The sequence below is a fragment of the Burkholderia sp. BE12 genome (genome assembly GCF_002959955.1).
In the GTDB taxonomy this organism is placed as follows: domain Bacteria; phylum Pseudomonadota; class Gammaproteobacteria; order Burkholderiales; family Burkholderiaceae; genus Burkholderia.
Genome location: NZ_PREY01000011.1, coordinates 111835 through 220213, shown reverse-complemented (window position 1 = coordinate 220213; position 108379 = coordinate 111835). Strand labels below are relative to the sequence as shown.

Below are 108379 nucleotides of genomic sequence, written 5' to 3'. Positions count from 1 at the left end.
CGTTCGAATTCCACGCACCCGCGTCGTTCAACGTCGAACTGCCGACGCTCGACCTGCTCGAGCCCGCATCCGACGACGTCGAAACGATCACCGAGGAACACCTCGCGCAAACCGCGCAGGTGATCGAACAGCGGCTGCAGGAATTCAAGGTGCCGGTGACGGTGGTCGGCGCATCGGCCGGCCCCGTGATCACGCGCTTCGAGATCGAACCCGCGCTCGGCGTGCGCGGCAGCCAGATCGTCGGGCTGATGAAGGACCTGTCGCGCGGCCTCGGCCTCACGTCGATCCGCGTCGTCGAGACGATCCCCGGCAAGACCTGCATGGGCCTCGAACTGCCGAACGCGAAGCGCCAGATGATCCGCCTGTCGGAGATCCTCGAATCGCGCCAGTACCAGCATTCGCCGTCGCAACTGACGATCGCGATGGGCAAGGACATCACCGGCCACCCGGTCGTCACCGATCTCGCGAAGGCGCCGCACATGCTCGTGGCCGGCACGACGGGTTCGGGCAAGTCGGTCGCGATCAACGCGATGATCCTGTCGCTGCTGTACAAGGCGACGCCGGAAGACGTGCGGCTCATCATGATCGACCCGAAGATGCTGGAGCTGTCGGTCTACGAAGGCATCCCGCACCTGCTCGCGCCGGTCGTCACCGACATGAAGCTCGCGGCGAACGCGCTGAACTGGTGCGTCGGCGAAATGGAGAAGCGCTACCGGCTGATGTCGGCCGTCGGCGTGCGCAACCTCGCGGGCTTCAACCAGAAGATCCGCGACGCGCAAGCGAAGGAAAAGAAGATCGGCAACCCGTTCTCGCTGACGCCCCAGGACCCGGAGCCGCTGTCGAAGCTGCCGCTGATCGTCGTCGTGATCGACGAGCTGGCCGACCTGATGATGGTGGCCGGCAAGAAGATCGAGGAGCTGATCGCCCGCCTCGCGCAGAAGGCGCGCGCGGCCGGCATCCACCTGATCCTCGCGACCCAGCGGCCGTCCGTCGACGTGATCACCGGCCTCATCAAGGCGAACATTCCGACGCGCGTCGCGTTCCAGGTGTCGTCGAAGATCGATTCGCGCACGATCCTCGACCAGATGGGCGCGGAGTCGCTGCTCGGGATGGGCGACATGCTGTTCCTGCCGCCGGGCACCGGTTATCCGCAGCGCGTGCACGGCGCGTTCGTCGCCGACGAGGAAGTGCACCGGATCGTCGAGTACCTGAAGCAGTTCGGCGAGCCGCAGTACGAGGAAGGGATTCTCGACGGCCCGGCCGCCGACGGCGCGACGCAGGACCTGTTCGGCGATGCGCCGGATGCGGAAGCCGATCCGCTGTACGACGAAGCCGTCGCGTTCGTCGTGCGCACGCGGCGCGCGTCGATCTCGTCGGTGCAGCGGCAGTTGCGCATCGGCTACAACCGCGCGGCACGCCTCGTCGAGCAGATGGAAGCGGCCGGCCTCGTGTCGGCGATGGGCATCAACGGCAGCCGCGAGGTGCTCGTGCCGGCCGCGGCCGACTGACGCTAGCGGCCCGCCGGCCGCGCGATTCATCGATACGGGCGCGCCGCGCAACCGGCCGCCCGCAACATAGGCGCTGCCTCGGCAGCGCCTTTTTCATTTACTGCACCGGCACCAGCTTGAAATCGACCGGCTTGCCGACCGCGACCTTCTGCGGATTCGCGCCGAGCTGCCCCGTTTCGACATCGCGACTGAACACGTAGAACGTGTCGCTGTCCTGGTTGCCGACGATCAGCCACTTGCCGGTCGGATCGATCAGGAACTCGCGCGGCGTCTTGCCGAGGCTCGACTGGCGGCCGACGTGCTTGAGCCGGCCGTCCGCCTTGTTCACCGCGTAGATCACGAGGTCGTTCGCGTCGCCGCGGTTGCTCACGTACAGGAAGCGCCCGTCCGGCGACAGGTGGATCGCGCCGCCGCCGACCTTGCCCTTGAAGCCCGGCGCCGTCATCGGCACCGTCTCGATCGGCGTCAGCTTGCCGTCGTGATAGCCGAACACCTCGACCGACGCGTTGAGTTCGCTCGTCACGTACGCGAACCGGCCGTCGGCGCCGAACACCATGTGACGCGGGCCCGAGCCGGCCTTCACCGGCGTGTAGCGCGTGTCGGTCGGGCTGATCAGCCCGCGACTGCCGTCCACCGTGTAGCGGTAACCGTAGATCTTGTCCGCGCCGAGATCCTGCACGAACAGGTAGCGGCCATCCGGCGAAAACACCGTCGAATGCACGTGCGCGCCGTCCTGGCGGCCCTTCACCGGCCCGGTACCTTCGTGGTGGACGGTCAGCACGGCCTGCCCGACCGCGCCGTCGTCGCGCAGCGGGAACACCGCGAAGCTGCCGCCCGGATCGGCCGCGACCGAGTAGTTGGCCGTCACGAGATACTTGCCGTCCGGCGACAGCGCGAGATAGCAAGGATCGTTCCCTTCCGACGATACGCGGTCGATGAAGCTCAGCGCGCCCGTCTTCGCGTCGAAGCGAAATGCGCTGACGCCGCCGCGCTGCGTCGCCGGCCCGTCGTCGCCGGGCAGTTCGTTGACGGCGTAGACGGTGCGACCGTCGCGGCTCGGCAACAGATACGACGGATTCACGGTCTTCGCCGACGACACCGGCGCGACGCTGCCGGTCTTGGTATCGAAGCGGTAAACGTAGATCCCGTCGCTGCCGCCGCCCGTATAGGTGCCGACGAGCAGGTTGTAGACGCCGTCGGCCGGGGCGGACGATTGCTGCGCGAATGCGTGGGTCGCGGACAGGGAAAGCACGATCGCGAAACCTTTCATCCAGTGAGCGAGCCTAAGCGGGAACCCTCGTGTCGAAGCGCGTGCGTCACGCTCGCGTAAACGGTTGGGCATTGAATCCTCCTTGCGTCGAGTCGCTTCAAGTGTTGAGATAGGACGAAACGCCGGCCGTCATGCGCTCCGCCGCCCGGCCGAGTATACGGGGCGCGGCGCCCGGGCGTGAAGTCCGGGCCGCCGACGTCCGCATTGTGAACTCGAATACCCAAGGAACGCCTGCCCATGCCTGCCCTGATCGAAGACTACGCCCTCGTCGGCGACGGCCACACGGCCGCGCTGATCGCAAAAGACGGCTCCGTCGACTGGCTGTGCTGGCCCCGCTTCGATTCGGGCGCCTGCTTCGCGGCGCTGCTCGGCACGCCCGAGCACGGCCGCTGGCTGCTTGCTCCGGCCGCCGACGCCGCGATCACGCACACGACCCGCCGCTATCGCGGCGACACGCTGATTCTCGAAACCGATTACGAAAGCGCCGACGGCGCCGTCACCGTGATCGACTTCATGCCGCCCGGCAACGGCTGGTCCGAACTGGTGCGGATCGTCGTCGGCCGCCACGGCACGATGAAGATGCGCATGGAGCTCGTGTTGCGCTTCGACTACGGTTTCTCGATTCCGTGGGTCACGCAACTGACCCGCGAGGACGGCATGAAGGCCATCGCCGGCCCCGATACCGTCGTGCTGCGCACGCCGGTGCCGCTCACCGGCAAGAACCTCCATACGCTCGCGGAATTCACGGTGAGCGCCGACGAGCGCGTGCCGTTCTCGCTCGGCTACGCGGCATCGCACATGCGGCTGCCGCCGGCGCGCGACCCGCTGTCGATGCTCGCGCGCACCGAGAACTACTGGCTCGAATGGTCGGGACGCTGCCAGGTGCAGGGCCGCTACGCGGCCGCCGTGCGCCGCTCGCTGATCACGCTGAAGGCGCTCGCGTACGAACCGACCGGCGGCATCGTCGCCGCGCCGACCACGTCGCTGCCGGAAAAGATCGGCGGCAGCCGCAACTGGGACTACCGCTATTGCTGGCTGCGCGACGCGACGATCACGCTGCTCGCGCTGATGCGCGGCGGCTACTACGACGAGGCGCGCGCGTGGCGCACGTGGCTCGGCCGCGTGATGGCCGGCTCGCCCGAGCAGATCCAGATCATGTACGGGATCGCCGGCGAGCGCCGGCTGCCGGAAATGGAGCTCGACTGGCTGCCCGGCTACCAGGATTCGAAGCCGGTGCGCGTCGGCAACGGCGCCGCGAACCAGCTCCAGCTCGACGTGTTCGGCGAGGTGATGGCCGCGCTGCACCTCGCGCGCGTGGGCGGCCTGCAGGCCGACGATACGGTCTGGTCCGTGCAGTGCGCGCTGCTCGACCACCTCGAGAAGATCTGGGAGGAGCCCGACGAAGGCATCTGGGAAACGCGCGGCGGCCGCCGTCATTTCACGTTCTCGAAGGTGATGGCGTGGGTCGCGTTCGACCGAGCGATCAAGTCGGCGGAAATGTTCCGGCTGCCCGGCTCGCTCGACCGCTGGCGCGCGCTGCGCGAGCGGATCCATGCGGACGTCTGCGCCAACGCGTGGCACGAAGGCAAGCAGGCGTTCGCGCAGAGCTACGGCAGCGACGAGCTCGACGCGAGCGTGCTGCTGCTGCCGCAGCTCGGCTTCCTGCCGCCCGAAGACCCGCGCATCGTCGGCACGGTCGACGCGATCGAACGGGAATTGCTGCACGACGGGCTCGTGATGCGCTACCGCACGACCGAATACGACGACGGCCTGCCGCCGGGCGAGGGCACGTTTCTCGCGTGCAGCTTCTGGCTGGTCGACAGCTACGCGCTGCTCGGCCGGATCGACGACGCGCATCGGCTCTTCAGCCGCCTGCTCGCGCTGTCGAACGACCTGGGGCTGCTCGCGGAGGAATACGACCCGGTGGCCGGGCGGCTCGTCGGCAATTTCCCGCAGGCGTTCTCGCACGTGGCGCTCGTGCATACCGCGATGAACCTGATGCACCACGAAGACGCGATGGCGCGCGCGGCCGGCCAGCCCGCGCCGGCCGTGGCGACCGGGCGCTGAGCGGCGCCGCGCGCCGTTGTTCATAGATCGTCAAATCGCAAAATTTTGATGAAAAAACCGGGAAATGTTGCATTGCACAACCGATCGTTGTCCGATATGATCGACGAGATTGTCCGGCTGCAATGCAACGTGGCCGGCCGCCGACCCACACGGCACGCCGCGACGCCCCACGCCGCCCTTGCGCACCGTCCCCCCACGCGGGAGTAGCCTGCATGCTTTACCAACTGCACGAATTCCAGCGGGCGATGCTCAGCCCGCTCACGGCCTGGGCCCAGGCCGCCTCGAAGTCGTTCGCGAATCCGTCCAGCCCGTTCTCGCTGATTCCCGGCGCACCGCGAATGGCGGCCGCCTATGAGTTGATGTATCGGCTCGGCAAGGATTACGAAAAGCCGGAATTCAACATCCATCAGATCGTCAAGGACGGCCACAACATTCCGATCGTCGAGCAGACGATCGTCGAGAAGCCGTTCTGCCGGCTGCTGCGCTTCAAGCGCTATTCGGACGATGCCGACGCCGTCACGCAACTGAAGGACGAGCCGGTCGTGCTGGTCTGCGCGCCGCTGTCGGGCCACCACTCGACGCTGCTGCGCGACACGGTGCGCACGCTGCTGCAGGATCACAAGGTCTACATCACCGACTGGATCGACGCGCGGATGGTGCCGATCGAGACGGGCCCGTTCCATCTGCACGACTACATCGCGTACATCCAGGAATTCATCCGTCACATCGGCGCGCGCAACCTGCACGTGATCTCGGTATGCCAGCCGACGGTGCCGGTGCTCGCGGCGATTTCGCTGATGGCGAGCCGCGGCGAGGACACGCCGCTCACGATGACGATGATGGGCGGCCCGATCGACGCGCGCCGCAGCCCGACTTCCGTGAACTCGCTCGCGACGCAGCACTCGACCGCGTGGTTCGAAAACAACGTGATCCACACGGTGCCCGCGAACTATCCGGGCGAGGGCCGCCAGGTGTATCCGGGCTTCCTGCAGCACACGGGCTTCGTCGCGATGAACCCGGAGCGGCACGCGCAATCGCACTGGGATTTCTACCAGAGCCTGCTGCGCGGCGACGAGGACGATGCCGAAGCGCACCGCCGCTTCTACGACGAGTACAACGCGGTGCTCGACATGGCCGCCGAGTATTACCTCGAGACGATCCGCGTCGTGTTCCAGGAATTCCGGCTCGCGGAAGGCACGTGGGACGTCGAAGGCGAGCGCGTGCGTCCGCAGGACATCAAGCACACCGCGCTGATGACGATCGAGGGCGAACTCGACGACATCTCGGGCAGCGGCCAGACGCACGTCGCGCACGAGCTGTGCACCGGCATCCCGCAAGACGATCGCCGCAGCCTGACCGCCGAGAAGTGCGGCCACTACGGGATCTTCTCGGGCCGCCGCTGGCGCACGATCATTTATCCGCAACTGCGCGACTTCATCCGCGAGCATGCGCCGGAACCGAAGAACGGCGCGACGAAGCTGCCCGTCGATGCCCAGGATGCGACCACGATCGGCGTCGTGCCGGCCGCCAAGCCCCAGCCGGAAACGACGGCGCGGGTCACCGCCGCGAAACGCGCACGCGCGAAGGCGCCGGCCGTGACGGTCGCGCCCGCCAGGACGCCCGCCGCGAAGGCCGCGCCCGCCGCGAAACGCACGGCTGGCACCCCGCGCGCAAAAACCGTGCGGGCCCGCAAGGCCGCCTGACGCCTGACGCGCCGCGCTCCGACGCAAAAACGCCGCCGTGGCCTGCGCCCGGCGGCGTTTTTTTATCCGGCCGCGGCCGCGAGCGGGCGGCTCGTCGGCTCGTCCGTTGGTCGCGTCAGCGCCGCAGCAGATACGCGAGCAGCACCTCGGTGTTCATCCGGACCATCTCGGCGCGCTCGTCGGTGTCGGTGAAGTCCTGGCCGAGCGTCGCGGCGAGCGTGAAGCGGTTCGACACGATGTAGTAGCCGAGCCCCGACAGCGTCACGTAGAAGCGCAGCGGATCGACGTCGCCGCGGAACAGCCCGGCCTTCTGGCCGCGCATCAGCACGTTGCCGAGCTTCGCGACGATCGGCGACATCATCTCGCGGATCCGCGTCGACTTGTGCAGATAGCGCGCTTCGTGCAGGTTCTCGTTGTTGATGAGCCTGAGCAGCTCCGGATGGTCGCGGTAGTAGTCCCAAACGAAATGCGCGAGCCGCGTGACGGCTTCGACCGGCGCGACGCCGTCGAGATCCAGCACGCGCTCGGCCTCGGTCAGCGCGGAGAACGCGTGTTCGAGCACCGCCGTGAAGAGCTGCTCCTTGCTGCCGAAGTAGTAATAGAGCATGCGCTCGTTCGTTTCGGCCCGGCGCGCGATCTGATCGACGCGCGCGCCGAACAGCCCTCCATTCGCGAACTCTTCGGCTGCCGCCATCAGGATGCGGCGGCGCGTACCTTCAGGATCTCTTTTGATTTTCGGCTGATTCATGGTGGCGTTTTGCTATGTGAGCCGCTTGATCCGGACCGGCACCCCCACCGCCTCGGCGCCGGCCGCCCTGGAACGGGCGCGCCGCGGACGGCCGCCCTCCTGCTGAGCCCCTGCAAAAAAGCGGTTCGATTATGCGCATAGACGGCGTCCAGCGCAATGCGGGAAATCGGCGATAATCGAGCTTTGGCAAACCTTTCCGGCCGCACCCGACGCGGCCGAGAGCCATTCGGCGCTGCCGCGCCCGCCGTTACCGTGACCGACTCCAAAACACTCGCGGATCGCATCGAAGATCTGCTTCCCCAGACGCAATGCACGAAGTGCGGCTATGACGGCTGCCGTCCGTACGCCGAGGCGATCGCCGCCGGCGACGCGAACTACAACCAGTGCCCGCCCGGCGGCGCCGAAGGCATCGCGCGTCTCGCGAGCCTGCTCGGCAAGCCGGTGATTCCGCTGAACCCCGTCAACGGCAGCGAGCATCCGCGCGCGGTCGCGTTCATCGACGAAAACCTGTGCATCGGCTGCACGCTGTGCATGCAGGCGTGCCCGGTCGATGCGATCGTCGGCGCGCCGAAGCAGATGCACACGATCGTCGCGTCGCTGTGCACGGGCTGCGACCTGTGCGTGCCGCCGTGCCCGGTCGACTGCATCGCGATGCTGCCGGTGACCGGCGATCGCACGGGCTGGGATGCGTGGTCGCAGGAACAGGCGGACGCCGCGCGCGAACGCCACGACCTGCGGCTCGCGCGCCAGCGCCGCGAGCGCGAGGCCGCCGAAGCGCGCGCCGCTGCCCGCCGCGCGGCCAGCGCCGCAAAGCCGGCCGCGGAACCCGCCGCCGCGCGGCCGGATGCGCCGGCCGCCGCGCCGGCCGCCGACGACGCCGAAGCGAAGAAACGCGCGATCATCGCCGCCGCGCTCGAACGCGCGCGCAAGAAGAAGGAAGAACTGTCCGGGCAAGGCGCCGGGCCGAAGAACACCGAAGGCGTGAGCGCGGCCGTCCAGGCGCAGATCGACGCGGCCGAGGCCCGTCGCAAGCGGCTCGCCGAGCAGCAAGCGCAGCGCGACGCAGAGGCGGCATCGGGCAGCCGCGGCAACGACGACGACAACGACGCAGGTAACGACGATCCGGACAGCCCGTCCGCGCCGCCCGACCAGAACGCTCCATGAACGCCAGCAAACGACGCGCGATCTACGAAACGCTGCAGAGCCTCAATCCGCATCCGACCACCGAGCTCGAATACTCGACGCCGTTCGAACTGCTGATCGCCGTGATGCTGTCCGCGCAGGCGACCGACGTGTCGGTCAACAAGGCGATGCGGAAAATGTTTCCGGTCGCGAACACGCCGCGACAAATCGTCGCACTTGGCGAGGAAGGCGTCACCGAGTACATCAAGACGATCGGCCTCTATCGCACCAAGGCAAAGAACGTGGTCGCGACGTGCCGGATCCTGCTCGAGCGCTACGACGGCGAGGTGCCGGCCGATCGCGAAGCGCTCGAAGGCCTGCCGGGCGTCGGCCGCAAGACCGCGAACGTCGTGCTGAACACCGCGTTCGGCCAGCCGACGATCGCGGTCGACACGCATATCTTCCGCGTCGCGAATCGCACCGGGCTCGCGCCGGGCAAGGACGTGCGGGCCGTCGAGGCCGCCCTCGAAAAGTTCACGCCGAAGGAATTCCTGCAGGATGCGCATCACTGGCTGATCCTGCACGGGCGCTACGTGTGCAAGGCGCGGCGGCCCGAATGCTGGCACTGCGCGATCGAACCGCTGTGCGAATTCCGGCCGAAGACGCCGCCGCCCAACGAATAAGCGCACGCCGCGCAGGCGGGGCTCCGTACACGCCATCGCGACGCCCGCGCCCTTTCCCGGCTAGGCGTTGGACGTCGCCGTCGCGTCGTCGGCGGCCGCGCCGCCCGCGCGCACGAGCGCCAGCACGGCCGCCAGAATCGCGACGCCGCCCGCCCACTGCAGCGGCGACAACGCCTCCCCGAACAGCAGTGCCGCGAGCGCGACCGTCACGACCGGTTCGAGCGTCGACAGCATCGACGTGCGCGCGGCCCCGAGCCGCTCGAGCCCCGAGAAGAACGCGAGCATGGCCGCGACCGTCGATACGAGCGCGATCGCGAGCATCGACGCCCAGCCGCCGGCCGTCGCAGGCCAGCGCGGCGGCGCGCCGAACGCCGCCGTGCGCACGACGGCGATCGCGACGAGCGTCGCGGTGGCCGACAGGCAGATGATCGCGGTGGTCGCGAGCGGATCGACGCCGCGCGTCGCCTTGGTGCCGCCGACGATGTACAGCGAGTAGATCACCGCGGCCGCTAGCGCGAGCGCGATCCCGAGCGGCTCGCCGTGCCCGCCGCCGACCATCAGCGCCGAACCCGCGACGCACAACACCAGCGCGACGGCCTTCGCCCGCGTCAGGCGCTCGCCGAGCCACCACGCGGCCAGCAGCGTGACGAACGCCGGATACAGGTACAGCAGCAGCGCGACGAGGCTCGCCTGCGCGTGCTGCAGCGCGCTGAAATAGCAGAACGACTGCCCGACGTAGCCGAACGCGCCCATCGCCACCAGCGGCGCGAGCGTTCGCCCCCGTGGCCATGCGACGCGGCGGTGCCGCGCGATCGCGGCGAGCACCGCGCCGCCGATCGCGAAGCGCACGATCAGCAATCCGAGCACGTCGACGCCGGCCGCATACGCGTAGCGGCCGAAAATCGCCATCGCGCCGAACGCGGCGGCGGACAACGCGACATAGAGCGCGCCCTGCAGGGCGGCAGACGAGGAGCGGGCGGTGGCGGCCATGACGGAACGGATGAGAACGGCGCGGTGAAGGGAATCGTCGGAGTTTAGCGGCGCGACGGCGGCAAGCCTAGGGTCCGTTCACGCTTACCCGTTTCTCCGATCCGGTACGGAGCGGCCGCAACTGGCTGCGGATTCAACCGGCCATCGCCGCGCACCCGCACCGCCACGCAGTTCGCCCCTACCGCGTGCCGCCTCACCGCCAGGCCGTCTTCAGCGCCGCACGCCGCTCCGGCGTACAATGCGCGATGCGGCATGACGCCGCCCGAATCACGACGTTTCCCCACCATGTTCAATCCAAGCCGCGACGAAGTGCGTCGCTTTTTCACCGAGACCTGGCGCAAGCAGCGCGCGGGCGAAATCCTGACGCCGCTGGAAGCGATCGCAGCCGACTGGATCGTCGAGCATCCCGAATACCACGACGAACTGGCCGACGCCGACGGCGCGGCCGCGCGCGACTACACGCCCGAGGAAGGCCGCACGAACCCGTTCCTGCACCTGTCGATGCACCTCGCGATCAGCGAGCAGTTGTCGATCGACCAGCCGCCCGGCATCCGCGCCGCGCACGACAAGCTGGCCGCGAAGCTCGACTCGACCCACGACGCGCAGCACGCGATCATGGAATGCCTCGGCGAGACGATCTGGGAAGCGCAGCGCACGAACACGCCGCCCGATACCGACGCGTACCTGCAGCGCATCCTGCGCCGCGCGTCGCGCGACTGAGCGTGCGGGCCGGCACATCGACCCGCGCCGGCCCGCGGACAAAAAAATACCCCGCCGAGGCGGGGCATCCTTGCTGCGCGAGCCCGCAAGGGCCGTCGCGCTTACTTCTTGAACACGAGGTCGGTTTCCTTCAGCGACTCGATGTAGGACGCGATGTCCTTCATGTCGCTGACCGACAGGTTCTGTACCTGCGCCTGCATGATCGCGTTGTTGCGACCGAGCAGCGGGTTCGTCAGCCCCATCTGGTACTGGCGCATCGCCCACACGAGGTAGTCGGCGTGCTGGCCGGCGAGGCGCGGGTACTCCGCGTTGATCGGCTTGTTCAGCTGCGCGCCGTGGCAGGCCGCGCAGTTGTGCGATTCGACCAGTTCCTTGCCCTTCGAGATGTCCGCGGCGTGCGCGGTACCGATCGCGAGGCCGGCCGCCAGTGCCACCGCCGCCGTCTTGAATGCGTTGTTCATGAATGCTCCTGTCCCGCCGGAGAGATCGGCGGCGCGCGCTTTACTTGTAGGGGTTGTCCTTCGTGTCGGCCTTCTGGGCGGCGTAGTACGCCGACAGATCCGCGATGTCCTGATCGGTCAGCGAACCGGCGACCGCGTTCATCGACGGGAAGTGACGATCCTTCTTGCGGTAGGCCTTCAGCGCGTTCTCGAGGTATTGCTGGTTCTGGCCGCCGAGGACAGGCACCCGGTAGACCTCCGGGTACGCCGCGCGGTAGTCCTGGATGCCGTGACAACCGATGCACATGGCGGCCTTGCTCGCCCCGTCCTTCGGGTTGCCGACCACACCGGCCGCCTGCGCGCTGCCCGCGAGCGCCACGAGCGCTGCGACAACGACGTGTTTGCCGACGAATTTGTTCATAGCTCTTGTAACCTAGCTTGAGGGGAAACTGGCGCCTAAGCGGCAACGGCCCGCGCCGTTTTGCTTATCGGATCGCCACGCAGGCCAAAAAAAACGGCCAGATTGTACCGCGCCGGCGGGGAATGCGTCCACCAGGCGCCCCGGTCCGCCTCGCCACAGCCCCGCTACGATACGCGGGCGCGGCCCAACCGCACAGCCCTTCTGACTTATACTGGGTTTTTTTCCCGAGAAAGATGAGCGCCGCCATGCGTTTCGAAGGGTCCTCGCACTACGTCGCCACCGACGATCTGAAGCTCGCGGTCAATGCCGCGCTGACGCTGCAACGCCCGCTGCTGATCAAGGGCGAGCCCGGCACCGGCAAGACCATGCTCGCCGAGGAAGTGGCCGCCGCGCTCGACATGCCGCTGCTGCAGTGGCACATCAAGTCGACCACGAAAGCGCAGCAGGGCCTGTACGAATACGACGCCGTGTCGCGGCTGCGCGACTCGCAGCTCGGCGACGAGCGCGTGAAGGACATCGCGAACTACATCGTCAAGGGCGTGCTGTGGCAGGCGTTCGACGCCGAGCACCCGAGCGTGCTGCTGATCGACGAGATCGACAAGGCCGACATCGAATTCCCGAACGACCTGCTGCGCGAGCTCGACCGGATGGAGTTCCACGTGTACGAGACGCGCGAGACGGTCCGCGCGAAGCACCGCCCGCTCGTCATCATCACGTCGAACAATGAAAAGGAGCTGCCCGACGCGTTCCTGCGCCGCTGCTTCTTCCACTACATCCAGTTCCCGGACCCGGCGACGATGCAGAAGATCGTCGCGGTGCACTTCCCCGACATCCGCGAGGAGTTGCTGCGCGCGGCGCTCGAGAGTTTCTTCGAGTTGCGCGGCGTGTCGGGCCTGAAGAAGAAGCCGTCCACATCCGAACTGCTCGACTGGCTGAAGCTGCTGCTCGCCGAGAACATCCCGGCCGACGCGCTGCGCGGCGCGGACGCGAAGCAGATCGTGCCGCCGCTCGCGGGCGCGCTGCTGAAGAACGAGCAGGATCTGAGCCTGCTCGAACGGCTCGTCTACATGAACCGGCACAACCGGTAATCCTCCCTCACCCGCGAAGGCCCGGCCATGCTGCTCAATTTCTTCTACGCGCTGCGCGCAGCCAAGCTGCCCGTCTCGGTGAAGGAATACCTGACGCTGCTCGAATCGCTGAAGGCCGGGCTGATCTCGCCGTCGATCGATGCGTTCTACTTCCTCGCGCGGATGACGCTCGTCAAGGACGAGCAGTACTTCGACAAGTTCGACCAGGCGTTCGGCGCGTATTTCCACGGCGTGTCCACGCTGCCGTCCGAGGCGTTCGACATCCCGCTCGACTGGCTCGAGAAGCGCCTCGAGCGCGAGCTGTCGCCGGAGGAGAAGGCGCAGATCGACGCGATGGGCGGGCTCGACAAGCTGATGGAGCGCTTGAAGGCGCTGCTCGACGAGCAGAAGGAACGCCACGAAGGCGGCAACAAATGGATCGGCACGGGCGGCACGTCGCCGTTCGGGCACGGCGGCTACAACCCGGAAGGCGTGCGCATCGGCGGCCCGTCGAACGGCAACCGCACCGCGGTGAAGGTGTGGGAAGCGCGCGCGTACCGCGACTACGACGATTCGGTCGAGATCGGCACGCGCAACATCAAGGTCGCGCTGCGCCGGCTGCGCCGTTTCGCGCGCGAAGGCGCGGCCGAGGAGCTCGACCTGCCCGGCACGATCCGCAGCACGGCCGCGAACGCCGGCTGGCTCGATCTGCGGATGGTGCCCGAGCGCCACAACAACGTGAAGGTGCTGATGCTGCTCGACGTCGGCGGCTCGATGGACGACCACATCAAGCGCACCGAAGAGCTGTTCTCGGCCACGAAGGCCGAATTCAAGCACCTCGAATTCTTCTACTTCCACAACTGCGTGTACGACCACCTGTGGAAGAACAACCGCCGTCGCCACTCGGAACGCACCGCGACGTGGGACGTGCTGCACAAGTTCACGCCCGACTACAAGCTGATCTTCGTCGGCGACGCGACGATGAGCCCGTACGAAGTGCTGCAGCCCGGCGGCTCGGTCGAATACAACAATCCGGAAGCCGGCGCCGTGTGGCTGCGCCGCCTCGCCGACCAGTTCCCCCATCATGCATGGCTGAACCCCGAGCCCGAGCGGCTATGGGAGTACCGCCAGTCGGTCGCGGTCATCCGCGACCTGCTCGGCCAGCGCATGTATCCGCTCACGCTCGCCGGCCTCGAAACCGCGATGCGCGCACTCAGCAAGTAACGACCCCACCCGCAGATACACCGGCCGCGTCCGAGCGGCCGCCCCGGAGATAGCATGAACCCTTCGCCCACCGCGAGCGCCGGCCGCGCCCGCGGCCGCCGCTTTTTCGCCGATACGTCCGTCTCCGCGCTCGTCGCCGGCTTCGTCGCGATGATGACCGGCTACACGAGCTCGCTCGTGCTGATGTTCCAGGCCGGCCGCGCCGCCCACCTCACCGATGCGCAGATCTCGTCCTGGATCTGGGCGCTGTCGATCGGCATGGCGCTGACGACCATCGGCCTGTCGCTGCGCTTTCGCGCACCCGTCGTCGTCGCATGGTCGACGCCCGGCGCCGCGCTCTTGATCGCGTCGCTGCCGGGCGTGCCCTACCCCGAGGCGATCGGCGCGTTCGTCGTATGCGCGCTGCTGCTGACGGCCGTCGGCGTCAGCGGGCTGTTCGACACGCTGATGAAGCGCATTCCGGCCGGCATCGCGGCCGCGCTGCTCGCGGGCATCCTGTTCGAGATCGGCATCGAGATCTTCCGCGCCGCGCAATTCCAGACCGCGCTCGTGCTCGCGATGTTCTTCACCTATCTGATCGTGAAGCGGCTCGCGCCGCGCTATGCGATCGTCACGACGCTGATCGTCGGCACGGCGGCGGCCGGCGGCCTCGGCCTGCTCGACTTCAGCCATTTCCGCATCGCGCTCGCGCAGCCCGTCTTCACGATGCCCGCGTTCTCGATCGCGTCGATCGTCAGCATCGGCATTCCGCTGTTCGTCGTCGCGATGGCGTCGCAGAACGTGCCGGGCATCGCGGTGTTGCGCGCGGACGGCTATCCGACGCCGTCGTCGCCGCTGATCGCGACGACCGGCCTCGCGTCACTGCTGCTCGCGCCGTTCGGCTCGCACGGCGTGAATCTCGCGGCGATCACGGCCGCGATCTGCACCGGCCCCGAAGCGCACGAGGATCATGCGAAGCGCTACACGGCCGCCGTGTGGTGCGGCACGTTCTACCTGGTCGCCGGCATCTTCGGCGCCACGATCGCCGCGCTGTTCGCGGCGCTGCCGAAGGCGCTCGTGGTGTCGGTCGCGGCGCTCGCGCTGTTCGGCTCGATCATGAGCGGGCTCGCGAACGCGATGCAGGACGTGAAGCAGCGCGAAGCGGCGCTCGTCACGTTCATGGTCACCGCGTCGGGCCTCACGCTGCTGTCGATCGGCTCGGCGTTCTGGGGGCTCGTCGCGGGCGTCGTCACGCAGGTGATCCTGAACGCGCGGCGCCCCGCGTGACGCGGCTCGCCGCCCGCCGCGGCGCGCGCCCGACACGCCAAAACGTGCCCGACACGAATCGGGCCTAAAATGATGGATCGGAAGCGGCGCCCGGCGCCGCTTCGCTTCGCCGCCGCGCTCGCGCGCGGCCCGTGAGAACCCGGCGCCCCGCGCTCTTCTTCCGAATCGCCATGACTACCGCACTCGACCAGCTGAAGCAGTACACGACCGTCGTCGCCGACACGGGCGACTTCCAGCAGCTTGCGCAATACAAGCCGCAGGACGCGACCACGAACCCGTCGCTGATCCTGAAGGCCGTCCAGAAGGATGCGTACAAGCCGATCCTCGAGAAAACCGTCCGCGATCATCGCAACGAAAGCACCGATTTCATCATCGACCGCCTGCTGATCGCATTCGGCACCGAAATCCTGAAACTGATCCCCGGCCGCGTGTCGACCGAGGTCGACGCACGCCTGTCGTTCGACACGCAGCGCTCGATCGACAAGGGCCGCGAGCTCATCAAGCTGTACGAAGCCGCCGGCGTCGGCCGCGAGCGCATCCTGATCAAGCTCGCGTCGACGTGGGAAGGCATCCGCGCGGCCGAGGTGCTGCAGAAGGAAGGGATCAAGTGCAACATGACCCTGCTTTTCTCGCTCGTGCAGGCCGCCGCGTGCGCGGAAGCCGGCGCGCAACTGATTTCGCCGTTCGTCGGCCGCATCTACGACTGGTACAAGAAGCAGGCCGGCGCGGAATGGAATGAAGCGCGGGATGGCGGCGCGAACGATCCGGGCGTGCAATCGGTGCGCCGCATCTATACGTACTACAAGACGTTCGGCTACAAGACCGAAGTGATGGGCGCGAGCTTCCGCACGACGAGCCAGATCACCGAGCTTGCCGGCTGCGACCTGCTGACGATCAGTCCCGATTTGCTGCAGAAGCTGCAGGAGAGCAACGAGACGGTCGCACGCAAGCTGTCGCCGGAAACGCTGCAGGACAAGCCGGCCGAGCGCGTCGCGATCGACGAGGCGTCGTTCCGCTTCCAGCTGAACGACGAAGCGATGGCGACCGAAAAGCTCGCCGAAGGCATCCGCGTATTCGCCGCCGACGCAATGAAGCTCGAGAAGCTGATCGACGCGCTGCGCTGAGCCGCGTCGCGCGTCAGTTGCTGTCAGCACGACTGGCGGTAGCCGTCGGCACGCGCGCTGCAAACGGCCGCGAACGTGATGTTCGCGGCCGTTTTTATTTTTCATTCCATCGTCAAGCGCGCGCACTACAATCCACGTCACGGGTGCGGCGGCCGCCTCCCGATGTGCCCCTTTCCCAGTCAGTCTTGCACGACGCCAAGCCAGCGCCGACGCGCCGGCACGGCTCATCCCAGGAGACAACGATGCAAGTTCAACCGTACCTGACGTTCTACGGTCGTGCCGACGAAGCCCTTCAGTTCTACGAAAAGGCACTCGGCGCGAAAACGATGTTCAAGATGCACTTCAAGGACGCACCGCCGAATCCCGATTACCCGATGTCGCCGGAAATGAGCGACAAGGTGATGCACGCGAGCTTCACGATCGGCGACTCGATGATCATGTGCTCGGACGGCGATTGCAGCCAGCCTGCCGGCGCCGCGCACGCCGGCTATTCGCTGTCGCTGAACCCGGCGACGGTCGACGAAGGCCAGAAGCTGTTCAATGCGCTCGCCGACGGCGGCGAAGTGACGATGCCGTTCGGCAAGACGTTCTGGGCGCTCGGCTTCGGGATGGCGAAGGACCGTTTCGGCGTGCACTGGATGGTCAACGTCGAGGATCTGTCGCAGCGCGAGGATCTCGCGAAACGCGCGCAGGGCTGACGCAAATGAAACGCCCGCCACCTTGCGGTGGCGGGCGTTTTCGTTGCTGCCCGGCGCGTGCGCGGCACGCCGCCGCGCACGGCCCGTCTCAACCCTCGACGACGTCGAGATAATCCTCCGGCCGCGTGCGATCCTCCGCATGCGCCATGCCCATCACGCGCACCAGCACGCTCACCGCCACCGACACCACCAGGTTCACGACCAGCGACCACACGGCCGCATAGCCGGGGATCGCGAGGCCGAACAGGTGGATCGTGAAGATCGAAGTGGCCAGCTTCAGCGAGATCGCCATCCACGTACCGCAGACGATGCCGGCCGCCCAGCCGGCCAGCAAGCCGCGATGGTCGAGCACGCGCGTGTACAGGCCGAGCACGATCGCCGGCAGCGTCTGGATGATCCAGATCCCGCCGAGCAGTTGCAACTGGATCGCGTAGGTCAGCGGCAACCCGAGGATGAACGCCACCGCGCCGACCTTCACGATCAGCGACACGAGCTTCGCGACGTGCGTCTCCTGGTCGTGCGACATGTTGCGGTTCACGAATTCGCGGTGGATATTGCGCGTGTACAGGTTCGCGGCCGCGATCGACATGATCGCCGCCGGCACCAGCGCGCCGATGCCGATCGCCGCGAACGCGACGCCGACGAACCACGACGGGAAGTACTCGAGGAACAGCGCGGGCACCGCGAAGTTCGGGCCGAACGCCTTGAAGTACGGCGCGTACTGCGGCATGTCCTTCACGCCGGAGGCGAGCGCCATGTAGCCGAGCAGCGCCAGCAGGCCGAGCACGAACGAGTACGCGGGCAGCATCGCCATGTTGCGGCGGATCGAGTTGCCCGACGACGACGACAGGATCGCCGTGACCGAGTGCGGATACAGGAACAGCGCGAGCGCCGAGCCGATCGCGAGCGTCGCATACGCGCTGTAGCCGTTCAGGCTCGCCGCGTCGGGTGCCTTCAGCAGCAGCTTCGCGGGCGGCACCGCGGCGAAGATGTGCCCGAAGCCGCCGAGCTTCGCGGGGATCACGATGACCGCGGCGGCGATCGTGATGTAGATCAGCACGTCCTTCACGATCGCGATCATCGCGGGGGCGCGCAGCCCCGACGTGTACGTGTAGGCGGCGAGGATCGCGAACGCGATGATCAGCGGGAGGTCGCCGACGAAGCCGGTCGTGTCGAAACCGAGCGCGCCGATCACCACCTCGATGCCGACGAGCTGCAGCGCGATGTACGGCATCGTCGCGAGGATGCCCGTCACCGCGATCGCGAGTGCGAGCATCCGGCTGCCGTAGCGCGCGTTGACGAAATCGGCGGCCGTGACGTAGCCGTGCCGCTTCGCGATGCTCCACAGCTTCGGGAACACGACGAACGCGAACGGATAGATCAGGATCGTGTACGGCAGCGCGAAGAAGCCCATCGCGCCGGCGCCGAACACGAGCGCGGGCACCGCGACGAACGTGTAGGCCGTGTAGAGATCGCCGCCGAGCAGGAACCACGTGACGACCGTGCCGAAGCGGCGTCCGCCGAGGCCCCATTCGTCGAGATGGGCAAGATCGCCGCGCCGCCAGTTCGCGGCCAGGAAACCGATGATCGTGACGCCGATGAACAGCAGGACGAAGACGAAGGTCGCGCCGAGATTCATTGCGCACCTCCTTGCGTGCCGCTCGCCTTCCACGCGTTCTTGGTCTTGAAATACACGAACGCGGTAATCACCGCGCTGATGAAGACCCAAAGCAACTGGTACCAGTAGAAAAACGGAAAACCGAACCATTGCGGTTCGATCTTGCTGTACGACGGCACCCAGACCATCGCGATCAGCGGCAGTACCAGCAGCCAGAGCCAGCGCTTGGCGGTCCGGTTGGCGTCGGCATCGTGAGCCATGACGTCTCCTCTTCTATCCCGGTTATCGATCTTGTTGAGCGGGTACGGCAGCGAGAGGAGCAGCAAAACGGGTAGGCTGCGGCGCCCCTGGCTTCGCGCCAGTATAGGAGCCGCGAGCACGCGGTCAAGCAGGGGCGAACCCGAGGTGATCCGCCCCTTGTCGCGGGTTGCACCGGCCTGTCGCCGATGCATCCGGCGTCAGATCGCGAACGCCGCGTCGCGCGCGCCGGTCGTTGCTTTCAAAGCTTTCACCCACTTGCGCGCGGGCAGCTTCAGCGTGTCCTCGATCAGCTTCGCGCGGGCGTCGAGCTGCGCGAACGGCACGTCGAGCGCGGGGCCCGAAAACGCGATCGCGATCCGGTTGCCGTCGTGCACTTCGGGCAGCGCGATCACGCGGTGATCGAACGCCGCGTTCAGGTGCTTCATGTTGCGCACGAAGCTCGGATGATCGCCGAACAGGTTGATCGTCGCGATGCCGGCATCGGCGAGGCAGCCGCGCACCGCGCGGTAGAACGCGACACTGTCGAGCACGGGGCCGCGCGCGGTCGCGTCGTACAGGTCGATCTGAATCGCGCCGGTCGTGCCGCGGTTGGCCGGATCGTTGACGAAATCCCACGCGTCGGCTTCGTGCACGGCGAGGCGCGCGTCGTCCGGCGGCAGCGCGAACATCGTGCGCGCGGCGACGATCACGGCCGGGTTCAGCTCGACGGCCTCGACCTTCGCGTGCGGCAGGAATCGATGCGAGAACTTGGTCAGCGCGCCGGTGCCGAGGCCGAGCTGGACGATCCGCTCGGGCGTTTCGAGGAACAGCAGCCACGCCATCATCTGCTGCGCGTATTCGAGCTCGATATGCAGCGGCTTCGAGATCCGCATCGCGCCCTGCACCCATTCGGTGCCGAAATGCAGGAAACGCACGCCGCCCTCTTCGGAGAACGTGACGGGCGCGAAGCGCGGCTTGCGCGGCGCTTCGAGCACCGGCACGTCGTCGTGTTCGTCGATGTCCGGGCGGCGCTTCACGCGCGGCGGCTGGAGCTTTTCGGAGCCGTTGTAGGCGGACGCCTTGCGTTGCTTGAACGCGCGCGCCTCGGCGGACGCGCGCTTGATCAGTCGGGTCATGATGATTGAATCTCGCTGGGGTGACGCTGGATGAGCGGACGAGAGGATAGCATTGGTGGGAGGACGAACGGTCGGAGCCCGCCCGGCCGTTGTGCGCCCGCGATCCATTCGCACGCCGTGAGCGGCGTGCACGATAATGCAAGGCAACCACACGGAAGGAAGCTCGCTGACGGAGCTGGCCGCTTTTGCGAAGCGATGCGCTATCGTCAGCGCCACGCCGGCTCACGGGACCATCCTCGCCACAACCGGCAGACGATGAGGGGACACCATGAGGTCGAACGACAGGAATATCTGGTTTCCGGCGAAACGCTACGGATGGGGATGGGGTTTGCCAGTGGCATGGCAGGGCTGGGTCGTACTGCTGCTGTTCGCGATCGGAATTGTCGCGAGCGCGTCGCTGCTGCCGCCGCAACGCTCGCCGGTTGCGTTCGGCGCGTGCATCGTGGTGCTGGTCGCACTACTGACCGCGGTGTGCTGGATCAAGGGCGAGAAACCGCGGTGGCGATGGGGCAAGGACGATTGAGCGCCGCGGACGGCCGACATCGGCATCAAGCACGAATCGCCCGAGCCAAAATCCGGCTCGATCGTGCTAATTTTTGGCTCGATCGTGCTAACATCGCAACCTATGACCAAGCTCGGCGACGCCCTTTTCTCCAACGCACAGCAACCCATTCTGGCCTGCCTGTTTGGGCGGCCCGAACAGTGGTTTCACGTCAAGGAGTTGATTCGGCTGACGAATCTGGGCAGCGCCAGCGTCCAGCGCGAATTGAATCGCCTCGAAAAAGGCGGGCTCATCGAAACCCGACGCATCGCCAATCTCAAACAGGTACGGGCCTTCGCAGGCAGCCCCATTTTCAGCGAGCTGCGGCTCATCGTGCTCAAAACTTTCGGGGTCGTCGAGGTACTCCGCGAAGCGCTGTCATCGCTGGCTTCAGAGATAAAACTCGCCTTTGTGTACGGCTCGGTTGCCCAAGGCAGCGACCACGCAGGCAGTGATGTCGACATTATGTTGGTCAGTGAGACCCTCAGCTATGGACAAATCATGGCCGCACTCGAGCCGGCTGAACGGCAGCTCGGCCGGGCGATCCAGATTACCCAGTACATTCCCGGCGAGTTTCTCGAACGGAAGCGCAACAATCATCCATTTCTTGCGGAAGTGCTGCGCCAGCCGAAGCTTATGGTTATAGGAATCGAGGATGACATCGAACAGATTGGATAACCTCGTACGCATTGGAAAACTAAAACCTTTCCCGGCGAACCGCAGCGAATTCGAGCATCTGCTTGGCCTCGCTCGAACCTTGCTCGACACCGTCACAAGCAGTAGCGCAATGGCAACGGAAAGCCAGTTCATTCTCGCCTACGACGCTGCTCACGCCGCATCACGCGCCGCGTTGCGGGCTCATGGATATCGGAGTGACGACAGATACCTGGTTTTTCAGTGCCTCGAACACACGATCGGATGGCCAACCGAAAAGTGGCGCGTGCTCGATACCTGCCATCGGCGGCGTAACGCGGCCGGATACGAGGGCAACATAGATCTCCCAGCGAGTTTGACGGCCGAGTTGGTCGGGCTTACGACCGAGCTCGTTGAAACCGTATCTCGACTCAAACATCTGCTACCGCCCACCTGATACTGCTTCACCGAATACTCGAAATCCGGCGAGTCTCGGAAGCGCAGTCCGCGCCATATCACCTGCTTCTGTTCAAACGAAAGCATCGAATTTGCTGGACTTGACGAGCGGCAATGGTCCACGTCGACCTGCGGTTTCCCCGTGCCGTTTCTGCGGGAATCGATCATTCCGTTCGGTGCGTCGGAATATGTCGCGCTGTTCGAGACCGACGACCATCGGACGGTGACGAGCCTTGCGGTGCGCGATCAGCAGGAAAGCGATTGCTATGGAAGCCGGCTGGAAAGAATCTCGCGCCAACACGCCAGCTTCTGCTCGAACGACAGCATCGCATTCGCCGGGCTCGACGAAGGCAGCACGAGCGTTTCGTACCCGGCCTGGCCGATCACGTCGGCGAATCGCCCTGCCGTCTTGCCGTTGAAGCACACGCGCTTCAGCAACGGCGCATGCTCGCGCAGCGAATCGAAGTCGTTCGGCTTTGCGTTCCGGATCGCCGAATCGAGACTGCCCTGCCGGTGGCACGCATCGAGGACGTCCCAGATGCCGATGCCGTGCGACAGCACGCGCTCGAGCCGCGCGTCGTACGGCAGTTCATGCAGCGTCGGCTCGCCGAGCACCGCGCCGAGCAGTCGCCAGAACTGGTTGCGCGGATGCGCGTAGTACTGCGCGGCGTCGAGCGACGCCTCGCCCGGAAAGCTGCCGAGAATCATCGTGTGCGTATTCGGCGCGACGACCGGCGGAAAGCCTTGCAACATCACGCGCTTCCGTGCGGCCCGACCGATCGCGGCCCATCGCCGTACGCATCGAGATGGCGCCACAGCGCCGGCAGCATGCACTCGGTGACCATCAGCGGCTTGCCGTGACGCTGGAACACGGAGCGCCGCGCGGCAAACGCATGCGGCGCACGCGCGCCCTGCAATGCATGGCTCGCGAGCGCATACAGCGGATGACCGGCGATCACGCGCCGGCTCACGAGCGCCGAGCGCTCGACCTGCGGATCGCTGTACAGCAGCTCCGCGAGCGGCCGCGTACGCAGCCGCCGCATCGCCTGCCACACGCCCTTGCTGGCCGCGAGCGGCGCAATGCTGTGCGCGGCGACGTACGGCGTGCCGTCGACCGACAGGATCACCTCGCGCACCCACATCGGCGCGCGCGGCGAACTGGCGAGTGCATCCGGCTCGTCGAACCACGCACGGTCGACGGCCTCGCGCGTCACGCGCACGTTCACGCGGCCGAGCCGCGCGAGATGCGCGGTCAGCGATCCGCCGCGCGTCAGCCAGTCGCGCTGGTCGAGCGTGCAGCCAGGCCGCGGCGTCTCGCGCCAGCCGGCCCGAGCGCCGTCGAATCGCATGCGCACGTTCACGCGGCGCGCGACAGCAGCAGCGCGTTGGTCCGCTTCACGAAGCTCGCCGGATCGTCGAGCATGCCGCCTTCGGCCAAGAGCGCCTGATCGAACAGCAGATGGCACCAGTCGCCGAAATCGGCGCTGTCGGCATTCAGCTGCTTCACGAGCGCATGCTCCGGATTGATCTCGAGGATCGGCTGCATCGCAGGCGCGTTCTGGCCGGCGGCCTTCAGCATCCGCTGCAGGTAGCCGCTCATGTCGTTGTCGTCCGCGACGAGGCACGACGGCGAATCGGTCAGACGGAACGTGACGCGCACTTCCTTCACCTTGTCGCCGAGCGCTTCCTTCATCTTCTCGACGACCGGCTTGATCGCCTCGCCGGCCTGCTCCTGCGCCTTCTTCTCCTCGTCGTTCAGCTCGCCGAGATCGAGATCGCCGCGGGCCACGCTCGCGAGCGGCTTGCCGTCGAATTCGTGCAGGAACGACAGCATCCATTCGTCGACGCGGTCGGTCAGCAGCAGCACCTCGACGCCCTTCTTGCGGAACACTTCCAGATGCGGGCTGTTCTTCGCGGCCTGCCACGTATCGGCGGTCACGTAGTAGATCTTGCTCTGCTCGGGCTTCATGCGCGACACGTAGTCGGCGAGCGACACGTCCTGCGCGTCGGTGTCGCCGTGCGTCGACGCGAAGCGCAGCAGCTTCGCGATGCGTTCGCGGTTCGCGTGGTCCTCGCCGAGGCCTTCCTTCAGCACCTGGCCGAACGCGCCCCAGAACGTCTTGTACTTCTCCTTGCCGGCATCCTCTTCCGCGTTCGCGAGTTCCTCGAGCATGGACAGCGCGCGCTTGGTCACGCCTTCGCGGATCGCCTTCACGTCACGGCTTTCCTGCAGGATCTCGCGCGACACGTTCAGCGGCAGGTCGGCCGAATCGACCACGCCCTTCACGAAGCGCAGGTATTGCGGCAGCAACTGCTCGGCGTCGTCCATGATGAACACGCGCTTCACGTACAGCTTCAGGCCGCCGCGATAGTCGCGGTTCCACAGGTCGAACGGCGCGTGCGCCGGCACGAACAGCAGCTGCGTGTATTCGCTGCGGCCCTCGACGCGGTTGTGGGTCCACGTGAGCGGATCCTGATGATCGTGCGCGATGTGCTGGTAGAACTGCGTGTACTGCTCGTCGGTGACGTCGCTCTTCGAACGCGTCCACAGCGCGCTCGCCTGGTTGACGGTCTCGTCCTCGTCCTTCAGGACCATCTCGCCCTTTTCCTGATCCCACTCTTCCTTCTGCATCAGGATCGGCAGCGCGATGTGGTCGGAGTACTTCTGGACGATCGACTTCAGGCGGTGCGACGACAGCAGGTCGTCCTCGCCTTCGCGCAGGTGCAGCGTGATCGTCGTGCCGCGCTGCGCGCGCTCGATCGCGTCGATCGTGAAATCGCCCTCGCCGGCGCTTTCCCAACGCACGGCTTCGCTCGCCGGCAGGCCCGCGCGGCGCGTTTCGACGGTGATCCTGTCCGCGACGATGAAGCCCGAGTAGAAGCCCACGCCGAACTGGCCGATCAGCGCCGCGTCCTTCTGCTGGTCGCCGGACAGCTTCGTGAAGAATTCCTTGGTGCCCGAACGCGCGATCGTGCCGAGGTTCGCGATCGCCTCGTCGCGGCTCATGCCGATGCCGTTGTCGTCGATCGTGATCGTGCGCGCGGCCTTGTCGTAGCCGATGCGGATGCGCAGGTTCGGATCGTTCTCGTACAGCGCGTTGTCCGCGAGCCCTTCGAAACGCAGCTTGTCGGCTGCGTCGGACGCATTCGACACCAGTTCGCGCAGGAAGATTTCCTTGTTGCTGTAGAGCGAATGGATCATCAGGTGGAGGAGTTGCTTGACCTCTGCCTGAAAGCTCATCGTTTCATGTGCCATGGATATTGTTTCCTCTTACTTGAACTGAAAAGGGGTAACGCCGGCGCCCGGCGCGCGATGCCGGCGGCCCCACGAAGGACGACCGCCTGGCGCCGGCGGTTTGCGCGCCTATCTGGGGACGGCACGCGGCATTTCAAGAGCCCGCCGCGCCGCGTCAGGACGCGCGCCGCGCCGCCGAGTCGATATAGCGCGCCAGCAGCCCCGGCAGCGCCGGATCGCCGCAGTTCGCGACGTTGAAGCGCATCCACGTGGACGGCGACTGCTGCGGCGAGAACAGGCTGCCCGGCGTCAGCAGGAAGCCGGCTTCGTGCGCGACCGCCGCGAGCGCGTCCGAATCGACGCCCGTGTCGGCCCACAGGAACATCCCCGCCGCCGGCATCGTGAAGAGCCCGAGCCCCGTGCGCTCGAGCATCCGAGCGGTCTTGTCGCGCACGCCGTCGAGCCGCGCGCGCAGCCGCTCGACGTGGCGCCGGTAATGCCCTTCGGTCAGGATCTTGTACAGCACGCGTTCGTTGAGCTCGGGCGTCGTCATCCCGACCAGCATCTTCTGGTCGGTGACCGCCTTCGCGATCTCCGGCGCGCAGGCCACGTACCCGACCCGCAAGTTCGCCGCGAGCGTCTTCGAATAGCTGCCGAGATAGATCACGCGCTTCAACTGGTCGAGGCTCGCGAGGCGCGTGGCCGGATAGCTGGGCGGACACAGATCGCCGTACACGTCGTCCTCGACCACGAGGAAATCGTAGGCCTCCGCGAGCTTCAGGATCCGGAACGCCTGCGCGGCCGACAGCGACGTGCCGGTCGGGTTCTGCAGCACCGAGTTGATCACGAGCATCTTCGGCCGCCACATCTGCACCAGGGTTTCGAGCGCGTCGAGATCGGGGCCGTCGGGCGTATACGGCATCCCGACGAGTTGTGCGCCCTGCGCCGCGAAACGGCCGAACATCTGGAACCACGCGGGATCGCCGACGATCACCGCATCGCCCGGCCGCATGTAGATCCGCGAAATCAGGTCGATGGCCTGCGTGATGCCGGAAACCAGCACGATCTGTTCGGGCTTCGCGCCGATCTCGACTTCGGCGAGGCGCGTCTGCAGTTGCTGGCGCAGCGGCAGGAAGCCCTGCGCGGTGCCGAAGCCGAGCATCTGCGCGCCCGACTGGCGCCCGAGCGCGCGCAGCGCCCCGGTGATCAGCTCGCCGTCGAGCCAGCGGCCCGGCAGGTAGCCAAGGCCCGGCCCCTTCTCCGGGCTGACGGTGTGCAGCATGTTGCGCAGCAGCCAGACGACGTCGATCGTGTTGTGCACGGGCGCGGCCTCGGCCACGCGCGCGACGCTGTCGGCCGGCTGCGGCCCGGCGCCCGTGCGCTCGCGCACGTAGAAGCCGGAGCCGCGCCGCGAGTCGAGGTAGCCCTGCGCAACGAGGCGCTCGTAGGCCTCGACGACGGTGAAGCGCGACACGCTCTTGTCGAGCGCGAGCTTGCGGATCGACGGCATGCGCATGCCGGGACGGAACACGCGTTCGTCGATGCGCCGCCGCGCCCACTGGACCAGCTGGTCGACGAGCGTGAGCGTGGCCGTGTCGTGCGGCGCGGGAATCTGGGCGAGTGGGACGGTGGACATGGGCGGCAGCTCCAACTGTACCGAAGGCTATCGCGCCGATTGTACCGTTACTGTGCCGGTAGCGACGATTACAGTTGACCGGAATGGCGATCGTGCGGCCGCCGTTCGCGCCCCGCCGCACCAGGCGCTGGGGCGCCGGCCCGTATTACGGCTCGTACCGCGGCCGGTCCGGCCGCCGCCCGGCTCGTCGCCCGCCTACCATGACACTTTCGTTTCCCGACCCACGTTCATGCCTGCTCGCTCCCTGACACTCGACCATCTCGTGATTGCCGCGCGCACCCTCGACGAAGGCGTGCGCCATGTCGCCGACGCACTTGGCATCGAACCGGCCGGCGGCGGCCGCCACCCGCTGATGCGGACCCACAATGCGCTGTTCGGCGCGTGGGGCGGGCTCTACCTCGAAGTGATCGCGATCGATCCCGATGCGGCCGCGCCGGACGACGGGGCGAAGCCGCCGCGCGCGCGGCTGTTCGGCCTCGACGATCCGGCGATCCACGCGCGGCTCGCGCAGGGCCCGTTTCTCGCGCACTGGGTCGCGCGCGTCGACCGCCCGCGCCAGCTTGCGCTGTGGCAGCGCCAGTATCCGGCTCGTATCGCGCCCGTCGTCGCGATGCAACGCGGCGACCTGAGCTGGGGCCTCACGGTGCCCGACGACGGCAGCTTCCCCGCCTGGCAAGACGCAGGCGACGGCCTCGTGCCGTCGCTGATCCAGTGGGACAGCCCACGCCATCCGGCCGAATCGCTGCCCGGCGACGGCATCGCGCTGAAAGCGCTCAAGGGCACCCACCCGCGCGCGGATACGATCCGCGAGCAGCTCGACTGGCTCGGCGCCGCTCACCTGCTCGACGTCGAACCGACCGACGGTCCGCCGGCGCTCGTCGCCGAATTCGACACGCCGCAGGGCCCGCGCACGCTGCGCTGAACGCCCGCCCGATCACGACCACCCTGCAAGACGGAGACACCCACGACATGAATTCGCGCGAAACCCGGGGCATGCTGCTCGGCCTCATCGGCGTGATGATTTTCAGCCTGACGCTGCCGATGACGCGGATCGTCGTATCCGAACTCAACCCGCTGCTCAACGGGCTCGGCCGCGCGCTCGCCGCCGCCGTGCCGGCAGCCCTGCTGCTGTGGTGGCGCCGCGAGGCGCTGCCGACGCGCGCGCAACTGAAAAGCCTCGCGATCACGTCGGCCGGCGTGATCATCGCGTATCCGGTGTTCTCGGCCTGGGCGATGAAATCGGTGCCGGCGTCGCACGGCGCGGTGGTCAACGGGTTGCAGCCGTTGTTCGTCGCGCTGTATGCGGCATGGCTGTCGCACGAACGGCCGTCGAAGGCGTTCTGGGTCAGCGCGGTGGCCGGCAGCGCGCTCGTGATCGCGTTCGCGCTGCGCGACGGCGGCGGCACCGTGCAGGCCGGCGACGCGCTGATGCTCGTCGCGGTCGGCATCGGCGCGCTCGGCTATGCGGAAGGCGCGCGCCTCGCGCGCCAGATCGGCGGCTGGCAGGTGATCTGCTGGGCGCTCGTCGTGTCGGCGCCGTTCCTCGTGCTGCCGGTCGGCTGGCTCGCGTGGATGCAGCACGCCGCGCATCCGGGCCCGCTCGCGCTGCGCACGTGGCTCGCGTTCGGCTACGTGACCCTCTTTTCGCAATTCATCGGCTTTTTCGCGTGGTATGCGGGACTCGCGATGGGCGGCACCGCGCGCGTCGGCCAGGTGCAACTGCTGCAGATTTTCTTCACGATCGCCTTTTCCGCGCTGCTGTTCGGCGAAACGGTCACGTCGTCGACGTGGCTGTTCGCGGCCGCCGTGATCGCGACCGTGGTACTCGGGCGCCGCTCGGCGGTCGCCACGACCGCGCAACCGGCTCGCGCCGGCTGAACAGGTGCGCCATAATGACCGTTTTGCCTGATCGGTTTTGCCCACCCAGCCGCGAAGGCTCGATCGCACTCGCGTTCGCCCACCCGGCAGCGTCGAAGCGATCCGCCCGAACGACCTTTCTTGACTGACCACGATATCCGAACGAGGAGACTATGAATCCGAGCGACCTGCACCCGCCGCACTGGCAGCTTTCCGAACGCGCCCGCAAGCTGACGAGCTCTGCGATCCGCGAGATCCTGAAGGTCACGGAGCGCCCCGAGGTCATCTCGTTCGCCGGCGGCCTGCCCGCCCCCGCGACGTTCCCGGCGGAACGCATGCGCGCCGCCGCCGACCGCGTGCTGCGCGATGCGCCGGCCGCCGCGCTCCAGTACAGCGCGACCGAAGGCTACCTGCCGCTGCGCGAGTGGATCGCCGAACGCTACGGCGTGCGCGTGTCGCAGGTGCTGATCACGACCGGCTCGCAGCAGGCACTCGACCTGCTCGGCAAGGCGCTGATCGACCCGAACAGCCCGATCCTCGTCGAAACGCCGACCTACCTCGGCGCGCTGCAATCGTTCTCGCTGTACGAGCCGCGCTACGTGCAGGTGCCCACCGACGAGCAGGGCCTGCTGCCGGAAGGTCTCACGCCCGAACTCACGCAAGGCGCGCGCCTGCTGTACGCGCAGCCGAACTTCCAGAACCCGACCGGCCGCCGCCTGCCCGTCGAGCGCCGCCGCGCGCTCGCCGCGTTCGCGCAGTCGAGCCCGTTCCCGGTGCTGGAAGACGATCCGTACGGCGCGCTGAACTACCAGGGCGAGCCGCTGCCGACGATGCTGTCGATGGCGCCCGACCACGTCGTGCACCTCGGCACGTTCTCGAAGGTGCTCGCGCCGGGCCTGCGGATCGGCTACATCATCGCGCCCGAGGAACTCCACTTCAAGCTCGTGCAGGCCAAGCAGGCCACCGACCTGCACACGCCGACGATCACGCAGCGCATCGCGCACGAAGTGATCAAGGACGGCTTCCTCGACGAGCACATCCCGACGATCCGCGAGCTGTACAGCGCGCAGTGCGACGCGATGCTCGGCGCGCTCACGCGCCACATGCCGGAAGGCGTCACCTGGAACCGCCCGGAAGGCGGGATGTTCATCTGGGTAAACCTGCCCGCGCAGATCGACAGCATGAAGCTGCTCGCCGCGGCCGTCGACAACCACGTCGCCTTCGTGCCGGGCGCGCCGTTCTTCGCGGAGAACGCGCAGCAGAACACGCTGCGCCTGTCGTTCGTGACGGTGCCGCCCGAGAAGATCGAGGAAGGCGTCGCGCGTCTCGGCAAGCTGCTGCGCGAGCGCCTCTGATCCCCTTTTTCCCTGTCACGACTCTCTACGAGGAATCGAACGCATGGCTAACGTCTACGACAAACTGAAGTCGCTCGGCATCGAGCTCCCGAACGCCGGCGCACCGGCTGCCGCCTACGTGATGAGCGCGCAAAGCGGCAACACGGTCTACCTGTCGGGCCACATCGCGAAGAAGGACGGCAAGGTCTGGGTCGGCAAGCTCGGTGCGGATCTGCAAACGGAAGACGGCAAGGCGGCCGCCCGCTCGATCGCGATCGACCTGCTCGCGACGCTGCACGCGCACACCGGCGACCTGAACAAGGTCACGCGCATCGTCAAGCTGATGAGCCTCGTCAACTCGACGCTCGACTTCACCGAACAGCACGTCGTGACGAACGGCGCATCGGAGCTGATCGCCGAAGTGTTCGGCGACGCGGGCAAGCATGCGCGCTCGGCGTTCGGCGTCGCGCAGATCCCGCTCGGCGCGTGCGTCGAGATCGAACTGATCGCCGAAGTCGCGTAACGGGGCACATCGCGATGCCTGGCCGTCTCGTTCGTTTCAAGCAGGTCGACGTGTTCACGTCGGTGCCGTTCAAGGGCAATCCGCTTGCCGTGGTGTTCGACGCCGATGCGCTCGGCGACGACGCCATGCTCGAGATCGCCCGCTGGACGAACCTGTCGGAAACGACGTTCCTCTGCACGCCGACCGATCCGCAAGCCGACTATCGCGTGCGGATCTTCACGACGGGCGGCGAACTGCCGTTCGCCGGCCACCCGACGCTCGGCACCGCGCATGCGTTCCTGGAAAGCGGCGCGCGGCCGCGCACGCCGGGCCGGCTGATCCAGCAGTGCGGGGTCGGCCGGGTCGCGCTGCGCGAGCAGGCCGGCGGCTGGGCGTTCGCCGCGCCGCCGGCGCGCGTCACGCCGCTCGACCGTTCGGACTACGCGGTACTGGCCGCCGCGCTGCGCAGCGACGCGCTCGACCTGGACGCCGAGCCGTGCGCGGTGGACAACGGCGCGCCGTGGCTCGTCGTGCGGCTGAAGTCGGCCGACGCGTGCATCGGCCTGTCGCCCGATCCGGCCGCGCTCGCGGCGCTTACCCACCGCTACGGCGTGCACGGCGTGGCCGCCTACGCGCCGCACGCCGAAGGCGGCCCCGCGACGTTCGAGATTCGCTGCCTGATGACGGGCGACAAGTTCGGCACCCCCGGCGAGGATCCCGTCACCGGCAGCGCGAACGCCGCGCTCGCCGGGTTGCTGACGCGCCAGGATCGCCGCCCCGGCCCGTCGTACACGGCCCGCCAGGGCACGGCGATCGGCCGCGACGGCCGCATTTTCGTCAGCTACGACGAAGACGGCACGACCTGGATCGGCGGCCACGTCGTCACGGTCGTCGACGGCACGTTCCGGTCGCCCGCCTGACATTTCGCGATGTGCGATGGCGCCGGCTCGTCCGGCGCCCTACGCTTTGCCCAACTATCGCAAAAACGTTCCAGCCAGTAATATCGGGCCTAATCCGTTGTTTCGGAGGTCTGTCCATGGTTGCGCGTCCCGCGAACGAACAGACGTCGGGACAATCCGAACCATAGCCGGCCATCCAGACGGATGGCGCACGCGAGCAGGACGCCGCCCTCTTCGATGAGCTCCGCCCGGTCCAACCACACGCCGCCGAACCGGCCGCTGCGCGCGCCGCGCAAATCGCGCCGGCGTGCGCTGTTTGCCATCCCGCTGCTCGGGATGCTGGCGCTCGCGCTGCTGTGGGCCGTGATCATCGCGCGTCTGTCCGTTGAAAAGGACAGCGCCTACAAGGAAGCGGCGGCCTCCGCGGCGATCCTGTCGTCCGCGCTCGAGCAGCATACGGTCAAGGCGATCCACCAGGTCGACCAGATCACCCGCTTCGTCAAGTTCGAATTCGAGAAATCGCCGGCGCGCTTCAATCTCGCGAGCGCCGTCGAGAAAGGCGTCGTGCCGAGCGACACGCTGATCCAGGTGTCGCTCGTCAACGCGAAGGGCATCCTGTTCGCGAACACCGCCGAGCTCCATCCGCAGCCGATCAACCTCTCCGACCGCGAGCACTTCAAGGTTCACCTCGCGCACAACGACGACCGCCTCTTCATCAGCAAGCCCGTGCTCGGCCGCGTGTCGAGCCACTGGACGCTGCAGATGACGCGGCGCCTGAACAACCCGGACGGCAGCTTCGCGGGCATCGTCGTGGTGTCGGAAGACCCGAGCTACTTCACGAACGATTTCTACAACAACGCGGCCATCGGCAAGGAAGGCGTGATCTCGGTCGTATCCGACACGGGCGCGGTGCTCGCACGGCGCACGGGTTCGGTGAGCAACGCTCCGGGCGCGTTTTCGGCCTCGGGCGTCTACCCGATCGCGGAGCGCGTGACGGGCACGATCATCGATCCGATCGACGGCGTGACGCGCATCGTGTCGTACCGCCACCTCGACGGCTACCCGCTCGCGGTGATGGTCGGGCTGTCGCAGACGGAGGAGTTCGCGGACTACTACCACACGCGCAACGTCTACCTGCTGATGACGAGCTTCATCACGCTCGCGATGCTCGCGTTCTTCGGCGTCGCGACGGGGCTGATCGGCAAGCTGCTCGGCCGCGAGCGCGAAATGACGCAGCTCGCCGAATACGACCTGCTCACCGGCCTCGCGAACCGCTATGCGACGCTGCGCGGGCTGCGCAACGACGTGTCGATGCCCGCGAGCCTGTCGCGGCTCGGCCTGCTGTTCATCGATCTCGACAACTTCAAGACCGTCAACGACACGCTCGGCCACAACGCCGGCGACATCGTGCTGCAGATGACCGCGTCGCGCCTGGCCGATGCGGTCGACGACGAAGGCTCGCTCGCGCGCATCGGCGGCGACGAGTTCGTGGTCGTGATGAAGGGCGACGACGTCGAGCGGCGCGCGGTGCGGCTCGCGGAAGCGATCATCCGGATGTTCAGCGAGCCGTTCGACGTACGCGGCAGTTCGTTCGTGCTGCATGCGAGCATCGGCATCGCGCTGCACACCGTCGCGAACGAAAGCGAGATCGACCTGCTGAAAAAGGCCGACCTCGCGATGTACAGCGCGAAGGACGCCGGCAAGAACTGCTACCAGTTCTATGCGCCGCATCTGTCGCACCGCGCCGACCACCTGATGCGCTGGGAACAGCAATTGCGCGTCGCGCTCGCCGAGGGGCAGCTGTTCCTCGCGTACCAGCCGAAGATCGACCTCACGCACCGCACCATCACCGGCTTCGAGGCGCTCGCGCGCTGGGATCATCCCGAACACGGCGTCATCTCCGCGAACGAATTCATTTCGATCGCCGAATCGACCGGCCTGATCGTGCCGATCGGCGACTTCGTGATCCGCACCGCGTGCGAGCAGATCGCGCACTGGCGCGACGAAGGCCACGACACGCTGACGCTCGCGGTCAACATCTCGCCCGTGCAGTTCTGGCGCGGCGACCTGATCGAGACGATTTCTCAGGCGCTGCAGGACACCGGCATCGACGCGAACCGGCTCGAGCTCGAGATCACCGAAACCGCGATGATGGAATATCCGGAACTCGTATCCGAGAAGATCGTCGCGCTGAAAAAGCTCGGCATCCGGATCGCGCTCGACGATTTCGGCACCGGCTATTCGTCGCTGTCCTACCTGCACCGCTTCTCCGTCGACACGCTGAAGGTCGACCGCTCGTTCGTGCAGGCGATTCCGACCGATCGCAGCGTGTGCGTGATGGTGTCGTCGATCGTGCATCTCGCGCGCTCGCTCGGGTTGACCGTCGTCGTCGAAGGCACGGAGACCGAGGAGCAGATCACGTGGCTGTCCGCACTCGGCGAAATCGAGGCGCAGGGCTTCCTGTTCTCGCGCCCGGTGCCGGCCGATGCGATTCCCGCGCTGATCGCACGCTTCGGCGTGCGCGGCGATCATCCGAACGTCGTCGCGCATCGCGCGACCGGCAGCACGGGCGCCTGAGCGCCGCGCCGCTGCCGCCGTGGCGCGCGTTGCGCGCTGCCGCAATTGTTCCGTTTTCCGATCCTATCGCTTAGTTCATTAACTAGCGTTTTCGCGCATGGCAGTGTCATGACGCGCGGCGGACAATCGGGAGGGCCTACGTGTCGGCGGGCCGCCGGCATGACCATACGCGAGAGATCCGGCCCCGCGCCAACCACACGATCATGACCACCGTCGAAGTCGAAGCGACCGCTCGTGTCGAAGAGGCACCGGCATCCCTATGGGCCTTGTTCAAGGTCGTCGCCGGTATTTCGGCCGTCTCGTGGGGCGGGCTTTCGATGATGGCGCAACTCGAACGCCATTACGTGGAGCGGCTGCAGCGCATCGAGCCGCACGTCTTCGGCGATCTCGTCGCGCTCGCGTGGCTCGTACCGGGCCCCGTCGGCTGCAATGTCGCCGTGCAGGTCGGCCAGGTGCTGCATGGCCGGGCGGGCGCATGGGTCGCCGGCATGGCGAGCGTGCTGCCGTTCTCGATCCTGATGACGCTGTTCGCGATCTTCTATCAGACGCCGCTCGTGCGCTCGCTTGCGGCGCCGATGCTGATCAATCACTTCGGGATGGTGCTCGCCGCGTTGATCGGCGTCACGTGGGTCAAGCAGTTGCGCTCGCTCGCGCGCACGCGGCTCGAACAGTCGATCGCCGCGCTATCGACGATTCTGCTCGCTTTCGCGCATAGTCCGGCCGCTTTCGTCGGGATTCTGTTCGCCGCATTTGCAGCGGGCTGGCTGACGGGGCCGTCGCAACGCGACGCGGTCGATTTCACGCTGTCGAAACGCGACCGCGGCCTGCTCGTGCTGCTCGGCGTGCTCGTCCTGCTGTTCGCGGTGCCGCTGCCCGGCGATTACCAGGACGAGTTACTGTGGCCGCGCCTCGCGGGCGCCGGCATGACGCTGTTCGGCGGCGGCTTCTCCGCGCTGCCGGTGCTCAAGACGCTGTTCGTCTCGCCGGCAACCGGCATCTCCGATCACGACTTCACGCTGGCGTTCGCGCTGTCGCCGGTCGCGCCGGGGCCGTTGCTGAATGTGGTGCCGTTTCTCGGCTACCTGACCGACGGCTGGGTCGGCGCGCTGCTCGCCACCGCCGCGCTGTTCATCCCGTCGGGATGCCTCGTCGTGTTCGCGCAGAACCACCTGTTCCGGCTCAAGCGCCATTCGCGCTTCGAGCACGGGATGCGCCTGCTGCGCGCGGCGACGACGGGCTTTCTCGTGGTCGCCGTCGTGAAGATCCTGCATCGCGAGCCGGCCGACCCGATTTACTGGCTGACGGGCGCCTTCGCGACGCTGTGCTTCACGCGCTTCAAGGTGCCCGTCTATGCCGTGTACGGCGCGGTCGCCGTTGCATGCAGCGTGTGGCTGTGGGCCGCCGCGCGTTGACGGGCGGCGGCCTTCCCTGCGAGGCCTGGCGTACCCGGCTCCGTCAACCGGCCTGCACCGCGAGCCGGCGCGCCATCCAGCGGGCGCGCAGCGCGTCGTATGCGAGGTTGAAGCAGAACGTGTAAGGCAGGAAGAACAGCACGATGCCGAGGTCGAGCAGCAGCGCCTCGACGAGGCTCACGTTCAGCCACCACGCGGCAACCGGCACCACCATCGCGACGAGCCCGAGCTCGAACGTCACCGCATGCGCGACCCGCATGCCGAGCGTGCGCGTCAACCCGGCCCGCCGCTCGAAGCGGTCGAACAGCGTGTTGAAGGTCATGTTCCACGCCATCGCGATCAGCGACACCATCACCGTCAGCACACCGACGTGCGACACCGGCATGTCGAGCAGCCACGCGCCGATCGGCGCGCACAACGCGATCGCCACCAGTTCGAACGTCAGCGCGTGCAGCAGGCGTTCCGTCACCGTTTTATTCGTCTGTTTCATGATGCTCTCCAATGCATGACTTGATCCATGTCGGTCATTCTGATCGGTGAGACCGCGTGAATCCAGTTTGGTATCATCGGTTTTACCGATATGACGCCGCCAGGAGCATTGCATGCATCACGCCCCGGAAGCCCTGCTCGCATTCGCCGAAGCGGCGCTGCTCGGCTCGTTTACGGCCGCCGCACGCAAGCTCGGCAAGCGTCAGTCGACCGTGTCGGAGGCGATCGCGAACCTCGAAATCGATCTCGGCGTGCAGTTGTTCGATCGCTCGACGCGCACGCCGACGCTCACCGATGCCGGGCGCGCACTGCTGCCGCAGGTGCAGCGCGCGCTCGAAGCCAGCGCGGCGATCGACCGCACGGCCGCCCGGCTCGCGCACGGCGAGGAAGCGCGGCTCACGCTCGTCGTGTCCGATACGTACCAGTCGAAGCGCTACGAAGAGACGTTGATGGCGCTCGAACGGCGCTTTCCGGCACTCGAGCTCGAATGCCAGATCGCCGAGCACGACGATGTGCTCGACCTGATCCAGCAAGGCCGTGCGCAACTCGGGCTGATGGCCGCGCGCGCGACCTACCCGGCCGATATCGGCGCGGCGACGGTGGCGGAGGAATCGGAGATCGGACTGTTCGTCGGCCGCACGCACGCGCTCGCCGAATACGGTGACGCCGAGGTGCCGCACGCGGCGCTGCGCGACGTGCGCGAACTGCGCCTCAATACGTACGTGAAGACCGAAGGCCGCGGCACCGACGACCGGATCGTCGTCGGCACGCAGCACTGGCTGGCGCCGAGCTACCTGATGCTGCTGGAGATGGCCGTACTGGGGTTCGGCTGGGCGGAACTGCCGCGCTGGATGGTCGAGCACTTCGCACGCGACCGCCTGTGCGAGCTGCGCTCGCGCGGCTGGCCGCGCCGCGTACGGGTGGATGCGGTCTGGTCGCGCAACCGGCCGCTCGGGCCGGCCGGTTCATGGCTGCTCGACGCGATGCTGGCCGCGTAGCGGCGCGTGCCGCCGCGCTTCGGCCTGTGGCCGAGAGCTGGCGCCGGCCCGTCAGAAACCGCGCGACAGCACGGCCGCGCCGATCGTGACGACGCCGAGCACGAGGTTCACGACGACGAGCATGCGCACCGCGTTCACCGCGCGCGCGCCGTCCGGCCAGTTCTGCGCTTGCACCGCACGGCGAATGCGCGGGAACAGCGCGAAGCGGATGTGCCCGAAGATCAGCATCATCACGACGCCGAGCCCGGCCATCGCATGCAGCGACCAGGTCGCGTGCGCCCCGCCGAAGCTCATCAGCAGGAACCCGCCGGACAGCAGGATCACGATCACGGCCCCGGACACCCAGTTGAAGAAGCGACCGAACACGCCTTCGATCAGCGGCAACCGGAGCTGCGGCGACAGGTCGGACAGCGCCGGGCGCAGGCAGAAGTTCGCGAAGACCATCCCGCCCACCCACACGGCGACGGCCAGCAGGTGAAGAAACAGCGCGACGGCAACGGCATGGGACATGGGGACGATCCTGTGATGAGTGGGGTGCAGCGAACGGCCGCGTCGCACGCGGCATCAAGCGACGTTCGACCCGCCAGCCGCGTCGCGGTTCAGGCCCTCGGCGCGATTTCACATTATTTTGCAAGTTCCGCGTGTCAACGCCACGCTTGCTTACCCGAATCCCGCGCCGGAAAGAAAAAGCCGCACGCCCGCCGAAGCGGACGTGCGGCCTTCGATCGCGGCTGAACCGTGCGACCGCGCAGCGTCAGCCGAGCAGCGGCCGCAGCTCGTTGACGACCTTGAGCTTCGTCTCCGGCGCGCGGCCCTTGCGTGCGCGCTTGCCGATGTGCGGCGCGAGCCCGGCATACGACAGCGTGTCGTCCTGCGCCTTGCCGCCGCGGCCGGTGCCGATCAGCACGACGCCCGCCGGATCGATCGCCAGCGCCTGCACGAGCGTTTCCTTGTCGTCGAGCGCCATCAGGATCACGCCGCGTCCGCCGCCGGACAGCGTCTTCATCTCGTCCATCCCGAACACGAGCAAGCGCCCGCCGCTCGACAGACACGCGACCTGCGTCGCATTCGGCAGCACCGGCATCGGCGCGAGCGGCACCGCGCCCGCATCGATGGTCATGAACGACTTGCCGGCCTTCACGCGGCTCACCATGTCGCCGACCTTCGCGAGGAAGCCGAAGCCGTTGCTCGACGCGAGCAGCAGTTGCTGGTCGGCCGGCGCCGCGTAGTAGTGCATCAGGTGCGAGCCCGATTCGAGCTCGATCAGCGACGTGACCGGCACGCCGTCGCCGCGCCCGCCCGGCAGCACCGACACGTCGACCGAATACACGCGGCCGCTGCTGCCCCACGCGATCAGGCGATCCGGCGTGCGGCACTGGAATGCCGCGTACAGGTGGTCGCCCGCCTTGAACGTGAAGCCGGCCGGGTCGAGCCCGTGGCCCTTCAGCGCACGCACCCAGCCCTTCTGCGATACGACCACCGTCACCGGCTCGTCGACCACCTTCGCCTCGAACGTCGCGCGCTTTTCCTGCTGGATCAGCGTGCGGCGATCGTCGCCGTACTGCTTCGCATCGGCCTCGATCTCCTTGATCATCAGCCGCTTCATCGCGCTTTCGTTCGCGAGCAGCTCCTCGAGCTTCGCCTTCTCGTCGCGCAGCGTCTCGAGTTCCTTCTCGATCTTGATCTTCTCGAGCCGCGCCAATTGACGCAGGCGGATTTCGAGGATGTCCTCGGCCTGCCGCTCGCTGAGGCCGAACGCGCTCATCAGTGCGGCCTTCGGCTCGTCCGACTCGCGGATGATGCGGATCACCTCGTCGATGTTCAGGAAGACGATCATCCGCCCTTCGAGGATGTGGATGCGGTCGTCGACCTTGCCGAGACGGTGGCGCGTGCGTCGCGTCATCGTCAGCTGGCGGAACTTCACCCATTCGTCGAGAATCGTCAGCAGGCCCTTCTGGCCCGGCCGGCCGTCGGCGCCGATCATCACGAGGTTCAGCGTCGCGTTCGATTCGAGGCTCGTGTACGCGAGCAGCGTGTTCACGAATTCCGTCTGGTCGATCGTGCGCGACTTCGGCTCGAACACGAGCCGCACCGCCGCTTCCTTGCCCGACTCGTCGCGCACCGCGTCGAGCAGGTCGAGCATCGCCTTCTTCGTGTTGAGCTGCTCGGGCGTCAGCGTCTTCTTGCCGAGCTTGAGCTTCGGGTTGGTCAGTTCCTCGATTTCCTCGAGCACCTTCTGGCCCGACGTGCTCGGCGGCAGCTCGGTCACGACGAGCTGCCACTGGCCGCGCGCGAGATCCTCGATCTTCCACTTCGCACGCACCTTCAGGCTGCCGCGGCCCGTTTCGTACGCCGCCGAGATTTCGGTGTCGCTCGAGATGATCTGGCCGCCGCCGGGGAAATCCGGTCCGGGAATCAGGTTCATCAGCTCCGCGTGCGTGAGCTTCGGATTGCGGATCAGCGCGACCGCCGCGGCCGCGACCTCGCGCAGGTTGTGCGACGGGATTTCGGTGGCCAGGCCGACCGCGATGCCCGACGCGCCGTTCAGCAGCACGAACGGCATGCGGCTCGGCAGCGTCTTCGGCTCCTCGAACGAGCCGTCGTAGTTCGGCATGAAGTCGACCGTGCCCTGGTCGATCTCGTCGAGCAGCAGCTTCGCGATCGGCGTGAGGCGCGCTTCCGTGTAACGCATCGCCGCCGCGCCGTCGCCGTCGCGCGAGCCGAAGTTGCCCTGCCCGTCGATCAGCGGATAGCGCAGCGAGAAATTCTGTGCGAGACGCACGAGCGCGTCGTACGCCGACTGGTCGCCGTGCGGATGGTATTTACCGAGCACGTCGCCGACCACGCGCGCCGACTTCACCGGCTTCGCGTCGGGCCCGAGGCCCATTTCGTTCATCGCGAACAGGATCCGGCGCTGCACCGGCTTCTGGCCGTCGCACACGTCGGGCAGCGCGCGGCTTTTCACGACGCTGACCGCGTAGCTGAGATACGCCTGTTCCGCGTAGTTGCCGAGCGTCAACGCGTCGCTCTCGGGCGCGTCGGGGCTGGCAAAGAGATCGGAAGTATTGTCGTCCATCTGAATTCCGTATTCGTAAGTGGCGTGAGGCCGGGCCGGGCGTCATGCCCGGCCGCGCGGAAGCGGCGGTGCAGTGTTCGATGTCAAGCGGTGCTGATGCGCCAGCGGATTCGCGTTCGTGGCAAGAAGCAAACCGCAGCGATGCCAGACGCATCGCGAGGATTTGCGACGCCGCCACGGGCGCGAAGGCGCAGCGCATCAGTGCCGATTGGCGTCGAACACTGCACTAAATGTCCGCTTCGACGTCGTTGCCCTTTTCCTCGAGCCAGCCGCGCCGCGCGGCTGCCTCGCCCTTGCCCATCAGCATCGTCATCCGCGCGACGGTCGCGTCGTAGTCGAGCTCGCCAAGCTTCACCGGCATCAGGCGGCGCGTGTCGGGATTCATCGTCGTGTCCCACAGCTGCTCGGCGCTCATTTCGCCGAGGCCCTTGAAGCGGCTGATGCTCCACTGCGTGTCGCGCACGCCGTCCTTGCGCAGCTTGTCGAGCGTCGCCTCGAGTTCGCCGTCGTCGAGCGCATAGAGCTTCTGCGCGGGCTTCTTGCCGCGCGCGGGCGCGTCGACGCGGAACAGCGGCGGGCGCGCCACATAGACATGGCCGCGCTCGATCAATTGCGGGAAATGCTTGAAGAACAGCGTGAGCAGCAGCACCTGGATGTGCGAGCCGTCGACGTCCGCGTCCGACAGGATGCAGATCTTGCCGTAGCGCAGATTCGACAGGTCGACGGTGTCGTCCGGGCTGTGCGGATCGACGCCGATCGCGACCGAGATGTCGTGCACCTCGTTGTTCGCGAACAGGCGGTCGCGCTCGGTTTCCCACGTGTTCAGCACCTTGCCGCGCAGCGGCAGGATCGCCTGGTATTCCTTGTCGCGGCCCATCTTCGCGGAGCCGCCCGCCGAGTCGCCCTCGACGAGGAACAGTTCGTTGCGCGCGATATCTTCCGTCTCGCAGTCGGTCAGCTTGCCGGGCAGCACCGCGACGCCCGAGCTCTTGCGCTTCTCGACCTTCTGGCCCGCGCGCGTACGCGCCTGCGCCTGCTTGATCACGAGTTCCGCGAGCTTCTTGCCGTGCTCGACGTGCTGGTTCAGCCACAGTTCGAGCGCCGGACGCGAGAACGACGACACGAGCTTCACCGCATCGCGGCTGTTCAGCCGTTCCTTGATCTGCCCCTGGAACTGCGGATCGAGCACCTTCGCGGACAGCACGAACGACACGCGCGCGAACACGTCTTCCGCGAGCAGCTTCACGCCCTTCGGCTGCAGGTTGTGCAGTTCGACGAAGCTCTTCACCGCCTGATAGAGACCGTCGCGCAGGCCCGACTCGTGCGTGCCGCCGGCCGGCGTGGGGATCAGGTTCACGTACGACTCGCGCACGAGCGAGCCTTCCTCGCTCCATGCGACGACCCACGACGCGCCTTCGCCCTCGGCGAAGGTTTCGTCGATCGAACGCGAATCGGCGAAACGCTCGCCTTCGAACAGCGGGATCAGCAGCTCGCTGCCGTTCATTTCGTCGAGCAGGTAGCCGCGCAGGCCGTCTTCGTACTTCCACGTCTGGCGCTCGCCCGTTTTCTCGTTGACGAACACGACCTCGACGCCCGGCAGCAGCACGGCCTTCGAGCGCAGCAGGCGCTGCAGCTCGCCGAGCGGCAGGTTCGGCGAATCGAAGTACTTCGGATTCGGCCACACCTGCACGCGCGTGCCGGATTTCTTCTCGCCTCGGCCTGCGCCTTGCGTCGCGAGCGGCTTCACGACGTCGCCGTCGGCGAAGCCGAGCTCGGCGATCTTGCCGTCGCGCCAGACCGTCACGTCGAGACGCGTCGCAAGTGCGTTCGTCACCGACACGCCGACCCCGTGCAGGCCGCCCGAGAACGTATAGGCGCCGCCCGCGGCCTTGTCGAACTTGCCGCCCGCATGCAGGCGCGTGAACACGATCTCGACGACCGGCACGCCTTCTTCGGGGTGCATGCCGAACGGGATGCCGCGGCCGTCGTCGTCGACCGACACCGACTGGTCGGCGTGCAGCGTGACCGTGATCTGCTTGCCGTAACCGCCGAGCGCCTCGTCGGACGCGTTGTCGATGACTTCCTGGATGATGTGCAGCGGATTTTCGGTACGGGTGTACATGCCGGGCCGCTGCTTGACCGGCTCGAGACCCTTGAGCACCTTGATCGATGCTTCGCTATAGGCCGCGCTGGGTTTCTTCGTTGACATAGGCGCTGAATTTCGTCATTCATCGGGACGTTGTCCACACCTCGTGTGGATAACGTCGTGGACAAAACGTTGAGTTCTGTAAAAAAGCGAATCGAAACAACGGTGTGCTTGGACTGCTCCGAAAGCGGGCGCGCGGCGTGCGCGGCGCGCCCCTGAACGCGCGGTATTTTACTGGTTCCGCGTGACGCGCCAATCGCGGGATCGGCGCGCGCCGCACGCGTCACGCCGGCTTGCGCTTCGCCTCGAGCGTTTCCCACCGTTCGAGCGCGGCGAGCAGTTCGTCGTCGATCGCCGCGAACCGCTCGGTCAGGCGCGTGCCTTCCTGCGGATCCTTCGCGAAAATCGAGCCGTCGTCGAGCTGCGCATTGATCGTCTTCTGCTCCGCTTCGAGCGCGGCGATCTTCTCCGGCAGCGAATCGAGTTCGCGCTGCTCGTTGAACGACAGCTTCACCGTGCGCTGCGCGTTGCGGCCCGCCGCGCTCTTCGCCGGCTCGTCCTTCGCGGGCGCCGCTTCCTTGACCGTGCGCTTCGCCGCCTCCTGCTGCGCGAGCTGCTCAGAGCGTTCGCTCTGGATCTGCCAGTCGGTGAAGCCGCCGACGTATTCGCGCCACTTGCCGTCGCCCTCGGCCGCGATCACCGACGTCACGACGTTGTCGAGGAACGCGCGATCGTGGCTGACGAGCAGCACCGTGCCGTCGTAGTCGGCCAGCAGCTCTTCGAGCAGTTCGAGCGTCGGGATATCGAGATCGTTGGTCGGTTCGTCGAGCACCAGCACGTTGGCCGGCCGCGCGAACAGGCGCGCGAGCAGCAGCCGGTTGCGCTCGCCGCCCGACAGCGACTTCACCGGCGAACGCGCGCGTTCCGGTGCGAACAGGAAATCGCCGAGATAGCTCATCACGTGCTTGCGCACGCCGCCGATCTCGACCCATTCGCTGCCGGGGCTGATCGTATCCGCGAGGCTCTTCTCCTGGTCGAGCTGCGCGCGCATCTGGTCGAAATACGCGACCTGCAGGTTCGTGCCGGTGCGCACCGTGCCTTCGTCTGGCTTCAGGTCGCCGAGGATCAGCTTCAGCAGCGTGGTCTTGCCGGCGCCGTTCGGGCCGACGAAGCCGATCTTGTCGCCGCGCATGACCGTCGTCGAGAAACGGTCGACCACCGTGCGGCCGCCGTAACGCTTCGTCACGTCGGTCAGCTCCGCGACGATCTTGCCGGACTTCTCGCCCTGCGCGACGTCGAGCTTCACGTTGCCCTGCGCATTGCGGCGCTCGGCATGCTCGTTGCGCATTTGCACGAGCCGCGCGATGCGGCCGACGCTGCGCGTACGGCGCGCTTCGACGCCCTTGCGGATCCACACCTCTTCCTGCGCGAGCAGCTTGTCGAATTTCTCGTTCTCCACGCGCTCGACTTCGAGCTGCTGCGCCTTGCGCGTCTGGTACGCGGAGAAATTGCCCGGATACGACAGCAGCCGGCCGCGATCGAGCTCGACGATGCGCGTCGCGACGCGATCGAGGAACGCGCGATCGTGGGTGATGAACAGCAGCCCCGCGCGCTGCGCGACGAGCAGCTCCTCGAGCCAGCGGATGCCGTCGAAGTCGAGGTGGTTGGTCGGTTCGTCGAGCAGCAGCACGTCGGGTTGCAGCACCAGCGCGCGCGCCAGCGCGACGCGCTTCTGCATCCCGCCCGACAGTGCGTCGACGCTGGCGTCGCCGTCTTGCAGGCCGATCTGCGCGAGCGTCATCGATACGCGCGTGCGCCAGTTCCACGCGTCGTGGGTGTCCAGCGACGACTGCAGTGCGTTCATCCGCGCGAGCAGCGCATCGTGCTCGGCGCCTTCCGGTATCTCCGCGAGACGGTGTGCGATCGAATCGTATTCTTCGAGCAGTTCGCGCGTGTGCGCCAGCCCCGACGCGACCGCGTCGAATACCGTCGCGCCCGGCTCGAATTCGGGCTCCTGCGGCACGTAGACGGTCACCAGCTCCTGCTGGCGCGTGATCAGCCCGTCGTCGGCCTTCGCGAGGCCGGCCACGATCTTCAGCAGCGACGACTTGCCCGCGCCGTTGCGGCCGATCAGGCCGACGCGCTCGCCGGCTTCCAGCGAGAAATCCGCGTGATCGAGCAACGCGACGTGACCGAACGCGAGCTGCGCGCCGGTAATGGAATAGAGCGACATGGGGAGACGGCGAAGAGAGGAATCGGAAGCGCCCATTGTACCGGTCGCGGAGGCCGGTATCGGCTCGGCCGGATGGACGAACGCCGCAGGTCGCGCTTGAAGCGCATCGGCGCGGTGCCGTGAGCGGGTTGCGGCCGGTTTCCGGTACGGATGCCGGCCGCGGTTTGCGTACCCGCGAAAACGGCCGAATGCCGGCCGGATGCCAGAGCCGGCCGATCGGCAGATCCCGCGCGCGGCGCATCCGCCTGCGCGGGATGCACGGTTATTTCACGTTGACCGTGATCGTCGAGCTCATTTCGGGGCCGTACGAACGGTGCGCACCGTCACCGAGCTGCAGCGTCAGCGTGTGCTGGCCGGGCGGCAGCTTCACGTCGGTTTCGGTCTGGGCCTTGCCGAAATGCAGCGAACGGTCGGTCGCCGGGATCACATCGCCCTTCGGCACCGGCTTGCCGTCGATCAGCAGATGATGGTGACCGGTATCCGGGGTCATGTCGCCGGCCGGCTTGAGCGCCATGCCGTCGAGACCGAACTTCACGTGCACGGGGCTCGACACCGTCGCGCCGTCCTGCGGCTCGACGAAGAACACACGCGCTTCGGCGCGCGCGAGTGTCGACACGGCCAGCGCCGCGACACAGACTGCACCCGCGATCCACTTTCTGTTGAGCATCGTTACCTCCTTCAGATTGACAGGCTCACGAAGCATACACTGCATGCGCGGCCGACGCGTCGGCGTCGAAGCGTTACGGTCGGATAGATGCCCAAGGCGAGCGTCTTCTGCTTGCCAAGGAAGCGGTAAGACGAGCGCCGGTACTTCGCGGCGCTCGGTTGGACGAGCAAGAACATCCCGCCACCGTCCGTGAGTTTGTACCGTGCCGCGCTGGCCTTCGCGTTCCGTACCTGTACGTCAGTGAGAGGCATTGTTGGTATCTGCCGATACCAACACTTTCTCCGGCTGTCACTGAGCAACCTTGGGTAACGATGTGAGGAGAGCGTCGCCAGACGGGCCTGAACGGGGCGATGTCTTGTGAATCTTGGGGATGGTTTGGAGCTTGACTGGTCCCCCCGACAGGAATCGAACCTGTATCTAGCGCTTAGGAGGCGCTTGTTCTATCCATTGAACTACGGGGAGGGCCATGTCCGCAGTCGCGTAAAAAACGCGAACCGGACGGCGGCATGGACAGCGCGCAGAGTATAGCAAACGCGCGGCGCGTCGGCGGGGCGGAATGCACACCGACGTGCGTGTCAATTAATCAACCGCGATCGGAACGGAAAATCAGAAATCGACGACGACGAAATCGTCCTTACCCACGTCGCACAGCGGGCAGCGCCAGTCGGCGGGAATGTCGGCGAAACGGGTGCCGGCCGCGATGCCTTCGTCGGGCAGTCCTTCAGCTTCGTTGTAGACCCACCCGCAAATCAGGCAGACCCAGCTCTGGTATTCGGTTACTTCGCTCATGTTGCGCTCGGGATAATGAAATTCGGCGATACCGTCCGCAGCCTCGCCGGCGGACGAAAGGCGCAATGGTACCGGAATTTCGCCGAACACCTGCGCAACGTCGTTTTAAACGTACGCATCGCGAACAACGCGACAGCACGGAAGAAGCGCGACGAGGCCGGCGAGCAGACCGCGGCTGACATCAATCCGGGCAGAAGGACGCGAAACGGGCTGCCGAAATCGCGGCGGCGACCGGTCAATGTCATCCACGCCATTTGCCCACCTTCCCTTGCTGCGACTCCGGATGCGGGGGCCTCACTCGTGCTAGCGTTAGCCGCAGTGCCGCATGTTTCAACCTAGCGGCCGACGAATGGAGATACTGCAACCGCCCACATTCCAAGAAGAACCAGACACTCGATGGCGAACATTACTTGGTCGTATGTATTGCGAAGCGCTGATCGCATCGCATAAACGACGTAAATCAATGTAAAGAGCGGGGTGACGACCCACGTGGCAGCGGTCAACAAAACGAAGCCCGTTGTGCCGGCTGTAAAAATTCCGCTATGAAATCCGCCGACCTCGACATAGCAGTATGCAAAGCCGATCCACGGAATCCACAATCCGATGAAGGTAGCGATAGCGAGCGTGATCGCACCTGATGAAGGCCCAGATTCAGCGCTCTCGATGTCTTGTGATTCGTTCATAGTGTCGTTCCTCTCAGGAACGGACTCTACACCGCCACCGCACCAAACGCGGAGAACAGATCAACAAATCTCAGGAACGCTCACCATCTACTTGTCCAACCTAGAAATATGAATTCTGTCAGGGGGATCAGCCAAGCTCCAAACTTCCCCCAAGATTCAAGCCCCCGCTCAAGCCACGACCACCGTAAACTCGACCCCCGACTCAAAATCCAGCGTCGTGGTCGAAAACCGCGGATCCTCGTCGAGGTAATGCTTGTACGGTCGGACGGCGTCTTCGGCCGTGTACATGTTGTCAGCCAGCACGACCGATCCCGGCCGCAGCAGGCGCTCGATCTGCTTGAACAGCTTCAGATAGGCGTCAGCCCATACGTCGATAAACACCATGTCGACGGTCCCGTCCAGTTCGGCAACCGTCTCGAACACATCGCCCTCCCGCAAGTCGACATAGGCGTCCAGCCCTGCTGTTTCGACGTGAGCCCGCAAACGCGCGCATTTGAGCGCATCACGTTCGGTCGCGATGACCACGCCACGGCCCAACATACGCAGCGCGTCGGCGAAATACAGAGTCGACACGCCACAGGAACTGCCAAGTTCAAGAATTCTGCCCGACCGTTGCGACAACACGGTGTTGCGCAAGAATCGTCCCGTTTCCGCCGACACGGCCAACGATAGCGCACCGCTTTCCGACGATTCGAAATCGTCGCTGAAGAGGCCGAACGTTTCGAGAAAGCGCCCTCGCAGCCGGGGTGCGAGCGCTTCGTATTCGTCGACGAGCGTCGGAAACGCCGCATTCGGCCCCTGGAACTGCGCGCGGGCCCGGGCGATGATTTCGCTCCGGCTTTCTTCATGAAGCCGTTGCAGAAGAACGTCGATGGTTGAAGCCAAGTGCATTCCTTGACGAGATTGATCACATGAACGGCGTATCCAGCGGCTGCCATCCGCCCGACTGCCGCGATACCGCTCCATCATCTGCGAGCACGGCCGACGCTACGCCCTTCTGGCGAGCGTGATCGCGCGTTCGGGACACGCCGTCACGCAAAGCCCGCATGATCGGCAGGCTTGCGCATTCGGCGTGTAGGCGACTTTCATTCCATGCACGCGCAGTTTCAAGCGATGCATCAGACCGAGGTCGACGTAATCGGCCTGATCGATGCGCCGCACCTCGAACACGTTTTCCGGGCAAACGGTGACGCAATCCCCCTTGCCTTCGCAACGTTTCAGATCGACGACCGGCGCAATCACACCCGCCTTCTGTTTGCAGTCGTCCGATGATTTTTCGCGCATGTTCACTCCTCCGTGCGCCGGGTGCCGCGCGATCGCCATGCGGCCCGGAACTGCTCGCGCTCTTCGGGCGTCATGGCTTCCCACTTGCGCCAGTGGCGCCGGCCGTGCCAGCCGCGGTGTCCGCGAAATCCACCGAACAGGATGCGGCTCAACACGAGGAGGCCCAGCGCATGGGCGAAGTCGATCGTCCGGGCGCCGACGAATAGCGCCGGAACCACCCAGTTCCACAGCATCATGACGACCCATCCGAGCACGCCTATGGCGACCACCACGAGCAGCGCCTTGCCCGCACATCTGATTCGAAAATTCATCCGTCGACTCCTCTAGCTATCCAGTTCGTCATAAATGGGTTGCAGCCGAGCACGCAGATGCAAGACCGCGTAGCGTTTGCGCGCAAGCAGCGTATTGAGCGTGACGCCGCTTTGCGCGGCCATCTCCTTGAAGGACAGCCCCTCCAGTTCGTGTGCGATAAAAACCTCGCGCTGATTCGCCGGCAACTCGTCGAGCGCATCCTGCAACGCCTTGAGCAACAGCGTGCGAGCGTAGAGCGCTTCAGGGCCGGCATCGTGCGCCGGTAACGCGAGATCCAGCCGATATTCGCTGTCCGCTTCGTCGTCGGCATCGACCAGATCGGTCAGCGGCTGCTCCTTCCTTTTGCGAAAACGATCGATGATGCGGTTGCGCGCGGCACGGAACAGCCACGCACTCGCCTGTTCGATCGGCGCGGGAAGTCGATAAGCCTGGACGAATTCGTGGAGCACATCCTGCAGAACGTCCTCGGCATCGTCCGGGTCGCGTATCCGGCGCCGAATGAAGTTCCCTAGCCTCGTTCGTTCACGCATCACCGTCGCAGTGATGTCGCGGTCTGGGTCGGTCATCGTTTGCGAAGTGGGTGGCGGTTCCATGCGTCTGAAGACGTTTCAGGCCCGCGAATATTGTGGCGAGTATGAAAAATTTCCGGCCGTACGCGTCGGCTTCACTGCGTCGCAGCCGTTTCAAGGAACAGGCCCGATATGTCATCGGACCGTCTTCGCACGAATCGTTTGACTCTGCGCACCGACCCAAGTACACTTCGCGCCGCGGGGTGGAGCAGTCTGGCAGCTCGTCGGGCTCATAACCCGAAGGTCGTAGGTTCAAATCCTACCCCCGCAACCAAATGCCGAAGCCCGCTTTGCGAAAGCAAGCGGGCTTTTTGCTGTTGGACGGTCCGGGAATGTTGATTGCGCGCGCAGATAGCACACGAATGATGTGTGCAATCGAGCATTCGCCACGATATGCAACACGCGAGCGCACCTCGTCCGTTCGCCGCAGAGATGCGCCGAACGTTGCGTAGAATTCCGAACCTTCTTCGGTTCAGCACACGGACTTCACCCATGCTTCGGACGATCGCGGCGCTCGCCGCGCTTTCAGCGATGATCGGCACGGCCAACGCCGCCGACACCGGCACGGCCTCCGCCAAACAGCGCTACGTCAGCCCGGGCATCGCCAACGTAACTGCCTCGGCAGCCCCGCGTGCGGATAATACTTCCCCCGACGCCCGCTGCCGGGAACTGGCCGCCGGCATCGACGCGGTCACGCACTCGCCCGATCGCGGCCAGAAGGTCGTGCGCGGGATGGGCCCGGACGGCAAGCCGCGCAACGAACTGCGGGCCTACGACAAACGGGCCGACCTGGAAGCCGAGCACCAGCGGCTCGGCTGCTGATAACGCCTCCCACCGATACCCGGCCCGCTCACGCCCGGCATCGGCCTTTACGCATTCGCCCCGCCGTCGATCGTCAAGCCGGTCCCGTTGATCGATCGTCCTTCCGGCCCGACGACGAACGCCACGAGCGCGGCCACGTCGTCGGCCTTGCCGTATTCCTGAATCGCCATTCGCGAACGTTGCGCATCGGCATGTTCGCCGTCGGCCGGGTTCATATCGGTATCGGTCGACCCCGGATGCACGATGTTGACCGTGATGCCGCGCGAGCCGAGATCACGCGCGAGCCCTTGCGTCCAGCCGATCAACGCAGCCTTGCTCGCCGCATAGAGGCTCATCCCGGCATCGGGCACGCGCGTCGCGAGGCAACTGCCGGTCGACACGATGCGCCCGCCCTCCCCGAGATGACGCGCCGCCGCCTGCGATGCGACGATCACCGCACGCACGTTCACGTTCAGCGTCGCGTCGATATCGTCGAGCGTGAGGTCGTCCAGCGCGCCGGCCCGGAAAATCCCTGCGTTGTTGACGAGAACGTCGAGGCCGCCGAACGCCTCCGCGGCACGATCGACCGCGTCGCGCACGGCAACCGGATCGGCGCTGTCGGCCTGGATCGCAATGGCGCGACGGCCCAGCGCTTCGATGCCGGCGACGACGGCCTGCGCCCGCTCGGCCGATTTTTCATACGTGATCGCCACGTCGGCGCCATCGGCCGCCAGCCGCTTTGCGATCGCCGCGCCGATGCCGCGGCTACCGCCCGTGATGAGTGCACGCTTGCCCTGAAGTCGGTTCATGTCGGTTCCTTTCCTCATTTATGTAACAACCAACACAGAATGTGACAAGTTGCGTCGCACAGTCAATTGATTTATTGTGTCGATCGATACAGATATCAACGAAGGGACGGACGCAATGGCTGAACGAGGCCGACCGAGAAGCTTCGACAAGGAAGCGGCGCTGGATCGCGCGATGGAGGTGTTCTGGCGTCTCGGCTACGAAGGGGCGTCGATGACGGATCTGACGGCCGCGATGGGCATCGCGTCGCCGAGCCTGTATGCGGCCTTCGGCAGCAAGGAAGCGTTGTTCCGGCAAGCCCTCGATCATTACCGCACAACCGAGGGACGGGAAATCTGGGGGGGTGTCGAACGGGCGGCCAGCGCGTACGACGCCGTGCGGAACTACCTGATGGAGACCGCACGCGTGTTCACGCGGCGCTCGAAGCCGGCCGGCTGCCTGATCGTGTTGTCGGCGCTGCATCCGGCCGAACGTTCCGACATGGTCCGGCAAACGTTGATCGCGATGCGCGAGGGCACGGTCGATGCGCTGCGGGAGCGGCTCGCGCAAGGCGTCGCGACCGGCGAAATATCGGCGCACGCGAACCTCGATGCGATCGCGCGCTACTACGTGACGGTTCAGCAGGGCATGTCGATCCAGGCGCGCGACGGCGCGAGCCGCCGCGATCTGGAGGCCGTCGCGCAGGCCGCGCTGGCCGCATGGCCGGCGCTCGTCGGCACGCGCAGCGCGGCCGGTGTGTAGCGGCAGGACGCCGCCGGGAGATTACTGCTTCGCGGCTTGCTGCACGTCCTTCGACGCATGCCACACGCGATAGCGTACGTCGAAGCCATCCGGTACATACACGACGAGCGGCAGGCGGCTGTTGTAGCGCAGCAGCTGACCGTCGCCGCGCACCTGCACGAACCGTTGCTGCGGCGCCTGGCCCGGGCACGCCATCAGCGTCGACGCCGGCCCCTTCACGTCGGTGAGCCGGTAATACGTGTAGCCCCAGCCCTTCACGTCCTCGGCGGTCAGCTCGCCGCCGAACCACTGCTGATTGCAGTCGGTCTGCAGCGTCTTGCCGATCATCAGCTCGACGCGCGCATCGCCCTCGTTCTCGAGCGCGGGCAGCGCGATCACGGCGCGCTGCTGACCGGCTTCGGCCTGCGGAAACATCTTGATCGACTCGGCGGGCACGGCGGGCGCGGATGCCGGCGCGGCCACGCATGCGGCGGCCGTCGTCACGCAGAAGGCGGCCAGCGCGGCCCGGATCGCAAATTTCATCGATGTGCTCCTGAAAAACAAATGAGCCCCGGATGCTAACACTTTCGTCGCAAGACCTTACGAGGCTGTAATTTGGCGACACAATTGCAAACAGCCGGCAATCCGCGGGCGCGGTACTTATAGCGTAACCAACGGAGAACATCATGCTGAAGCTCATTGCTGCCGCCGGCGTCGCCACCCTGCTGGCCGGCTGCGTCGTCGCCCCGGACGCCGGATACGGCTACGGGCAGCCCTACTATTCCGATCCCGGCTATGCGTATGCCCCGTCTCCCGTGTACGGGACGGTCAACATCTGGGGCGGTGGCGGCGGACGCGACTGGGATCGCGGCCGGCGCGACTACCATCGCTGGGACGGCGATCGCGGCAACCGCGGCAACGGCTGGGGGCGCGGCGGCGGACGCCGCGGCGACTGGAACGAAGGCGGCGGTGGCGGCCGCGGCGACGGCGGCGGTCATCGCCACTGACACCCAATTGCAACCGTTTGTATCCACGCACGGGCCGCCGATAGCCGGCGGCGCATCACACCGGCGAACGGACGGCCACGCCCAAGACAAAGGCCCTCGCATCGAGCGAGGGCCTTTCGTCGTCCGGCCCGGCGAAGCGATCGATCGTCGGCGGGTGCGCGGCCGTCCGGCCCGAACCCGCTCGCGCGCCGCCGCTTACCAGCCGGCCGGTTGCGCGTAGCCGCCCTGCTGCACCGGCGCCCCACACACGTACGCACGCTGGTAGCGGTCGTAGCAATAGTTCGGGCCGTCGTCCTGGTACTGCGCCTGCTGATAGGTCGGGTAGGCAGGCTGCTGGTACGCGGGCGCCTGATAGTAGGTCGGCGGCTGATAGGCCGGCGCCTGGTACGCGGGTGCCTGATAGGCGACGGGCGGATTCATCGCCGACGTCACGATCGCGCCCAGCACCGCGCCGCCGATCAATGCGCCGATGACGGCGCCGCCGTCGCGGCCATGCGCGGACGCCGGGCCCGCGACCGCGAGCGAACCGGCAAGGACACATACTGCGGCAATCTTTTTCATGATGGACTCCCACGCGAAGTGGTACTGGATGCGATGCATTGTGGCGGCACGCGACCGTAATAGATGCAGCAAGTGGTAACGCGCGATTACCGGTATCGCACCCATCGAAACGCGTCGTCGCCGTGCTACGATTTTCGGCATACAGGAGACGCCGTCATGCAGCCCGAAACCGCCCGCCGTTTCGATACCGAATTCGCACCGCGCATCGCGCAGGCGATCGCCGCGTTCTTCGCCGAGCACGTGCAAGCCGATGTCGTCCCCTATGGCGGGCACGGGCACCCGACGCGCGTGCGGATCCGCAGCGCGCCGCACGAGCACGTGAGCGGCTTCGTGCATCCGCTGAATCTCGAACTGACGTGGGACACCGACGAGATCGAGCGGCTGATGGAACCGGACGGCCCGCAGCGCTTCGAGCACTATCTGGCCGCGCTGCCGAGAAAGCTGGGCGCGTGGCAGGCCGCGCGCGACATCGATCTCGCGTCGCGCACGCAGGCCGACCCGCTCGTGCGGCTCGGCGGTCTGGATTTCGAAGGCTGAATGCGCGCGCCGGCCGGCCACCGCGCGGCGCGGCGTCGCGCGATGCGGGCCGGTGATACACTCGACCGGCCCCGTTCCGGTGCAGCCGCGCCGGCCGGGCCGTTCATCGCCGCCGCCTCCCTTGCACGTGGTTGCGCACGCAACCGGCAAGCGGGCGCGCGGACAACCACGCTCTCGCTCCCGTCATGAACGCCGATACCGGCCTGCCGCTTCCGCAACGCTACTGGGCGATCGTCTGCGTCGCCCTGGGCATCACGCTCGCCGTGCTCGACGGCGCCATCGCGAACGTCGCATTGCCGACCATCGCGCGCGACCTGCACGCGTCCGACGCCGCGTCGATCTGGATCGTCAACGCGTACCAGCTCGCGGTCACGATCACGCTACTGCCGCTCGCGTCGCTTGGCGAACGCATCGGCTATCGCCGCATCTACATCGCCGGGCTCGCGCTGTTCACCGCCGCGTCGCTCGGCTGCGCGCTCGCCGGCTCGCTGCCGATGCTGGCCGTGATGCGCGTGATCCAGGGGTTCGGCGCGGCCGGCATCATGAGCGTCAACGCGGCGCTCGTGCGGATGATCTACCCGTCGTCGATGCTCGGGCGCGGGCTGTCGATCAATGCGATGGTGGTCGCGCTGTCGTCGGCGATCGGGCCGACGGTCGCATCGGCGATCCTGTCGTTCGCATCGTGGCCGTGGCTCTTCGCGGTCAACGTACCGATCGGCATCGCGGCCGTGCTCGGCAGCCTGCGCGCGCTGCCGGCCAACCCGCTGCACGATGCGCCGTACGACTTCGCGAGCGCGCTGATGAACGCGTGCGTGTTCGGCCTGCTGATCACGGCCGTCGACGGGCTCGGTCACGGCGAGGGTCATGCGTACGTCGCGGCCGAACTGGCCATCGCATTCGTGGTCGGCTACTTCTTCGTGAAGCGTCAGTTGTCGCAGCCGGCGCCGCTCCTGCCGGTCGACCTGATGCGCATCCCGATGTTCGCGCTGTCGGTCTATACGTCGACGGCGTCGTTCACGTCGCAGATGCTCGCGTTCGTCGCGCTGCCGTTCTGGCTGCAGAATTCGCTCGGTTTCTCGCAGGTCGAGACAGGCCTCTACATGACGCCGTGGCCGCTCGTGATCGTGTTCGCCGCGCCGCTCGCGGGCGTGCTGTCGGACCGCTATTCGGCCGGCGTTCTCGGCGGGATCGGGCTTGCACTGTTTGCGGCCGGGCTGCTGTCGCTCGCGACGATCGGCGCGCACCCGGGCACGGTCGACATCGTCTGGCGGATGGCGCTGTGCGGCGCAGGTTTCGGGCTGTTCCAGTCGCCGAACAACCGCGCGATGCTGTCGTCGGCGCCGCGCGAGCGCAGCGGCGGCGCCGGCGGCATGCTGAGCACCGCACGCCTGACGGGCCAGACGCTCGGCGCTGCACTCGTCGCGCTGATTTTCGGGCTCGTGCCCGACCGCGGGCCGACGATCGCACTCTATGTCGCCACGGGGTTCGCGGCAGTGGCCGCGGTCGTCAGCCTGCTGCGCATCGCGTCGCCGCGACCGGACACGGCGGCCTGACATCCCTCGCGCGCCGCACGCGCGGCGGGCGTCAGGCGGCGTCGAGCGTATCCATCACGAAGCGCACGCGCGCCTTCACGCTCACGCGCGGCAACTCGATCAGCCGATAGCCATACGACGTATAGCATTCGACCATCGCGTCATGGGTCCGCACCGCTTCCGCGAAATCCTGCCGGCGCTCGCTGTCCTGCGCATAGATGTCGGGCCACGGCGGCGCGATGAACACGCGCCGGTGATAGCGGAAACGCCGCGCCGCGGCTTCCGCGTGCGCGGGTACGGCCAACCCGGCCAGCATCAGATAGCCGATCACGTCGGGCACGCCGCGGTCGAAGAACACGGGCCCGCGCGCCTGCCGCGCGAGATGGTGGGACCGCATCTCCCAGCTCAGCATCAGCTCGGCGAACGCCGCGGGGTCGCGCCACGGCAGCGCAGGACCGTCGACCGCCATCTGGTCGCGGATCACGCCGCGCCCGGCTTCCTGCGAGCGCGCGAACCCGGCGCGCTCGAGCGCATCGAGCAACGTGCTCTTGCCCGAACCCGGGCCGCCCGTCACGACGAAAAAGCGGCCGCTCGTGTCGTCGGCCACTTCTTCGTCGCGACCGGCGGCGGCCGGCGCGGCGGCGCCCGGCGCGAACTCACGCATGCGCGACCCGCCGGCCCGCGCGCTGCGTGACCGACGCCGCCGCCGCGACACTGCGCAAGTCGGCGACGAACGTATCGCGCCAGACCGACAGGTCGTTCTCGCGCAGCCGCGCGAGGTTCTCCTTGTGACGCGCCTGCCGCTCCGCGAGCGGCATCGACAGCGCGCGTTCGAGCGCCTCGGCCATCTGCGACAGGTCGTACGGATTGACGAGGAGCGCGCCGGTGAGCTCGGCCGCCGCGCCCGCGAACTCCGACAGCACGAGCACGCCCGGATCGGCCGGATCCTGCGACGCGACGTATTCCTTCGCGACGAGATTCATCCCGTCGCGCAGCGGCGTCACGTAGCCGACCTGCGACATCCGGAAGAACGCCATCAGCAGGTTGCGCTCGTACTTGCGGTTCAGGTACTGGATCGGCGTCCAGTCGAGCTGCGAGAAGCGGCCGTTGATGCGGCCGGCCTCGCCTTCGAGCGTTTCGCGGATGTGCTGATAGGTCTGCACGTCGGAACGCGTCGGCGGCGCGATCTGCAGGAGCGACACGCGCCCCTGCCAGCCCGGCGCATTCGCGAGCATCCGCTCGAACGACTGGAAGCGCTCGACGAGCCCCTTCGAATAGTCGAGACGGTCGACGCTCATCACCAGCTTGCGGTCGCCCAGTGCCTCGCGCAGCATCTTCACCGGCTTGCGCGTGCCGTACTGGACGGCCGCCTGCGCGATCGCGTCGGGATGCACGCCGATCGGATAGGCGGCGACCTTCACGACGCGGCCATGCGCGTGCAGCATCCCGTCGTCGCTCGCCGCGCCGATGCCGCGCCGCTCGATGTAGTCGGTGAAGGCCTGCTTGTCGGCCTCGGTCTGGAACCCCGCGACGTCGTATGCGCACATGAACTTCACGAGTTCCTCGTGCGGCGGCACGAGGCGCAGCATGTCGGGCGACGGAAACGGGATGTGCAGGAAGAAGCCGATCGGGTTCTTCACGCCGAGCTCGCGCAGGCAGTGCGCGAACGGCAGCAGATGGTAGTCGTGCACCCAGATCAGGTCGTCGGGACGCAGCAGCGCGGCGAGTTGCTTCGCGAGCATCGCGTTCACGCGCAGGTAACCGGCGTACTCCTGCCGATCGAAGCGCGCGAGATCGCCGCGGTAATGGAACACCGGCCACAGCGTCGCGTTCGAGAAGCCGCGGTAGTACTGGTCGTAGTCGCGCCGGGTCAGCCCGACCGTCGCGTAGGTCACGTTGCCGTCCCGCTGGATCGCGGGCTCGGCATCCGGCGCACCGACGATCTCGCCGTTCCAGCCGAACCAGACGCCGCCCGTTTCCTTCAGCGCGTCCATCACGCCGACGGCCAGGCCGCCCGCGCTCGGGCGCGTATCCTCGCCGGCGGCGACACGATTCGATACCACGATCAATCTGCTCATGCGACTTCCCCTCCTCGATTCGATTGGCCGGCGCGCGACGCGCGCCGAAGCAGGCGCGGCGGCCCGAAGGCGGCCGCGCGGCGATTCAGTTCCGAGAATTGCAATGAAATACGGCGGTGGAATGCGGCGACGACCGTATCAGGCGTCCTGCTCCTGCCCGAGGTCGCGTTGATAGTCGAGCCCTTCCGGGCGAGCACCACCCTGGTTGTGATCGCCGTCCAACGGCGTCTCGTCCGGCGCGCCCGCGGGCGGTGCCGATGGCGCGTCGGTCTGCGGACGCGGGCGGTCTTCCGGATGGCCGGCCGCCGCGTCAGACGGCCGGTGTGACAACCGTTTTGAACGGCGCATGGCTGGGTGTCTCATATGCGGCGCGGCTCGAGGCCGTCGTAGAAACATTCCATAACAAAACAGTCTAGGTCGCTTCCTCGCGGACGAAGGTAACAATTACCTTCAATTTGTAACGTTTCGACCCCTCGTCGATCATCTATCCGACAATAACGCCGCCCGCGTGCACGCGGCCTGCCGCGCGGCGATTTGTCAAAGCTTTGCAGTTTTCCCATGACAATTGCGAAACAATGACGCGGCATCAGGGCGTGCACGCGTTGCCGCTCACCCAGACAGGACTGCACTCAGGGATGAACATTCGTTTCGAATCGCCGCGCCGGGCCACGCCGGCGCGCGTCGTGCTGGCCGTGATCGCCACGGCCGCATTGCTGTCCGGCTGCAATTCGTTGTACAGCGAAGGCGCGACAGCCGGCGCCGGTATCGCGGGCGCCGCGATCGCCTCCAAGGTCACCAACAACGCCGCCGTCGCGACGGGCATCGGCCTCGGCGCCGTCGCCGGCGCGCGGGCTGGCGTCCAGTACTCGCAACGCGTCGCGCACCGCTACACGCAGGAGCAGATCGCGAAGGCGGCCGGCCCGCTCGACGTCGGCGGCGTCGCGCCGTGGTCGACGCACCATTCGTTCCCGATCGAGGACGACGAGCAGGGCCGCGTGACGGTCAGCCGAATGATCAGCGTCGGTCCGCTCGACTGCAAGGAAATCGTGTTCGCGGTCGACACGCCGGCGAAGGCCGACAAGGCCGCGCAATCGGCGTTCTACGTCGCCACCCTCTGCCGCGACGGGCCCACATGGAAATGGGCGTCGGCCGAACCGGCGACCGAACGCTGGGGCGCGCTGCAATGAGCGTCGCGATCCGTATCGCGGCGATCGGCGCGCTGTGCGCGGCGACGCTCGCGCTGTCGGGCTGCGGGTCGGTCGGCGCGGCGAGCGGCGCGCTGGCCGGCGCGGCGACGGGCCTCGTCACCGCGAACCCGGCGGTCGGCGTCGGCGTCGGGATTGCCGTGCAGGCCGCGACCGACGAAGCCGTCAACCGCACGATGAAGCAGCTCCATCAGAACCAGCAGGACGCGATCGCGAAGACGGCCGGCACTCTCGCCGTCGGCGAAGTGAAGCCGTGGAAGGTGAAGAACACGCTGCCGCTGGAAAACGGCGAAGGCGAGGTGCGCGTCACGCGCGCGTACTCGTCGGCGCTCGCGCTGTGCAAGGAATTCGCGTTCTCGGTGAAGGACGGCGACAAGGCCGACTGGTACTTCGCGAATGCGTGCCAGCAAGGCACGCACTGGAAGTGGGCGTCGGCGGAACCAGCCGTCGATCGGTGGGGGAATTTGCAGTAACGGGGCGATGCGCGGCGCGTGATGTTCGGCGCACGCGAATACCGGGCCGCACGGCCCGGCCCGGCGCGATCAGGACTCGACGTCCTCGAGGCTGAAAATCTCGGTCTGGTCGTTGTACGAGAAGATCTCGCCGTACCGCCCCCAGTCGATCACCGCGTCGAGCGTTTCCTCGGCCGCGCCGTCCGACAGGAAATCCTCCAGCTCCTGCTCGAAGCGCACGCGCGGCGCACGGTGGCCCGGACGCTCGTTCAGCACCTTCTTGATCCGCGCGGCGAGCGGCACGTGCTTCAGCAGGTGATCGGCGAACATCAGCTTGCGCTCCTGCGTGCCGAATTCCGCGAACACGCGCCCCGGCGGCGTCAGGAACACGTCGCCTTCGCGCACGTCCGCGAAGCCGAGGTACTGCAGCACTTCCGCGATCGGGAACAGGTCGTCGACCTCGAGGTGCAGCGTGCGCGCGATTTCCGGCATGTCCGCGCGGCCATGGTACGGCGCCATCGCGAGCGTCTCGATCAGGCCGGCCATCAGGTTGGTCGACACCTGCGGCAGCCAGCTTCCGAGCTCGAGCCCCTTCTTCGTCGCCTCGCCGGTCTGACGCGCGGTCATCTTCGCGTAGATGTCGTCGACCAGCTTGCGGAACGCCGGATCGAGACGATTGCGCGGGTGCTTGAACGGCACCTTGATCTCGGCGATCACGCGGCCCGGGTTCGACGACAGCACGAGGATCCGGTCGCACATGAACACCGCTTCCTCGATGTTGTGCGTGACGATCAGCACCGACTTGATCGGCATGCGGCCCTGCGTCCACAGATCGAGCAGGTCGGTACGCAGCGTTTCGGCGGTCAGCACGTCGAGCGCGGAGAACGGCTCGTCCATCAGCAGGATGGTCGGATCGACGACGAGCGCGCGCGCAAAGCCGACGCGCTGACGCATCCCGCCCGACAGCTCGCGCGGATACGCGTTCTCGAAGCCGTCGAGACCGATCAGGTCGATCGCGGCCAGCGCACGCTCGCGCCGCTCGCGCGCGCCGACGCCGAGCGCCTCCAGCCCGGCTTCCACGTTCTGCAGCACGGTGAGCCACGGAAATAGCGCGAAGGTCTGAAACACCATCGCGACGCCCTCGGCCGGGCCGCGCAGCGGCTGGCCGAGGTACGTCACTTCGCCGCCGGTCGGCTCGATCAGCCCGGCGATGATGCGCAGCAGCGTCGACTTGCCCGAGCCCGACCGGCCGAGCAGCCCGACGATCTCGCCTTCGCGCAGCGACAGGTTCGCGTCGTCGAGCACGAGCAGCTCGCCCTGGGTCTTGTTGAAGCCGCGGCAGACGTGATCGACGCGCAGGATCTCTTCACCGAGCCGGGGCGGCTGCAGCGGCTGGGACGTCTGGACGGGGGCGTTTACAGCATTCGGATTGTGCATCGCGTTTCGCTCTCAATCGGTCTCAGTCGAGCCGCAGCTTCGCTTCGGCAAAGGCATACAGCGGGCGCCACAGCAGGCGGTTGAACAGGGTGACGAACAGGGACATCACGGCGATGCCCAGGATGATCTTCGGAAAATCGCCGTCGGCGGTGGTCTGCGCGATGTAGGCGCCGAGGCCGTGCGCCTCGATCCTGGTGTTGCCCCACTGCACGGCTTCCGACACGATGCTCGCGTTCCACGCGCCGCCCGATGCGGTGATCGCACCCGTCACGTAGTACGGGAAGATGCCGGGCAGGATCGCCTGACGCCACCACTGCCAGCCGCGGATGCGGAAGTTGGTCGCCGCTTCGCGATAGTCGTTCGGGTAGGACGTTGCGCCGGCGATCACGTTGAACAGGATATACCACTGCGTGCCGAGCACGATCAGCGGCGACAGCCAGATGTCCGCGTTCAGGTGGAAGCGCGCGATCACGATCACGAATACCGGGAACAGCAGGTTCGCCGGGAACGCGGCGAGAAACTGCGCGAGCGGCTGCAGCTTTTCGGCCAGCTTCGGGCGCAACCCGACCCACACGCCGATCGGCACCCAGATCACGGAGGCGATCGAGATCAGCACGACCACGCGCAGCAGCGTGATGAGCCCGAGCACGAGCACGTGGCCGACCTCGGGCATCGTCACGCCGGTCGCGACGAAGCTGACGACGCGCCATACGATATAGGCCGTGCCGATCAGCAAGAGCCCCGCCCACGCGATGTCGACCGTGCGCGACGCCTTCTTCTCGACTTTCGGCAGCGCGAAGCGCATCGCACCCGACAGCGGCAGGCGCAGCGGGATCCGCGCGGCCTTCGCGAAGAGCCAGCCGGCCGGCACGAGCAGCTGATGGATCAGCCGCGTGCGGCGCACGAGGTCGAGCAGCCACGATTGCGGCGCATCGCCCGACGCGGTGTTCTCCATCCGGAACTTGTCGGCCCACGCGATGAGCGGGCGGAACAGCAACTGGTCATACGCGAGGATCACGACCGTCATCGTCAGAATCACCCAGCCGATCGCGCCGAAGTTCTTGTCCGAGATCGCCTGCGCGAGATACGCGCCGATGCCCGGCAGCGTGATCGTCTGGTTGCCGACGGTGATCGCCTCCGACGCGACGACGAAGAACCAGCCGCCCGACATCGACATCATCATGTTCCAGATCAGGCCCGGCATCGAGAACGGCACCTCGAGCTTCCAGAAGCGCTGCCAGGACGTCAGGTGGAAGCCGCGCGACACTTCGTCCAGGTCGCGCGGCACCGTGCGCAGCGACTGGTAGAAGCTGAACGTCATGTTCCACGCCTGGCTCGTGAAGATCGCGAAGATCGCGGCCAGCTCGGCGCCGAGCACGCGGCTCGGGAACAGCGCGAGGAAGAACGTGACCGTAAACGAGATGAAGCCGAGCACCGGCACCGACTGCAGGATGTCGAGGATCGGGATCAGCACCATGCCCGCGCGGCGGCTCTTGGCCGCGAGCGTGCCGTAGACGAGCGTGAACGTGAGCGACGCGACCATCGCGGCGAGCATCCGCAGCGTGGTGCGCAGCGCGTATTCGGGCAGGTTCGACGGATCGAGCGAGATCTTCTGCGTCTGCAGCACGCCGATCGGCGCCATCGTTTCGTGAAAGCCGACCACCGCCATCGCGATCAGGCAGATGATCAGCGGAAATGCGATGAAATCCCACCGGTTCGGCAGCACGCGCCACGCGGATGCGTTGGCGATCCGGTTCGGATTGAAGAATCCGACGTTCATCAGGCGCCCTCCCCGGTAAGGCCGAACGAAGCCGGCAGTCGATGTTGATTCATGGCAAAGCGCACGGGCGCGGTAATTCGATTGGCTGGCGATTTCGCGCACGCGCGGCGCGGGCGCATGCGCTGCCGCGGCCGGCCCAGCCGGGCCGCGACGGCACGACACTACACCAACCTGTATTTCAGGTACAACCGTCCCCGGACGGCGCGGGCAGCGCATGGATCGTGCCCGGCGCGTGGGCGGATGGCGGGCGCGCGGTACGGAACAGCCCGGCCGCAGTCCCGCGGCCGGCACGCAGGCCCGAATTATGCCGTGATCCGGCCCGGCCGGGAACCCGCCATCCGCACGCGGGCACAAACCGTGTCCGGCATCAGCAGCCGGACACGGCGAAGCAGGTATGATCGGGGCTAGCCCCCGGATCCGTTTCGGCCGTGCCGCGGCAATGCGCACGCGGCATCTGCGTCGACAGGCCCCGGGGATCGACCGACGAGCGGGAGGAAGGGAATGGCAGGAAACTTGGTGATCGTCTGCCGCGATCAGGATGCCGACGCGTTCTATGAACTCATGCAGGAGTACGGGTCGTTCCAGACGCGGCTGTCGTCCACGGCGTGGTACCTGAACATGAACGTCGTGCCGGAATCGCTGCAGGAGGAAATCCTGGAGCGTCTTGGCCGGTATACGACCGTCTATATCTTCGAGGCCACCACGGTGACCTACAACACGATCGACAGCAACGCGGCCGAGACGCTCGGCACGCTGTTCGGCGAGTGACGCCGCGCGGCGCCCGCCCGGCCGGGCAGGCGCCGCAGCCGCTCAAGCGGCCTGTGCGTGAGGCTCGTCCTTCGGCACGGCCTCGAACGGGAACGTCATCGATACACGCAAGCCGCCTTCGGGGCGATTGCCGATGTCGCACGCGCCCCCCAGCCTGAGCACGAGCCGCTCGACGATCGCGAGCCCGAGCCCGCTGTGGCCGTTCCCGCCGCGCGCGGGATCGAGCCGCACGAACGGCCGCGTGGCGGCCGCGAGGTCGCGCGGCGCGATGCCGCCGCCGCTGTCGCTGACCGACAGCACGTAGCCGGTCGGCGTGCGCGCCGTCTCGATGAGCACGGGCGGTGCGCCATACGCATGCGCGTTGTCCAGCAGGTTCGACAGGATCCGGTCGAGCGTCGCCGTCGGCAGCCGGAAGCCGGGATCGGCCTCCAGCCGCGTCTGGACCGTCGGCGCGTTCGGCGCGACCGCACGATAGCTGCGCGCGATCCGCTCGCACGCGTGGTCGACCGGCACCGGCTCGCTGCGATCGGCCCCGCCATGTGCAAACACCAGGAACTGGTCGACGATGTGCGACATCGAGTCGACGTCGCGCACGACGCCGTCGCGCAGCCGTGCGTCGTCCATCATTTCCGCCCGCAGGCGCATCCGGGCGAGCGGCGTGCGCAAGTCGTGCGCGACGCCTGCCAGCATCACCGCGCGATCGCTCTCGGCCTGCGACACCTGCTCCACCATCTGGTTGAAGCCGTGCGTGAGCTGGCGCAGCTCGCGCGGCCCGCGTTCGCGCAGCGGCGGCACCGGCTGCCCGCGGCCGAAACGCGCGACCGCGCGCGCGAGCGAACGCAGCGGCTGCTGCAACTGCCAGGCCGCGAACAGCGCGGCGATCACGCCGGCCGAGAAGATCGTGCCGAGCCACAGCAGCATCCGGTCGAGCGAGCGCGGCGGCCGCAGCGGCTGCACGGGCACCACGATCCAGTTGCGATCGGCCGGCTCCTTCACCCACAGCACCGGCGGATGGCCGGGCGTGCCGATCTCGACCTGCGTGCCGGGCGGCATGCGCTCGCTCACGTCGTCGCGGAACCGCTTCAGCGGCGGCGGCAGCCCGGAATCGCCGCCCTTCGGCACATCGGCACTGTCCGGCGACACGAGCCGCACGCGCGACGGCAGCGGCTGGTCGGGCGTGCGCGCCACGTGCTGGCGCACCGCGTCGACGAGGAACGCGGCCTCCTCGACCGCATAACGCGTCTGCATCTGGTTGCGCTCGAGCCGCATCGCGAAGAACCACGCGAAGTGCGACAGGAGCAGGACGCCGACGACGAGCAGCGCCAGCCGCCCGAACAGCGAATCAATGGGTTTGCGCATGGGCCTCGCCGTCGGGCACGAACACGTAGCCGCGCCCGCGGACCGTCTGGATGAAGCGCGGCGTCGACGGATCCGTTTCGAGGATGCGGCGCAGGCGCCACACCTGGACGTCGATGCCGCGGTCGGTGCCGTCGTACTCGGGCCCGTGCAGCAGCTCGAGCAGTCGCTCGCGCGTGAGCGTGCGCAGCGCGTGGTTGACGAAGATCTTCAGCAGCGCGAATTCGCTGCTCGACAGCGTGGCCGGCTTGCCGTCGACCGACAGCGTGCGCGCCTGGAAGTCGAGCAGGAAGCGGCCGAACGCGAACGGCTCGCGCTGCTCGGGCGCGGCCGCCGACGGCGTCGCGCGGCGGCGCCGCAGCACGGCCTGCACGCGCGCGAGCAGCTCGCGCGGGTTGAACGGCTTGCCGAGGTAGTCGTCCGCGCCGAGCTCGAGCCCGACGATGCGGTCGACGTCGTCGGCCCGCGCGGTCAGCATGATCACGGGGATGTCGTCGCCGGCCGCGCGCAACTGGCGCAGCGCGGTCAGGCCGTCCACGCCCGGCATCATCAGGTCCAGCACGATCAGGTCGGGCCGTTCGCGCTCGAGGCGTTTCTCGAGCGTCGCCGCGTCGTGCAGCACGGACACTTCCATCCCCTGGCGCACGAGGTAGTCGCGCAGCAGGTCTCGGAGTTCTTGGTCGTCGTCGACGATGAGGATCTGGGTAGTCATGGCTTGAAGTTTACCGCGCGAGGGTGGAGTCGAAGAACGAAACAATGGGACGAAAGGGTTACTGCGGGTTACCGCGCAAGGGAACTGTAATGCACGGTAACCGGGCCGCCGCCCCGCGTAACACCCGCCGGGGCCCGTATCGCTAACCTGCGTCTTACCGGATGCGGTAACCGGCTTTCCCGGCACCGCATCGCCGGACCCTTTGGATACAAGGAGTTTCTGAAATGTATAAGAAGACTTCCCGCGTGGCCATCGCGGCCGCCACCGTGCTCGCTCTCGCATTCGGCACCGCGCATGCCGCGCAGCCCAACGACATGCCGCCGCCGGGCGGCCCCGGCATGCAGCGGATGCACGACGGGCACGAAGGCGGCCCGTTCGGCGCGATCATGAAACTGCACGACCAGTTGAAGCTCAACGCGTCGCAGGAACAGCAATGGCAGGCGGCCGTCAACACGATGAAGCAGAACCGTGACGCGATGCGCAAGAGCCACGAGCAGATGCGCGAGCAGTTCAAGGCGCAGCAGAATCAGCCGATCCTCGACCTGAGCGCGATGCATTCGACCCGCCAGCAGGCGGAGGCGCAGAACGCGCAACTGCGCGAGCAGACGTCCGCCGCGTGGCTCACGTTCTACAACGGGCTGAACGACCAGCAGAAGACGATGGTCAGCACGGCGCTCAAGCAGCAGTTCGCGAAGATGGAGCAGCGCCACGAGAAGATGAAGGAGCGCTGGGAGCAACATCGCGCGGCCGCCAAGGGCGCGTCGGCGCCGGCGCAGTAAGCCGGCGGGCCGCTCCCGCGGCGGCGCCGAAGGGGGACGCAAGCACCGCCTGCGTCCCCCTTTTTGTTTCAGGCGACGTCGAACAGCAGCACCTCCGCCGTGCGGCCGCGCGCGAACGCCACCGCGTCCACGCCGCCGATCCGCGCGCCGTCGCCGGCAGCCAGCGCGCGGCCGTTGACGTCGACGTCGCCGCGCGCCACGTGCACGTAGATGCTGCGCCCGGCCGGCACGTCGAACGCGATCGTCTCGTCGCCGTCGATCAGCCCCGCGAAGATGCGGGCGTCCGCCCGCATCGACAGCGCGCCGTCGCCGCCGTCGGGCGCCGCGACGAGCCTCAGCCGGCCGCGCTTCTCGTCGTCGGCGAAACGCCGTTGCTCGTAGCCGGGCCGCCCGCCCGGCTCGGCCGGCTGCAGCCAGATCTGCAACAGGTGCAGCGGCCGATCGCGCGACGCGTTGGTTACGCTGTGCACGAGCCCCGTGCCGGCGCTCATCCGCTGGATGCCGCCGGCCCGGACGATCGCGCCGCTGCCGAGGCTGTCGCGGTGCGCGAGCGCGCCATCCAGCACGTAAGTCACGATCTCCACGTCGCGGCGCGGCAGCATCCCGAACCCGCGCGTCGGCGCGATCAGGTCCTCGCTCAGCACGTACAGCCCGCCGACGGGCGGACGCACCGGCGCGTGCGCATGCGCGGCGCGGCAGGCAGACGAAAAACTGTGACTCGATTCAAGCCAGCCGTGGTGCGTGTGGCAGCGGTCTTCGGCGCGCAGGATCTGAAACATGGGGTGGACGCTCAGGACGCGGATGGTCTGTTCGGGTTTACCTCCACTGTAGAGGGCGCTCGCACGCGCCACAATCCGCCGCCCGCGCACCGCATCGTTGCATCCGCGCGATCAATTGCCAAAATATTCATTGCGACTACAACGATTACCGCAACAGCCGAATCGAGGAATCGGTCGACCGTGCCGGATTGCCGTTTTCCGGATATCGCGTTCGGGTAAAATACCGCCCTTTTGGCGTTCGCCCTTCCGGCGGCCGCCAACGCCAGAGCGCCGATCGGCGATTTTTGGCCGTCTAGAATACGCCGCGGCGCCCGGTCCGACCGGCCGCGAGCGCCCCCGGAAAGTCTGCAACAGAAGGATGGAAATGAAGAAGGCCGCCCTGTGCGCCGCCCTCGCCCTCGTGGCGGGCAGCGCCTTCGCGAAGGAGTGGAAGACCGTGCGGATCGGTGTCGACGCCAGCTACCCGCCGTTCGAGTCGACCGCGCCGAGCGGCGAGATCGTCGGTTTCGACGTGGATCTCACCAAGGAAATCTGCAAGCGGATCAACGTGAAATGCGTGTGGGTCGCGCAGGATCTCGACGGGATCATTCCGGCGCTGAAGGCGAAGAAATACGACGTCATCGTGTCGTCGCTGACCGTCACGGACAAGCGCCGCGAGCAGATCGACTTCTCCGACAAGGTGTACGACGCGCCCGCGCGGATGATCGCGAAGACCGGCTCGCCGCTGCTGCCGACGGTCGCGTCGCTGAAAGGCAAGCGCGTTGGCGTCGAGCAGGGCTCGACGCAGGAAACCTACGCGAAGGCGTACTGGGAACCGCAGGGCGTGACGATCGTTCCTTACCAGAACCAGGACCAGGTCTATACCGATCTCGGCTCGGGCCGCCTCGACGCGACGCTGCAGGACGAGCTGCAGGCCGACTACGGCTTCCTGCGCACGCCGCGCGGCAAGGGCTTCGCGTTCGCCGGGCCGGAAGTGAAGGATCCGAAGACGATCGGCGACGGCACCGCGATCGGCCTGCGCAAGGAAGATACGGACCTGAAGCTCAAGATCAACCGCGCGCTGGCCGACATGCACAAGGACGGCACGTACGACCGGCTGTCGCACAAGTACTTCTCGTTCAGCGTCTATTCGGCGCCGGCCCGCTGAACGCCGACAAGAAGAAGCAGCGGATGCGGGGGCGGCCCCGCGTCCGGGCAGTACAGGCAGTCAACCACGCGCCGCCCGCTCCCTTGCCCGCCGCTCGCGCGACGGGCGGGCCCGGCACCGTTGCCGGGGCGGACGGTCATGATACGCACGGGGCGTTCCGCGCAGCTTGGCGGACGCGTCTTTCGCGGCGCACTGCGTGCGCCCTCAGGGACCACACCAGGGACCCCATATGTTTCTACAAGGCTACGGCCCGCTGATCCTCGCCGGCACCTGGCAAACCGTCAAACTGGCGGTGCTTTCGCTTGCGCTGTCGTTCCTGCTGGGGCTGCTCGGCGCCGGCGCGAAACTGTCACGCAATCGCGTGACGAACGGCGTCGGCACCGTCTATACGACGCTGATCCGCGGCGTACCCGACCTCGTGCTGATGCTGCTGCTGTTCTACAGCCTGCAGATCTGGCTGAACATGGCGACCGACGCGCTCGGCTGGGACCAGATCGACATCGACCCGTTCCTCGCCGGCGTGCTCGTGCTCGGCTTCATCTACGGCGCGTACTTCACCGAGACGTTCCGTGGCGCGTTCCTGTCGGTGCCGCGCGGCCAGCTCGAGGCCGGCAGCGCCTACGGGATGACGAACTGGCAGGTGTTCACGCGCATCATGTTCCCGCAGATGATGCGCTTCGCGCTGCCGGGTATCGGCAACAACTGGCAGGTGCTCGTGAAGTCGACCGCGCTCGTGTCGATCATCGGCCTGGCCGACGTCGTGAAGGCGTCGCAGGACGCCGGCAAGGGCACGCTGCGGTTCTTCTTCTTCACGCTGATCGCGGGAGCGGTCTACCTCGCCATCACGACGATCTCGAACTTCGTGCTGATGTGGCTCGAAAAGCGTTACTCGACCGGTGTCCGCAAGGCTGACCTATGATCGAACTCATCCAAGAATACTGGCGCAACTATCTCTACACCGACGGCTATCGCATCACCGGTGTCGCGATCACGCTGTGGCTGCTGGTCGTGTCGATCGGCCTCGGCTTCTGCCTGTCGGTGCCGCTCGCCGTGGCGCGCGTGTCGAAGAGGAAGTGGCTGTCGAGCGCCGTGTGGCTGTACACGTACGTGTTTCGCGGCACGCCGCTCTACGTGCAACTGCTGCTCTGCTACACGGGCCTCTACAGCCTGCAGGCCGTGCGCGGCACGCCGATGCTCGATGCGTTCTTCCGCGACGGGATGCACTGCACGCTGCTCGCGTTCACGCTGAACACCTGCGCGTACACCACCGAGATCTTCGCGGGTGCGATCAAGGCGACGTCGTACGGCGAGATCGAAGCCGCGCGCGCATACGGGATGACGCCGTTCACGATGTATCGCCGCGTGATCCTGCCCTCGGCGCTGCGCCGCGCGTTGCCGCTGTACAGCAACGAAGTGATCCTGATGCTTCACGCGACGACGGTGGCCTTCACCGCGACCGTGCCGGACATCCTGAAGATCGCCCGCGACGTGAACTCGGCGACCTACATGTCGTTCCACGCGTTCGGCATCGCCGCCCTGCTCTACCTCGCGATCTCGTTCACGCTCGTGTGGCTGTTCCGCCAGGCCGAGCGCCGCTGGCTCGCCTATCTGCGCCCGCAAGGCAAGTAAGTTTCCGCAGGAATACTGATGAATTCCCAGACTCAAAAGCTTTTCGTCGACGATCTCCACAAGCGGTACGGCGACAACGAGGTGCTCAAGGGCGTGTCGCTGAAGGCGAACTCGGGCGACGTGATCAGCGTGATCGGCTCGTCCGGTTCCGGCAAGAGCACGATGCTGCGCTGTATCAACTTCCTCGAGCAGCCGAACGCGGGCCGCATCTTCGTCGACGGCGAGGAAGTGCGCACCGCGCTCGACAAGACGGGCGCGCTGCGCGCGGCCGATTCGAAGCAGCTTCAGCGCGTACGCACCAAGCTGTCGATGGTGTTCCAGCACTTCAACCTCTGGTCGCACATGAACGTGATCGAGAACGTGATGGAAGCGCCGGTGAACGTGCTCGGCATCCCGAAGAAGGAAGCCGAGGACCGTGCGCGCGAATACCTCGAGAAGGTCGGCCTCGCGCCGCGCGTCGAGAAGCAGTATCCGTCGCATCTGTCCGGCGGCCAGCAGCAGCGCGTGGCGATCGCGCGTGCGCTCGCGATGCATCCGGACGTGATGCTGTTCGACGAACCGACCTCCGCGCTCGACCCGGAACTCGTCGGCGAAGTGCTGAAGGTGATGCAGAAGCTGGCCGAGGAAGGCCGCACGATGATCGTCGTCACGCACGAGATGGGCTTCGCGCGCAACGTGTCGAATCACGTGATGTTCCTGCACCAGGGCCGCGTCGAGGAAGAAGGCGTGCCGGCCGAGGTGTTCGCGAACCCGAAGAGCGAACGCCTGCGCGGCTTCCTGTCGGGTAGCCTCAAGTAACGCGCGTCACCCGCCATACCCGCCACGCTCGAACGGGCGCCCCGCGGTTCGCCGCGCGGCGCCCGTCTTGCGTTTACGCGGCGCTCACCGGCGCGCCGTCGGCGAACGCGCGCAGTTCGTCGCCCGCCAGCCGGTAACGCACCCATTCGCTCTGCGGCGCCGCGCCGACGCTCTCGTAGAAGCGGATCGCCGGCTCGTTCCAGTCGAGCACGCTCCATTCGAAACGTCCGCAGCCCGACTCGACCGCGATGCGCGCGAGCGCCTTCAGCAGCCGCAGCCCCGCGCCCGCGCCGCGAAAACGCGGCGACACGTACAGATCCTCGAGATACAGCCCCTGCCGCGCGAGCCACGTCGAATACGAGAAGAAATACACGGCGAAGCCGGCCGGCTCGCCGTCGATCTCGCACATCAGCGCACGCGCCGGCGAGCCTTCGCCGAACAGGCTGCGCTCGAGCGATTCGGGCGTCGCGACGACTTCGTGCTCGGCCTTCTCGTAGACGGCCAGTTCGGTGATGAAGCGCAGGATCAGCGGCACGTCGGCGACGGTGGCGCAACGGATATCGATTTGCACGGTGGGGAGCCCTCCTTCGGCCCGGACGGAAAAATGGAATACGGCGCCCCCGCGCGCACTTGGCGCGGGTCGGATCGACATGCTACGTTCACGGCGCAACTGCAGAAAGTGCAGTTTTTTCATCCAGACCTGAACATGATGCATCCCGACCTGCGCCGCCTCGACCTGAACCTGCTGCTCGTATTCGACGCGTTGTACCGCCAGCGGTCGGTCGCGGCGGCCGCGCATGAACTCGCGCTGAGCCCGTCGGCGTTGAGCCACGCGCTCGCCCGCCTGCGAGACGCGATCGGCGATGCGCTGTTCGTGCGCCTCGGCAACGAGATGCAGCCGACCGTACGCGCCGACGACATCGCCACGTGGGCCGGTGACTCGCTCGACGCGATGTCGAAGGGGCTCGCCCGCGCGCGCCGCTTCGATCCCGCACAAAGCGACCGTACGTTCGTGTTCGCGGCGACCGACTACACGGCGTTCGCGGTGCTGCCGGCGTTCCTGGCGCGCATTCAACACGTGGCGCCGCACCTGCGGATCCGCGTCGTCCATTCGGACCGCAAGATTTCCGTCGATGCGCTCGCGGCCGGCCGCATCGACTTCGCCCTCGGCTACCACGAAGAATCGGCGGCCGACGCGCCCGGCATCGAGGATTTCGACTGGTTCTCCGACGACTATGTCGTGATCGCGAGCGCCACGCATCCGGACATCCGCCGGCGGCTGACGCTCGACCAGTATCTGGCGGCCCGCCACGTGGTCGTCACGCCGTGGAATGAGTCGCGCGGCGTCGTCGACCACGTGCTCGACCGGCTCGGCCTTGCGCGGCATGTGGCCGTGCAGTTGCCGACCGTGCTGGCCGCGCCGTTCGTGATCGCCGAATCGGCTCTCGTGATGACCGTGCCGAACCGCGCCGCGCAGGCGCTGCGGCACGCGGCGCCGATCCGCATCTTCCCCGCGCCGTTCGAGATCCCGCGCTACACGGTGAAGGTCTACTCGCATGCGAAGCACGCGCGCACCGATGCGCATCGCTGGATTCGCGCCCAGTTGCTCGACGCACGACCGAGCCCGGACTAAGCGCGGCGCGTTGCAGGACGGGCGTTTCAGGCGTCGATCGGCGATGGCGGCAATCGCCCGAATCATTACGAAATACTTACCAATTTTGCAACTTTCGCGCCTACGCCGGCGCCCCGGCAACGTCAATAGTGGCAATCCTTGACCCATGCCCATGGAATCCATGTCTCCCTTGCGGGACAAGGGTTTTCCGGTAATCGAGAACCCTTGGGCACCGTGTTGCATGGCAAATTGGCGACAGCGGTTAGTCAAACAACGATTTCCGTCGCCACAAAATTGTATTTTTGCTAAATTAGTAACCAAAGTAGCAAAACGAAGTTCGTGAAATGTAGTTTAGCTTCACGACACTACAAGGAGACCCGCAGGCCGACCCGGCTGCGCGGGACCGCTCAACGGTATTTCCGTCTGCTTGCCCGCGTGCCGCGCTTACCGGCCCTGCACGAGGTCTCCCTGGTTATCCCGCTTTTGCCCGGTGCGTGCCGCGCCGGGCATCTCGTGCAGTTCTGGGTTGACTTTTTGACAGGGTATGGAGGAGACGATGAAGAAAGCTTTGGTCGCGGCCGCGCTGATGGCTGCTGGGGTGGTGACGGCGCACGCGCAGAGCAGCGTCACGCTGTATGGCCGCCTGGATGCAGGCATCGAGTACATGAACGGCCTCCAAAACGGCCACCAAGTGCGCGCGGAAAGCGGCGACTGGGGCACGAGCCTGTGGGGCTTGAAGGGTAGCGAGGACATCGGCGGCGGCAACAAGATCCTGTTCCACCTCGAAGGCGCGTTCAACACGATGACGGGCGGCTTCAGCGGCTCGATCTGGGATCGTTTCGCGACCGTCGGTATCTCCAACGACCGCTACGGTACGCTGCTGTTGGGTCGCGAACTCGCGATCGCCAACGGCGTGTGGGACTTCGACCCGTTCGGCCAGTCGTCCTGGTCGACGGCCTCGCTGGTGCGCGGCCGTAACTGGAACAAGACCAGCAACAACGTGTCGTACCAGTCGCCGTCGCTCTATGGTCTCGACTTCTACGGCCAGTTCTCCTTCTCGAACTCGACCAGCTTCAACGGCAACACGACGGCCGGCCAACCGGGCCGTGCAATGGGCGGTCAGGTCACCTACACGAACTCGCTGTTCCAGTTGCGCGGCATCTACGACGAAACGCGCGACAGCAACGGCCGCTTCTCGGACGTGTTCAACTACTCGCGCGAATACTTCGCGGGCGTGAACGTGTTCCTCGGCCAGTTCAAGGTTCAGGCGGCCTACCAGGCATCGCGCGCCGACGGCAGCGGTGGCCCGGCAGTGAACGCCGGCGTGACGGGTACGCAGCAGGTGTGGGGCGGCGTGACGTGGCAAGCCACGCCGGCAGCGGCGCTGATCGCAGCCGTGTATCACGTGAACGCGAACCACGGCGGCGGCAACGCGAACATCTACACGGTCGGCGGTTCGTACAACATCTCGAAGCGCACGCTGTTCGACCTGCAGGTCGCGACGGTGCGCAACAGCTCGTCGGCCAACTTCGGCCTGAACGCGAACGGCGCCGGTACGGCCGTGTCGACGGGCAACCCGCATCAGGGCGGCAGCCAGACCGGCGTCTACGCCGGCATCCAGCACCTGTTCTGATCGGGCGCCGTCAAACAACGATTCGACAACACTTTCCACGCTGCTGCGAGAGGCGCGTATCGGTGCGGTACCCAAACGGGTATCCGCACCGTTTTTTCTTGGCGGGCCGGGTTCGTGCGACCCGTGGCCCGATCGGCGGACGCGGCCGAAGCGGCCGCGATTGATCGAATGGCGCGGACGCGGCGCTCAGACGGCCGCTTCGTTCTCTTCGCCGGTGCGAATGCGGATCACGCGCTCGACGTCGGACACGAAGATCTTGCCGTCGCCGATCTTGCCGGTGCGCGCCGCACCGATCACCGCGTCGATCACCTGATCGACCTGCGCTTCCGCGACGACCACCTCGATCTTCATCTTCGGCAGGAAGTCGACGACGTATTCGGCGCCGCGATACAGCTCGGTATGGCCCTTCTGGCGGCCGAAGCCCTTCACTTCCGTCACGGTCAGGCCCGTGAGACCCACTTCGGCGAGCGCTTCGCGGACTTCGTCCAGCTTGAACGGCTTGATGATGGCAGTGATGCGTTTCATGGTGGTTGTCCCCCAATGCTCGTTTGGATGAAAAATCGCGATCCCGATTGTAAGCCGGCGAGCCGCATCCGGCCCAGCACCGCTCAATCGAGCCGTTCGGTAAAGCACGACGTGATCGGGTAGCGCCAGTCGCGCCCGAATGCGCGATGCGTGACGCGGATGCCGATCGGCGCCTGGCGGCGCTTGTATTCGTTGATCTTGATGAGCCGCGTCACGCGCTCGACGTCGGCCCGCGCGTAGCCGGCCTCGACGATCTCGGCGAGCGGCCGGTCTTCTTCCATGTACATCCGCATGATCGCGTCGAGCACGTCGTACGGCGGCAGGCTGTCCTGGTCGGTCTGGTTCTCGCGCAGCTCGGCCGACGGCGCGCGCGTCAGGATCCGTTCGGGAATCACGTCTCGCGGCCCGTAGTCGGCCGTTTCGTTGCGATAGCGGCACAGCCGGTACACGAGCGTCTTCGCGATGTCCTTGATCACCGCGAAACCGCCAGCCATGTCGCCGTACAGCGTGCAGTAGCCGACCGCCATCTCGCTCTTGTTGCCGGTCGTCAGCACGATCGAACCGAACTTGTTCGACAGCGCCATCAGCAGCGTGCCGCGGATGCGCGCCTGGATGTTCTCCTCCGTCGCGTCTTCCGCGCGGCCCGCGAATTCGCCCGCGAGCGCGGCGCGGAATGCATCGAACATCGGCGCGATCGCGATCTCGTCGTAGCGTACGCCGACGCGCCGCGCCATCTCCGCCGCATCGGTGGTCGAGATGTCGGCCGTGAAGCGCGACGGCATCATCACCGCGCGCACGCGCTCAGGCCCGAGCGCATCGCACGCGACGGCCAGCACCAGCGCCGAATCGACGCCGCCCGACAGCCCGATCAGCACGCCGGGAAAGCCGTTCTTGCCGATGTAGTCGCGCACGCCGGTCACGAGCGCGCGGTACACCTGCGCGTGAGTCGACAGCTCGGGCGCGATCGCGCCGGGCAGCGGCCGCGGGCCGTCGAATTCGACGATCGCGTGCCCTTCGTCGAACTGCGGCATCTTCGCGGCGAGCGCGCCCTGCGCGTCGAGCACGAAGGAACCGCCGTCGAACACGAGTTCGTCCTGGCCGCCGACGAGGTTCACGTACACCATCGGCAGCCCGGTCTCGCGAATCCGCGCGCGCAGGATGTCGATGCGCACCGCTTCCTTGTTCATGTGATACGGCGAGCCGTTCGGGATCAGCAGTACCTGCGCGCCGGCCGCCTTCGCGATCTGCGCGGCCGACGCATGCCACGCGTCCTCGCAGATGATCACGCCGTATTTCACGCCGTTCAGCTCGAACACGAGCGGCTCGGTGTCGGTCGCGAAATAGCGCTTCTCGTCGAACACCTCGGCGTTCGGCAGATCCTGCTTGCGGTAGGTGCCGACGATCTCGCCGCCGACGATCAGCGACGCCGCGTTGAAGGTGTCGGTGGGCGGCACGCCGCGCTCGATCGGGCGGTTTGCATTACCATCGACGGCTGACGCGCTGTCCGCACCGCTGCCCGCACCCCTGCCCGGCCCCCTGCCCGGACCGCGCAACGGATGGCCGACCAGCACCGCGAGCCCGTCGAACGCCTTCAGCGCGTCGGCGAGCGCATCGAGTGCGGCGGCCGCCGCCGCGTAGAACGCGGGCCGCAGCAACAGGTCTTCGGGCGGATAGCCGGACAGCGCGAGTTCGGGTGCGACCATCAGTTGCGCACCATCGTTGTGCGCGGCACGCGCGGCGGCGACGATACGCGCGACGTTGCCGGCGAAATCGCCGACGGTGACGTTGATCTGGGCGAGAGCGAGTCGGGTCTTCATGGCGGGATCGGCGCAACCCGGCGGCGCGCCTTGAACGGCTGACGAAATCGATCCGGGCGCGGGCCACGGCGGCCCGCACCCGGCAACATCCAACGGTACGGATTCACGCTTGAAACACGAACGCATCGATTATCGCACGGGCATCCTGTCGTCCCCCGCCGAGGTGCCGGCCGACGAATGGAACGCGCTGCTCGCGCGCGACGCGCAGCCCACGCCGTTCCTGCGCCACGAATTCCTCGACGCACTGCACGTCGCGCGCTGCGCGGTGGACGACACCGGCTGGTCGCCGCACTTCGTCACGCTGACCGACGCGCGCACCGGCCGCCTCGCGGCCGCCGCCCCCGTCTACGCGAAACAGCATTCGTACGGCGAATACGTGTTCGACTGGGCGTGGGCCGACGCGTACCAGCGCAACGACCTGCCCTATTACCCGAAGCTGCTGTGCGCGGTGCCGTTCACGCCGGTGCAGGGCACGCGCCTCCTCGCGGCCGACGACGACGCACGCCGCCGGCTCGCGGCCACGCTGCTCGCGTTCGCCGAGCAGAGCGACGTGTCGTCACTGCACGTGCTGTTCCCGACCGGCGACGAAGCGCGGCTCCTCGAATCGATGGGGATGATGCTGCGCGAAGGCGTGCAGTTCCACTGGATCAACGACGGCTACCGCCACTTCGACGATTTCCTCGGCACGCTCGAACAGAAGAAGCGCAAGAACATCCGCGCGGAGCGGCGCAAGGTGCACGATGCGGGCGTGACCTTCCGGCGGCTCACCGGCGATCGGATCACCGACGCCGACTGGCGCTTCTTCTCGCGCTGCTATCGGCAGACTTACCGCGAGCACTATTCGAGCCCGTACCTGAACCTCGACTTCTTCCGCACGATCGGCGCGACGATGCCCGAGAACCTGCTGCTCGTGATCGCGGAAGCCGACGGCCGGCCGATCGCGAGCGCGCTCGCCGTTTACCGGCGCGGCGAGCACGGCGGCGGCACGCTGTACGGCCGCTACTGGGGGGCGATCGAGCACGTGCCCTGCCTGCATTTCGAAACGGCCTACTACCAGTTGCTCGAATTCTGCATCGAAGCCGGGCTCGACACGTTCGAGGGCGGCGCGCAGGGCGAGCACAAGCTCGCGCGCGGTTTTCTGCCGACGGTCACGCACTCCGCGCACTGGCTCGCGCATCCGGCTTTTTCCGATGCGGTCGCGCGCTTTCTCGAACGCGAGACCGAGCATATCCACGCGTACGTCGACGAACTGCGCGAGCACGATCCTTTTCGGCGCGACGCCGGCTAGCGGCATCCCGCGCACCGGCATGCGGCGAAGCCATGCATGGGCTCGCCGCATGCCGCACGGCCGCCGCCGGTTCAGTGCGCGGCGAGCGTCACCGTCTGCGACAGCGCCTGCGGGTCGCGCGACGACGCGGCCGCCGACAGCCCGTAGCTGCCCGCGCCGATCCGCCATGCGTGCGCGCTCGCATCCCACACCGCGAAGCGCTGCGCCGGCACCGCGACGCTGACCGTGCGCGCCTCGCCCGGCTGCAGCGCGACCTTGGTCCAGCCGACGAGCCGCTTCGGCGGCTCGCCGAGCGACGCGGGCAGCGCCGCGTAGATCTGCACCGTATGCGTACCGGCGCGCGCACCGGTATTCGTCACCGTCACGCCGACCGTCACGTTGCCCGCGGCGTCAGCCTGCGCGGACATCGCCGACAACGCATACGTCGTGTACGACAGCCCGTAGCCGAACGGGAACAGCGGCTCGATCGCCTTGGCGTCGAACCAGCGATAGCCGTACGCGAGCCCTTCCGCATAAACGTTCCGCAGGTTCGACGGATCGATCGTCGGCTGCGGCAGGTCGGCCTCCTGCTTCGGGAACGTCAGCGGCAGCCGGCCCGACGGATTCGCATCGCCGAACAGCAGGTCGGCGATCGCCTGGCCGCCTTGCGCGCCCGGATACCACGCGTCCAGCACGCCATGCACGTTCGCGAGCCACGGCATCAACACCGGGCTGCCGTTCTCGAGCACGACGATCACGCGCTTGGCCTTCGCGGCGACCGCGGCGATCAGCGCGTTCTGGTCGTATTGCTGGTTGTACGGGTCCGCCTTCGCATCGGGCAGCGACAGGCTCGCGAGGTCGAGCCCTTCCGTCTGCCACTGCGTGGCGAACACGATCGCGACATCGGCCTGTGCGGCCGCGCTCGCCGCGGCATTCGCGTCGGTCCCGTCGAGATAGCTGACCGACGCGTTCGGCGCCTTCGCGCGAATCGCCGCGAGCGGCGCGGACTTGTACCAGGTCGCGCACCCGCCGAACAGCATATTGGCCGGTTGCTGGCAGGACGTCACCGCGTTGCCGTCGATCGCCGGCACCGCACCCGAGCCGCCGCCCGACAGCACGCCCGCGTCCGCGTGGCCGCCGATCACGACGACCGACTTGAGCGTGCCGGCGGCGAGCGGCAGCACCGGCTGCGTGTCGCCCGGCGCGGCCGCGTTCTTCAGCAGTACCGCCGCTTGCCGTGCGATCGCGAGCGCGTCGGCGTTGCCGGCGACTTCGTCGATCGCGCCGCCCGGCTTCGGCGGCGCGTCCATCACGCCGATGCGGATCAGCGTGCGCAGCTTGCGCTGCACCATGTCGTTCAGCCGAGCGACCGACACGCTGCCGGCCTGCAGCGCCGCGCGCAGCTTCGAATTGAAGTACGAGCCGAGCGGCGCGTTGCCGTCGTCGGCCGCGCCCGGCTGTTCCTCGTCGAGCCCGGCCTGCACGGCCGCGACCGTCGAGTGCGTCGCGCCCCAGTCGGACTGCACGACGCCCTTGAAACCCCACTCGTTCTTCAGCACCGTCGTCAGCAGATACGGGTTCTCGCACGCATACACCCCGTTCAGCTTGTTGTACGAGCACATCACGTTGCCCGGCTGGCCGCCCTTCACGCCGATCTCGAACGCGAGCAGTTCTGCCTCGCGCATGGTCCGCTCGTCGACGACCGAATCGACCGTCATCCGGTTGGTTTCCTGGTCGTTGAACGCGAAATGCTTGATTGTCGCGATCACCTTCTGCGCCTGCGTGGCCTGCGTGCGCGCGGCGCTCAGCGTGCCCGCGAGCACCGGGTCCTCGCCCATGTATTCGAAGGTGCGGCCGTTGCGCGGCTCGCGCGCGAGGTTCACGCCCCCGCCGAGACCTTCCGCGAAGCCGAGCGCACGCAATTCGAGCGCGATGCGCGTGCCGTAGGTGCCCGCGAGCGCCGGGTCCCACGTCGCCGCGAGTGCGACCGGCGCGGGCAGCGCGGTCACGCGTGCATTCTTCACGTTCACGCCGCCCGCCGAATCGGCGCTGCTGACCGCCGGAATGCCGAGCCGGGGCACGCCCGGGATGTAGCTTGCGCCGTTCAGCGCGTCGGGCGGAAACGGGCCACCCAGGCTGAGCGCGGGCATGCCGGTGCCATGCACGAGCTGCAGCTTCTCGTCGGTCGTCAGTTGCCCGACGAGCGCGGCCGCGCGCTGGTCGGCGGCCGCGTCGGGGTCGGCCGGCGCATGGATGTCGTCGCCGCCGCACGACGCAAGCAGCACCGTGAGCGCACATGCGGACGCAATCGTCGAACACCGGAACAGCGAAGTTTTCATTGATCCTCCAGAATCGTTCTGTTGTACTTGTCGCCTCACTCCAGCGTCCAAGTCTAAGAATCGACCGGTCACCACGCTTGACCGGCAGGAGCATGCGTTGACCTCTCGCAGCGGGGACAAACCCGAACGGCATGACGACAGGGAGACAGACATGGAGTTGCAACAGAAATCGGTATCCGTCCGGATCTACCGCTGGCTGTGCGAAGACGCGCGTGCGAACGGCATCGATCCCGCACCGCTTTACGCGACGCTCGGCATCGGGCCAGCCGAGCTCGCCGACGACACGCGCCGCATCGCGGGCGACCGGCACGTGGCCGCGATGCAACTGACGAGCGGCTGGCCGCTGTCATGGCATCGCCCGCCGCCGCAGGTCGTGCCGTGGCTCGTGCCGTTTCCCGAACTCGCGGGTATCACGTGCAATGCGGCGACGCTGCGCGACGCGCTGCACGGCTACCTGCACTACCGCGAGCTGATCGGCAACGTCGACTGGGTGTTCGCGCACGAGAACGGCGACGCGATCGCGCTCGAGTACGTGAACGAAGGAGACGGCCGGCACGCGGGCAGCGCGTTCGCGAATCTCGCGATCCTCGTGGCGCTCGCGCGCCTGTACGATCCGCACGTGCGCATCGACGACGCCGCATTCGCCGGCCGCGCGTTCGCGCCCGTTGCCGCGCTGCGCGACATGCTCGGCGCGCCGGTGTCGTTCGATGCCCCGCACAACCGCATCGTGCTGCGCTCCGCGCACGTCGACACGCCGTTCGAGTGCTACAACGCACCGCTCGCCGCCATCCAGCGTCATGCGGCCGACGCCGCACGCGAACGCGTGCGCGCACGTTCGACGTTCGGCTCGTCGGTGGAGCAATGCGTGCGCGACTGGCTGCGCACCGCCGACGACACCGACGTGCCGACCGATACGCTGATGCAGCACGTATGCACGCGCTTCGCGATGTCGCGCTGGACGCTGCGCCGGCGCCTGCATCGCGAAGCGGTCGGTTTCCATGCGCTCGTCGCGCAGGCGCGGCTCGGCGAGGCGCGCGACCTGCTGCTCAATACGCAGTTGCCGATCGGCGAGATCGGCGTGCGCGTCGGCTTCCGTTCGACGAGTGCGTTCACGCGCTTCTTCACGCGCGAACTCGGCGCGGCGCCCAGCCGCTTTCGCGACGGGCACGGCGACCGGCGGCGTTGACGCCCGTTTTTTCTGAGACACTGGCGGCTTCGCATCCCGCCGCCCTGCCATGTCCTGGTTTCTGTATCTGATCGAATGCACCGACGACAGCGTCTACACGGGCATCACGACCGATGTCGCCGCGCGCTTCGACGAGCACGCGTCCGGCAAGGGCGCGCGCTACACGCGCTCGCGCAAGCCGCGCGCGGTGCTCGCGTCGTTTCCGCTGCCCGACCGGTCGAGCGCGTCGCGCGCCGAATACTGGGTGAAGCGGCTCACGCCCGCGAAAAAGCGCGAGCTGGCAGCCGGCATACGGACACTGGAATCGGTGTTGCCGGTGGCGGTCACGCTCGACGAAAGTGGCGACACGGCGGGGACGAAAGCGATGGCGCGTGGGCGGAAGAAGGGGAAGACAGAGAACGTCGACGATGCGGCGAAGACGGCTGCAACGGAACAGGCCGCCGGGAAAAAGGCGAAGACCAGGAAACTTGCCGGATCCGCAACGGCCGCGAAGCCTGCAAAGACGGCAAAGCCTGCGAAGGGCAAACAAGCGTCGAAGTCGACGAAGACAAATAAAGCCGCGCCGGACGCGAAACGTACAAAAACCGACGGCGATGCAGCGGCAGCCGCAAAAAAGACGTCGTCGCGTGGCACGCCGGTAAAGAAAACCGGCTCGCCCTCCTCCGCGTCGCCAAAAAGGAAGGCACCGGCCGCCACAGCGGCCGCGAACGTACGCGAAGACGCCGCTTCCGCATCGGCCCGCCGCCGTCCGGCGGCCACGAAAGCCGCCGGGGCGATCGCTCCGTCCGTTGCCCCGCCCCGCGCGAAGCGCGCGAAGAAAGCACCGGCCGCCCCGCTGCCGCCCGCTTCCCCGCCCGCTCGCCGGAAAACCGTGCGCGCAAAACAAAACCGCGCGGCCTCCTGAGGAGACCCGCGCGGTTGGCGTTCCGTACGAGCCGGCCGTCGGCCGGCACGCCGCTTACTTCTTGTAGTTCGCGGCGCCGTCGGTAATTTCCTTGTGCGCGGCTTCGATGCCGGCCCAGCCTTCGACCTTCACCCACTTGCCCTTCTCGAGCGCCTTGTATTGCTCGAAGAAGTGCTTGATCTGGTCCTTCAGGTACTCGGGCACGTCGTCGATCGTCTTCAGGTTCGCCGTCATCGGGCAGATCTTGTCGTGCGGCACCGCGACCAGCTTCGCGTCGACGCCCGACTCGTCCGTCATCTGCAGCATGCCGAGCACGCGCGAACGCACGATCGAGCCGGCCAGCAGCGGGAACGGCGTGATCACCAGCACGTCGACCGGATCGCCGTCGCCCGACAGCGTCTGCGGGATGTAGCCGTAGTTCACCGGGTAGCGCATGCCCGTGCCGATGAAGCGGTCGACGACGAGAAGGCCCAGTTCCTTGTCCGCCTCGTACTTCACCGGATCGCTTTGCGCGGGAATCTCGATGATCACGTTGAAATCTTGCGGCAGGTCCTTGCCGGCCGGAACATGATTGAAGCTCATGAGCACTCTCTGTAGGTCGATGGGAATTCGGGACAGGGCGCCTCGGCCGATGCACCGCCGCGGGCGTCCCCCAAAAAAGGAATGCGCCATTATAGCCAATCGACCGGTGGCGTCCGGATGACGATCGGCGCGATAATCGTTCCGGATGTCCGGCCGTCGAACCGGCGGCCGCGTTGCACGTCGACTACGAAGCACGGGATCCGGGCAAGCGCCAAAGCGTCAGTTTGGGTCGACCGCGATGCATGGGACCCAACCAAGCGCCAAAGCGCCAACTTGGGTCGACCGTGATGCATGGGACCCAACCAAGCGCTAAAGCGCCAACTTGGGTCGACCGCGATGCATGGGACCCAAGTAAGCGCTAAAGCGCTAACTTGGGTCGACAGGAGCAAGCATGGAAGAGGCGAAGCACTTCATCGCGGGCGAATGGACGTTGCCCGCGCAACTGGAAACCATCGCGGTCGTCGATCCGTCCGACGGCCAGCCGTTCGCGACGATCGCGCGCGGCACCGCGCCCGACATCGAACGCGCGGTCGCCGCGGCCCGCGACGCGTTCGCGGGCCCGTGGGGCGCCACGAGCGCCGCCGAACGCGGCCGCGTGCTGATGCGGCTGTCGGCGCGCGTGGCCGACCATCTCGAGGAACTCGCCGCGATCGAGGCGCGCGACACCGGCAAGCCGCTGAAGCAGGCGCGCGCCGACGCGGCCGCGCTCGCGCGCTACTTCGAGTTCTACGCGGGCGCCGCCGACAAGCTGCACGGCGAAACCCTCCCCTATCAGGCCGGCTACACGGTGCTGACGGTGCGCGAGCCGCACGGCGTCACGGGCCATATCGTGCCGTGGAACTACCCGATGCAGATCTTCGGGCGCAGCGTCGGCGCGGCGCTCGCGGCCGGCAACGCCTGCGTGGTCAAGCCGGCCGAGGACGCGTGCCTGTCCCTGCTGCGCGTGGCCGAGCTGGCCGCCGAGGCCGGGCTGCCGGCCGGCGCGCTCAACATCGTCACCGGCTACGGCCATGAAGCGGGCGCCGCGCTCGCCCGCCATCCGGGCATCGACCACATCTCGTTTACGGGTTCGCCGGCCACCGGCAAGCTGGTCACGCAAATGGCGGCCGAGAACCACGTGCCGGTCACGCTCGAGCTCGGCGGCAAGTCGCCCCAAATCGTGTTCGCCGATGCCGATCTCGAAGCGGCCCTACCCGTACTCGTGTCCGCGATCGTGCAGAACGGCGGGCAGACCTGCTCGGCCGGTAGCCGCGTGCTGATCGAGCGCGCGGTGTACGAGCCGCTCATCGAGCGCCTCGCCACCGCGTTCAACGGGCTGCGCGTCGGCCCGAGCCGCGCCGATCTCGACTGCGGCCCGCTGATCAACGCGAAGCAGCAGCAACGCGTGTGGGATTTCCTGTCCGACGCGCAGCACGACGGCATTCCGATGGCCGCGCACGGGCAGGTCGTCGCGGATGCGCCCGAAAGCGGCTTCTACCAGGCGCCGGCGCTGTTGCGCGACGTACCGCCGTCGCATCGGCTCGCCCAGGAGGAAGTATTCGGCCCCGTGCTCGCGGCGATGCGTTTCGTCGACGAGGACGAAGCCGTCGCGCTCGCGAACGGCACGCCGTACGGCCTCGTCGCGGGCATCTGGACGCGCGACGGCGCACGCCAGATGCGGCTTGCGCGGCGCCTGCGCGCGGGCCAGGTGTTCATCAACAACTATGGCGCGGGCGGCGGCGTCGAGTTGCCGTTCGGCGGCGTCGGCCATTCGGGCCACGGCCGCGAGAAAGGCTTCGAGGCGCTTTACGGCTTCACCGCGCTGAAGACGATCGCGATCCGGCACGGCTGAACGCACGGCACGCAGCACGCGACAGGCGGCCGGCAGCGCCCGACCGCCTGTCGACGCACGACGACTCTCATGACCAGCACAGGAGACACACCATGCGGTTGAGCGGCAAGACGGCCATCGTCACGGGCGGCGGCTCGGGGTTCGGCGAAGGCATCGCGAAGACGTATGCGCGCGAAGGCGCGAACGTCGTCGTCAACGACCTGAACGGCGCGGCGGCCGAGCGCGTCGCGAGCGAGATCGCGCTCGCGGGCGGCAAGGCGATCGCGGTGGCCGGCGACGTATCGAAAGAGGACGACTGGCGCGCGCTGCTGCAGGCGGCGCTCGACGATTTCCATTCGGTGCAGATCGTCGTGAACAACGCCGGCACCACGCACCGCAACAAGCCCGTGCTCGACGTGACGGAAGCCGAATTCGACCGCGTGTACGCGGTCAACATGAAGAGCCTGTTCTGGTGCGTGCAGACCTTCGTGCCGTACTTCCGCGCCCAGGGCGGCGGCGTGTTCGTGAACGTCGCGTCGACGGCCGGCGTGCGCCCGCGCCCGGGCCTCGTCTGGTACAACAGCACGAAAGGCGCGATGATCACCGCGAGCAAGTCGCTCGCGGCCGAGCTCGGCGCCGACCGCATCCGCGTGAACTGCATCAACCCCGTACTCGGCGAAACCGCGCTGATGACCGAGTTCATGGGCTGCGAGGACACCCCGGAAAATCGCCGCCGCTTCCTCGCGACGATCCCGCTCGGCCGCTTCTCGACGCCGCAGGACATCGCGAACGCCGCGCTGTACCTTGCGTCCGACGAAGCCGAATTCATCACCGGCGTCTGCCTCGAAGTCGACGGCGGGCGCTGCATCTAGCCGTACCAGGCGGCACGATTACTCCGTCTTGCTTCGCACGAAACCGGCTCGGACGCGCCGCTGCGTCCGAGCCGGCCAACTACAACGACAGTGGCGCACGGGATCCAGGTAACCGCTCGAGCGCCAACTTTGATCGACAGGAGACAACATGGCTACATCGACGCAGTCGCTGCCGGGCTCGTCCGGCGCATTCGAGGAAGCAACCTACCGCAAGGTGTCGTGGCGGCTCGTGCCGCTCCTGCTGCTGTGCTACGTGGTCGCGTATCTCGACCGCGTGAACGTCGGGTTCGCGAAGCTGCAGATGGCGAGCGACCTGAACCTGAGCGATACCGTGTACGGGCTCGGCGCCGGGATCTTCTTCTTCGGCTATTTCCTGTTCGAGGTGCCGAGCAACATCATCCTGCACCGGGTGGGCGCCCGCGTGTGGATCGCCCGCATCATGGCGACGTGGGGCGTGATCTCGATCCTGACGATGTTCGTCACGACGCCCGCGATGTTCTACGTGATGCGCTTCCTGCTCGGCGTCGCCGAAGCGGGCTTCTTCCCCGGCGTGATCCTTTACCTCACCTACTGGTATCCCGCGCACCGGCGCGGCCGGATGACGACGTTCTTCATGACGGCCGTCGCGCTGTCCGGCGTGATCGGCGGCCCGATCTCGGGCTTCATCCTGAAGGCGTTCGACGGCGTGAGCGGCTGGCACGGCTGGCAATGGCTGTTCCTGCTCGAAGGCATTCCGTCGGTGCTCGCCGGCGTGCTCGTGTTCTTCGCGCTCGACGAGCGGATCGCGAAGGCGACGTGGCTGACCGATGAGGAAAAGGCGCTGCTCGCGCGCAACGTCGACGCAGAGGAAGCCACCAAGGAAGACCTGTCGCTCGGCGCGGTGATGTCGAGCCCGCGCGTGTGGCTGATGGCGCTGATCTATTTCTCGTTCGTGATGGGGCTCTACGGTGTCGGCTTCTGGCTGCCGACGATCATCAAGGCGACGGGCGTGACCGACACGTTCATGATCGGCCTGCTGTCGGCGATTCCCTATGCGGCCGCGGTGGTCGCGATGATCCTGATCGCGCGCAGCGCGGACAAGCACCGCGAACGCCGCTGGCACCTCGCGATTCCGGCCGCAATCGGCGCGCTCGGCCTCGTGCTGTCGGTGATCTGGGCGCACCAGACGTCACTCGCGATGCTCGGCCTCACGCTCGCGACGATCGGCATCCTGACGACGCTGCCGCTGTTCTGGAGCCTGCCGACCGCGTTCCTCGGCGGCACGGCCGCCGCGGCCGGCATCGCGATGATCAACTCGATCGGCAACCTCGCCGGCTTCCTGAGCCCGTACCTGATGGGCTGGCTCAAGCAGGTGACGGGCGCCAACGATTCGGGCATGTACATGCTGGCCGGGTTTCTCGTGCTCGGCGGGCTGCTTGCGCTGTCGGTGCCAAAGCGGCTCGTCGACAAGTGATGCGGGGTGCGTAAAAGCGCACCGGCACGCCGAACAGCCGAACCCGCCGGCCGACGGCCGGCCCACGAAACGCCCCGACGCCCGGCATTGCCCGGCCGCCGGGGCGTTTTCGACTTCGGACGGGCAACACCCGCACCGGCCGAGTGCTCCGCCGCCCGGATGACGGCACCCTGCGTCCGGACTGCCTCGCCCCGGACGAAAAAAAGCCCCGAAGGCCGATCGGCGTTCGGGGCTTTTACCGCGGCACGCGTCAGACCACGGTGATCGCGAGCGCGCTTTCGCGGTAGTGCTTCGCGGCCTTGTCGGTTTCGCCGAGATGCTCGAACAGACGGGCGAGCGCACGATGCGCACGCACCTTCAGCGCCTCGTTGTCGGCCAGCTTCAGCGCCGATTCGAGGAACGACTGCGCCTTGCCCCACAGCTGCTGCTGCTGGCAGAGGCGGCCGAGTGCGAACAGCAGGTCGGCATCTTCCGGATGATCCTTCTTCCAGCCTTCGGCCTTCTGAATCAGCGGCAGCGCATCGGCGCCCGCCGTGTCCGGATAACGACGCAGCAGGCGCGCATCCCAGTTGTGCGCGAGCGCGTCCTCGACGATGCGGCGCGCTTCGTTGCGGCGCTCGAGCGGCACGAGCAGCTCGGCCGCGAGATCGGCCAGACGCGGCGACTGGCGCTCGACCGGCGACAGCGACTGCCACACTTCGAGCAGCGCGTCCGGGTCGTGCCGGCGTTCGCGCAGCAGGTTTTCCGCTGCCTGCTGCCGCAGCCGCACGGCCGCGGCCGGATGCAGCGCCTCGCGCTTTTCGAGCGCCTTCGCGAGCTTCAGCACCTCGGCCCAGTTCTTCAGTTGCTGCTGCGCCCGCAACGCGACCTGCTGCGCGTGGATGCGCTTGCCGCCGGCCTGCATGTCAGCCAGCGCGGCGAGCGCACCGTCGGCATCGCGGGCGTCCGCGCGCATGTCGGCCGCGGCGAGCAGCCGTGCATCCTGCCATTCGGGCGCATCGACCTTCGACAGCCAGTCGTCGCGGCGCGTGTACTCGTGCATCCGGTGCGCGGCGGTGGCCGCGACGAGACTCGCGGCGCCCAGGTTCGCGTCGACCGACAGCGCTTCGCGCGCAGCCTTTTCAGCACGCGAGAAGCGGCCCGCGTACAGGTTCGCGATCGCATCGCGCAGCGACGCCTGGGCCTTCTCGTTGCGCGAACGCGCGCGATATGCGGCGACCCGCTGCGGCATGCGCCAGATGTTGCGCACGATGCGCAGCAGCGCATACACGACGATGAACAGCACGACGATGGCGATCACGAACAGGTTCAGCGACACGTCGATCCGGTACGGCGGATAGACGAGCAGCACCTGCCCCGCGTCGAAACGGCCGACGGTGGCGAGCGCGGCGGCGATCGCGAACAGGACCGCGAGCCAGACGATTCCTCGAAGCGTCATCGTTACCCCCGGCTCTTGAACTGCTGAACGGCGTTCAGGCTCGTGTTCAGGTTCGGCACCGCGACCGTCAGCGATGCGCCGTCAACCTGCTTGAGCAGATCCTCGACGGTCTGCGTGTCCTTCGACGCCTGATCGAAATACTTGCCGAGCGACGCCTGGGCGGCGTGCAGGTCGGCCTTCATCGCACTGTCGTTGCGCGCGAGCAGCGACAGCCGCGCGGTGAGCAGGCGCAGCTTCACGTTCTCGCGCACGAAGTAGCCCTGGTCGGGCGACGCGAGCATCGCGTCCGCGTTGTCGATCCGGCGCACCTGCACGAGGCCCTTCAATTGCTGGCCGAGACCGGCCGAGAAGTCGTGCCACCACACCTTCCAGCGCGGCTCGCCGGCGACGACCGACGATGCGGCGTCGGCCGGCGCGGCCTTCGGCGCCGCGTGCGGCACGATCGCCTCGCCCGACAGCGGCAGCGCGTCGATCTTGCCGATCGCGTCGTCGAGCTTGATCGCGAGGCCGGTGAGATCGGCTGCCGGCGCGGCCTTCAGTTTCTCGATGTCCTGCGCGAGCGCCTTGCGCACCGTGACGGCCTGCGCGCTCTGCGACGTCGCGAGACGCGCGTCGGCGTTCTGCAGCGCGATCAGCGCGAGCTGCGTGTTGCCGGTCAGTTGAAGCTGCTGGCTCGCGCTCGACAGCATCTGGTCGACTTCCTCGAGCATCCACGCATCGCGGTTGCGCGACAGGTCCTGGTATTGCTGCTGCAGCGCCTGCTGCGCGCTCTGCGCATCGGCGAGCTTGCCGTCGAGCTGCGCGAGCTGCGTGTCGACCTGGTGCGTGCCGGCGAGCGCCTGCTCGGTCTTCATCCGCGTTTCGGCCGCTTGCGCGTCGAGCGCCTTCTGGCGCGCGACGAACGAGCCGTCGAGCCGATCGATCTTGCGGTTCAGCGCGTAGCCGCCGACACCCGCCGCGCAGCCGAGCACGACGACGACGAACCACAGCACCGCGCTGCCGCCGCGGCGCGCACGCGGCTCGGGTGCGAGATAAGGGGGGCTGGACGGCGGCGCAGATGCAGCGGCCGGCTGGGAAGCGACGCTTTTGGAATCGTTGGTATCTGTCATGCGTTTAGTCACCGGTGCGGCTGTCGCCGGTTGAACGGCCTCGTCGGCCATCGTTCGAAACGCGCGGACGATGCGCTCATCGCCCGCGCCGGTCAGCGTAATCCTATCAAAACCCAATGCGCGCGCGGTCTGCTCGATCCGAGGGTGCGGCGTCACGAGCGGCGCATGCTTCAGCGCGTCGATCTCGGCGTCGTTCAGATGGGCCTGCGCGAGCTCGTGCAGGTTGCGCACACCTTCCGAACTCGTGACCAGCCATGCGTGCGGCTGGCCGTCGAGCAGCACGTGCACGCGCTCCCACGCGCCGACGCGCGGCTCCGGCACGACGCGCCGGTAGGCGGCAACGAGCGTGACGTCCGCGCCGGCCTCGCGCAGGCGCTCGGCGAGCCATTCGCGCCCGCCGTCGCCGCGCACGATCAGCACGCGCTTGCCCGCCAGCGCCTGCGCGTCGCCGAACGCGGCCTCGATGCTCGCGAACAGGCTTTCCGAATCGTAATGGGGCACGCCGCCGTCGGCCGGCGCCTGCGGTGCGATCACGCGATGCGCGGGCGCCGCGATGCCGTGACGCTCCAGCGCCGCGACGCTGCCGGGCCCGACCACGCCGACGGGCAGCGCGTTCGGCCAGATCGCACCGTACCGCGCGAGCGCACGGTCGATCGCGTTCGGCGACACGAAAATCACCAGCGCGTAGTCGGCCAGCGCGGCGAACGCGGCGTCGAGCGGCGCCGGATCGTCGACCGGCGCGATGTCGATCAGCGGGAATTCGAGCACGTCGCAACCGGCATCGGCCAGTTGCGACGCAAGCGCGTCGGACTGGCCGTCCGGACGCGTCAGGACAGCGGTGAACGCGCGCGCGCCGCCCGCCATCAGGCGTCGCCCTTGCCCGCGGCCTGCGAGCTCGCGAGCAGCGCGTGGACGATGTCGAGCGCGCCTTGCGCCTCGAGGTCGTCGGACACCGCGCGGCCGAGCGCGAGCGCATCGGCGACGGTCATGGCCGCACCGCACGCCTCGGCCGTCAGCACGCGCTTGCCGTCGGTGGTCGACACCCGGCCCGTCAGGTACAGCTCGCCCGCACGCCACACCGCGTGCGCGGCGAGCGGCACCTCGCAACTGCCGCCGAGCGCGCGCGACACCATCCGCTCGGCCTCGACCGCGAGCGCGGTCTGCCGGTCATGCAGCGGCGCGAGCCACGCGGCGATGTCGCCGCGGTGCGCGGCGATCTCGATGCCGAGCGCGCCCTGGCCGGCCGCGGGCGGGCTGGCCTCGACGTCGAGCAGCGCGCGGATCCGCGCTTCGAGGCCGAGGCGTTTCAGGCCCGCCGCCGCAAGGATGATCGCCACGTAGTCGCCGCGGTCGAGTTTCGCGAGACGCGTGTCGAGGTTGCCGCGCAGCGGCAGGACCTCGAGCTGCGGATAACGCGAACGCAGCATCGCTTCGCGACGCAGGCTCGACGTGCCGACGACGGCGCCGGCCGGCAGCGCGTCGAGCGACGCGTAGTCGTTCGACACGAATGCATCGCGCGGATCCTCGCGCTCCATGATCGCGGCGAGCGAAAAGCCGTCGGGCAGCGCCATCGGCACGTCCTTCAGCGAATGCACCGCGAGATCGGCGCGGCCGTCGGCCAGCGCGCTCTCCAGTTCCTTCACGAACAGGCCCTTGCCGCCGACCTTCGACAGCGTGCGATCGAGAATCTGATCGCCGCGCGTCGTCATCCCGAGGATTTTCACGTCACAAGCTGGATATAATTTGCGCAGCGCATCACGCACATGTTCGGCTTGCCACATCGCCAGACGGCTCTCGCGCGAAGCAATCGTCAACGTCGCGGGCGGCCGTGCCTGTTGCGGCCCGGCCGCGGGGGTCTCGGAATTCATTGCTGGAACATCGAAGGACGGGATTGAAGACCGAACAATGGTAGCACGCACGCCCCGGCCGCCCGAGCCCGGAGCCTGCGCCCGGCCTGCTTCCGTGCGGGTCGCGGCGCCGTTGTGCGGATGTGTCGCACGTAGCTGGTTGCTTGACCGCAGTTCCCGCAGTTTCCGCAGTTCCTTTTGACTCGAGCTTTCCCAAGGAAACCCATCGTGAAGTCTTCCGGATCGGCGCGTACGGCGCGCCGCAATGCTGCCTTGCCCTCCCCCGACGCCCCCACGGGCACGCTCGCCACCGCCGCGAACGGCCGTGCGAAAACGGCAAAGAAACCCACGGCAACGAAACCGAAAGACCCGATACGTCAGACAAAACGCGCGATGCAGGCCGCCGGCCCCGCCGCCCGCCAGGCCGTCGCGCCGAAGGCCGGCACCCGCACGCGCGACGACAAGGACCGCCCGCTGTTCGAGGACATCCGCTTCCTCGGCCGCCTGCTCGGCGACGTCGTGCGCGAACAGGAAGGCGATACCGTATTCGACGTGGTCGAGGCGATCCGTCAGACCGCGGTCAAGTTCCGCCGCGAGGACGACAGCGAAGCCGCGCAGACGCTCGAGAAGAAGCTGCGCAAGCTGACGCCGGAGCAGACGGTGAGCGTCGTGCGCGCGTTCAGCTACTTCTCGCACCTCGCGAACATCGCGGAAGACCGCCACCACAACCGCCGCCGCCGCATCCACGCGCTGGCGGGCTCCGCGCCGCAGCCCGGCACGGTCGCGTACGCGCTCGACCAGCTGAAAACCACCGGCAACGCGTCGAAGCGCCTGCTGCAACGCTTCTTCGACGATGCGCTGATCGTGCCGGTGCTGACCGCGCACCCGACCGAAGTGCAGCGCAAGAGCATCCTCGACGCGCAGCACGACATCGCGCGCCTGCTCGCCGAGCGCGATCAGGAACTGACCGCGCGCGAGCGCCAGTACAACGAAGCGATGCTGCGCGCGCGCGTGACCGCGCTGTGGCAGACGCGCATGCTGCGCGACTCGCGCCTGACGGTCGGCGACGAAATCGAGAACGCGCTGTCGTACTACCGCGCGACGTTCCTCGACGAGCTTCCCGCGCTGTACGGCGACATCGAGGCCGCGCTCGCCGAGCACGGCCTGTCGGCCCGCGTGCCCGCGTTCTTCCAGATGGGCAGCTGGATCGGCGGCGATCGCGACGGCAACCCGAACGTGACCGCGCCGACGCTCGACGAGGCGATCAACCGCCAGGCCGCGGTGATTCTCGAACACTATCTGGAACAGGTGCACAAGCTCGGCGCCGAGCTGTCGGTGTCGAACCTGCTGGTCGGCGCGAACGATGCGGTGAAGGCGCTCGCGGCAGCATCGCCCGACCAGTCGCCGCACCGCGTCGACGAACCGTATCGCCGCGCGCTGATCGGCATCTACACGCGGCTCGCCGCGAGCGCGCGCGTGCGCGTCGGCGAAGGCACGGTACCCGTGCGCAGCGCGGGCCGCGGCGCGCCGCCGGTGCGCGCGATTCCGTACGAGGATTCCGAAGCGTTCGTCGCCGATCTGAAGGTGCTGACCGCGTCGCTCGACGAACACCACGGCACGTCGCTCGCCGCGCCGCGCCTCGCGCCGCTCGTGCGCGCGGCCGAAGTGTTCGGCTTCCATCTGGCGAGCATCGACCTGCGCCAGAGTTCCGACATCCACGAGGCGGTGGTCGCCGAGCTGTTCGCGCGCGCGGGCGTCGAGGCCGACTATGCGGCGCTCGCCGAGGAAGACAAGCTGCGCGTGCTGCTCGCCGCGCTCGCCGATCCGCGCCCGCTGCGTTCGCCGTACCTCGAATACTCGGCGCTCGCGCAAAGCGAGCTCGGCGTGTTCGAGAAGGCGCGCGAGGTCCGCGCGCAATTCGGTGCGCGTGCGGTGCGCAACTACATCATTTCGCACACGGAAACCGTCAGCGACCTCGTCGAAGTATTGCTGCTGCAGAAGGAGACGGGTCTGCTCGAAGGCACGCTCGGCGTGCAGGGCAGCAACGCGCGCAACAGCCTGATGGTAATTCCGCTGTTCGAGACGATCCCCGACCTGCGCGACGCGTCGCGCATCATGCGCGAATACTTCGCGTTGCCGGGCATCGACGCTTTGATCGCGCACCAGGGCGCCGAACAGGAAGTGATGCTCGGCTACTCCGACAGCAACAAGGACGGCGGCTTCCTCACGTCGAACTGGGAGCTGTATCGCGCGGAACTCGCGCTCGTCGACCTGTTCCGCGAGCGCAAGATCACGCTGCGACTGTTCCATGGCCGCGGCGGCACGGTCGGCCGCGGGGGCGGCCCGACCTACCAGGCGATCCTGTCGCAGCCGCCGGGCACCGTGAACGGCCAGATCCGCCTGACCGAACAGGGCGAGGTGATCGCGAGCAAGTTCTCGAACCCGTCGATCGGCCGGCGCAACCTCGAGACGGTCGTCGCCGCGACGCTCGAGGCGTCGCTGCTGCCGCAGTCGAACGCACCGGCGCAGTTGCCCGCGTTCGAAGGCGCGATGCAGACGCTGTCGGACTCGGCGATGGCCGCGTATCGCGCGCTCGTCTACGAAACCCCGGGCTTCACCGACTACTTCTTCGCGTCGACGCCGATCACCGAGATCGCCGAGCTGAACATCGGCAGCCGCCCGGCGTCGCGCAAGCTGCAGGATCCGAAGCAGCGCAAGATCGAGGACCTGCGCGCGATTCCGTGGGGCTTCTCGTGGGGTCAGTGCCGATTGCTGCTGACCGGCTGGTACGGCTTCGGCAGCGCGGTGAGCGCGTATCTCGACGGCGCGTCCGACGACGCCGAACGCGCGAAACGCGTCACGCTGCTGAAGAAGATGAACAAGACCTGGCCGTTCTTCGCGAACCTGCTGTCGAACATGGACATGGTGCTCGCGAAGACCGATCTCGCGGTCGCGTCGCGCTATGCGCAACTCGTGCCCGACCGCAAGCTGCGCAAGCACGTGTTCGAGCGGATCGTCGCGGAATGGGAGCGCACGTCGCAGGCGCTCGCTGAAATCACCGGGCACGAAGGCCGCCTCGCGACCAACCCGCTGCTCGCGCGCTCGATCAAGAACCGCTTCCCGTATCTCGATCCGCTGAATCACCTGCAGGTCGAGCTGATCAAGCGTCACCGCGCGGGCGACACGAACGCGCGGCTGCGCCGCGGGATTCACCTGACGATCAACGGGATCGCGGCCGGCCTGCGCAACACCGGCTGACCGCGGGCCGCGCGGGCGCCGGGCCTGTTCGGCGCCGGCCGGGATAACGAAAGCCGCGATACGCGCCCATGCGTATCGCGGCTTTTTTCATGCGGCCGCAACCGGCGCAGCGCGCGCCGCACGCTCAGTGCGCGTCGATCAGCAACGCATCGTGCTCGAACGAACCGTCGGGCTGCACCGCGTAATAGCCGCGCACCTCGTCCGGCGCATGCGCCCACAGCGCGCGAATGCCGGCGACGCTGTCGGCCGGCGTGCGGATGCGCGCGACCCACGTGTCGAAATCGATCGGCAGCCGCCAGCGGCTGTGCACCTGCGCGTCGAAGCCGGCTGCGCGGAACATCGCGAGCCATTCGTCCGCGCGGTAGTCGCGCACGTGCGACGCGTCGCGCAGCACTTCCGCGGCCTGCAGGTACGTATCGAGGAGCGGATGGTCGTTGCCGGCGATGTCGATCATCAGCACGCGCCCACCCGGCTTCAGCACGCGGCGCACCTCGGCGAGAGCCGCGCGCATGTCGTGCCAGTGGTGCGCGCTCATCCGGCTCACGACCCAGTCGAACGTCGCGGCGTCGAACGGCAGCCGCTCGGCGGGGCCCTGCCGCGTGCGGATGTTCGCGAGCCCGCGCTCGCGTGCGGCCGCGTCGACGGTCGCGAGCATCGGGGCGGCGAGATCGTACGCGACCACGTCGCGCACGTGCGGCGCGACCGCGAAACTCGCGTGGCCGGCGCCGCAACCGAGGTCGAGCACCGCCGCATCGGGCGTCGCACGCACCGCGTCGGCGAGCGTCTGCAGGTCGGCGCCCGTCGCATGAACCGTGCTCGTCAGATAGGCGGCGGCCGTCGTGCCGAATGCGTCGGCGACCTGGTCGTGGTGTTTCATCGTTCGCTCCTTTCCGTGATGCAGTCGGTCAAACCCACGCTTGAGCGCGCGATCCGGCCCCGTGCAACGTTTTGTGGGACGCGCGCTGCCCTGCCGACGCGCGAGCCGCTACAATAGGCCCGCATGTGTACCAGTACAAGTTAAGCAGTTATTCTGGTATTCGATCCACCCGTCTGATCGTTGCCGCGTCTTCGTATCCACTTCGCCGTTTCCGCATGAACCAGCCGTCCTCCGCCCCCGTCCCGCCGCTCGACGCCTCGCCCGCTCGCGCGCTCGGCGAATTCATCCGCGCCCATCGCGAGCGACTGTCGCCGCAGGCCGTCGGCCTGCCGCCCGGCCCGCGCCGCCGCACGCCGGGGCTGCGGCGCGAGGAAGTCGCGCAACTGTGCGGCGTCAGCCCGACCTGGTACACGTGGATCGAACAGGGCCGGCCCGTATCGGCCTCGGCCGACGCGCTGGCCCGGATCGCCGTCGCGCTGCAACTGTCGAAGGCCGAGCGCGCGTACCTGTTCGAGCTGGCCGCGCAGCGCGACCCGGCCGAGCCCGACGTCGCGGGCGGCGACCTGCCGCCGACGCTCGCCGCGACCGTCGCGGCGATCGCGACGCCCGCCTACGTGCTCGACCGCCAATGGAACGCGCTCGCGTGGAATGCGCCGGCCGCCGCGCTCTTTTCCGGCTGGCTCGACGGCGAGCACGACCGCAACCTGCTGCGCTTCACGTTCATGTCGCCGGCCGCCCGCACGCTGATCGTCGACTGGGAAACCCGCGCGCGGCGGCTCGCGGCCGAATTCCGCGCCGATGCGATCCGCCACCTGACCGATGCGCCGACGCGCGCGCTGATCGACGCGCTGACGGCCGGCAGCGACGCGTTCGCGCAGTACTGGGCATCCCAGGACGTGTTCGAGCGCGAAGGCGGGCTGCGCGAATTCGACCACCCGGCCGACGGCCGCCTCGTGTACCAGCAGATCACGCTGAAGCCCGCGCATCGGGAAGATCTGAAGCTCGTCGTGCTGGTGCGCGACTGAGCATCGGCCGCGCCCGCAAAGGCGGGCGGGCCGGCCCGCGAATGTTAGAATCGCGGGATTCCCTCGGCGGCGCACGCCGCCCAACACCCCTTCGAAGAATCGCCATGACGTCCCAACTGCACAAAAAGGGCGAGGCCTGGTCGGCCCGCTTCTCGGAACCGATGTCGGAGCTGGTCAAGCGCTACACGTCGTCGGTGTTTTTCGACAAGCGCCTCGCGCTCGTCGACATCGCCGGCTCGCTCGCGCACGCGAACATGCTCGCCGCGCAGAAGATCATCAGCGCCGACGACCTGGCCGCGATCGAACGCGGGATGGCGCAGATCAAGGGCGAGATCGAGCGCGGCGAATTCGAATGGCAGCTCGACCTGGAAGACGTCCACCTGAACATCGAGGCGCGCCTGACCGCGCTGATCGGCGATGCCGGCAAGCGCCTGCACACGGGCCGCTCGCGCAACGATCAGGTCGCGACCGACATCCGCCTGTGGCTGCGCGGCGAGATCGACCGCATCGGCGGCCTGCTGAACGACCTGCGCGGCGCGCTGATCGACCTCGCGGAACAGAACGCCGACACGATCATGCCGGGCTTCACGCACCTGCAGGTCGCGCAGCCGGTCACGTTCGGCCACCACCTGCTCGCGTACGTCGAGATGTTCACGCGCGACGCGGAACGCATGCGCGACTGCCGCACCCGCGTGAACCGCCTGCCGCTCGGCGCGGCCGCGCTCGCGGGCACGAGCTACCCGATCGACCGTCACGCGGTCGCGAAGACGCTCGGCTTCGACGGCATCTGCGCGAACTCGCTCGACGCGGTGTCCGATCGCGACTTCGCGATCGAATTCACCGCGGCGTCCGCGCTCGTGATGACGCACGTGTCGCGCTTCTCCGAAGAGCTCGTGCTGTGGATGAGCCCGCGCGTCGGCTTCATCGACATCGCCGACCGCTTCTGCACCGGCAGTTCGATCATGCCGCAGAAGAAGAACCCGGACGTGCCCGAGCTCGCGCGCGGCAAGACCGGCCGCGTGAACGGCCACCTGATGGCGCTCCTCACGCTGATGAAGGGTCAGCCGCTCGCGTACAACAAGGACAACCAGGAAGACAAGGAACCGCTGTTCGACACGGTCGACACCGTCGCCGACACGCTGCGGATCTTCGCCGAGATGGTCGCCGGCATCACCGTGAAGCCGGACGCGATGCGCGCGGCCGCGCTGCAGGGCTTCTCGACCGCCACCGATCTCGCCGACTACCTCGTGAAGCGCGGCCTGCCGTTCCGCGACGCGCACGAAGCCGTCGCGCACGCGGTGAAGATCTGCGACGACCGCGGCATCGACCTCGCCGACCTGACGCTCGACGAGATGAAGCAGGAACTGCCGAACGTCGCGCACCTGATCGGCGACGACGTGTTCGGCTACCTGACGCTCGAAGGGTCGGTCGCGAGCCGCAACCATCCGGGCGGCACCGCGCCCGACCAGGTGCGTGAGGCCGTCAAGGCTGCCCGCGCCGCGCTGGGCAAGTAACGCCTGCAGTCCCGGACGGACGCCTTCGGCGTCCGTTTTTCATTCGGGCGGCCGGCGCGCCGCCCATCGCTTTCCCCGCTTCACGGATGCCCCGATGACCTTTTCCGCCGCGCTCTTCGACATGGACGGCCTGCTCGTCGATTCCGAACGGACCATCATGAACACGTGGATCGACGTGTCGAACGCGCACGGCGTCGTGCTGACCGAGATCGATTATCTGCAGATCGTCGGCCGCTCGTTCGCCGAAGGCCAGGTGATCCTCGCGCGACTGATCGGCCACCCCGACACGTTCGACGCGGTGCGCATCCGCGTGCGCGAGCAACTCGCCGCACCCGAACCCCATCCGAAGTTTCCGCTGAAGTCGGGCGCGCTCGCGCTGCTCGAAACGCTCGCGCAGGCCGGCATTCCGTGCGCGGTCGCGTCGTCGTCCGCGCGCGACGTGATCCGCGCGCGGCTCGACGCAGTGGGCGTGCTGCCGTTCTTCCGCGCGATCGCGGGCGGCGACGAAGTCGCGCGCGGCAAGCCCGACCCGGCCGTCTACCGGCTCGCGGCCGAGCGCCTCGGCGTGCCGGCCCACGCGTGCGTCGCGTTCGAGGACAGCGACTTCGGCGCGCAGTCGGCCGCCGGCGCGGGCGCCGCGGTCGTCACCGTGCCCGATCTGAAGGCACCGACGCCCGACATCGTCGCGCTGAGCCTGCACGTGCTCGCGTCGCTCGACGATGCGGTCGCGCTCGTGCCGTCGTGGTTCGGCCGGCTGGACACGCAGCAGCCCGCGTAAGCGGCGCACGCGAGCCGCCAATGCAAACGGGCACCCGAGGGTGCCCGTTTTGCGTTGCCGCGCCGGATCACTGGCATCGCGGCGGTTCCTACCCGTTGCCGGCAGTCTCCGACAACCGCTTCATCGTCGCGATGCGCGCACCGATCAGATCGACGCGGCCGTCCTCGCCGACGAGCGGCGCCGTCGCATCGCGGAACGCCACCCACGCGCGCTGCGCGCGCACGAGCGTCGCGGCCGAATGCGCGGGCATCTTGCGGCGCAGCTTCTGGTAATAGCGGTTCAGGTCGAACAGCGCATGTTCGCACGCGGCGTCCTGCGCGCACGGCCGCACGCGGCGGATCGCAGGATCGCGCGGCACGTTCGCCGGCTTGGCGCCGGCCGGCACCGCCGCACCCGCACCGCCCTGCGCACCGCTCGTCGCCGCGACCGGCACGGCGGCGGGCGGCGGTGCATAGCGATCGGCCGCCCCGCGCAGCGCCAGCGCGCGATCGCGCACCGGCTGCAGCTGCATGTCGGCGCTCGACATCGCATACGCGGTGCCGCGCGTCGTGTCGTACACGGCCTGCAGCAGATGCACTTCGTCCTTGCGCCACGTGAGCCAGCGGCGCTGGCTGTCCTGCCAGCCGCGCTTCGCGTCGGCCGGCGCATCCTTCAACAGGCGCTGGTACGCGCCGTCCATCACTGCCTGCCACTGCTGCTGCGCTTCGCCCATGCACTGGATCTGGCCGGCCGGCGACGACCGGTCGCGCCGCGCGAGACATTGCCGCATCGCGACGTCGATCGGGTCGGCCGCCGCGACTTCCGCATGAACGACACCCGCGCCTGCGAGCCCGGTCAATCCTGCCGCCCAGACGACGAGCGCGGCCAGCGCCGCACGCATCGTCCGGAATCGTCCGTGCGTCGCCATCAGTCGCGCACGCAGTCGACGAAGTACTCGACGCGGCCGTTCACCTCTTCCGCGACCAGGCCGTGGATGTCGGTGTGGAAGCCCGGGAAACGCTCGTTGAAGTCGCGCGCGAACCGCAGGTAGTTCACGATCGTCTTGTTGAAGCGTTCGCCCGGGATCAGCAGCGGAATGCCCGGCGGGTACGGCGTGAGCAGGATGCTCGTCACGCGGCCTTCGAGCTCGTCGAGCGGCACGCGGTCGATCTTGCGGTGCGCGAGCTTCGCGAACGCGTCCGACGGCTTCATCGCCGGCTCCATGTCCGACAGGTACATCTCCGTCGTCAGGCGGGCGATGTCGTTCGCGCGGTACACGTCGTGGATCTGCGTGCACAGGTCGCGCAGGCCGACGCGCTCGTAGCGTGGATGCTGCGCGACAAATTCCGGCAGCACGCGCCAGAGCGGCTGGTTATTGTCGTAGTCGTCCTTGAACTGCTGCAGCTCGGTCACCATCGAGTTCCAGCGGCCCTTCGTGATGCCGATCGTGAACATGATGAAGAACGAGTACAGGCCGGTCTTCTCGACGATGATCCCGTGTTCGGCCAGATACTTCGTGACGATCGCGGCCGGAATGCCGGTCTCGCCGAACTCGCCGTCGACGTCGAGCCCCGGCGTGATGATCGTCGCCTTGATCGGGTCGAGCATGTTGAAGCCTTCCGCGAGCGGGCCGAAGCCGTGCCAGTGGTCGTTCGGCTTCAGCATCCAGTCCTCGCGCGAACCGATGCCTTCCTCGGACAGGTTGTCCGGGCCCCACACGCTGAAGAACCAGTCGTCGCCGTATTCGGCGTCGACCTTGCGCATCGCGCGGCGGAAGTCGATCGCCTCGGCGATCGATTCCTCGACGAGCGCGGTGCCGCCCGGCGGCTCCATCATCGCGGCCGCGACGTCGCACGACGCGATGATCGCGTACTGCGGGCTCGTCGACGTGTGCATCAGGTACGCCTCGTTGAAGCGGTGCTTGTCGAACGTGCGGTTCTCCGAATCCTGCACGACGATCTGCGATGCCTGCGAGATGCCGGCGAGCAGCTTGTGCGTCGAGTGCGTCGCGAACACGAGCGCGCCCGTGCGCGGACGGCCGTCGCCGATCGCGTGCATGTCGCGGTAGAAATCGTGGAACGTCGCGTGCGGCAGCCACGCTTCGTCGAAGTGCAGCGTGTCGAGCAGGTCGCCGAGCAGGTCCTTGATCATCTCGACGTTGTAGACCACGCCGTCGTACGTGCTCTGCGTGATCGTCAGGATCCGCGGCTTCATGTCCGGGTTCTCGCGCAGCGCCTCGCGCGCGAACGGGTTCGCCTCGATCTTCTTGCGGATGTTCTCCGGCTTGAATTCGTCGCGCGGGATCGGGCCGATGATGCCGAAATGGTTGCGCGTCGGCGTGAGGAACACGGGGATCGCGCCCGTCATCGTGATCGCGTGCAGGATCGACTTGTGGCAGTTGCGGTCGACCAGCACGATGTCGCCCGGCGCGACCGTCGCGTGCCAGACGATCTTGTTCGACGTCGACGTGCCGTTGGTCACGAAGAACAGGTGATCGGCGCTGAAGATGCGCGCCGCGTTGCGCTCGGACGCGGCGACCGGGCCCGTGTGATCGAGCAGCTGGCCGAGTTCGTCCACCGCGTTGCAGACGTCCGCGCGCAACATGTTCTCGCCGAAGAACTGGTGGAACATCTGGCCGAGCGGGTTCTTCAGGAACGCGACGCCGCCCGAGTGACCCGGGCAGTGCCACGAGTACGAACCTTCGTCCGCGTACTTGACGAGTTCCTTGAAGAACGGCGGCGCGAGCGAATCGAGATAGACCTTCGCTTCGCGGATGATGTGGCGCGCGACGAACTCCGGCGTGTCCTCGAACATGTGGATGAAGCCGTGCAGTTCGCGCAGGATGTCGTTCGGCAGATGCCGCGACGTGCGCGTCTCGCCGTACAGGAAGATCGGGATGTCCGCGTTGCGGCGACGCACTTCGGTGACGAACGCGCGCAGCTCGATGATCGCGGTGGCCAGCTCGGGCAGCTCGCCGTCCGCGCCGGTTTCGCCGAGCATGAGTTCGTCGTCGTCGATCGACAGGATGAAGCACGACGCGCGGCTCGATTGCTGCGCGAACGACGTCAGATCGCCGTAGCTCGTGAGGCCGAGGACTTCGACGCCCTCCTTCTCGATCGCTTCGGCCAACGCCCGGATGCCGGAGCCCGAGATGTTCTCGGAGCGGAAATCTTCGTCGATGATGACGACGGGGAAACGAAACTTCATGGGCGATTCTCCAAAAAGAACGACCGCGGCGCGTCACGCGCAGCGGTCACCCGGAAACTGGTGAGACGTTATGCAACCAGATCAGGTTTTCGGCAGCGTGACACCGCGCTGACCCTGATACTTGCCGCCGCGATCGGCGTACGACACGTCGCACACCTCGTCGCTCTCGAAGAACAAGACCTGCGCGACGCCTTCGTTCGCGTAGATCTTCGCGGGCAGCGGCGTGGTATTCGAGAATTCCAGCGTGACGTAGCCTTCCCACTCGGGTTCGAACGGCGTCACGTTGACGATGATCCCGCAGCGCGCGTAGGTCGACTTGCCGAGGCAGACCGTCAGCACGGTGCGCGGGATGCGGAAATATTCGACGGTGCGGGCCAGCGCGAACGAATTCGGCGGGATGATGCACACGTCGCCCTTGAAATCGACAAACGAACCCTCGTCGAAGTTCTTCGGATCGACGATCGTCGAGTTGATGTTCGTGAAGATCTTGAATTCGTCCGCGCAACGGATGTCGTAGCCGTAGCTCGACGTGCCGTAGCTGACGATCCTGCGACCGTCCTCGGACTCGCGGACCTGACCGGGCACGAACGGCTCGATCATCTTGTGCTCTTCGGCCATGCGCCGAATCCATTTGTCGGACTTGATGCTCATATCGGGGCGCCTGGATACGCTGCGTGACGGTAGGTGTTAAGCAAAGGCCGCCGGTTCGAGACGGCGGCCGGGAAAGGCGCACATTTTACGCGATCATCGTCCCGGGCACGCGGCGGCCGTCAACGGATCACGCCGCAGGCCAGCGCGGGCCCCGCGCCATGCTGCGGAAACGCCGGATCGCTCGCGTCGCGGTGCACCAGCGCCGCGCGGCTCAGCGCCGAGCGCACGCCGTCGAGGGCCAGATCGGGCGCGACGATGAAACCGGCCGCGACGCCGTTCGAATCCGCATGGATGTTGCCGAGATCGCCGGCGACGCGCGCGCCCGCGCGCAGCCGGTCGGCGGCCGGCGCGAACACCTGGCCGGCGCTCGAGCCGTCGCCCGCGTTGCAGTCGCCGCGTTCGTGCACCTGCAGCGCGTGGTCGCTGTTCGGCGGCAGGCCGACCAGGTTGTAGGTGACCTGCACGCCGTCGGGGCGCTCGACGAACGTGACCGCGCCGCGCGCCTGCGAGCCGACCGTCGGCTGCAGTTGCGCGTCGGCCCGTTTTTCGTGCGACGAGGAAAAGGCGGTACAGCCGGCCAGCAGGCCCAGCGCGGTGGCGGCCAGCAGCGCGCGCCGCGCGCGGCCGGCGCGCACGCCGTGATGTCGTTGTTTCATTCGATCCTCATGCCGGCTGGCGGCCATTCGAGACGACGGCCGCGCCGGGCGGGTAAAGGGACCCGGGAAAAGTCGCCATGATACCGCGCCTCGCGGCGCCGTAAGCAGCGTGAGGCCCCGCCCCGCAAGGGTTTTACGTATTTTGAACAACGATCGACGGGAACTTCGACGTCATGTCGCGCGATCGCTCGGCAATCGCCAGCGCGACGCCGCGCGCGATATCGCGGTAACGACGCGCCAGCGCGCCGTCCGGCTCGGCCGCGACGGTCGGCGTGCCGCTGTCGGCGCGCTCGCGGATCGCGATGTCGAGCGGCAGGCTGCCGAGCACGGTCACGTCGTAATCCTTCGCCATCCGCTCCGCGCCGCCCGCGCCGAAGATGTGCTCCTCGTGGCCGCAGTTCGAGCAGATGTGGATGCTCATGTTCTCGACGATGCCGAGGATCGGAATCCCGACCTTCTCGAACATCTTCAGCCCCTTCTTCGCGTCGAGCAGCGCGATGTCCTGCGGCGTCGTGACGATCACCGCGCCGGTGACGGGCACGCGCTGCGCGAGCGTGAGCTGGATGTCGCCCGTACCGGGCGGCATGTCGACGATCAGGTAGTCGAGCTCGCGCCAGTTGGTCTGGCGCAGCAGCTGCTCGAGTGCGGACGTCGCCATCGGGCCGCGCCACACCATCGGGTTGTCTTCCTCGATCAGGAAGCCGATCGAGTTCGCCTGCAGCCCGTGGCCGACGAGCGGGTTCATCGACTGGTTGTCCGGCGACTCGGGGCGCTGGCCGTGGATGCCGAGCATCGTCGGCAGCGACGGGCCGTAGATGTCGGCGTCGAGAATGCCGACCGACGCGCCTTCCGCGGCGAGCGCGAGCGCGAGGTTCACGGCCGTCGTGCTCTTGCCGACGCCGCCCTTGCCCGATGCGACCGCGACGATGTTCTTCACATTCGGCAACAACTTCACGCCGCGCTGCACCGTATGCGCGACGATCTCCTGCGACACGGCGACGCGCGCGTCGCGCACGCCCGGCACGGCCTGCAGCGCCGCGACGACGCGCGCGCGCACGTCGTCGTGCTGGCTGCGCGCCGGATAACCGAGCACCACGTCGAGCGCCACGACATCGCCGTCGATCGCGACGTTGCGCACGCCCTTGTTCGCCGCGTACGGGCGGCCGGTATTGGGGTCGACGACTGCCGCCAGTGCGGCGTCGACTTGTGCCCGGTCAATGCTCATCGAAACTCCGTGAAAACGTTTTTCTCGCGCGCAAACGTCAAAAAATATCAAATTACGCTGCGAAAGTCGGGAAAAGTGAAAGAATCTGTTGCACGCCATTGCGCGAACGCGCGACCCGGCGCACTCTTCGCGTGCGGCATGCTATAGGGCCAAATCGGCCACTTACCGCCTATATTGTAGAGGCTGACGCGCCGCGCTGTCCGAACAGCCACGCTGACGGACAGGGCATGCGACCGCCTCGGCGGCTGCCGCGAGCGCAGGCCGGCCTTCCTTTTTCGGACGGCCCGCGCAGGAAGCCGTAACTGTTGTTTGTCGTCGTTGTCGACTCGTTCAACCAAGAGAGGAATCCAACATGAACATGAAAATCGCGACTCGCCTGTCCGTCTTCGCACTCGCCGGCGCGCTGCTGGCAGGCTGCGCCACGCAGCAGGGCAACAATGCGGCCGTCGGCACCGGCACGGGTGCGGCGCTGGGCGCAGGCATCGGCGCACTGGCCGGCGGCGGCAAGGGCGCGGCGATCGGCGCGGGCGTCGGCGCACTGGTCGGCGGCGTGACGGGTTACAACTGGCAAGCGATCAAGAACAAGCTCGCGCCGTCGGCAGCGCAGACGGGCACGCAGGTCACCGAACAGCCGGACGGCTCGCTGAAGCTGAACGTGCCGAGCTCGGTCACGTTCGCGACGAACCAGTACGCGATCACGCCGGCGTTCACGCCGCTGCTGAACGACCTGGCGACGACGCTGAACCAGAACCCGCAAGTGACGGCGTCGATCGTCGGCTACACGGACAGCACGGGCTCGGCGCAGCTGAACCAGACGCTGTCGCAGAACCGCGCGCAAAGCGTCGTGAACGCGCTCGTGCAGCGCGGCGTGAACGGCGGTCGTCTGTCGGCGCAAGGCATGGGCGCATCGAACCCGATCGCCGACAACGCGACCGAAGCCGGTCGCGCGCAAAACCGCCGCGTCGAGATCTATCTGCGCGCACCGCAACAGCATCAGTAAGCGCGACCACGAGAGGAAACGTGCGGGCGCCCTGCCCGCACAGCCCCGCCTGACAAGGCTTTCGGCGGGGCCGGTAACAAATCGAAAAAATTTTCGAACTTCTGTCGCAGGCCGTGGTCAGTATTTACGGTACGTGGCTGGTGTTGCCGGCGCGTCACCATTCTCCTCTTGTCGTTGTTGCTCCGGGGCCGTATCCGCCCCGGTTTTTTTTGCCTGCGAAATTCGTGCTGCAACGCAGCACAATGCTGTCGGGCATGCCGCATGAGCGGCTCTGCCCCGTCTGCCGCCCGGTCCGCGGCGCGTGCCCGCCGCGCCGGCCCGCGCCCCTGCTAGAATCGCGGTTTCCCGTCGTTTTCTGCTGTCCTTTTCCAGACCCTATGTCCGCATCCGACCTCACTTCCGTGCAGGCTGCGGCGCCGCAAGGCGGCCGCCAGATCCTCGTTACGTCCGCACTGCCCTATGCCAACGGGCAGATCCACATCGGCCACCTGGTCGAGTACATCCAGACCGACATCTGGGTGCGGGCGCTGCGAATGCACGGCCACGAGGTCTACTACATCGGCGCCGACGATACGCACGGCACGCCGATCATGCTGCGCGCTGAGAAGGAAGGCCTGACGCCGAAGCAGCTGATCGACCGCGTGTGGACCGAGCACAAGCGCGACTTCGACAGCTTCGGCGTGTCGTTCGACAACTTCTACTCGACCGATTCGGAAGAAAACCGCGTGCTGAGCGAGAAGATCTATCTCGCGCTGCAGGAAGCCGGCCTGATCGCCGAACGCGAAATCGAGCAGGCCTACGATCCAGTCAAGGAAATGTTCCTGCCGGACCGCTTCATCAAGGGCGAGTGCCCGAAGTGTCACGCGAAGGACCAGTACGGCGACAACTGCGAAGTGTGCGGCTCGACCTACCTGCCGACCGAACTGCTGAACCCGTATTCGGTCGTGTCGGGCGCGACGCCGGTGCGCAAGATCTCGAAGCACTACTTCTTCCGCCTGTCCGATCCGCGCTGCGAATCGTTCCTGCGCGAATGGGTGAGCGGCCTCGCGCAGCCCGAAGCGACCAACAAGATGCGCGAATGGCTCGGCGACGCCGGCGAGGCCAAGCTCGCCGACTGGGACATCTCGCGCGACGCGCCGTACTTCGGCTTCGAGATCCCGGGCGCGCCCGGCAAGTATTTCTACGTGTGGCTCGACGCGCCGGTCGGCTACTACGCGAGCTTCAAGAACCTGTGCGACCGCAACGGCATCGATTTCGATGCGTGGATCCGCCCGGGCTCGAAGACCGAGCAGTACCACTTCATCGGCAAGGACATCCTGTACTTCCACACGCTGTTCTGGCCCGCGATGCTCGAGTTCTCGGGCCACCGCACGCCGACCAACGTGTTCGCGCACGGCTTCCTGACGGTCGACGGCGCGAAGATGTCGAAATCGCGCGGCACGTTCATCACCGCGCAGAGCTACATCGACACGGGTCTGAACCCCGAGTGGCTGCGCTACTACTTCGCCGCGAAGCTGAACGCGACGATGGAAGACATCGACCTGAACCTCGACGACTTCCAGGCGCGCGTGAACAGCGATCTCGTCGGCAAGTACGTGAACATTGCGAGTCGCGCGGCAGGCTTCCTGATCAAGCGTTTCGACGGCCGCGTGCAGGACAGCGCGATGAATCATCCGCTCGTCGCGAAGCTGCGCGATGCGATCGCGCAGATCGCCGCGAGCTACGAAGCACGCGAATACGGCCGCGCGCTGCGCCATACGATGGAGCTCGCGGACGAAGTGAACGCGTACGTCGACGGCGCGAAGCCATGGGATCTCGCGAAGGATCCGGCCAATGCGGTCGCGCTGCACGAAACCTGCAGCGTGAGCCTCGAAGCCTTCCGCCTGCTGTCGCTCGCGCTGAAGCCGGTGATGCCGCGCGTGGCCGAAGCGGTCGAGGCGTTCTTCGGGATCGCGCCGCTCGCGTGGGCCGATGCCGCGAAGCCGCTGTCGTCGGCACAGCCGATCAAGGCGTATCAGCACCTGATGACGCGCGTCGATGCGAAGCAGATCGAAGCGCTGCTCGCCGCGAACCGCGATTCGCTGCAGGCCGAAGCAACGGGTGCGGCCGCCGCGAGCGCGAACGCCGCGAAGGATGCGAAGAGCAATGCCAAGGCGAACGCGAAGCCGGCCGTCGCGAACGGCGCCGACGACGCACCGATCTCGATCGACGATTTCGCGAAGATCGACCTGCGCATCGCGAAGATCGTCGCGTGCCAGGCCGTCGAAGGCTCGGACAAGCTGCTGCAGCTCACGCTCGACGTCGGCGAGGAAAAGACCCGCAACGTGTTCTCGGGCATCAAGTCCGCGTACCAGCCGGAGCAGCTCGTCGGCAAGCTGACGGTGATGGTCGCGAACCTCGCGCCGCGCAAGATGAAGTTCGGCCTGTCCGAAGGGATGGTGCTCGCCGCGTCGGCCACCGACGAGAAGGCGGAACCGGGCCTCTATATCCTCGAACCGCACAGCGGCGCGAAGCCCGGCATGCGCGTGAAGTAAGCGGCGCGCTGCCTGAGCAACAACCCCGCACGTCGGTAGCGTGCGGGTTTTTTTTTGCCTGCGCCACGCCGTTGCCGATGCTGACCTTGTTAGCGCCAATGACATCTACCAACGCTGCTTTCCGTTTGCAACGGCCTGCGAGATTACCCCGACGCCAACGCAAAAATCCGTCAAAACCATACATGTCCCATGGATTCAATGCTCCGGGATGAGTAACTTTTCACACGAGAGCCCTTGAGCAGCAGATAGGTGCCTTCGATTTCTCAATAATCCGACGGGAGAAGTAAGATGGCGCAGGATATTTTCTTGAAGCTCACGGGTATCGAGGGCGAGTCGACCGATCGCAGTCATTCGAATGAAATCGAGGTACTTACGTGGACCTGGTCGGTAAGCCAGCAATCCAATATGCACATGGGAAGCGGTGGTGGTGCAGGCAGATGCACCGTTGACGATCTAACGTTCGAGCACTATATCGATCGCGCCACACCGAATCTGATTCAGTATTGCTTGATAGGCAGGCCCCTCGACAGGGCTGTGCTGGTGATGCGCAAAGCTGGCGGCAAACCACTCGAATACCTGAAGATCACGATGGAGGACGTGCTCATTACCGGAGTCAAGCCGGTTAGCAACCCCAACATGCGGGTCCCGCGCTAAGAAGTTCGATTGTCTTTCTCGCGTGTGAAGCAAGAATACGTGATTCAGAACGCTCAGGGCGGTAGCGTCGGAACAGTGGGCATGGGTTACGACATTAAAGCCAACAAGACCATCTGACAACGGGACATATCATGCTGTTCATTTCAAAACAAGGCCATGTCGATGCTGAGCGCATCCAGGTCAAGATATTCTCGGAAATTGAGCGAGGCCCGATGAACAAGATCAATGGAATCGTTGTTCATCAAACAGACGGTCCAACAGCAGAAAGCACCTTTAATAGCTACAGGAAAAAAGGTGCCAATGGCGCACATTTCCTAATCGACAAAGACGGAACAATCCATCAAACAGCTTCACTACTCAAAAGAACCAATCATGTTGGTAAACTCAAATCTCGCTGCATCATTACACATGAATGCCCTGCCGCGGAATTGAAGATAGCATCCGGAATAGAACACAAATATACAAAGCTATCGATTCACGAGCACAAAAAAACATGGCCGAATCGCTATCCATCGAACAACGACTCGATTGGCATTGAATTAGTTGGAGAATCACATGACAAAGACAAGCCCGGCACTAACCGGAAGGAGAAGATTTACGAAGATGTTACAGGGAAGCAAAATTCATCTCTTCGATGGCTAATCAAAGAATTAACAGAGACTCTTTATATTTCACCCCAGGAAATTTATCGCCACCCCCAGCTATCCTATAAAACACCGACAGAAGCAGCCACCGCAAGATGGTAAATTCCCGGCCGACCAGACTCTTGCTCGCACTTGTTTTTATAACATTACAAACAACAACCCAAGCAAGAACCGTAAAAAAAGCGACGATCGATGAAACGGGATTAAATCTTGACACCCAGGACTCCAATTTGATGGAAGGGTGCAAGAAATTTAAGCCAACGATCAACCAAGTGAGACATTATTTCGAAAAGGCATATCCTGTCGAGAGCTACACGATTACGACAGAACGCTACTCCCCCTGCTACACCACCGGGACAATTACATTCAGCGACAACAGCTCAGGCAAATTTCAACTATATTCAGGAGGAACTTCGACATTATTTTGGTCAAGAGGCGGATCAGTCAACTTGCTATATAAAAGAAATAAGTGGCACGATCCCTTTGCTTGCAACTATGGCCTTGGCGACGAGCAAGAATGCTGAACCAGACTCTTGAGGCCCCCGTGCCCCCGACGTGCAGAAGGCCAGGGGCCATCCCCGGTGCCCTGTCATGCCTCCTCCCTCACCGCTGCCCGAACCACCGATCGAAGCGCCGCGTGTAATTCAGGTCGACGCCCTGGAACGTGCCGCCGTACGCGGACACCGACCAGAAGCGCGTCAGGTTGATCGTCGCCTTGAACGCGT

General features: G+C 67.0%; 101 protein-coding genes, 2 tRNA genes and 2 pseudogenes (1 of these 105 cut by a window edge). 53 read left to right on the top strand and 52 right to left on the bottom strand.

The window, feature by feature from the left end; genetic code table 11:
* A partial coding sequence (locus tag C4B30_RS15210; RefSeq protein WP_267896601.1) for a DNA translocase FtsK occupies positions 1 to 1508 on the top strand: 1508 nt, incomplete at its 5' end.
* A gap of 97 nt (positions 1509 to 1605) precedes the next feature.
* Here C4B30_RS15210 and C4B30_RS15205 read toward each other — a convergent pair.
* Positions 1606 to 2850 (bottom strand): lactonase family protein, encoded by a 1245-nt coding sequence (locus C4B30_RS15205; RefSeq protein ID WP_027785052.1) that lies wholly within the window; start codon positions 2848 to 2850, stop codon positions 1606 to 1608.
* A gap of 165 nt (positions 2851 to 3015) precedes the next feature.
* On the opposite strand from C4B30_RS15205, the gene C4B30_RS15195 reads away from it, so the two are divergent.
* Together C4B30_RS15195 and C4B30_RS15190 are read left to right on the top strand one after the other, a co-directional pair.
* Positions 3016 to 4845: a glycoside hydrolase family 15 protein gene (locus tag C4B30_RS15195; protein WP_027785053.1), complete on the top strand. Its 1830-nt coding sequence runs from the start codon at positions 3016 to 3018 to the stop codon at positions 4843 to 4845.
* A gap of 212 nt (positions 4846 to 5057) precedes the next feature.
* Positions 5058 to 6548 carry a polyhydroxyalkanoate depolymerase gene (locus tag C4B30_RS15190; protein WP_027785054.1) on the top strand — a complete coding sequence of 497 codons (1491 nt, stop codon included), beginning with the start codon at positions 5058 to 5060 and terminating at the stop codon, positions 6546 to 6548.
* Positions 6549 to 6663: 115 nt separating this feature from the next.
* On the opposite strand, the gene C4B30_RS15185 is transcribed toward C4B30_RS15190, so the two are convergent.
* Positions 6664 to 7296: a TetR family transcriptional regulator gene (locus C4B30_RS15185; protein WP_027785055.1), complete on the bottom strand. Its 633-nt coding sequence runs from the start codon at positions 7294 to 7296 to the stop codon at positions 6664 to 6666.
* A gap of 156 nt (positions 7297 to 7452) precedes the next feature.
* Between C4B30_RS15185 and rsxB the strand changes: the two genes are divergently transcribed.
* Entirely contained in the window at positions 7453 to 8460 is a 1008-nt protein-coding gene (gene rsxB, locus C4B30_RS15180) for an electron transport complex subunit RsxB (RefSeq protein WP_027785056.1), read from the top strand.
* A complete protein-coding gene (nth, locus tag C4B30_RS15175) occupies positions 8457 to 9101 on the top strand; it encodes an endonuclease III (RefSeq protein ID WP_006478196.1) in 645 nt (214 codons plus the stop codon). The genes rsxB and nth overlap by 4 nt, the downstream gene beginning before the upstream one ends.
* Positions 9102 to 9161: 60 nt before the next feature.
* Here nth and C4B30_RS15170 read toward each other — a convergent pair whose 3' ends face one another.
* Complete coding sequence (locus tag C4B30_RS15170) at positions 9162 to 10091, bottom strand: DMT family transporter (protein WP_027785057.1); 930 nt, start codon at positions 10089 to 10091, stop codon at positions 9162 to 9164.
* Positions 10092 to 10343: 252 nt separating this feature from the next.
* Here C4B30_RS15170 and C4B30_RS15165 point away from each other — a divergent pair, with 252 nt between their 5' ends.
* A complete protein-coding gene (locus C4B30_RS15165; RefSeq protein WP_373558192.1) occupies positions 10344 to 10811 on the top strand; it encodes a DUF1841 family protein in 468 nt (155 codons plus the stop codon).
* Positions 10812 to 10912: 101 nt separating this feature from the next.
* Here the strand turns inward: C4B30_RS15165 and C4B30_RS15160 are convergent, their stop codons facing one another.
* Together C4B30_RS15160 and C4B30_RS15155 are read right to left on the bottom strand one after the other, a co-directional pair.
* On the bottom strand, positions 10913 to 11272 hold the full coding sequence (locus C4B30_RS15160) for a c-type cytochrome (RefSeq protein ID WP_006490657.1): 360 nt from the start codon (positions 11270 to 11272) through the stop codon (positions 10913 to 10915).
* 40 nt (positions 11273 to 11312) lie between these two features.
* Complete coding sequence (locus C4B30_RS15155; RefSeq protein WP_027785059.1) at positions 11313 to 11672, bottom strand: c-type cytochrome; 360 nt, start codon at positions 11670 to 11672, stop codon at positions 11313 to 11315.
* 245 nt (positions 11673 to 11917) lie between these two features.
* Here C4B30_RS15155 and C4B30_RS15150 point away from each other — a divergent pair, with 245 nt between their 5' ends.
* From C4B30_RS15150 to C4B30_RS15130, 5 genes are all read left to right on the top strand, one after another.
* On the top strand, positions 11918 to 12760 hold the full coding sequence (locus C4B30_RS15150; RefSeq protein WP_027785060.1) for an AAA family ATPase: 843 nt from the start codon (positions 11918 to 11920) through the stop codon (positions 12758 to 12760).
* Positions 12761 to 12787: 27 nt separating this feature from the next.
* The gene (locus C4B30_RS15145) at positions 12788 to 13963 is read left to right on the top strand and encodes a vWA domain-containing protein (protein ID WP_027785061.1); all 1176 of its coding nucleotides are present in this window, start codon (positions 12788 to 12790) and stop codon (positions 13961 to 13963) included.
* A gap of 54 nt (positions 13964 to 14017) precedes the next feature.
* On the top strand, positions 14018 to 15229 hold the full coding sequence (locus C4B30_RS15140) for a benzoate/H(+) symporter BenE family transporter (protein WP_027785062.1): 1212 nt from the start codon (positions 14018 to 14020) through the stop codon (positions 15227 to 15229).
* Between the two features lie 170 nt (positions 15230 to 15399).
* Positions 15400 to 16353, top strand: a complete 954-nt coding sequence (gene tal, locus C4B30_RS15135) for a transaldolase (protein WP_027785063.1) — start codon at positions 15400 to 15402, stop codon at positions 16351 to 16353.
* Positions 16354 to 16595: 242 nt separating this feature from the next.
* A complete protein-coding gene (locus C4B30_RS15130; RefSeq protein ID WP_027785064.1) occupies positions 16596 to 17051 on the top strand; it encodes a VOC family protein in 456 nt (151 codons plus the stop codon).
* An 88-nt stretch (positions 17052 to 17139) separates the two neighbouring features.
* On the opposite strand, the gene mctP is transcribed toward C4B30_RS15130, so the two are convergent.
* The 3 genes from mctP to C4B30_RS15115 all read right to left on the bottom strand — a co-directional run bounded on the left by mctP (position 17140) and on the right by C4B30_RS15115 (position 20045).
* Positions 17140 to 18690 carry a monocarboxylate uptake permease MctP gene (gene mctP / locus C4B30_RS15125; RefSeq protein ID WP_027785065.1) on the bottom strand — a complete coding sequence of 517 codons (1551 nt, stop codon included), beginning with the start codon at positions 18688 to 18690 and terminating at the stop codon, positions 17140 to 17142.
* Positions 18687 to 18929 (bottom strand): DUF3311 domain-containing protein, encoded by a 243-nt coding sequence (locus C4B30_RS15120; RefSeq protein ID WP_027785066.1) that lies wholly within the window; start codon positions 18927 to 18929, stop codon positions 18687 to 18689. Before C4B30_RS15120 ends, mctP begins: the two co-directional genes overlap by 4 nt.
* Before the next feature lie 198 nt (positions 18930 to 19127).
* Positions 19128 to 20045, bottom strand: coding sequence for a spermidine synthase (locus C4B30_RS15115; RefSeq protein ID WP_027785067.1), 918 nt, complete (start codon positions 20043 to 20045; stop codon positions 19128 to 19130).
* A gap of 268 nt (positions 20046 to 20313) precedes the next feature.
* On the opposite strand from C4B30_RS15115, the gene C4B30_RS15110 reads away from it, so the two are divergent.
* The 3 genes from C4B30_RS15110 to C4B30_RS15100 all read left to right on the top strand — a co-directional run bounded on the left by C4B30_RS15110 (position 20314) and on the right by C4B30_RS15100 (position 21676).
* Positions 20314 to 20568 (top strand): DUF5336 domain-containing protein, encoded by a 255-nt coding sequence (locus C4B30_RS15110; protein ID WP_027785068.1) that lies wholly within the window; start codon positions 20314 to 20316, stop codon positions 20566 to 20568.
* A gap of 102 nt (positions 20569 to 20670) precedes the next feature.
* Positions 20671 to 21264, top strand: coding sequence for a nucleotidyltransferase domain-containing protein (locus C4B30_RS15105; protein WP_027785069.1), 594 nt, complete (start codon positions 20671 to 20673; stop codon positions 21262 to 21264).
* Positions 21242 to 21676 (top strand): hypothetical protein, encoded by a 435-nt coding sequence (locus C4B30_RS15100; protein WP_080681356.1) that lies wholly within the window; start codon positions 21242 to 21244, stop codon positions 21674 to 21676. The genes C4B30_RS15105 and C4B30_RS15100 overlap by 23 nt, the downstream gene beginning before the upstream one ends.
* 263 nt (positions 21677 to 21939) lie before the next feature.
* Here the strand turns inward: C4B30_RS15100 and C4B30_RS15090 are convergent, their stop codons facing one another.
* The 4 genes from C4B30_RS15090 to C4B30_RS15075 form a co-directional block, all read right to left on the bottom strand.
* Positions 21940 to 22428: a DNA-deoxyinosine glycosylase gene (locus C4B30_RS15090; RefSeq protein ID WP_027785070.1), complete on the bottom strand. Its 489-nt coding sequence runs from the start codon at positions 22426 to 22428 to the stop codon at positions 21940 to 21942.
* A complete protein-coding gene (locus tag C4B30_RS15085; RefSeq protein WP_027785071.1) occupies positions 22428 to 23024 on the bottom strand; it encodes a chorismate--pyruvate lyase family protein in 597 nt (198 codons plus the stop codon). Before C4B30_RS15085 ends, C4B30_RS15090 begins: the two co-directional genes overlap by 1 nt.
* Positions 23025 to 23032: 8 nt before the next feature.
* On the bottom strand, positions 23033 to 24931 hold the full coding sequence (gene htpG / locus C4B30_RS15080; protein ID WP_027785072.1) for a molecular chaperone HtpG: 1899 nt from the start codon (positions 24929 to 24931) through the stop codon (positions 23033 to 23035).
* Between the two features lie 154 nt (positions 24932 to 25085).
* Positions 25086 to 26546: an aminotransferase-like domain-containing protein gene (locus C4B30_RS15075; protein WP_027785073.1), complete on the bottom strand. Its 1461-nt coding sequence runs from the start codon at positions 26544 to 26546 to the stop codon at positions 25086 to 25088.
* Between the two features lie 229 nt (positions 26547 to 26775).
* On the opposite strand from C4B30_RS15075, the gene C4B30_RS15070 reads away from it, so the two are divergent.
* The 7 genes from C4B30_RS15070 to C4B30_RS15035 all read left to right on the top strand — a co-directional run bounded on the left by C4B30_RS15070 (position 26776) and on the right by C4B30_RS15035 (position 35127).
* Complete coding sequence (locus C4B30_RS15070; protein ID WP_027785074.1) at positions 26776 to 27468, top strand: VOC family protein; 693 nt, start codon at positions 26776 to 26778, stop codon at positions 27466 to 27468.
* A gap of 47 nt (positions 27469 to 27515) precedes the next feature.
* On the top strand, positions 27516 to 28424 hold the full coding sequence (locus C4B30_RS15065) for a DMT family transporter (protein ID WP_027785075.1): 909 nt from the start codon (positions 27516 to 27518) through the stop codon (positions 28422 to 28424).
* 152 nt (positions 28425 to 28576) lie between these two features.
* Positions 28577 to 29758 carry an aminotransferase-like domain-containing protein gene (locus C4B30_RS15060; RefSeq protein WP_027785076.1) on the top strand — a complete coding sequence of 394 codons (1182 nt, stop codon included), beginning with the start codon at positions 28577 to 28579 and terminating at the stop codon, positions 29756 to 29758.
* 43 nt (positions 29759 to 29801) lie between these two features.
* A complete protein-coding gene (locus C4B30_RS15055) occupies positions 29802 to 30260 on the top strand; it encodes a RidA family protein (RefSeq protein WP_027785077.1) in 459 nt (152 codons plus the stop codon).
* A gap of 14 nt (positions 30261 to 30274) precedes the next feature.
* Positions 30275 to 31159 (top strand): PhzF family phenazine biosynthesis protein, encoded by an 885-nt coding sequence (locus C4B30_RS15050; protein ID WP_027785078.1) that lies wholly within the window; start codon positions 30275 to 30277, stop codon positions 31157 to 31159.
* 216 nt (positions 31160 to 31375) lie between these two features.
* Positions 31376 to 33715, top strand: a complete 2340-nt coding sequence (locus C4B30_RS15040; RefSeq protein WP_027785079.1) for a bifunctional diguanylate cyclase/phosphodiesterase — start codon at positions 31376 to 31378, stop codon at positions 33713 to 33715.
* Between the two features lie 203 nt (positions 33716 to 33918).
* Positions 33919 to 35127, top strand: coding sequence for a chromate transporter (locus C4B30_RS15035; protein ID WP_027785080.1), 1209 nt, complete (start codon positions 33919 to 33921; stop codon positions 35125 to 35127).
* Between the two features lie 43 nt (positions 35128 to 35170).
* On the opposite strand, the gene C4B30_RS15030 is transcribed toward C4B30_RS15035, so the two are convergent.
* On the bottom strand, positions 35171 to 35617 hold the full coding sequence (locus C4B30_RS15030; RefSeq protein WP_027785081.1) for a multidrug/biocide efflux PACE transporter: 447 nt from the start codon (positions 35615 to 35617) through the stop codon (positions 35171 to 35173).
* Positions 35618 to 35729: 112 nt separating this feature from the next.
* Here C4B30_RS15030 and C4B30_RS15025 point away from each other — a divergent pair, with 112 nt between their 5' ends.
* Entirely contained in the window at positions 35730 to 36614 is an 885-nt protein-coding gene (locus C4B30_RS15025) for a LysR family transcriptional regulator (RefSeq protein ID WP_027785082.1), read from the top strand.
* 51 nt (positions 36615 to 36665) lie between these two features.
* Here C4B30_RS15025 and C4B30_RS15020 read toward each other — a convergent pair whose 3' ends face one another.
* The 8 genes and pseudogenes from C4B30_RS15020 to C4B30_RS14985 all read right to left on the bottom strand — a co-directional run bounded on the left by C4B30_RS15020 (position 36666) and on the right by C4B30_RS14985 (position 45525).
* On the bottom strand, positions 36666 to 37124 hold the full coding sequence (locus C4B30_RS15020; protein ID WP_027785083.1) for a CopD family protein: 459 nt from the start codon (positions 37122 to 37124) through the stop codon (positions 36666 to 36668).
* Positions 37125 to 37368: 244 nt separating this feature from the next.
* The gene (gene parC / locus C4B30_RS15015; protein ID WP_027785084.1) at positions 37369 to 39690 is read right to left on the bottom strand and encodes a DNA topoisomerase IV subunit A; all 2322 of its coding nucleotides are present in this window, start codon (positions 39688 to 39690) and stop codon (positions 37369 to 37371) included.
* 226 nt (positions 39691 to 39916) lie between these two features.
* Positions 39917 to 41899 (bottom strand): DNA topoisomerase IV subunit B, encoded by a 1983-nt coding sequence (parE, locus tag C4B30_RS15010; protein ID WP_027785085.1) that lies wholly within the window; start codon positions 41897 to 41899, stop codon positions 39917 to 39919.
* Positions 41900 to 42119: 220 nt separating this feature from the next.
* The gene (locus C4B30_RS15005) at positions 42120 to 44069 is read right to left on the bottom strand and encodes an ATP-binding cassette domain-containing protein (RefSeq protein WP_027785086.1); all 1950 of its coding nucleotides are present in this window, start codon (positions 44067 to 44069) and stop codon (positions 42120 to 42122) included.
* 262 nt (positions 44070 to 44331) lie between these two features.
* Positions 44332 to 44736: a DUF4399 domain-containing protein gene (locus tag C4B30_RS15000; protein WP_027785087.1), complete on the bottom strand. Its 405-nt coding sequence runs from the start codon at positions 44734 to 44736 to the stop codon at positions 44332 to 44334.
* A gap of 47 nt (positions 44737 to 44783) precedes the next feature.
* Positions 44784 to 44987 (bottom strand): annotated as a pseudogene (locus C4B30_RS36185) (Arm DNA-binding domain-containing protein); the annotation flags it as partial.
* Positions 44988 to 45123: 136 nt separating this feature from the next.
* A tRNA-Arg gene (locus C4B30_RS14990) sits at positions 45124 to 45198 on the bottom strand.
* A gap of 144 nt (positions 45199 to 45342) precedes the next feature.
* Complete coding sequence (locus C4B30_RS14985) at positions 45343 to 45525, bottom strand: rubredoxin (protein WP_027785088.1); 183 nt, start codon at positions 45523 to 45525, stop codon at positions 45343 to 45345.
* A 15-nt stretch (positions 45526 to 45540) separates the two neighbouring features.
* On the opposite strand from C4B30_RS14985, the gene C4B30_RS14980 reads away from it, so the two are divergent.
* Positions 45541 to 45864 carry a hypothetical protein gene (locus C4B30_RS14980; RefSeq protein ID WP_089500517.1) on the top strand — a complete coding sequence of 108 codons (324 nt, stop codon included), beginning with the start codon at positions 45541 to 45543 and terminating at the stop codon, positions 45862 to 45864.
* Here C4B30_RS14980 and C4B30_RS35350 read toward each other — a convergent pair.
* The 5 genes from C4B30_RS35350 to C4B30_RS14960 all read right to left on the bottom strand — a co-directional run bounded on the left by C4B30_RS35350 (position 45861) and on the right by C4B30_RS14960 (position 48397).
* Complete coding sequence (locus C4B30_RS35350; RefSeq protein WP_155257373.1) at positions 45861 to 46208, bottom strand: hypothetical protein; 348 nt, start codon at positions 46206 to 46208, stop codon at positions 45861 to 45863. The two genes, C4B30_RS14980 and C4B30_RS35350, sit on opposite strands and share 4 nt — an antisense overlap.
* A 168-nt stretch (positions 46209 to 46376) precedes the next feature.
* Positions 46377 to 47099: an O-methyltransferase gene (locus C4B30_RS14975; protein ID WP_089500518.1), complete on the bottom strand. Its 723-nt coding sequence runs from the start codon at positions 47097 to 47099 to the stop codon at positions 46377 to 46379.
* A gap of 96 nt (positions 47100 to 47195) precedes the next feature.
* Positions 47196 to 47492 (bottom strand): 4Fe-4S binding protein, encoded by a 297-nt coding sequence (locus C4B30_RS14970; RefSeq protein ID WP_027785090.1) that lies wholly within the window; start codon positions 47490 to 47492, stop codon positions 47196 to 47198.
* Positions 47493 to 47494: 2 nt separating this feature from the next.
* On the bottom strand, positions 47495 to 47803 hold the full coding sequence (locus C4B30_RS14965) for a hypothetical protein (RefSeq protein WP_027785091.1): 309 nt from the start codon (positions 47801 to 47803) through the stop codon (positions 47495 to 47497).
* Between the two features lie 12 nt (positions 47804 to 47815).
* On the bottom strand, positions 47816 to 48397 hold the full coding sequence (locus C4B30_RS14960; RefSeq protein ID WP_027785092.1) for an RNA polymerase sigma factor: 582 nt from the start codon (positions 48395 to 48397) through the stop codon (positions 47816 to 47818).
* Between the two features lie 173 nt (positions 48398 to 48570).
* Here C4B30_RS14960 and C4B30_RS14955 point away from each other — a divergent pair.
* Positions 48571 to 48647: transfer RNA gene (locus tag C4B30_RS14955), tRNA-Met, on the top strand.
* A 218-nt stretch (positions 48648 to 48865) separates the two neighbouring features.
* Positions 48866 to 49195 (top strand): hypothetical protein, encoded by a 330-nt coding sequence (locus C4B30_RS14950; protein WP_027785093.1) that lies wholly within the window; start codon positions 48866 to 48868, stop codon positions 49193 to 49195.
* Positions 49196 to 49242: 47 nt separating this feature from the next.
* Here C4B30_RS14950 and C4B30_RS14945 read toward each other — a convergent pair whose 3' ends face one another.
* Entirely contained in the window at positions 49243 to 49983 is a 741-nt protein-coding gene (locus C4B30_RS14945; protein WP_027785094.1) for an SDR family NAD(P)-dependent oxidoreductase, read from the bottom strand.
* 115 nt (positions 49984 to 50098) lie between these two features.
* Here C4B30_RS14945 and C4B30_RS14940 point away from each other — a divergent pair, with 115 nt between their 5' ends.
* Complete coding sequence (locus C4B30_RS14940; RefSeq protein WP_027785095.1) at positions 50099 to 50722, top strand: TetR/AcrR family transcriptional regulator; 624 nt, start codon at positions 50099 to 50101, stop codon at positions 50720 to 50722.
* A gap of 21 nt (positions 50723 to 50743) precedes the next feature.
* On the opposite strand, the gene eco is transcribed toward C4B30_RS14940, so the two are convergent.
* Positions 50744 to 51244 carry a serine protease inhibitor ecotin gene (gene eco / locus C4B30_RS14935; protein WP_027785096.1) on the bottom strand — a complete coding sequence of 167 codons (501 nt, stop codon included), beginning with the start codon at positions 51242 to 51244 and terminating at the stop codon, positions 50744 to 50746.
* A gap of 143 nt (positions 51245 to 51387) precedes the next feature.
* On the opposite strand from eco, the gene C4B30_RS14930 reads away from it, so the two are divergent.
* Positions 51388 to 51708 carry a hypothetical protein gene (locus C4B30_RS14930; protein WP_027785097.1) on the top strand — a complete coding sequence of 107 codons (321 nt, stop codon included), beginning with the start codon at positions 51388 to 51390 and terminating at the stop codon, positions 51706 to 51708.
* A 195-nt stretch (positions 51709 to 51903) separates the two neighbouring features.
* Here C4B30_RS14930 and C4B30_RS14925 read toward each other — a convergent pair whose 3' ends face one another.
* Positions 51904 to 52308 (bottom strand): hypothetical protein, encoded by a 405-nt coding sequence (locus tag C4B30_RS14925; RefSeq protein WP_027785098.1) that lies wholly within the window; start codon positions 52306 to 52308, stop codon positions 51904 to 51906.
* A gap of 117 nt (positions 52309 to 52425) precedes the next feature.
* Here C4B30_RS14925 and C4B30_RS14920 point away from each other — a divergent pair, with 117 nt between their 5' ends.
* Positions 52426 to 52806, top strand: a complete 381-nt coding sequence (locus C4B30_RS14920) for a DUF5594 family protein (RefSeq protein WP_027785099.1) — start codon at positions 52426 to 52428, stop codon at positions 52804 to 52806.
* 185 nt (positions 52807 to 52991) lie between these two features.
* The gene (locus C4B30_RS14915; RefSeq protein WP_027785100.1) at positions 52992 to 54359 is read left to right on the top strand and encodes an MFS transporter; all 1368 of its coding nucleotides are present in this window, start codon (positions 52992 to 52994) and stop codon (positions 54357 to 54359) included.
* Between the two features lie 31 nt (positions 54360 to 54390).
* On the opposite strand, the gene C4B30_RS14910 is transcribed toward C4B30_RS14915, so the two are convergent.
* The 3 genes from C4B30_RS14910 to C4B30_RS14900 form a co-directional block, all read right to left on the bottom strand.
* Positions 54391 to 55002: an AAA family ATPase gene (locus C4B30_RS14910; RefSeq protein WP_027785101.1), complete on the bottom strand. Its 612-nt coding sequence runs from the start codon at positions 55000 to 55002 to the stop codon at positions 54391 to 54393.
* Positions 54995 to 56416, bottom strand: coding sequence for an alpha,alpha-trehalose-phosphate synthase (UDP-forming) (gene otsA, locus C4B30_RS14905; RefSeq protein ID WP_027785102.1), 1422 nt, complete (start codon positions 56414 to 56416; stop codon positions 54995 to 54997). Before otsA ends, C4B30_RS14910 begins: the two co-directional genes overlap by 8 nt.
* Positions 56417 to 56554: 138 nt before the next feature.
* Positions 56555 to 56764, bottom strand: coding sequence for a hypothetical protein (locus C4B30_RS14900; RefSeq protein WP_080681386.1), 210 nt, complete (start codon positions 56762 to 56764; stop codon positions 56555 to 56557).
* 287 nt (positions 56765 to 57051) lie between these two features.
* On the opposite strand from C4B30_RS14900, the gene C4B30_RS14895 reads away from it, so the two are divergent.
* Both C4B30_RS14895 and C4B30_RS14890 read left to right on the top strand, forming a co-directional pair.
* Complete coding sequence (locus C4B30_RS14895) at positions 57052 to 57603, top strand: hypothetical protein (RefSeq protein WP_027785103.1); 552 nt, start codon at positions 57052 to 57054, stop codon at positions 57601 to 57603.
* Positions 57600 to 58094: a hypothetical protein gene (locus C4B30_RS14890; RefSeq protein WP_027785104.1), complete on the top strand. Its 495-nt coding sequence runs from the start codon at positions 57600 to 57602 to the stop codon at positions 58092 to 58094. Before C4B30_RS14895 ends, C4B30_RS14890 begins: the two co-directional genes overlap by 4 nt.
* A 69-nt stretch (positions 58095 to 58163) precedes the next feature.
* Here C4B30_RS14890 and C4B30_RS14885 read toward each other — a convergent pair whose 3' ends face one another.
* Together C4B30_RS14885 and C4B30_RS14880 are read right to left on the bottom strand one after the other, a co-directional pair.
* Positions 58164 to 59510: an ABC transporter ATP-binding protein gene (locus C4B30_RS14885; RefSeq protein WP_027785105.1), complete on the bottom strand. Its 1347-nt coding sequence runs from the start codon at positions 59508 to 59510 to the stop codon at positions 58164 to 58166.
* 22 nt (positions 59511 to 59532) lie between these two features.
* Positions 59533 to 61290, bottom strand: coding sequence for an ABC transporter permease (locus tag C4B30_RS14880; RefSeq protein ID WP_027785106.1), 1758 nt, complete (start codon positions 61288 to 61290; stop codon positions 59533 to 59535).
* Between the two features lie 501 nt (positions 61291 to 61791).
* Between C4B30_RS14880 and C4B30_RS14875 the strand changes: the two genes are divergently transcribed.
* On the top strand, positions 61792 to 62058 hold the full coding sequence (locus tag C4B30_RS14875) for a double-stranded DNA-specific endonuclease (protein WP_011545926.1): 267 nt from the start codon (positions 61792 to 61794) through the stop codon (positions 62056 to 62058).
* Positions 62059 to 62100: 42 nt separating this feature from the next.
* On the opposite strand, the gene C4B30_RS14870 is transcribed toward C4B30_RS14875, so the two are convergent.
* Positions 62101 to 63417 carry an ATP-binding protein gene (locus C4B30_RS14870; RefSeq protein WP_027785107.1) on the bottom strand — a complete coding sequence of 439 codons (1317 nt, stop codon included), beginning with the start codon at positions 63415 to 63417 and terminating at the stop codon, positions 62101 to 62103.
* A complete protein-coding gene (locus tag C4B30_RS14865; protein WP_006493394.1) occupies positions 63401 to 64126 on the bottom strand; it encodes a response regulator in 726 nt (241 codons plus the stop codon). The genes C4B30_RS14870 and C4B30_RS14865 overlap by 17 nt, the downstream gene beginning before the upstream one ends.
* 224 nt (positions 64127 to 64350) lie before the next feature.
* On the opposite strand from C4B30_RS14865, the gene C4B30_RS14860 reads away from it, so the two are divergent.
* A complete protein-coding gene (locus C4B30_RS14860) occupies positions 64351 to 64905 on the top strand; it encodes a periplasmic heavy metal sensor (RefSeq protein WP_027785108.1) in 555 nt (184 codons plus the stop codon).
* A 68-nt stretch (positions 64906 to 64973) separates the two neighbouring features.
* Here the strand turns inward: C4B30_RS14860 and C4B30_RS14855 are convergent, their stop codons facing one another.
* Positions 64974 to 65684, bottom strand: a complete 711-nt coding sequence (locus C4B30_RS14855) for a pirin family protein (protein ID WP_027785109.1) — start codon at positions 65682 to 65684, stop codon at positions 64974 to 64976.
* A 364-nt stretch (positions 65685 to 66048) separates the two neighbouring features.
* Here C4B30_RS14855 and C4B30_RS14850 point away from each other — a divergent pair, with 364 nt between their 5' ends.
* The 4 genes from C4B30_RS14850 to C4B30_RS14835 all read left to right on the top strand — a co-directional run bounded on the left by C4B30_RS14850 (position 66049) and on the right by C4B30_RS14835 (position 69258).
* The gene (locus C4B30_RS14850; RefSeq protein ID WP_027785110.1) at positions 66049 to 66831 is read left to right on the top strand and encodes an ABC transporter substrate-binding protein; all 783 of its coding nucleotides are present in this window, start codon (positions 66049 to 66051) and stop codon (positions 66829 to 66831) included.
* Positions 66832 to 67060: 229 nt separating this feature from the next.
* Complete coding sequence (locus tag C4B30_RS14845) at positions 67061 to 67750, top strand: ABC transporter permease (protein WP_006489645.1); 690 nt, start codon at positions 67061 to 67063, stop codon at positions 67748 to 67750.
* Positions 67747 to 68460 carry an ABC transporter permease gene (locus C4B30_RS14840; protein ID WP_027785111.1) on the top strand — a complete coding sequence of 238 codons (714 nt, stop codon included), beginning with the start codon at positions 67747 to 67749 and terminating at the stop codon, positions 68458 to 68460. The genes C4B30_RS14845 and C4B30_RS14840 overlap by 4 nt, the downstream gene beginning before the upstream one ends.
* A gap of 18 nt (positions 68461 to 68478) precedes the next feature.
* Positions 68479 to 69258: an ABC transporter ATP-binding protein gene (locus C4B30_RS14835; RefSeq protein ID WP_006489654.1), complete on the top strand. Its 780-nt coding sequence runs from the start codon at positions 68479 to 68481 to the stop codon at positions 69256 to 69258.
* Between the two features lie 73 nt (positions 69259 to 69331).
* Here C4B30_RS14835 and C4B30_RS14830 read toward each other — a convergent pair whose 3' ends face one another.
* A complete protein-coding gene (locus C4B30_RS14830; RefSeq protein WP_027785112.1) occupies positions 69332 to 69829 on the bottom strand; it encodes a GNAT family N-acetyltransferase in 498 nt (165 codons plus the stop codon).
* Positions 69830 to 69964: 135 nt separating this feature from the next.
* Here C4B30_RS14830 and C4B30_RS14825 point away from each other — a divergent pair, with 135 nt between their 5' ends.
* Both C4B30_RS14825 and C4B30_RS14820 read left to right on the top strand, forming a co-directional pair.
* Positions 69965 to 70891, top strand: a complete 927-nt coding sequence (locus C4B30_RS14825) for a LysR family transcriptional regulator (RefSeq protein ID WP_027785113.1) — start codon at positions 69965 to 69967, stop codon at positions 70889 to 70891.
* A 535-nt stretch (positions 70892 to 71426) separates the two neighbouring features.
* Positions 71427 to 72503, top strand: a complete 1077-nt coding sequence (locus tag C4B30_RS14820; RefSeq protein WP_027785114.1) for a porin — start codon at positions 71427 to 71429, stop codon at positions 72501 to 72503.
* A gap of 186 nt (positions 72504 to 72689) precedes the next feature.
* Here the strand turns inward: C4B30_RS14820 and C4B30_RS14815 are convergent, their stop codons facing one another.
* Together C4B30_RS14815 and C4B30_RS14810 are read right to left on the bottom strand one after the other, a co-directional pair.
* The gene (locus C4B30_RS14815; protein WP_006398637.1) at positions 72690 to 73028 is read right to left on the bottom strand and encodes a P-II family nitrogen regulator; all 339 of its coding nucleotides are present in this window, start codon (positions 73026 to 73028) and stop codon (positions 72690 to 72692) included.
* An 83-nt stretch (positions 73029 to 73111) separates the two neighbouring features.
* The gene (locus C4B30_RS14810) at positions 73112 to 74845 is read right to left on the bottom strand and encodes an NAD+ synthase (protein WP_027785115.1); all 1734 of its coding nucleotides are present in this window, start codon (positions 74843 to 74845) and stop codon (positions 73112 to 73114) included.
* A 109-nt stretch (positions 74846 to 74954) separates the two neighbouring features.
* Between C4B30_RS14810 and C4B30_RS14805 the strand changes: the two genes are divergently transcribed.
* Entirely contained in the window at positions 74955 to 76133 is a 1179-nt protein-coding gene (locus tag C4B30_RS14805; RefSeq protein ID WP_027785116.1) for a GNAT family N-acetyltransferase, read from the top strand.
* Positions 76134 to 76204: 71 nt separating this feature from the next.
* Here the strand turns inward: C4B30_RS14805 and C4B30_RS14800 are convergent, their stop codons facing one another.
* Positions 76205 to 78451, bottom strand: coding sequence for a glycoside hydrolase family 3 C-terminal domain-containing protein (locus tag C4B30_RS14800; RefSeq protein ID WP_027785117.1), 2247 nt, complete (start codon positions 78449 to 78451; stop codon positions 76205 to 76207).
* 151 nt (positions 78452 to 78602) lie between these two features.
* Here C4B30_RS14800 and C4B30_RS14795 point away from each other — a divergent pair, with 151 nt between their 5' ends.
* Positions 78603 to 79637, top strand: a complete 1035-nt coding sequence (locus tag C4B30_RS14795) for a helix-turn-helix transcriptional regulator (RefSeq protein WP_027785118.1) — start codon at positions 78603 to 78605, stop codon at positions 79635 to 79637.
* Between the two features lie 49 nt (positions 79638 to 79686).
* Positions 79687 to 80541, top strand: a complete 855-nt coding sequence (locus tag C4B30_RS14790) for a GIY-YIG nuclease family protein (RefSeq protein ID WP_027785119.1) — start codon at positions 79687 to 79689, stop codon at positions 80539 to 80541.
* A gap of 54 nt (positions 80542 to 80595) precedes the next feature.
* On the opposite strand, the gene ppa is transcribed toward C4B30_RS14790, so the two are convergent.
* Entirely contained in the window at positions 80596 to 81123 is a 528-nt protein-coding gene (gene ppa / locus C4B30_RS14785; RefSeq protein WP_006489643.1) for an inorganic diphosphatase, read from the bottom strand.
* Positions 81124 to 81514: 391 nt separating this feature from the next.
* Between ppa and C4B30_RS14780 the strand changes: the two genes are divergently transcribed.
* The 3 genes from C4B30_RS14780 (at position 81515) to C4B30_RS14770 (ending at position 85258) form a co-directional block, all read left to right on the top strand.
* Entirely contained in the window at positions 81515 to 82954 is a 1440-nt protein-coding gene (locus C4B30_RS14780) for an aldehyde dehydrogenase family protein (protein ID WP_027785121.1), read from the top strand.
* Between the two features lie 92 nt (positions 82955 to 83046).
* Complete coding sequence (locus C4B30_RS14775; protein WP_027785122.1) at positions 83047 to 83805, top strand: SDR family oxidoreductase; 759 nt, start codon at positions 83047 to 83049, stop codon at positions 83803 to 83805.
* A gap of 148 nt (positions 83806 to 83953) precedes the next feature.
* Positions 83954 to 85258, top strand: a complete 1305-nt coding sequence (locus tag C4B30_RS14770) for an MFS transporter (protein WP_027785123.1) — start codon at positions 83954 to 83956, stop codon at positions 85256 to 85258.
* Positions 85259 to 85508: 250 nt separating this feature from the next.
* On the opposite strand, the gene C4B30_RS14765 is transcribed toward C4B30_RS14770, so the two are convergent.
* The 3 genes from C4B30_RS14765 to hemC are packed head-to-tail and all read right to left on the bottom strand — an operon-like array spanning position 85509 to position 89673.
* Complete coding sequence (locus C4B30_RS14765) at positions 85509 to 86696, bottom strand: heme biosynthesis protein HemY (RefSeq protein WP_027785124.1); 1188 nt, start codon at positions 86694 to 86696, stop codon at positions 85509 to 85511.
* 2 nt (positions 86697 to 86698) lie between these two features.
* Positions 86699 to 88669 carry a fused uroporphyrinogen-III synthase HemD/membrane protein HemX gene (gene hemDX, locus C4B30_RS14760; protein WP_027785125.1) on the bottom strand — a complete coding sequence of 657 codons (1971 nt, stop codon included), beginning with the start codon at positions 88667 to 88669 and terminating at the stop codon, positions 86699 to 86701.
* Complete coding sequence (gene hemC, locus C4B30_RS14755; RefSeq protein WP_027785126.1) at positions 88669 to 89673, bottom strand: hydroxymethylbilane synthase; 1005 nt, start codon at positions 89671 to 89673, stop codon at positions 88669 to 88671. The genes hemDX and hemC overlap by 1 nt, the downstream gene beginning before the upstream one ends.
* Positions 89674 to 89880: 207 nt before the next feature.
* Between hemC and ppc the strand changes: the two genes are divergently transcribed.
* Complete coding sequence (gene ppc, locus C4B30_RS14750; RefSeq protein WP_027785127.1) at positions 89881 to 92910, top strand: phosphoenolpyruvate carboxylase; 3030 nt, start codon at positions 89881 to 89883, stop codon at positions 92908 to 92910.
* Positions 92911 to 93034: 124 nt separating this feature from the next.
* Here ppc and C4B30_RS14745 read toward each other — a convergent pair whose 3' ends face one another.
* Positions 93035 to 93787, bottom strand: coding sequence for a class I SAM-dependent methyltransferase (locus tag C4B30_RS14745; protein WP_027785128.1), 753 nt, complete (start codon positions 93785 to 93787; stop codon positions 93035 to 93037).
* A gap of 215 nt (positions 93788 to 94002) precedes the next feature.
* On the opposite strand from C4B30_RS14745, the gene C4B30_RS14740 reads away from it, so the two are divergent.
* The 3 genes from C4B30_RS14740 to C4B30_RS14730 all read left to right on the top strand — a co-directional run bounded on the left by C4B30_RS14740 (position 94003) and on the right by C4B30_RS14730 (position 97104).
* Positions 94003 to 94812 carry a helix-turn-helix transcriptional regulator gene (locus C4B30_RS14740; protein WP_027785129.1) on the top strand — a complete coding sequence of 270 codons (810 nt, stop codon included), beginning with the start codon at positions 94003 to 94005 and terminating at the stop codon, positions 94810 to 94812.
* A gap of 104 nt (positions 94813 to 94916) precedes the next feature.
* Positions 94917 to 96326 (top strand): argininosuccinate lyase, encoded by a 1410-nt coding sequence (gene argH / locus C4B30_RS14735; RefSeq protein WP_027785130.1) that lies wholly within the window; start codon positions 94917 to 94919, stop codon positions 96324 to 96326.
* 94 nt (positions 96327 to 96420) lie between these two features.
* Complete coding sequence (locus C4B30_RS14730; RefSeq protein WP_027785131.1) at positions 96421 to 97104, top strand: HAD family hydrolase; 684 nt, start codon at positions 96421 to 96423, stop codon at positions 97102 to 97104.
* An 88-nt stretch (positions 97105 to 97192) separates the two neighbouring features.
* Here the strand turns inward: C4B30_RS14730 and C4B30_RS14725 are convergent, their stop codons facing one another.
* From C4B30_RS14725 to apbC, 5 genes are all read right to left on the bottom strand, one after another.
* On the bottom strand, positions 97193 to 98011 hold the full coding sequence (locus tag C4B30_RS14725; protein ID WP_027785132.1) for a lysozyme inhibitor LprI family protein: 819 nt from the start codon (positions 98009 to 98011) through the stop codon (positions 97193 to 97195).
* Positions 98011 to 100290, bottom strand: a complete 2280-nt coding sequence (locus C4B30_RS14720; RefSeq protein ID WP_027785133.1) for an arginine/lysine/ornithine decarboxylase — start codon at positions 100288 to 100290, stop codon at positions 98011 to 98013. Before C4B30_RS14720 ends, C4B30_RS14725 begins: the two co-directional genes overlap by 1 nt.
* 81 nt (positions 100291 to 100371) lie before the next feature.
* Positions 100372 to 100941, bottom strand: coding sequence for a dCTP deaminase (gene dcd, locus C4B30_RS14715; protein WP_027785134.1), 570 nt, complete (start codon positions 100939 to 100941; stop codon positions 100372 to 100374).
* A 119-nt stretch (positions 100942 to 101060) separates the two neighbouring features.
* On the bottom strand, positions 101061 to 101597 hold the full coding sequence (gene sodC / locus C4B30_RS14710; protein WP_027785135.1) for a superoxide dismutase [Cu-Zn]: 537 nt from the start codon (positions 101595 to 101597) through the stop codon (positions 101061 to 101063).
* A gap of 133 nt (positions 101598 to 101730) precedes the next feature.
* Complete coding sequence (gene apbC, locus C4B30_RS14705) at positions 101731 to 102822, bottom strand: iron-sulfur cluster carrier protein ApbC (protein ID WP_027785136.1); 1092 nt, start codon at positions 102820 to 102822, stop codon at positions 101731 to 101733.
* Positions 102823 to 103174: 352 nt separating this feature from the next.
* Between apbC and C4B30_RS14700 the strand changes: the two genes are divergently transcribed.
* The 4 genes and pseudogenes from C4B30_RS14700 (at position 103175) to C4B30_RS14675 (ending at position 107756) form a co-directional block, all read left to right on the top strand.
* Entirely contained in the window at positions 103175 to 103822 is a 648-nt protein-coding gene (locus tag C4B30_RS14700) for an OmpA family protein (protein ID WP_027785137.1), read from the top strand.
* 377 nt (positions 103823 to 104199) lie between these two features.
* Positions 104200 to 106356 (top strand): methionine--tRNA ligase, encoded by a 2157-nt coding sequence (metG, locus tag C4B30_RS14685; protein ID WP_027785138.1) that lies wholly within the window; start codon positions 104200 to 104202, stop codon positions 106354 to 106356.
* Positions 106357 to 106644: 288 nt separating this feature from the next.
* Positions 106645 to 107127 (top strand): annotated as a pseudogene (locus C4B30_RS14680) (Hcp family type VI secretion system effector).
* 14 nt (positions 107128 to 107141) lie between these two features.
* Complete coding sequence (locus C4B30_RS14675) at positions 107142 to 107756, top strand: peptidoglycan recognition protein family protein (protein WP_080681359.1); 615 nt, start codon at positions 107142 to 107144, stop codon at positions 107754 to 107756.
* Between the two features lie 501 nt (positions 107757 to 108257).
* Here C4B30_RS14675 and C4B30_RS14670 read toward each other — a convergent pair.
* Positions 108258 to 108379 carry the 3' portion of a translocation/assembly module TamB domain-containing protein gene (locus C4B30_RS14670; RefSeq protein WP_027785139.1) on the bottom strand. Its footprint extends 3922 nt past the window's final position, so only the last 122 of its 4044 coding nucleotides appear in the window; the start codon falls outside the window, past its right edge — the gene reads right to left on this strand; its stop codon occupies positions 108258 to 108260.

What these genes read in the sequence shown, in the direction of transcription:
- hemC (WP_027785126.1), bottom strand. Translation starts at nt 89,673, where the DNA reads ATGAATTCCGAGACCCCCGCGGCCGGGCCGCAACAGGCACGGCCGCCC.
- C4B30_RS15155 (WP_027785059.1), bottom strand. Translation starts at nt 11,672, where the DNA reads ATGAACAAATTCGTCGGCAAACACGTCGTTGTCGCAGCGCTCGTGGCG.
- mctP (WP_027785065.1), bottom strand. Translation starts at nt 18,690, where the DNA reads ATGAATCTCGGCGCGACCTTCGTCTTCGTCCTGCTGTTCATCGGCGTC.
- rsxB (WP_027785056.1), top strand. Translation starts at nt 7,453, where the DNA reads ATGCGGGAAATCGGCGATAATCGAGCTTTGGCAAACCTTTCCGGCCGC.
- C4B30_RS14790 (WP_027785119.1), top strand. Translation starts at nt 79,687, where the DNA reads ATGTCCTGGTTTCTGTATCTGATCGAATGCACCGACGACAGCGTCTAC.
- argH (WP_027785130.1), top strand. Translation starts at nt 94,917, where the DNA reads ATGACGTCCCAACTGCACAAAAAGGGCGAGGCCTGGTCGGCCCGCTTC.
- C4B30_RS15195 (WP_027785053.1), top strand. Translation starts at nt 3,016, where the DNA reads ATGCCTGCCCTGATCGAAGACTACGCCCTCGTCGGCGACGGCCACACG.
- C4B30_RS14910 (WP_027785101.1), bottom strand. Translation starts at nt 55,002, where the DNA reads ATGCGTGAGTTCGCGCCGGGCGCCGCCGCGCCGGCCGCCGCCGGTCGC.
- C4B30_RS14825 (WP_027785113.1), top strand. Translation starts at nt 69,965, where the DNA reads ATGATGCATCCCGACCTGCGCCGCCTCGACCTGAACCTGCTGCTCGTA.
- C4B30_RS14985 (WP_027785088.1), bottom strand. Translation starts at nt 45,525, where the DNA reads ATGAGCGAAGTAACCGAATACCAGAGCTGGGTCTGCCTGATTTGCGGG.
- C4B30_RS14780 (WP_027785121.1), top strand. Translation starts at nt 81,515, where the DNA reads ATGGAAGAGGCGAAGCACTTCATCGCGGGCGAATGGACGTTGCCCGCG.
- dcd (WP_027785134.1), bottom strand. Translation starts at nt 100,941, where the DNA reads ATGAGCATCAAGTCCGACAAATGGATTCGGCGCATGGCCGAAGAGCAC.
- C4B30_RS15115 (WP_027785067.1), bottom strand. Translation starts at nt 20,045, where the DNA reads ATGACCCGACTGATCAAGCGCGCGTCCGCCGAGGCGCGCGCGTTCAAG.
- C4B30_RS14795 (WP_027785118.1), top strand. Translation starts at nt 78,603, where the DNA reads ATGGAGTTGCAACAGAAATCGGTATCCGTCCGGATCTACCGCTGGCTG.
- C4B30_RS14925 (WP_027785098.1), bottom strand. Translation starts at nt 52,308, where the DNA reads ATGCATCGCATCCAGTACCACTTCGCGTGGGAGTCCATCATGAAAAAG.
- C4B30_RS14765 (WP_027785124.1), bottom strand. Translation starts at nt 86,696, where the DNA reads ATGACGCTTCGAGGAATCGTCTGGCTCGCGGTCCTGTTCGCGATCGCC.
- C4B30_RS15140 (WP_027785062.1), top strand. Translation starts at nt 14,018, where the DNA reads ATGAACCCTTCGCCCACCGCGAGCGCCGGCCGCGCCCGCGGCCGCCGC.
- C4B30_RS15105 (WP_027785069.1), top strand. Translation starts at nt 20,671, where the DNA reads ATGACCAAGCTCGGCGACGCCCTTTTCTCCAACGCACAGCAACCCATT.
- hemDX (WP_027785125.1), bottom strand. Translation starts at nt 88,669, where the DNA reads ATGGCGGGCGGCGCGCGCGCGTTCACCGCTGTCCTGACGCGTCCGGAC.
- C4B30_RS15070 (WP_027785074.1), top strand. Translation starts at nt 26,776, where the DNA reads ATGCCTGCTCGCTCCCTGACACTCGACCATCTCGTGATTGCCGCGCGC.
- nth (WP_006478196.1), top strand. Translation starts at nt 8,457, where the DNA reads ATGAACGCCAGCAAACGACGCGCGATCTACGAAACGCTGCAGAGCCTC.
- C4B30_RS14820 (WP_027785114.1), top strand. Translation starts at nt 71,427, where the DNA reads ATGAAGAAAGCTTTGGTCGCGGCCGCGCTGATGGCTGCTGGGGTGGTG.
- C4B30_RS14730 (WP_027785131.1), top strand. Translation starts at nt 96,421, where the DNA reads ATGACCTTTTCCGCCGCGCTCTTCGACATGGACGGCCTGCTCGTCGAT.
- C4B30_RS14900 (WP_080681386.1), bottom strand. Translation starts at nt 56,764, where the DNA reads ATGCGCCGTTCAAAACGGTTGTCACACCGGCCGTCTGACGCGGCGGCC.
- C4B30_RS14980 (WP_089500517.1), top strand. Translation starts at nt 45,541, where the DNA reads ATGAAATTCGGCGATACCGTCCGCAGCCTCGCCGGCGGACGAAAGGCG.
- C4B30_RS15110 (WP_027785068.1), top strand. Translation starts at nt 20,314, where the DNA reads ATGAGGTCGAACGACAGGAATATCTGGTTTCCGGCGAAACGCTACGGA.
- C4B30_RS14920 (WP_027785099.1), top strand. Translation starts at nt 52,426, where the DNA reads ATGCAGCCCGAAACCGCCCGCCGTTTCGATACCGAATTCGCACCGCGC.
- C4B30_RS14770 (WP_027785123.1), top strand. Translation starts at nt 83,954, where the DNA reads ATGGCTACATCGACGCAGTCGCTGCCGGGCTCGTCCGGCGCATTCGAG.
- C4B30_RS15085 (WP_027785071.1), bottom strand. Translation starts at nt 23,024, where the DNA reads ATGCGATTCGACGGCGCTCGGGCCGGCTGGCGCGAGACGCCGCGGCCT.
- C4B30_RS14950 (WP_027785093.1), top strand. Translation starts at nt 48,866, where the DNA reads ATGCTTCGGACGATCGCGGCGCTCGCCGCGCTTTCAGCGATGATCGGC.
- C4B30_RS15040 (WP_027785079.1), top strand. Translation starts at nt 31,376, where the DNA reads ATGAGCTCCGCCCGGTCCAACCACACGCCGCCGAACCGGCCGCTGCGC.
- C4B30_RS15120 (WP_027785066.1), bottom strand. Translation starts at nt 18,929, where the DNA reads ATGGCTCACGATGCCGACGCCAACCGGACCGCCAAGCGCTGGCTCTGG.
- C4B30_RS15005 (WP_027785086.1), bottom strand. Translation starts at nt 44,069, where the DNA reads ATGTCGCTCTATTCCATTACCGGCGCGCAGCTCGCGTTCGGTCACGTC.
- parE (WP_027785085.1), bottom strand. Translation starts at nt 41,899, where the DNA reads ATGTCAACGAAGAAACCCAGCGCGGCCTATAGCGAAGCATCGATCAAG.
- C4B30_RS15060 (WP_027785076.1), top strand. Translation starts at nt 28,577, where the DNA reads ATGAATCCGAGCGACCTGCACCCGCCGCACTGGCAGCTTTCCGAACGC.
- C4B30_RS14835 (WP_006489654.1), top strand. Translation starts at nt 68,479, where the DNA reads ATGAATTCCCAGACTCAAAAGCTTTTCGTCGACGATCTCCACAAGCGG.
- C4B30_RS14885 (WP_027785105.1), bottom strand. Translation starts at nt 59,510, where the DNA reads ATGCACAATCCGAATGCTGTAAACGCCCCCGTCCAGACGTCCCAGCCG.
- apbC (WP_027785136.1), bottom strand. Translation starts at nt 102,822, where the DNA reads ATGAGCATTGACCGGGCACAAGTCGACGCCGCACTGGCGGCAGTCGTC.
- C4B30_RS14855 (WP_027785109.1), bottom strand. Translation starts at nt 65,684, where the DNA reads ATGTTTCAGATCCTGCGCGCCGAAGACCGCTGCCACACGCACCACGGC.
- C4B30_RS14880 (WP_027785106.1), bottom strand. Translation starts at nt 61,290, where the DNA reads ATGAACGTCGGATTCTTCAATCCGAACCGGATCGCCAACGCATCCGCG.
- C4B30_RS14970 (WP_027785090.1), bottom strand. Translation starts at nt 47,492, where the DNA reads ATGCGCGAAAAATCATCGGACGACTGCAAACAGAAGGCGGGTGTGATT.
- C4B30_RS15030 (WP_027785081.1), bottom strand. Translation starts at nt 35,617, where the DNA reads ATGAAACAGACGAATAAAACGGTGACGGAACGCCTGCTGCACGCGCTG.
- C4B30_RS14890 (WP_027785104.1), top strand. Translation starts at nt 57,600, where the DNA reads ATGAGCGTCGCGATCCGTATCGCGGCGATCGGCGCGCTGTGCGCGGCG.
- htpG (WP_027785072.1), bottom strand. Translation starts at nt 24,931, where the DNA reads ATGGCACATGAAACGATGAGCTTTCAGGCAGAGGTCAAGCAACTCCTC.
- C4B30_RS14915 (WP_027785100.1), top strand. Translation starts at nt 52,992, where the DNA reads ATGAACGCCGATACCGGCCTGCCGCTTCCGCAACGCTACTGGGCGATC.
- C4B30_RS14845 (WP_006489645.1), top strand. Translation starts at nt 67,061, where the DNA reads ATGTTTCTACAAGGCTACGGCCCGCTGATCCTCGCCGGCACCTGGCAA.
- C4B30_RS35350 (WP_155257373.1), bottom strand. Translation starts at nt 46,208, where the DNA reads ATGAACGAATCACAAGACATCGAGAGCGCTGAATCTGGGCCTTCATCA.
- C4B30_RS15100 (WP_080681356.1), top strand. Translation starts at nt 21,242, where the DNA reads ATGACATCGAACAGATTGGATAACCTCGTACGCATTGGAAAACTAAAA.
- tal (WP_027785063.1), top strand. Translation starts at nt 15,400, where the DNA reads ATGACTACCGCACTCGACCAGCTGAAGCAGTACACGACCGTCGTCGCC.
- eco (WP_027785096.1), bottom strand. Translation starts at nt 51,244, where the DNA reads ATGAAATTTGCGATCCGGGCCGCGCTGGCCGCCTTCTGCGTGACGACG.
- C4B30_RS15165 (WP_373558192.1), top strand. Translation starts at nt 10,344, where the DNA reads ATGACGCCGCCCGAATCACGACGTTTCCCCACCATGTTCAATCCAAGC.
- C4B30_RS14720 (WP_027785133.1), bottom strand. Translation starts at nt 100,290, where the DNA reads ATGAAGTTTCGTTTCCCCGTCGTCATCATCGACGAAGATTTCCGCTCC.
- C4B30_RS14875 (WP_011545926.1), top strand. Translation starts at nt 61,792, where the DNA reads ATGGCAGGAAACTTGGTGATCGTCTGCCGCGATCAGGATGCCGACGCG.
- C4B30_RS15130 (WP_027785064.1), top strand. Translation starts at nt 16,596, where the DNA reads ATGCAAGTTCAACCGTACCTGACGTTCTACGGTCGTGCCGACGAAGCC.
- C4B30_RS15205 (WP_027785052.1), bottom strand. Translation starts at nt 2,850, where the DNA reads ATGCCCAACCGTTTACGCGAGCGTGACGCACGCGCTTCGACACGAGGG.
- C4B30_RS14700 (WP_027785137.1), top strand. Translation starts at nt 103,175, where the DNA reads ATGAACATGAAAATCGCGACTCGCCTGTCCGTCTTCGCACTCGCCGGC.
- C4B30_RS15025 (WP_027785082.1), top strand. Translation starts at nt 35,730, where the DNA reads ATGCATCACGCCCCGGAAGCCCTGCTCGCATTCGCCGAAGCGGCGCTG.
- C4B30_RS15065 (WP_027785075.1), top strand. Translation starts at nt 27,516, where the DNA reads ATGAATTCGCGCGAAACCCGGGGCATGCTGCTCGGCCTCATCGGCGTG.
- C4B30_RS14810 (WP_027785115.1), bottom strand. Translation starts at nt 74,845, where the DNA reads ATGAAGACCCGACTCGCTCTCGCCCAGATCAACGTCACCGTCGGCGAT.
- metG (WP_027785138.1), top strand. Translation starts at nt 104,200, where the DNA reads ATGTCCGCATCCGACCTCACTTCCGTGCAGGCTGCGGCGCCGCAAGGC.
- C4B30_RS14850 (WP_027785110.1), top strand. Translation starts at nt 66,049, where the DNA reads ATGAAGAAGGCCGCCCTGTGCGCCGCCCTCGCCCTCGTGGCGGGCAGC.
- C4B30_RS14800 (WP_027785117.1), bottom strand. Translation starts at nt 78,451, where the DNA reads ATGAAAACTTCGCTGTTCCGGTGTTCGACGATTGCGTCCGCATGTGCG.
- C4B30_RS14725 (WP_027785132.1), bottom strand. Translation starts at nt 98,011, where the DNA reads ATGGCGACGCACGGACGATTCCGGACGATGCGTGCGGCGCTGGCCGCG.
- C4B30_RS14960 (WP_027785092.1), bottom strand. Translation starts at nt 48,397, where the DNA reads ATGGAACCGCCACCCACTTCGCAAACGATGACCGACCCAGACCGCGAC.
- sodC (WP_027785135.1), bottom strand. Translation starts at nt 101,597, where the DNA reads ATGAAACAACGACATCACGGCGTGCGCGCCGGCCGCGCGCGGCGCGCG.
- parC (WP_027785084.1), bottom strand. Translation starts at nt 39,690, where the DNA reads ATGGACGACAATACTTCCGATCTCTTTGCCAGCCCCGACGCGCCCGAG.
- C4B30_RS15050 (WP_027785078.1), top strand. Translation starts at nt 30,275, where the DNA reads ATGCCTGGCCGTCTCGTTCGTTTCAAGCAGGTCGACGTGTTCACGTCG.
- C4B30_RS14865 (WP_006493394.1), bottom strand. Translation starts at nt 64,126, where the DNA reads ATGACTACCCAGATCCTCATCGTCGACGACGACCAAGAACTCCGAGAC.
- C4B30_RS14895 (WP_027785103.1), top strand. Translation starts at nt 57,052, where the DNA reads ATGAACATTCGTTTCGAATCGCCGCGCCGGGCCACGCCGGCGCGCGTC.
- C4B30_RS14940 (WP_027785095.1), top strand. Translation starts at nt 50,099, where the DNA reads ATGGCTGAACGAGGCCGACCGAGAAGCTTCGACAAGGAAGCGGCGCTG.
- C4B30_RS15160 (WP_006490657.1), bottom strand. Translation starts at nt 11,272, where the DNA reads ATGAACAACGCATTCAAGACGGCGGCGGTGGCACTGGCGGCCGGCCTC.
- C4B30_RS15055 (WP_027785077.1), top strand. Translation starts at nt 29,802, where the DNA reads ATGGCTAACGTCTACGACAAACTGAAGTCGCTCGGCATCGAGCTCCCG.
- C4B30_RS15035 (WP_027785080.1), top strand. Translation starts at nt 33,919, where the DNA reads ATGACCACCGTCGAAGTCGAAGCGACCGCTCGTGTCGAAGAGGCACCG.
- C4B30_RS15020 (WP_027785083.1), bottom strand. Translation starts at nt 37,124, where the DNA reads ATGTCCCATGCCGTTGCCGTCGCGCTGTTTCTTCACCTGCTGGCCGTC.
- C4B30_RS14745 (WP_027785128.1), bottom strand. Translation starts at nt 93,787, where the DNA reads ATGAAACACCACGACCAGGTCGCCGACGCATTCGGCACGACGGCCGCC.
- C4B30_RS14815 (WP_006398637.1), bottom strand. Translation starts at nt 73,028, where the DNA reads ATGAAACGCATCACTGCCATCATCAAGCCGTTCAAGCTGGACGAAGTC.
- otsA (WP_027785102.1), bottom strand. Translation starts at nt 56,416, where the DNA reads ATGAGCAGATTGATCGTGGTATCGAATCGTGTCGCCGCCGGCGAGGAT.
- C4B30_RS14945 (WP_027785094.1), bottom strand. Translation starts at nt 49,983, where the DNA reads ATGAACCGACTTCAGGGCAAGCGTGCACTCATCACGGGCGGTAGCCGC.
- C4B30_RS15145 (WP_027785061.1), top strand. Translation starts at nt 12,788, where the DNA reads ATGCTGCTCAATTTCTTCTACGCGCTGCGCGCAGCCAAGCTGCCCGTC.
- C4B30_RS14965 (WP_027785091.1), bottom strand. Translation starts at nt 47,803, where the DNA reads ATGAATTTTCGAATCAGATGTGCGGGCAAGGCGCTGCTCGTGGTGGTC.
- C4B30_RS15090 (WP_027785070.1), bottom strand. Translation starts at nt 22,428, where the DNA reads ATGTTGCAAGGCTTTCCGCCGGTCGTCGCGCCGAATACGCACACGATG.
- C4B30_RS15150 (WP_027785060.1), top strand. Translation starts at nt 11,918, where the DNA reads ATGCGTTTCGAAGGGTCCTCGCACTACGTCGCCACCGACGATCTGAAG.
- C4B30_RS15075 (WP_027785073.1), bottom strand. Translation starts at nt 26,546, where the DNA reads ATGTCCACCGTCCCACTCGCCCAGATTCCCGCGCCGCACGACACGGCC.
- C4B30_RS15185 (WP_027785055.1), bottom strand. Translation starts at nt 7,296, where the DNA reads ATGAATCAGCCGAAAATCAAAAGAGATCCTGAAGGTACGCGCCGCCGC.
- C4B30_RS14775 (WP_027785122.1), top strand. Translation starts at nt 83,047, where the DNA reads ATGCGGTTGAGCGGCAAGACGGCCATCGTCACGGGCGGCGGCTCGGGG.
- C4B30_RS14870 (WP_027785107.1), bottom strand. Translation starts at nt 63,417, where the DNA reads ATGCGCAAACCCATTGATTCGCTGTTCGGGCGGCTGGCGCTGCTCGTC.
- C4B30_RS15190 (WP_027785054.1), top strand. Translation starts at nt 5,058, where the DNA reads ATGCTTTACCAACTGCACGAATTCCAGCGGGCGATGCTCAGCCCGCTC.
- C4B30_RS14840 (WP_027785111.1), top strand. Translation starts at nt 67,747, where the DNA reads ATGATCGAACTCATCCAAGAATACTGGCGCAACTATCTCTACACCGAC.
- C4B30_RS14675 (WP_080681359.1), top strand. Translation starts at nt 107,142, where the DNA reads ATGCTGTTCATTTCAAAACAAGGCCATGTCGATGCTGAGCGCATCCAG.
- C4B30_RS15000 (WP_027785087.1), bottom strand. Translation starts at nt 44,736, where the DNA reads ATGCTCAACAGAAAGTGGATCGCGGGTGCAGTCTGTGTCGCGGCGCTG.
- ppa (WP_006489643.1), bottom strand. Translation starts at nt 81,123, where the DNA reads ATGAGCTTCAATCATGTTCCGGCCGGCAAGGACCTGCCGCAAGATTTC.
- C4B30_RS14860 (WP_027785108.1), top strand. Translation starts at nt 64,351, where the DNA reads ATGTATAAGAAGACTTCCCGCGTGGCCATCGCGGCCGCCACCGTGCTC.
- C4B30_RS14740 (WP_027785129.1), top strand. Translation starts at nt 94,003, where the DNA reads ATGAACCAGCCGTCCTCCGCCCCCGTCCCGCCGCTCGACGCCTCGCCC.
- C4B30_RS14930 (WP_027785097.1), top strand. Translation starts at nt 51,388, where the DNA reads ATGCTGAAGCTCATTGCTGCCGCCGGCGTCGCCACCCTGCTGGCCGGC.
- C4B30_RS14975 (WP_089500518.1), bottom strand. Translation starts at nt 47,099, where the DNA reads ATGCACTTGGCTTCAACCATCGACGTTCTTCTGCAACGGCTTCATGAA.
- C4B30_RS15170 (WP_027785057.1), bottom strand. Translation starts at nt 10,091, where the DNA reads ATGGCCGCCACCGCCCGCTCCTCGTCTGCCGCCCTGCAGGGCGCGCTC.